Consider the following 115,343-nt stretch of genomic DNA (forward strand, 5'->3'; position numbering starts at 1 on the left):
CAATCACGATATCGATACCTTGCTGCATCGCCAAGTAGCTACCAAGCATATTTAGCCAATAAGCGGAATCGGCTTTTACTTGGGAAGAGCCAGTGTTGAAGTTGACGGTATCTTTTAGCTTAATCATCATGTGGTTACCCGGTAACAATTCGTACGCGACACCACTTCTTGATAAAAACTGCTGCAAGTCGTCGTATTCATTAGCTGCCACCGGCATTGAACGCGAAGCAGGTTGAATACCTGTTACCATTTTTTGTGGTGCGTAACCCCATTCTGGGTATCGAAGCTCAGCATCAGACTTAGGCGCTGTTTCCAGTAAGTCTTCTGTCATATTTGATACGTTCCGTGCCATATCTGCGCAGCCAGATAGCAATACGAGCAGAGGTAAAGCTAAGTATTTCATCTCTCCACCATGAGGTTAATTTCGATACTCTTTCTATATCGGCCAGAATTCAAAATCTTTAGTGATATTTTAGTCGCCGTCTTCAACTTCTCCCACTCTCTCTGATTGAAACAATTTGCTAAGCATTTGACGGTATTTCCTATTTCGTTCTGATGGTCGAAAGAGTAAAATTCGTCTAACTTTTTACGCGTAATTATTCACTTAATGACGCTAACAACGAGAACAAACTATGAAAAAGCTAATTTCTCTTTTCGCTATTTCGCTGGCTGCGTTATTAGTAGGCTGTTCAGACAGCAACGTGCCTCAAGAAGGACAACAGTTTCAGCAATTACCTGTCAACCTATCTACTTACCGCCTTCCTCAAGTCACTGAAGTTTTTTCTTTAAACTGTGGTCACTGCCGTAAGATGGAAGAAGTTATCCCACAGCTTGAACAATTGACGGACCAGTCAATCGGTAAAGTGCATGTGACTTTCAATGAAAGCGCACAAGTCGGTGCAATGATCTACTACACTGCCGAAATGCAGTTAGGTGGTAAACCTGATCACGACATGATGACTGAGCTATTTGCGGCTGTTCAGTTGGGTGACGGCTCAACGCTGACAGAAAAGAAAGAAGCGATCGATCAAGTGTTCCATTCACGTAACCTGATTAGCCCATACGAGCTAAATGAAGAACAACAAACGCAACTGTTTAAAGCGATGCACTTAGCGGATGAAATTACGCAAAAAGGCGAGATCAACGGTGTACCAACATTTATCGTAAACGGTAAATACATGGTTATCACTTCAGGTCACCAAGATGAGCAAGGCATTGCGAACACCATCAATTACCTAATCAACCAAAACAAATAACCGGACTCTACCAATGTCGAAGATTATTTTTCCCCTCGTTATCGTTATCCTTGCAGGCTTTATGATTTACCGTACTTGGACCAACCATAAAGCAAGTGAAGAGAATTTTGCTGTTGGTCAGGCATTCTTGTTAGAGAACGCGAAGAAAGAAGGCGTTGTGACAACAGAGAGCGGCTTGCAATACGAAGTGATCACCAAAGGCGAAGGTACTGAGCACCCAACGGCGACCAGCACTGTGAATGTTCATTATCACGGTACGTTAATCGACGGCACTGTTTTCGATAGCTCTGTCGATCGTGGTGAACCAATCAGCTTCAAACTGAACCAAGTAATCAAAGGTTGGCAAGAAGGTCTGACTTACATGTCTCCAGGCGACAAGTTCCGTTTGTTTATCCCTAGCACGCTTGCATACGGGAAAAACGGCACTGGCCCTATTCCGCCAGCAGCAACTTTGATTTTTGAAGTAGAATTACTCAAAATTAAATAAGCGAATCAAAAAAAGCCAATCACTCGTGATTGGCTTTTTACTATGTGAACGATCAACCTATTAAGCGTCGCTTACACAGTACTTGCCTAGCTTAGTGTTGATGAAATCAACGTCTGCAGTATGGAATTCATCCAGAGGTAGCTCGTCTGGTTTTAGCCATTTAAACGCTTGACGTCTTTCTGAATCAACGACTTTTGGTTTCACTTGCTCACACGCTCTAAAGACAGTGTAGTAAATACGACCACCAAAATCGTTAATCCCCGCAAACGTCGCTACGTGGTTTAGACCTTCCAAATGAGTTTCTTCATAGAGTTTACGAACCGAAGCGTCAGTGCCTGTTTCGTTCTCTAGCACTTCACCACCAGGGAATTCAACAACCATTCCCTTAACAGCTTTCTGCCTTTCTTGTACTAACACTTTCCCATTTCTGACAACAACGGCCATAGATAAGTGTTTCATTCCATACTCCTTTCATTTTGTGCGATCTCATATCAGACAGCCTCATTGAGATAGAGACTTCCATGATTCACGCTCGATTACGGGAGCATGATATATCAATGCTCACATAGATGCTTATGGGCTAACTCACATTTATGATTTTGAGGCACAAAAAAACCGGTACCCTTTCAGGTACCGGTTTAACAAACGAAGCGAATCTTATTTATGTTTGTCTTGAACGTACTTGCGAGCAACATCGACAACCGCGATATCTTTAAAGAAGCTACGTCCTAGCAATAATGGGAAAGTAAGATGAGTACGATCCGTTAGTGTGAATTCAGTCTTAGATTCCAAGTCACCGATTTGGATCCAAGCTTCAACGACAGCACGGCGCTGAGTACCTTCTGAGCTTGATTGACGGATGTCAACCCAACGCGCAACAGGCAACGCCAGTTCCTTGCTTTTAATTCCGTCATGTTCAATCTTGAACTTAACCCAGTCTTTGCCATCACGCTCAAAAGGAATAACATCTACCGCGCTAATAGAAGACGTTGTTGCACCGGTATCAATACGAGTATTGAAGTTGTCATCAAGACCTTTGACATAAACCCACTCTCGTTCACCAAGAATGAGCTTGCCATCACTGGTCTTCTGCGCTTTTAGCACAACTTCTGGTTGCTCGGTTTTCTCAGTAGGTTTTTCTACTGGCTTTTGTTCAGCCGCAGAACATGCCATCAAGCTGCCACCTAGAAATAATACGACTAAAGCTTTCCAAGATTGATTCATCTAACCACCTAGTATTTTGACGAGAGATACACAAAACAAATCAGGCCCGTATTAACGAGCCTGATTTCATAATTTAGCACACTTTTATAATCGCTTCAGCTACATACGGAATATCTTTTTCCGTTAAGCCTGCGATGTTAATGCGCCCGTCGCCAACACCATAAATCCCGAACTGCTCTCGCAGTTGCACCATTTGATCTTGGCTGAAACCGAGTACCGTAAACATACCCTTATGGCTCTCAATGAAATCAAATTGTGACGTATTGTGTGAGTTTCTCAATTCATCGCACAATGTTTTACGCAGGTTTAACAAACGCTGCTGCATTTCACTCAACTCTTGCTTCCAAACCGTGGTTAGCTCTTGATTTTGAAGAATTGTTTTGACTAATGCAGCACCGTGATCAGGCGGCATAGTGTAAGTTGCACGCGCAAGAGTTAGCAATTTGCCTTTCGCATTGGTCACGTCTTGAACTGACTTACCCACCACAATCGCTGCACCAGTGCGCTCACGGTACAGGCCAAAGTTCTTGGAACATGAGGTTGTAATTAGCATTTCTTCGACGTTATCTGCCATGTAACGCAGGCCTTTTGCGTCTTCTTCAAGGCCGTCACCAAAACCTTGGTAGGCGATATCAACAAATGGGATAAATCCATTCTTTTGTGATAACTCAGTAATCACTTTCCACGCGTCAAAGTCAATGTCAGCACCCGTCGGGTTATGACAACAACCGTGCAGCAACACCACGTCATCAGGACCAGCATGAGACAAATCAGCCAGCATACGCGCGCTATCCACTTGTTTAGTTTGTGGACTGAAGTAGTTGTAGTGCTTGACCTTAAGGCCCGCCGCTTCCATCACTGGGCGGTGGTTAACGTAGCTTGGGTTCGAAATCCAAACCGTCGTATTCGGATTCGCGACTTTCATTAAATCGCCCAGCATGCGGAGTGCACCACTCGCACCTGGAGTTTGGATCGCGGCAACACGGTCCATCGCTGACGTACCTGTAAGTAACAAGTCAACCATGCTCTGATTGAACTCTTCACATCCAGCCAAGCCAACATAAGATTTGGTTTTTTGCGTTTCTACAACGATATCTTGCGCTTTAGAAATAGCCTGCATGATTGGCGTTTCGCCGTGGCTATTTTTGTAAACGCCAATACCCAAATCCACTTTTTCAGGACGCGGGTCATTGCGGTACGCAACAGAGAGAGAAAGAATAGGATCCAGTGTAGGAGTCGGTAAATTAGAAAACATGAAAGTCACAACCCTTTGAAATTCAAGCGATGGCTACACGTTATCATCTAATTAACACAACTAGAAATAAAATTTTATCCAGTTCAATAAAAACAGAATATCAGCCTGAATTATTTAACAAGTTATTAACTTTTAGTCGTGCTGCAGAATATTTCTCTACCCTTCCCCTCGCTTTCAGCGCTAGAGTTTAAAGCAGTGAATAATTTGATTTGAGCTGCCTCGCCATTCAAGGTTGAGATCCTTTTTGTCTTGCTCGAATTTGCCGTCAATCAAAACATCAATATACTCTGTGACTTCACGCTGTTTTTCATCCAGCTCATCCAATCTATAGCCAGTCCAGACCCAAATATCCTTTCCCGGACATTCGCTGCGTACACGCTTAACTAACTTTAAAATATCGGCAACATTGGCGGGATGAAGCGGATCGCCTCCAGACAAAGAAAGGCCACGACGTTGAATTCGTTCATCGTTTAAATCAGCGATGATTCGATCTTCCGCTTCCTGCGTGAATAACACGCCAGAGTCCAAGCGCTGAGTAGATTGGTTGTAACAGCCGCGGCATTGGTGAACACAGCCCGAAACAAACAAAGTACAACGTGTTCCCGGGCCATTAACGACGTCAACTGGATAGTATTGATGAAAATTCATAGCGGCGCTTAGCAAGAAAAGCCCACATTAGGGCTTGAATAAATCTCGGTCGATGCTTAATGCTCATGAAGCATCGACCGCAGTAATAAAGGTGCTTTGCAGGCACTTACGTTTGGCCACAAAACACACTGTGACTAAAGGTGTTTAACTCGGCGTTTCACTTCTTCTTGTTTACCGAAGTTAAATGGACGAGCATCCGGACTACCTAAGTAACCACATACACGACGTGTCACGGATACTTTTGTTGAATCGTGATTGCCGCAGCTTGGGCAAGTAAAGCCTTTGCTAGTACATTCAAATTCACCCATGTAACCACACTCGTAACACTCATCGATTGGTGTGTTAGTACCGTAGTAAGGAACGCGTGAGTAGCTGTAATCCCAGACATTTTCTAGCGCTTCGATGTTGCGCTGCATATTCGGGAATTCACCGTAACAGATAAAGCCACCACTAGAGATGTGCGGGTATGGCATCTCAAAGTCGATCTTATCGTATGGGTTTACTTTCTTTTCTACATCCAAGTGGAAACTGTTGGTGTAGTAACCTTTTTCGGTCACGCCCTCTAACACACCAAACTCTTTAGTATCGATGCGGCAGAAACGACTGCATAAGTTCTCACTAGGCGTACCATACAAGCTGTATCCATAACCTGACTCTTCCGCCCATTTATTTACCGCATCTTTTAGGTACTTGATGATTGCAACCGCTTTTTCGCGCAGTTCACCATCATCGTAAACGTGCTTGTCTGCACCAAACAGTGCATTAATCGTTTCGTGTACACCGATGTAACCAAGTGAAATTGATGAACGGCCATTTTTAAAGATATTTGCAATTGGCTCGTCTGCTTTCAGACGAACACCGCATGCACCTTCCATGTATAGGATTGGTGCAACACGCGCTTTAACATTTTCCAGACGAGAAATACGCGTTTCGAGCGCACGACGAGCAAGCTCTAGTTTTTCATCTAATAGCGCGTAAAACTTCGCTTCATCGCCTTTAGCGCGAATCGCGATACGCGGCAAGTTAAGGCTCACAACGCCGAGGTTGTTACGGCCTTCGTGGATAAGCTCACCGTTTTCTTCGTAAGTACCTAAGAAGCTACGGCAGCCCATCGGTGTTTTGAATGAGCCAGTCACTTCAACTACTTTGTCGTAGTTAAGGATATCTGGGTACATACGTTTAGACGCACACTCAAGCGCAAGTTGCTTGATGTCGTAGTTTGGGTCACCCGCTTTGTGGTTCAAACCATCCTTAATACCGAACACCAATTTCGGGAATACAGCAGTTTTGCGGTTTTTACCTAAACCCGCAATGCGGTTCTTAAGAATCGATGTTTGGATAAGACGTGACGCCCAACTGGTGCCTAAGCCGAAGCCGAAGGTGACAAATGGCGTCTGTCCATTCGCAGTGTGAAGCGTGTTGACTTCGTACTCTAGAGATTGGAAAGCGTCGTAACACTCTTTCTCAGTACGTGCGCGCGCGAACGATTCTGGGTCATGAATATCCCACTCTTTGGCAATGTCCAGATGCTTCTCGTAACTGCTCATTACGTAAGGTTCCAGCACTTCGTCAATGCGGTTGATGGTTGTACCACCGTAAATATGACTCGCCACCTGAGCAATGATTTGAGCGGTAACCGCAGTCGCGGTCGAAATCGATTTTGGCGTATCGATTTCAGCGTTACCCATTTTAAAGCCGTGAGTCAGCATGCCTTTTAGATCAATCAGCATGCAGTTAAACATAGGGAAGAAAGGTGCGTAATCCAAGTCGTGGTAGTGAATATCCCCTTGCTCATGTGCTTGCACGATGTCGCGTGGAAGAATGTGCGTTTTTGCATAGTGCTTAGCCACAATACCCGCTAACAAATCACGTTGAGTCGGAATCACTTTACCGTCTTTGTTTGCGTTTTCGTTGATAAGATCTACGTTGCTTTCTTCAATCAGACCTTCGATTTCACGTGTTAGTACACTTTGCTTTTCACGTGCTATATCGCGGTCATGGCGATATTCGATGTACGAACGCGCAAGCGACTTGTACGGTCCTTGCATCAATTCGTTTTCAACTAAGGTTTGGATTTCCGTGATATGAACTTCATCGTGATCTTTCAATTGCAGTTCAACGGCCAGAGCAACATTAAGTGCATAAATTGCGATCTCTTTGTCGACATGCTCTGCTGCTGCTTCAACTGCCGCTTGAATGCGATCCCTGCTAAACGGGGCTCTTGAGCCATCACGTTTGATTACGATTGGTTTCACCTTCTCTCCTTACCCTTAGCATACTCACAGAGTTATCCACAAAGACACTACATAGGGTTGTTTATTGTATTTTTGACACTATATGTTGTGGCGTATTTAACGAGATGCACAGATGAAAAGTATTGATATTGATCAATAAAAGCAGCCCATCGATTAAGATCAAATCGAAGTTAGTGGCATCGATCTCGTTTGAAAAGAAATCCGTGAAATTTGTAATTTTGGACTTTTTCCTCTTGAAATTTTTGCAGGTCTTATAGGATAAAGGGTCTGTGTAGACAAAGGAGCATGTCGAAATGTCAGTGGCTAAAATTTGTTCGCTTGTGGTGAGTATTTTGATGCTGTGGATTATTTATCCGATCAGCGTAATGGCAACCACATTTACCTCATGGAATATTGAATGGTTGAGCTCGTCGCCTTCCGCTAAATTTTCTGAGTCGCATCGAAGTGCGGCCGATGTTCGAAAGCTCAACCAACACTTCATTAAAACGCAAAGTGATGTCCTTGCATTCCAAGAGGTGAATGATCCACAAATCATTGGCAATGTTGTCGGCTCAGATTACCAGCTGTTTTTCTCTGATCGCAGCAAGCGCTCAAACCGCCATCTTCAGTTTGATGACATCAACCAATACACTGGCTTTGCGGTCAAAAAAGATATTCCGACTTCTGATCCGGTTGACTTGCCACTTGATACTCAATCAGGGAGCAAGCTTAGATTCGCGACATATATCGTCCTTTACCCTGATTCAGAGCAACCGATCCATGCTCTCTCTGTTCATTTGAAAGCGCGTTGTGCTGGCACGTACAGGAACAATCGACACTGTAAGACGCTTCAATCTCAAGGCGGCGAGCTGAATGAATGGATAAAGGAACGAGAACGTCAAAACCAAGCGTATGTCATCTTAGGTGACTTTAACCACAACCTCGGTTACTCAGGCGATTGGTTATGGCAAACCATAACAAAGAGCACTAACGCGTCACTTGCAACTCAGCGTACACCTGCAGATTGCAAAGTTCGCTCGCGTAAGCAGCCTAACAAAACCCATCAATTTCGTTCGTTAATCGACCATATTATCGTTGGCGATAAGTTGACGGCTTCAAACGTTCGTCAAGTTACCTATGATTCAAATCAGGTGCTCTCATATCATTTAAGTGATCACTGCCCAATTCAAGCTAGCGTAAAATAAACAAAGCCCCGTTTAATTCGGGGCTTCATTTTATCAGCGGTTAACTTTATTGAGTGGACGATTGAAAGCGTGATTTCATCACCACGTAATAGAGCACTGGAATGACTAACAACGTTAAGACAGTCGAAACGAATATACCGAAGATCAAGCTGATCGCGAGCCCATTGAAGATTGGGTCATCGAGAATGAACACCGCACCAATCATCGCCGCAAGGGCTGTCAACATAATAGGCTTAGCACGGACAGTAGCCGATTGAATCACCGCTTCGGCAAACTCAACCCCTTCACCGACCTGTTGGTTGATAAAATCCACCAGCAAAATGGAGTTACGCACAATTATGCCCGCGAGCGCTATCATGCCTATCATAGATGTCGCAGTGAATTGCGCGCCAAGCAGTGCATGCCCTGGCATTACCCCAATAATCGTCAAAGGGATTGGAGCCATGATGATAAGTGGTACGAGATAAGACTTAAACTGCGCGACTACCAATAGGTAAATCAAGACCATACCAACAGCATAGGCGATGCCCATATCGCGAAATGTCTCGTATGTAATCGTCCATTCCCCATCCCAAAGAACAGAGACACCTTCCAGTCCGTCGGGTTGATTGATGTAGTTCTGCTCAAGGTTCATCTGCGAGTCTAGTGCACTACCGATACTAAACATCCCATACAGTGGGCTATCAAGCGAGCCAGAAATATCACCCACAACCATCACCATTGGCACCATATTCTTATGGACAATATAGTCATCCATACGCGTCTGACGCACCTCAACCAAATCCGATAATGGGTGGGCATTTCCAGCCTGACTCGCGACTTTCATATTCAAGACCTGCTCTAAACGTACTTTCGCCGTTTCACTCGCCTGAATTTGAATTGGGACCGGATACTTGTGGTGTTCTCCGTGTAAATAGGTAATTGGCTTACCACCGACAGCAGTCGCTAATGCATCAACAATCGACGCGTAAGGGACTTGGTAATGCGCCGCTTTACTTCTATCAATCACCACTTGCCATTTTTGATGTGCTTCCGGTAGATACATATCCACATCGACGATATCGTCAGTCGCACGAAATATCTCACGCACTTGTCTCGCAGCTTGTTGGCGAAGCTCTGGTGTCGGTGCATAGACTTCCGCCAGAATCGGCGACCATACTGGTGGACCCGGTGGCACCTCGACCACTTTAACTTTGCCGCCAAAACGCTCTGCGACTTGGTTTAAAGCTGGCCTGATTACGGATGCTATCTCGTGGCTATCTCGGTCGCGCTCTTTACGACCAACCAGATTAACCTGTATATCGCCTTGATTCGATTGACGACGCATAAAGTAATGACGAACCAATCCGTTAAAGTTGATCGGTGCAGCTGTACCAGCGTAAATCTGGTATCCCGTTACTTCGGGGACTTTATCGAGCTCTTCACCCATTTCAAACAGGACACGTTGCGTGCGCTCCAATGATGCGCCCTCCGGCATATCCAGTACGACTTGGAATTCAGATTTGTTGTCGAATGGTAGCATCTTAAGCACCACCGCCTGAAATACCGGCAACATCACTGAACCAGCAATTAACGCCAATATTGCCAGCAACAACATAAATCGATTTCGACCTTGTGCTTTAGCAGTCACAAACGGTGCCATAATTTTATGGAAGATGGAGCGTGTGGCCGAACCCTCTTTATGCACCGTAGGTTTGAGGAAATGACGCGCCAACCAAGGTGACACCACAAACGCGACCACCAGCGAAATCAACATCCCCATTGAAGCATTAATTGGAATCGGGCTCATGTATGGCCCCATCAAACCACTCACAAACGCCATAGGTAACAACGCGGCGATAACTGTTAACGTTGCAAGTATGGTTGGCCCACCGACTTCATCAACGGCCACAGGAATAAGCTCGTTAAGCGTTTGCTTACCCTTTGACATATGGCGATGAATGTTTTCAACCACAACGATGGCATCATCGACCAAAATACCAATAGAGAATATCAGCGCGAATAACGACACCCGGTTAAGGGTGAATCCCCACGCCCAAGAGGCAAATAGCGTGATCATTAGCGTCACTACAATCGCAAAACCCACCACCAATGCTTCGCGCCAGCCCATCGTGAGTAGCACTAGAAGCACAACGGCCGTTGTTGCAAAGGCAAGTTTACCGATCAAGGTATTGCTTTTATCGGCGGCAGTTTTACCGTAATCACGTGTGATTTCAACATCTATGCCCTGCGGTATTAACTGGTTTTCGAGTTCAGCGAGACGGCTTTCTATTGCGTTAGCAACGTTCACCGCATTCTCACCACTTTTCTTAGCTATTGCGATGGTAACCGCTGGATAGATGCCGGACTTGTCACTGGTCCATACATTTTGCGATGGCGTGTCGATTCCCAGCTGTATCTCAGCGATATCCTCAAGGTAGACAGCGGTGTTGTTGTGCAAGCCCACCACCAACTGTTTCACTTCCTCGACTCGGGTTAAGAACTGTCCAACCTGAACCGGAAACTCTTGGTTATCGTGTGTTATACGCGACATCGGTGAGCTAGTATTCGCCGCTGGAAGATGTTGGTTTAATTGGTCAAGCGTAATGCCGAAAGCGTTCATTTTTGCGGGGTCCAGACGCACATCCACAATCGTATTGTGTCCACCAACGGTATAGATATCACGAGTGCCTTTGATGCGTTTTAGCTCGGTTTCCAAGCCATGCGCCACCTGAGTAAGTTGTTGCTGGTCAACGTTACCCGAGCGATCGGACAACGTAATGCTGACAATCGGAACATCCTCGATGCCTTTCGGTTTAATAATCGGTTCACCGACCCCGACGCCTTGCGGCATCCAATCTTTGTTCGAGTAAAGTTTATTGTAAATACGCACCACGGCGTCGTTACGGCTCACACCGACTTCAAAGATCGCAACGATCATCGCTCCGTCTGGTTGGGAGAACGAATAGAGCTTATCGAGGCCTTGAATCTCTGAAATCACTTGTTCTGCAGGCGTGGTCACAAGGCTTTCGACTTCCGCTGGAGAAGCACCTGGATATGGGATGTAAACATCAGCAAAGGTTACGTCGATCTGCGGTTCTTCCTCTTTAGGAGTGATAATCACCGCAAACAGCCCCATTAGCAGTCCAACAAGTGCAAGTAATGGAGTCATGGCTGAATTCTGAAAGGCCGCCGCTATGCGACCCGAGATACCGAGTCGATTGTCCATAATTACTTCCCTTCTATCGCTAAAGCAACGCTGGAAATTACATCCCCTTCTTCTAACCCTGAGAGGACTTCAACGTAATCGCCATACTCCTGACCTAAACGCACTGGATTTAATACACGCTTACCGCCATTCACGCGATACACCGAAGTCAGTTCCGCGCGGCGTACCACTGATGATTTAGGGACCAACAAGGTATTTTTCTCACCGTAACGAAACTCAGTCTTAACCCACATTCCCGGCACGAGGGATTCAAGGTTGTCAGGGAGTTGTAAGCGCATTTTGAAAGTATGAGATTGTGGATCAGCGTAGCTGAATAGGCTGAAATCGGTCGGCGCGATTCGCTTCCCTTGCGCTGCAACGACATCGAACTGAGCGACGTTTTCGACATCACTTTGGTAACGCTGAGGGATTTCAGTTTCCACACGCAACTGATTGAGTGAAAAACCACTCAATAGCGGTGTACCGGGAGCAACAGTTTCACCCAATTCAACATGGCGCTCAGTGACGACACCATCATAGGGCGCAGTGACACTTGTATAACCCAGCGATTCTTTGGCCTGCGTCACATTGGCTTGTGCAGATTTAACCGCAGCGGCAGCACTTCGTGCACGAGCTTCGGCACTGTCCATTTGGTCGCGTGATATTGCACCTTTTGGGAAAAGTTGGCGATAACGCGCAACTTGTGCCTGAGCCTCGCGATTTTGTGCATTGGCACTGGCTAATTGAGCTTGCGCTGCGTCCAAAGAAGCGGATTGCTGAACGGCGCTAATTTCTAAAAGTACAGCACCTTGCTTGACGTAGTCGTTGACATCAACGTGCAACCCCACCACTCTGCCAGAAGTTTGAGCTGCGACCGTTCCTTGATTAACAGCCTGCACAACGCCATCAAGATGGACAATCTGTGGAAGTGGTTCAATTTTAACCGTATATTGCCCACTGTTTTGTTGCGCCATCACATGGCCAGATACAGCCAATGCGACAGCAATACTCCAAGTAATCAATTTCATTGCACCACTCCCTTGTGCAGACATATTCCACTTATAGCGACTGGCTACTATGCGGTTTGAGTCTGTGATTCACGATTGTTTTTCATGCCGATCAACAGGTTTGTCCCTCCTAGACCAACCATCATGCTGGCAAAGAAGATCCAAACGCCCGGATTACCGAGTGCCAAACTTGACAATGCTGGCCCAGGACACACGCCTGCAATACCCCAGCCCAGACCAAAAATAGCTGCACCGCTCACTAAACGAGAGTCGATGGTTTTGCTCTTTGCTAAACAAAACTCTTCTGCAACTAACGGCTTTTGCTTAGGTTTAATGAGTAGAAAGTAACTTGGCATAAACACCATCAACGCTCCGCCCATCACAAACGCTAAACTCGGGTCCCACGCACCGGCTACATCCAAGAATCCAATCACTTTCGCTGGATCAGCCATACCTGAAATGATCATGCCTAAGCCAAATAAAAAACCAGCCACCAAAGACGTAAAACGAAACACTAACTTATTCATTTTTATACCTACTAGGAGTTAAATCAGATGAAGACGAACAAAGACCGTTACCGCTGCAACAAACATGAATACGAAAGTTGCAACCATTGAGCGTTTGGACAGACGTCCGATGCCACATATTCCATGTCCGCTAGTACAACCGTTACCTAGTCTTGTACCAATCCCCACCAATAAACCCGCTAGTGCCAATATAAGCGTACTGCTTGAATACACCGTCGGTACTTCGCTGGCGAATACCAATACTCCGATAACACCGCCTGATACCATTCCCAAGGCAAACAACAAACGCCACGCAAAATCTTTTGATTTAGGCGTGAGCAGCCCCGTCATAATGCCGCTAATACCAGCGACTTTTCCATTTAGCAGCAACATAATCGTTGCTGAGATTCCTAATAAAATGCCTCCTGCAAGAGATTCCCAAGGAATACTGAAAGCCATATCTACCTCTTAATACTTCAAACTACGCGCCACAGAATGTGGACTGCAAACTATGGATCAGTTGAGTGACTCGCGGGTCATTCAACGAATAAAAAACTTGCTGAGACTCTTTACGTGCTTTAATTAGCCCGTGCTTGCGCATAACCGTTAAATGCTGGGAGAATGCTGATTGACTCAACGATGAGCCATTTTGCAACGCACCTACTCCAACTTCGCCTTCCGTCAACTGACAAAGCACCATCAACCGTTCAGGGTGGGCCATGACTTTCAATAGTTCAGCGGTTTCTACAGCTTTCTTTTGCATCTCTGCCATATTCACAGCGACATCAACCATGACTCACCTCAACTTGCACATTTATATTAGATGATACTAAACAATATCAATTAGTCAATTCTAATTTAGATATTTTAAATTTAGATAAATTAACATTAGACTTTTCTAATTTAAAATCCTATAGTGATTGATACCAAGGGAAACGGATTCGTAAGGAGAACGATTATGACTCTTGAAAATGCAGTACGAGTGGTTGCAGGAAGCATGGTGTTGCTTTCTGTTGTGTTAACCGTCACTGTAAACAGTGGCTTTATATGGTTAACCGTATTTATCGGGGCAAACTTAATCCAAAGTGCTTTTACCGGCATTTGTCCTGCGGCGTTTTTCCTTAAAAAATTAGGCTTTCATTAACGGAGTTCCAAATGACTAAGATTCTTATTGTTGGTGGTGTTGCAGGTGGTGCTTCTGCTGCTGCTCGTGCGCGTCGTTTAAGTGAAGATGCAGAGATCATCATGTTCGAGCGAGGCCCTTTTGTTTCGTTAGAAAAGTAAATAATAAACCACTCTTTTCACAGAGAGTGGTTTATTAAGTACTTTCGATTAAATTTGGAGTTAGGTAATGACAAAGATTCTTATTGTTGGGGGCGTTGCTGGTGGAGCATCAGCCGCAGCACGCGCTCGTCGCTTGAGTGAAGATGCAGAAATCATCATGTTCGAAAGAGGCAGTTTCGTCTCGTTCGCTAATTGCGGCTTGCCATACCACATAGGTGGCGATATTAAGGATAGAAGTAAGCTCCTCTTGCAAACTCCAGAAAGCTTCTTAGCTCGATTTAACGTTGATGTACGTGTTATGAACGAAGTCATATCTATTGACCGACACAACAAGCAGGTTGCTGTTAAGAACCTATTGGATGATAGCGAGTATACCGAAAGCTACGACTTCTTGCTCCTTAGTCCAGGCGCAGGCCCTATCGTACCTCCAATTCCTGGTATCGATAACCCGCTGACACACTCGCTACGTAACATCCCAGATATGGATCGCATCATTCAAACGATCCAAATGAACAAACCCGAGCACGCAACGGTTGTCGGTGGTGGTTTTATTGGCCTAGAAATGATGGAAGCCTTCCATCAGTTGGGAATTAAAACCACGCTGATTGAGATGGCGGATCAGATTATGACACCTGTCGACCGTGAAATGGCGGGCTTCGCTCACGCTGAAATTCGTCAAAAAGGCATTGATTTGAAGTTGGGCGTAGCGCTTCAAGCTGTCGAGTACATTCCCAATGATCATATTGCCAGCATTGGCTCTGGTGAAGATACCGAGCACCAGCATATTGAAGGTGAGCTCAACCTAACTCTCAACAATGGTGAGTCGTTAACCACTGATATCTTAATCATGGCTATCGGTGTGCGCCCTGAGACTAAGTTGGCAAAAGAAGCTGGACTTCAAATTGGTGAGCTAGGTGGTATTTACACCAATGAAATGATGCAGACTAGCGATTCTAGCATCTACGCTGTGGGTGATGCAGTCGAAGAAAAAGACTTTGTCACAGGTGCACAAACTCTGGTACCGCTTGCTGGCCCTGCTAACCGTCAAGGTCGTATGGCTGCCGACAACATGCTAGGACGCAGTGAAACCTATCAAGGTACACAAGGCACGGCTATCTGTAAGATTTTTGACCTCGCCGTTGCCTCAACAGGCAAAAACGAAAAACAGTTGAAGCGTGAAGGCGTGGACTATGAAAAAGTCTATGTACACACTGCCAGCCACGCTAGCTACTACCCAGGCGCTGAGATTGTATCGTTCAAGATGTTGTTCGATCCAAAAACAGGCAAGATCTTTGGGGCGCAAGCAGTGGGCAAAGATGGTGTCGATAAACGAATTGATGTAATGGCGGTTGCCCAGCGAGCAGGCATGACTGTCGAGCAGCTTCAACACTTAGAGCTCACTTACGCGCCGCCGTATGGCAGTGCTAAAGATGTGATCAACCAAGCAGCCTTTGTGGCCAACAACATCATTAAGGGTGACGCTACTCCGATTCACTTCGATGAAATGGATTCACTGACAGACGAGCAAGTCTTGCTCGATGTACGTAACCCTGGCGAACTTGAAAATGTTGGCTTTATCAAAGATGCGATCAACATTCCTGTAGACCAATTGCGTCACCGTATGGACGAACTACCAAAAGACAAGGAGATCGTTATCTATTGTCAAGTAGGGTTACGTGGTAACGTTGCATACCGTCAGCTAGTTAATAACGGCTTCAAAGCTCGTAACCTGATTGGCGGGGATCGAACTTATAAATTTGCGAAAGCATAACAGCTACACTGAGCTTTTGTTTTGGAGCACTCTAAGTGCTCTTTTTTTTATGAAGCAAAGAAATAGGTAATGCTACTTTTTTCGCTGAACAAGCTTTACAACATTCCTTTTTATCCAGCGTTGCTGAAGAGGAAACAGGTTTCTCTTTACTAAACTGCTTTACTGCCAAATTAACAGCTTTTGCAAACTATTCAGCTAACTCAGAAGTATAAACTTTCCTAGCTCTGCGCTGTTTTACCTTACCTGCCATACTCTCTCCACTTAACATACGACCTCGACTCGACGAAGTCGGCCAACATACTGGCATAATCAACCTTAAGCATAATGGTATTTCTGCTCCTACTCAATTAATTTGTTTCGAGTCGTTAATTATTAACTTAATTAATCCTAGACCAAAAAATCACCAGACTATACCTCTGAAAGGTAATAAGTTGACTAACTATATTTTTCTATCATACAGGAAGTAAGCCACTTTAATATATCCCATTGTAAGTACTTTATCTTTTAGCAACCTACCAATACATAATTTACTTCATATGACAAAAAAAGATTATTTTCCCAAAGACTCAAACCATACTCAATATTAAACTTCATGTCAGTTGAATAAATCGCATACAGTGGATTAAAATAAAACATAGGAACACTATGTTTATTTACGCCCATGAATAATGGGAATGCACTCCGTGAGTGTGAGCATAAGAATATTCACAGTGGTTCTACTAAATTAAAAAACACGGAAACAAGCCAGTACTAATTATTTCTCGTTCCTCGAATTAATTAGCAGCTTGTCCTGCGGAGCTTCCTCGCTAGCGCTGCGGTGCTCGAACCTTACGGTTCTGCGCTCGTCGCTCCGCTCCTAGTACCACTAATAAAAATAATAAAGGTAACCAGTATGAGTATTTTTGATCTAAGTATCAGAGAAAGACTAGAAAAAATGAGCAAAGCTGAACTTATTGAACAACGTCAGCTTGTGTTCGAAGCACGGGGCGTGTATCGCCATCTACGAGACTCTGAAGAAAAGCTTCAAGCCTTAGAGTTTATTGAACAATACCTCAATAAACCTAACCGTGGTAGGCCACGAAAACCAGCAGAATCCAAATGCAGTGAACAAGTCAAAATAAATATAACTCCGCAAGAAAAAACTGAACTCGAATTCCGCCAAACGAGGCTAGGATACAAACACCTGTCCACCTACATGCGCGATATCACTCTTAACCTTATGCCAGATCTGCAAGTTAGTTCGATTGAAAGGCCCGAATTTGATGAAGAATTTCTGGAATCAATATATGAAGACATCCAGTTCTCAAGCGTTCAACTGATGCATGCCTTGCAAGAAAATGTGTTAGATAAAGAAACAGTAAACCTCATCATCGAATACCTATCACTGATTCAACAAAAACTTGCTGAGCGAGAACAACAAGAGCTGGGTGAATACAACTCTGATTTCGCTTTGATGCTCGCTAATAGGCACTTGACCCAAGAGCAGCTTCAAAAACTCGCTGACTTTAAAGAGCTGCGTGAAGAAGCAACTTACATGTAAACCTGTGGGCGACTATGTCGCTCCCTTCCGACCTCGTCGGGTCGAACTTATCGATTCTACATCACCACATAACAATTATTAAAAGGTGTACTTATGGCTATTCACAAGATATTCAAAACTAAAACGCCAAGCAAAAAACAATCTATTGAAGACCAGTCTGCTGCAACTACCAACTACGCGGCGGGCACAACCAAAGATCTAGAGCAATGCGTGCGCGTCGAATACGCTTCTGGCAAGTTCAAACCCCACGAAGAAAACGACATCATCAGTGAAAAAACAGAATTTCTGATGGCTCACAATATCTCCTCACCATTTCCAACCTTAAAAACACCCCACCTTAAAACCCATGAGATGGATTGGTCTGAAATCGGACGCGAGATAGCGAGCTATAAAAGTAAAACTGGCATGCAGAAACCCACCAGCCACCGAATGATATCCCTTCAAATAGGCGAGCAGCTTAGCCGTAAACAATGGCGAAAACTCGTTAAAAAGTACATGCGCAGGATGGGGCTTCATAACACAAAATATATAGTGTTCATTCATCACGACACTGCACATAGCCACATCCACATCAACTGCGGCACCGTAGACGTAAAAACGAAAAAAGTCGTCAATGAATGGCAAAACCACCCTGAAGCCACGAAAGTTATGCGTGAAATTGAAAATGAATTTGGACTCGGCAGCGTCGCTAACCCAGGCGATAAGTTTAACGATAGTGTTGAGAACTCTAAACTAAAGCCCATTCACATCACACCAAACAAGAAAACTAAAGGAGGTGATAAAGCCCAGATACGACGCAAATTAGACTTTGTACTTGAGCAAAATAGGCTTCTTGATGTCACCCCCACCCTTCCAGTTTTTCTTGAGCAGCTAGAAGCTGTTGGTGTTCAAGTTAGGCTTAGCTACAAATCTCAAGCTGACAAGCTCCCCAACGGTATGTCTTATCGCCTGAGTAAGCCCAACAAAACACAAAACAAGACTAGCAGGCCAGCCCTGTACTTCCCTTCTTCAAAGATGGGACACTGCAATGCATATTCCCTAAAAAATCTGCTGAATAACGGTCGATTCACAATGAGCGAATGTAACAGTCAAAGCCTTAAACAGTTAAACATGCGAGAATCTAAACGTGCTTATGCCATTGTCAAAGACCCAATCCAGACGATTGATACTGAGCAAGGTCATCTTCTGAGTAACGATGATCGCTACTGCAATGTGGTGCTTAGCTTCAGAGATAAAGACTTCACAAAAATCAATAAAGCGGTCAAGTATTCTCGCCTCCAAACTTACCTTCAACTATACAATGAGGGAGGTTCAAGGGAGTACGATTCCAAGCTTCATGGTTTTGTCTTCAGAGTCAGAATTAACAAAATGTGGCACAAAGAAAGCTACAGCCAGTCTTGGTTCAACTCCCCCCAAATGACTCGAGATGAATACACCGCACTGGTCAATCAACGTCTGGCAGAGCTGTTAATTGAGTTCATAGAAACATTACTCCGCATGTTGGGGTTTGACTCCCCACATATTGATGTAGAAAGCCATCTTGGAGATTACAAAGAGCAACCAGGCTTCCAGTTAAAGAGCAACGACGGACTAAACACCGTCCACACCATCCCCCAGCTTCTCAGTGCCATACAAGATGCAAACGCAAGCCGACATATCAGGCGCTACTTAGAGATACGCGAGGAGCAAGAGCTAGATTTAACCTTAGAAAGAACATTCTAGCTTACTTTTTAGTCAACTTATGATCACAACTAACTGAGTTGGAAACTAAGGGTATCAAAAGGAACAGGCATCCTGGTACAGCCTATAACTAAGATGGAAACAGTACAATCAAATGGATTACCATAAACTGATTGTCACTACAGTTTATGGCAACAAGTTATCTATAATCTTATTAAATTTTTCTTGATCTCTACCATACTCGATTAAGTCATCAAAAATTATATTCAGCCAGGTTGCTTCCTCATCAGAAAGAGTGCGAAATTCGGTGTAACCATCACCTGAATCATAAGGCTTTTCTTGAAACAGTCCATGTAATAACCTCTCTATCCGTATTGCATTACCCGCACCGACGATCGCTACTCGCAAGCCTTTTACATTTGTATCGTGTGCTTGAGATACCTCTTTAACTCTTTTCTGACAACGCCTCTCTAATGTAACGCCAATTTTCCAATTGCCACTATCATCTTGCCATGTATAAACAGTATCGCTCGAGCGATTGGAGCACTTAGGACAGGGCGCGGAAAATCTTTTGACATCGCGAGGTAAGATGAGCCATTCATACAAACATTCATCATTGGTACAACGGTGAAGCACCTTTGTTTCCGTATTTTCATATTCACCAATTACTGTAAGATCTTGGCGTCTTGACTCGACATATGCGACATATTCATCATGAGACATTTTATTACTAGTCGCAGCGGCAATAGCTTTTTTAACACCACATTCAGGACAGCCCTTACCCGCTTTAAGACCTGTTGCTATAGCGTCCCACTTTCGACCACATTCTGCTATAAGGCACTTACATTCAACTTTTGCCTTAGCTGTCGTATATATCCCTAAAATTTCAATGTTAGGGTTAATTTCCTTTACTTGAGCTAAAAATTGCTCATGAGGGATACGACTCGCCTTGTTTCGTTGTCGCTTAGCCACTTTTTCACATTCAGGACAGCCCTTACCTGATTTTATATTCGAAGGACGAGCAAGCCATTTATGGCGACAGCTCTCCACCAAACACTGATGATCGATTTCGATGTGATTGGATACATAAGTACCAACGACCTTCACCTTCGGATTGATCTTGCAAACAATCTTTTCATAGTCTTCTTGGCTATGTAACCTTTTTGAACTGTACTTCACAATTCCGCATTTTGGGCAACCTGTTCCACTATCTTTAATCGAATTAGGAGTAGCATACCATTCATTCTTGCAATCAGCTTTGTTACATCGATGCAGTATCTTGGTGCTATTTGTTACGTAATCCTCTAAGTTAGTCAGCTCTGGTCGATTATCCCGCAGGTATTGTGCGTAGACCTCTGGCGACTGCCTTTGAGAACACCGTCTACACCCCTGTTGCTTGAATACTTTCTCTGGAGTAACCATCCACTCATCATTACCACAATGGCATACGTGAAGTGTTTTGGTCTTTGAGTTCACATACTCACCGATAAGCTTAACACCAGGGCGCTCTTGCTTAAGTCTATCCTTATATTTATTTTCATATGGATTGGCTTTTTTACTACTTAAATTCATTTTCTTAACCAAAATAACCCCATAAAATACATGCACTTAATAATATCGAAAAATAATAGTTCAGAAAAGTTACTTGTTAAATGGCCTTGCGAAGACAAAACGATCAACTCATATCGTAAATGCACCATGAATCGCTCAGCCTCCTGTAGACCAGCGTCTAGTTGTAAATTCCAAGCTTTTCATACACCAATGGAGGCATATTCTCAGCGTTGCTGTGCTTACATTTAGAGTTATAAAACATCTCGATGTAATCGAAGATATCTGAACATGCTCTTTCTCTTGTTTGGTAGATCTTTTGCTTAATCCGTTCACGTTTTAGAAGCTGGAAGAAGATTTCCGCTACAGCATTCTCATGACAGTTTCGCCTGCGAATCGCTCGGTATCAGGTTACGCTCTTTAAGAAACGCCTGCCATTCATAGCCCGTGAATTGACTTCCCTGATCAGAATGGATTAGCACTATACTTTTTGGCTTTCGACCCCATACCGCTACAAGAAGTGCTTGTGTTACCAGCTCTTCCATCCTTGAACTCATTGACCGACCGACCACGGCTCTCCTAATAAAGGTCGAGCACGACAGCTATATACAGCTAACCTTCGTGTGTCCTGATGTAGGTGATGTCTGTTACCCAAGATTGATTCTGCTCAGATGGCGAGAACTCACGGTCTAATATGTTTTCAGCGATAAGTGCTGGCTGACCACTATACATTCCACGGTGCTTCTTATATCCGACTTGAGCTTTCAGTCCCTCCTGTCGCATCAGGCGGGCGACTCGGTGCTTGCTGCATGTCTCGCCTAAATCCCGTAGATCACTTTGAACCTTGCGGTAACCATAGACACAACCACTTTCAAGCCAATAATGCTTAATCAAGCCCAGTAAGCGTTCATCCTCAATAGTTCTGGCAGATTTCGGCTGTTTTAGCCATGCATAAAAGCCACTGCGCTGGATACTAAGAATCTGGCACATTAGACGTACAGGGTACTTATCGAGTCTGGATTTTATGAACGCGTATTTTTCTTCAGCTCGCTGGCGAAAAACACGGCTTCCTTTAAGATATCGCGTTCCTGTATCACTCGCTCCAGCTCTTTTTTCAAGCTCTCTTTTCCGAGCTTCCTGCTCATTCATTTGCTGATAATGCTTACTGTCTGAACCGTACTTCTTCATCCAGTTATAGAGGCTATTAGTGAAGACCCAAAGGCGCTTTGACACACTTGCTACAATGTAGCCTTGTTCGGTGACTTGCTTAACGGCTTGGATTTTAAATTCATCGTAAACTACAGTAATAACGCTATAAGGTGAATATGTCGCTTTTTTGGTCAAGTCAGTTTCCAATTTAGTTATCGGTTTCCAACTCGGTTATCACAGTTTCCAACTTGGTTATCTGTGATCAACTTACCATGGATTTCAACCCGAATAATAAATTGACTAAATTTCTTTTTTCAATATAAGTTAATTGATTACTAGAAACACTAAAATAGATTAATCATTAACTTAGTAATCTAATGACAAAAATAAACATAAATCCATGCCAAACATATAAATTATGTCAAATAACTTTTTATTGCACATAGAAAAATAAGCATTTACTATTTTATTACCCTTACTAATAAATATAATAAAAAGGATAACTTATGCTCAGTGTAATTAAAGCTAATAAAATCATTTCCGACATGAGAGAAAAGAACGCCAACACGGAAAACACTAAGGTCTGGTATCAACTTCGTCTTCCAAATGATAATGGCAAGTCTATATCAGTAAGAGGAACTGTTATTGATAACGATTCAGTAGTCTCATCTGAGGTAATCTTCCAAATCCCACTAGATACAGCTACCAAGATACCACGCTCAAAGTACGACATAGAGCGCAGATACGCCACAGAGCACTTTCAACCAAGCATCATGTCTCTAAAGGACAGCTACTTCGAGAAAATTCAGGTGTATTTCAATCTTGCAGTTAAAGAAAACCTCGAACGCGTGGCAAACATTGAGCGAGGGACTGTTACTCTCGAAAATGGCGATAACGTGCATCAATTTGCATCCCCAATTCATCATTTGTGCGAAACAATTGGTCAGATCGAGCGTGTTGATGGCAGTCGCACTATTGGATCAAGAGGATTAGAGCTAAAAGCGGATGAAGCCGAGGACATTCAGCAAGCTTTGGCTCGTCTAGAATCAATATTGTCGAATATGGGGTACGGCTGCAAAAGCTTTAATGTGGAAAAGTACCAAAATGACGAGATCGCCAAGTTCATGGATAACAAATACGACATGGGGCGAATGATTGGAGGCCTAGATAAGCTTGAGAAGCAATCTAAGTTCGAACAATACTGCTTAGCCCGTTTCACTAACTGCGATGAAAATTTATTGACGCCGCTTTCAGAGAACGCTACATCCAACACCACATCTCGCGTTAGAGCAACCTTTGAGGCTTTAAGGGGAAGAAACGTAAAAGTAGTCAAAAGGCCCAAGTAGTACAATTCATGGGGCCTTTGGAGGCCCCTATTGAATATGGAGCTCAAGTCGTCTTATAAAGTCAATAACATCAACGCTCATAAGAAATGTGAAGATATTGTGCATGAGCATATCCATGCTAAACACTGATCGCGATCCAGATCACTTCATATCTCAAGTTGATTTCCGACAATTTGGTAAAAGTATTTTTTCTGTCAGATCAATAACCTTCTATTTGATTAGCTTACTAATAAATGTTGCAGGAAAAAAGTCTGTAATATTGCTGAAAAGCTGGATTGCCGAGTTAGTACAGTGCGGTGTTTAAAAATACCATGAGGTAATGTCAAGGATTCCATTCCCTGAGATGGTGATGTGTATTAGTCCAAGTTATTATCTTTACTTGGGTCTGGGTTTGATACTGGTGTTTTTACGCCGTTGATTTTTCTTATATGGTACTTGGAGTATTCACCACTCTCAATCTTCTTAACAAACTGACTTCTAGTCATATTTTCGCCAGAATAGTTATCACGAAACTTGGTATTTCTTCCACTGCTCGACTCTTGAGTGGTGGTTACACGTTTTCTTCCCATAATGTCACCTCTGGGTTTAGCTGATGATGTAAAGCCTGTCTATAATAACAGTACTCGACTGTTAACAAAACGCTTTCACTTAACTTTTTATGTTTCACTTTACTTTCTTACCCTCCCGTTTACTTACCCTTCATTGATTGACAAATTTAAAAAAACGCAAGATAATTGACGTGTATTTCACCAAACACCCATCAAGGGGCTACACAAATCTTCATAAGGAACAGTTTTACAATGAAGCAACCGTGGGAACTCAATCCAGCACTATCGCAAGACCGCATTAAACAGCTTGCTTCTCTAATGAGGGAAGTACGAGACTCGGTAATTGATTTACATGATGATGTTTTAGGGGACTCGGCAAGGTCAACAGGTCTTAGAGCATACGAGTGCTGTAGAAATCAGATTATCAGAGCATCTAAAGACCAGCACGATTGGGCTTGGTTGGGAGTAGTTAAGGATGATGGTCGATTCACCTTTTCTATTGAATCTGTTCCTGTGCGCTTGTACCGTGGTAAGCCAAGTTGTCCTGAAGAGCGGAGATTGATCCCTTGTATCGAAGCTCTAAGCCAAATGAGTTTGCTTGATGCAGAAGTAGGTAAGGCTGCATCGATTCTTTGGTTTTTTGCAATTGAAGTTGATGAACTCCGTTATGTAGAACGAGTAACCTTTACTGGTTTTTTAGATGGAGTTCAGGTGTCGTGTTGGGAAATTCCATTGGATGAAAAAGTTTCTGCTTTAAGCTCTGTTGATGTTGAGTTGCCCGAGCCTGTTGTAACCCAGAAAGCTTCTGTTTCCATTAAAGCAAAAGAGAATAAGGCTCCCAAAGATGGAGCCAGTAATGGTTAGTAATTATGTCTGTAACATTTTATGGAGAGCGGTTGCGATTAGCCCGCTTGCTTAAGGGTTGTACGTTACAAGAACTGGGGGATGCTGTGGCTGTTACGCGTCAAAGTATCCACCAATACGAGAGTGATGTTAGAGCTCCTGCTGATGACGTAGCAAACGCATTGGCTGAGTTTTTGAAAGTGTCACCTGAGTTTTTTAGCATGCCGCTTTCTGGTGATGTTAAGCCTGAACAGTGTCATTTTCGGAAGCGTCAAACAACTCCCGCAGGAGTTAAAAATCGCGTCCAAGCATACAGCACAATACTTGAACAATTGGTATCTGAACTGCATGAGCATTTGGATTTACCAGAGAACAAGTTCAACTTGGTTGATAACGATAAACTTCCAGAGTTAACACCGCCAGTGATAGAGAAGATTGCAGAAGGTGCACGTGTTAGATGGGGGTTAACTTCGGATGCGCCAATAGATAACATGATTAATGTTGTTGAAAATCAGGGGGCTATTGTTACTTGTTTTGATGGGGTATCTGACAAAGTTGACGCCCTCTCAGTTAACCGAAAGTTTCCGATCATTATTAGAAACACTGCAAAAGAAAGTGTTTGTCGTCTGAGATTCGACATTGCACACGAATGCGGGCATCTGGTCATGCATGACGGTGTCGAAACTGGCTGTAAGCAAACAGAGCGAGAAGCTGATGCTTTTGCCTCTGCTTTTCTTTTCCCTCGGAAGTCATTCGCTCGCGAGTTTCCAGCGTGCCTAGCGGCTAATGGCAGCATCAACTGGAAGGAAGTATATAACCTAAAACTCAGATGGAAAATGAGTGCTAGGGCAATTATTTACAGGGCTCACTTTCTTGGTTTTATTAACGCACAGCAGTATCGGACGGCGAACGTGTGGTTTAGCCAGACTAGGCAAACGCGAAAAGAGAAGTTCGATGATAAGATACCTCTAGAGACCCCTCATGTGTTAGAGGAAGGTCTGCAAGTTCTAAGCGAGCACCTTGGAATTTCCTTTAAAAGGCTGTCGGATAAATTAGGCGTTAGCCCTGAGTTATTGTCAGAAATTACAGGCGTATCATACTCTGAAAACGTGATTGATGACTCAAATGACGTCGTTATCCCTTTTAACTTTTAGGTTGTTTGAAGCCCATCTTCAATGATGGGCTTTCATTCTTTAGGTTCCAGCTGTATCAACCCAAGGTATGCTTAACCTCTTTCTTAGGGATCACTCGATAGTCTCCAAGCTTCCAATCGTCAACAAATACGTCGAATTCGTCTCTACCAAGCAGATCAACTGGACGAGCTGCCAAGTGCTCACTCTGACTAGCTTCTGCCGAAACTAGTGCATCATAAGCTTTTAGATCACCACTGCCCAAAGCTTTCTCTACCAAATAGTAAGGCGCAACCGCCTTGGTCATCAGCACGATTTTCTCAGCAAATAGCCAGTGAAGGACATCAACATCATCTCGGCCCATTCTCAAATCATCAAGGCGTTTCTTGAGTTGTCCCTGTAGTTCCATGTTTTCATCGAACTGAAACACGGGATAAAGGTGCCAACCGTTTATTTCTATACATAGCCCACTTCGACTCCTCTCTTTAACCACCTCATCAGTGTAAAACTCGAGCTTATTAAGCAAGTTCTTAACCACTATAAGTCGCCTTTGATCTAATTCCATCACAACGTTTGTCCTCACAAAACTCCGATTATCAGAAACATAGAAACAAACCTTCAAATCGCCAAATTAAATTTGCTGAGATAGTAGGCAAACAGTTCACACCTACTTGCCAAAATGGCTTTTTGACACCAAAATAATACTGTTTATTTATACAGTATTGTTTATGAAAGTTATCCCAATCAGCGCACATGCTGGCATCACTGGATTTGAGTCGCCAGCTACCGAGTACAGTCAACTATCTCTCGATCTCGATGAGCTTTTAGTCGAGCACCCCAGTGCAACTTTCATCGGGAGAGCATGTGGTGATTCCATGCAAGGGTTAGGTATATTTGACCAAGATTTGCTTATCGTAGATCGACACGTCGATGTAAAACAGAATGACGTCGTTGTTGCGAACCTTAATGGTGAATTCATATGTAAGCAGATTGATATTCATCGCAAGCTATTGCTTTCAGCAAACGATAAGTATCAACCAACCCTGATTACCGAATGTGATTCCTTCTCGTTAGAAGGTGTCGTCATCCGATCCATACGTTGCCATAGACCAAGTCACCTGCTGAGAACAAAATAATGTATGCCTTAGTCGATGCGAACTCATTTTATTGTAGTGCTGAGCAAGTCTTCCGTCCCGACTGGCGAGGTAAGCCCGTAGTTGTTCTTTCCAACAATGACGGGTGCGTGGTGGCTGCAAATCGACATGCCAAAGAAGCGGGCATTGAAAAGTTCAAACCATTCTTTCAGGTTAAAGCACTTTGTGAACAGAAAGGCGTAATCGCCTTATCATCCAATTATGAGTTATACGCCGACCTATCGTCCAAAATGATGCAAGTAATTGGTCGATTCGCTCCAGAGCAACACATCTACAGTATCGATGAATCTTTCCTATCATTCGAACGTTGTTACCCTGCCATTCCATGCTTAAAAACGCATGGAATGAAGCTGAGGCGAGCTGTATGGCGAGAATGTCGCTTACCCGTTTGTGTTGGCTTTGGCCCAACTCTTACACTTGCAAAAATCGCTAACCATGCCGCTAAAAAAATACAAGGGTATAACGGAGTCTGTGTTCTCGATAGCGAGCAAGAGCGCAGAACCATACTGTCGAAGCTCGGTGCAGGTGACATCTGGGGCATAGGTAAAAAAATACAAGCTCGTTTGAAGTTTATGGGCATCAATACAGCTTTAGAACTCGCTGACTATCCAACAGCATTAGCTCGTAAAGAGTTTAACGTCGAAATCGAACGCACTATCCGTGAACTCAATGGCCAACCATGTAAAGCTTGGGATCAATCAAGGGCAGACAAAAAACAAATCTATTCTACGAGAAGCGCAGGTCAGCGCATTACCGACTTGGAATCATTACGCCAGGCTTTGGCAAAGCATGCGAATATAGCCTCTTCAAAGGCGCGTCAGCAAAATAGTTTGTGTAAAGTGATGTTATGCTTCGCCAATAGCTCCCCCTTCGATGAGAAGGCTGTAACGCGTAGAGCAATACATAGGTTTGCCTACCCTACTTCAGATGCCACACATATCACCAAAGCTGCCACTTTACTCGCAGAAGAACTATTTTGTGAAGATGTTCGCTTTTACAAAATTGGCGTCGGGTTGTTGGATTTAACTGATGGGAAGAACGAGCAGTCAGATCTATTTAACCCCATGCCCAACGACCCAAAACTCATGTCTGTTTATGATTCGTTGAACCAACGTTATGGTTCTGACACCTTATTTCTGGGAGCACAAGGAATAGCGCAGAAATGGGGCATGCGGCGTGAGATGTTAACGCCCCACTACACAACTAAATGGCCAGACTTGCCAGTTATCAAGTGCGAGTAGCAAAGTCATGGTTAATGCTATGGGGTTATGAAGACTTTGCAGATGCTTATTAACTATCGTAGCTAGCACGGAGTGGTTAGCTCCGTGCTAGCAACTAGGAAGAAGTGCCACTAAAACAGGGAGAGTTACACCCCCTCTAAAGCCTCTCTAAGCTTGTCGAGCACAAAGTTAACATTGGCAGACTTTAAGCGACAAACACCTAGCCTAGTCAACTCACACAATAACTCTAAACTGCCAAACTCAGCCTTAAATTTCACGCTATCAACCAAATATCGCTTATCTGAAATGATAGTACTAAAATCATCTCTAATGTCTTTTATACCATTCACTGTAATTTTCGCAGAAGCACCCTGAGAAACACGGATGCCATATGAGGATAATTGAGTAACTTTCAAAGAATCAGCCGAGCGCTCCAAGTAACCAACCCAACGCTCGGGGGCCACATTAACTTCAGATAGCACTAACCCCAAACCAGTCATGTCGTGTAGTTTGTTTAAAAACTTCCTTAACGAGCGAGGAGGATTAGTGATGTACATATATTTAGAGCTCGAAGACCAGTTAAACTGACATGTGTAATAGCTTACTGATTCAACCTCAGTAACCTCGCCAAATGGATCTTCAACCACACTTCGTTGGACTTGCTTCTCAACGTATTTACCTGAAAGCTTTGACGGAGTAGATACAGAAAGCAAAAAGCCCAAACCAGTTTCTTCTGAATATTGTTGTTCCTTCATCAATCTTGACAACTCGATAAGAGTTAAAGGAAGTTCAGAGTATAGCCATTTTGCTTTAATCATTATCTACACCTTCTTGTCATACGCTTCAATGGTTTTAGCCAAAGCCTTCTCTGATGCATCTCTCAGACTGACGTTGTACTTCTCATTTTCATAAGGAGTCGCAGCTTTTCTGGTGACGTTGTACTCGACAGTTCTAGAGTTGTACGGATATAGTCCTCTAACGGTGTACATAAATTCCGTGCATAAATCAGGTCGACCAAAACGAGCTTCAAATTCCACCTTAGGCCCTTCATGAGCACTATCTATTGCTGTCCAGATAATTTTGTAAATATAAAAGCCTCGTTTATGAAGCTGCTTAAATTCTGTTGAATCTAGCACTCCTTCTCCTGCCAGCGCTGCTTTATTGATATAGGAAGCTAATCTTGCTTCAACAGTATCATCCTCATCAAGCTCGTCTTTCTCTTCCTGTTCCAAATGATAAACATCCACGCTAGAAACATTATCAAACTCAAAGCCAGGAACATTGCGAATTAAGCTATCAAAAAATTCACTTCTACATTCAGCATCAGTGATAGATTGTAACGAAATGGAAAACTCTTCTAGCTCATTACCCGTGGCTTTTATTACTTGTGCTTGAACAGCTTTTTTAAGTGTCTCAGAAACTTCTTTAGCTTTTTTTGTTGATGGAAGTTTCATCACAACTCCGTCTTTACCTTTCTCAAGCTTTATTTCGCAAGTCTTAAGTGTGCGCTGACGCATCTCTGTTTTTGTGAAGTCATGGTCAACATAACTAACTGTTAGCGTAGTTGTATCACCACTTTTAGTAACCTTTACAGAATCATCACCAATTGCGGTCAAATTCGCTTTTACTGCTGAACAAGCAGCTTGGATTTGTGAGTCCTCAATTTCTCCTTTAAGTTTGGAATGCGTTGTTTTGTCTTTCCTGTTTGGATTTTCTAGTAGCTTACCAATCCAGTTGAAATCAGAATAGCTAAGGGTCAAAGAGCTAATTTTTTCAATTAGCGCATCTTTAGAAGTGCTGCTGGAGACTAAAATACCTCTTCCTCTTAGGAATAAAACTAGCTCACTGTGAGTTACTTTCTTGTGCTGTAAAGCGTCAAATATGTTCTTATCAGTAGGGATATAGATAGACGGGCCAGTTTTGAGTTTAGACATCTTCTCGCATTCCTATTTCCATTGGATTAAAGCAAGTTGTGAACTTAGTGATAGTTTCAGCTTCAATAGCCGCCATCTGCTTCTCACGGGCATCGTCATTACCCCACATTTTTAGATACTCACGTTTTGCTTTGTCAAAATTGACTGAGGCATGCTTAGTTGCATCAGTAAACCGAACTCGTATCGTATAATCACTGCTGAGCATCTGATAATGCGACATAGCGTCGATAAGATAAATAAACTCATCAACCGTTTCCCCTGACTGGTGGTAATAGATGACAAAACCACTATCAAAGTCATCCCCCGCTCGATGCTTGATAATTAACCAAGGTGATGTTAGTGCTTCAACCGTAGCAGGCTTATCCCATTCGTCGCCACAACGACGAGCACGAATCAAATCAGGGTAAAAGAAAGTGAAATCTTTAGGACTAGGGAAACTATCATCAGCCTTCAGCTTTTGCATATCACTTACGACGTCACAAAGACGCTTAATTAAGTGTGGCCCCATTACAACAATTTCTTTGTCTTCCAAAAGTGGGATTTCCCGATAATCCACTCTTCCCATCAAATCAGAAAAGTCGTAGTCGTATTTGTCGTCATGGTTGTAGATGAACAATAATCCTGCAACACTCCCAAAGCCCACATCGTCGAGAAGAAATGTACTTTGCCAACTTTCACTGATGTTTGCGCATTCAACTGACATTGCAAGTGATTTAAGAGCTTTTGAGACAGAGCTGGTATTAATAGTCCCAGCCTTGTAACTCTTAAGGTCAGTGTTTAAATATTTAGTATTACCCGAGTATGGGTCATCATAATAAAACACAACATCTGACGGGTGAGTAGTTTTGCCATGATGATCTGTCACACATTCCCAGTTCTCATCCTTTGGCAAACAAGTTTCCCATTTGAACCACTTAAATATGTCCTTGGAAACTAATTTTGCTAGCTTCTCTATGTTCCCAGTTTCTGCCATTACTCATATTCCCACACAGGCACCGCGACACGATGCGTACTAAACAAGTTTTATAATGCGATATTAATTCATTCTTAAGTTTGCAACAATTGACTTTGCGCAAAATATCAACACTGAACTGCACTAGCAGCTCTGGACAGCAGGTTCAGTGATTTACAATACCTGTAGTTATTCATTTATTGCGAATGTTCAATTCTCCGAAACTGATTTTGTCCACTTACGAGCTACAGTTCCCGTGAGCACGATCACGTAGCTCTCACTGCTTACTGCCTTTGGTCACGAGCCTAAATTCCAATCCAGATTGCTTTGATTGACGAGTGGAGTAACGGTTAGAGAACTTGTCGAAAAAGTCAGACAATTTCTTGAGACCATAATTGCGCGGGTCAAAGTCAGGCTTTAAGCGTTTAAGGTACTGCCCTACTTCACCTAGTTTGGCCCAGCCAGATTCATCACGATAGTTTTGCCATGCGCGATGCATTAGTTGCCAAATTTCTTTCTCTACCCCATTGATTTGAGTGGATTGTTGAGGAGGTTGCGGGGACTCTTCCTGTGGCTTATCTCCGTTGAGGTTTTCAATGGCGACAAAATCATCACAGGCATTTTTAAACGAAGCTGGAGTCATTGCCTTACCGACACCTATCACAAACATTTCAGACTCCCTCAGCCTTGTTGCAAGGCTAGTGAAATCACTATCACTTGAGATAAGCGCAAAAGCATCGACCCGTTGGCTGTAAAGGAGATCCATAGCATCAATAATCATTAGCGCGTCAGTGGAGTTTTTGCCTGTTGTGTATGCAAACTGCTGCTTCGCTTGAATAGCAAGCTCATTGAGGGGGTGTTTCCAGTTTTTGAGTTGCTCAGTCGAAAAGTCACCGTATGCACGCTTGACGATGATTTGTCCGTAGCTTGAGAGCTCTTCGATGATAGAGCTCAATTTAGAATGTGGCGTGTTCTCTGAATCAATCAGAACGGCAATTTTACGACTTCCCATGTACCATTTCCTTCTTCAATACAAAGACATAGTATCCAAGCCATCAGTCAAATGCCACTGTATGCTTATGAGATTAAATAAAAATTGAAAGTACTAAAATCCCATGGGCTTACGCCCATGAATTAGTCGACTTGTTCAAAGCGCAGCTTTGGCTAAGGAAAAAGCCACTTTTACTCTTTTATATATAAATAGAGAAAGTGGCCTATAGAAGTTCAGCGGCTAGAGTCGTTCTTAAAATCGTCGGCTGGGAAACTGTAAGATGTTGTCGACCTCATGGCGCTCCCAACCATCTCCGCTCGAAGTCATATATTCAATGAGCTCTTTATCACTGATCGGACTAACGCTGGCAAGTAATAGTCCTTCTTCCAAAATTCCATCAACCATCGAGACGAAGTGCTTCATTCCTAGGCTAACTGCATCTTCAAATCCAGATTCAGTCATTCCTTTTGCCATACCGCCTAAGTCGGTTAGTACTTTTGCTTCAAAGATCTTTAGAGTCTGGTTAGTTTTTGTATTCTTTAGAGTTATCATCGAGAGCAATCCGTTACTTTCCCATTTTCCACATCAGAGTCTTTTTCGCTAATTTATGTGGAGCCTTCTGCATCCATCGGCTCATTTGGGCTTCACCATTTGAATGGCTTCCTAGTTGTTTTTTAACAGTATTCATCAACTCTCGCGAAAAACCTGCTGGCATTGTTATAGAGCGCAATCCCCTTACTACATTAGTAGAAGAGTCAACAATATGGATATCAATCCAATATCTCGATTCTGGAGTATTCAGTTCCCCCATAACAATGTCAGGAATCAACCTCGCGTCAAACGGGCTATCAAATGTCGTTACCTTTGTCTTGCCATCTAGGAATTGCCAAAGCAACAAAATAGCACCATCCTTTTCAAGGAGACCGCAATGCAACTCACCACGACGTAAGATGTCCTCTTCATATTGAGAGATGTCAGGCATAGCAATTATCAGCCTATGACCAAATGGTCGCATCAGCTCTGCTGTAGCACCTTCTCTATGAGCTTGGATTTGCATTGGATAACGTTGACCTACCTTCAACATTACTGCTTCATTCATTGTAGATTACCTTTATTTTCAATTGTTGGTGGTATAAAGAAGCCAGCCGCACTACATAGGAGCAGCAAGCTTCCAATAATTTAGATGGGTATTTGATTGCGGTGACGTCTTGAATTATTTGGAATTCACAACCATCGTCGGGATCCATTTGTAGATAAATTTACGTTCAATACTATTTCTCGGCCCTGACCAATAACCATGCCAATGAGCTCGTCGAATATGGGCTTTGGGACTCGCATGAGTTCCGCTCTGACTCTCAGAGGGAGTTTGTGCAACAAGATTTGCAATCTTTTTCCCAACGTTCCAAATCTTAGGTTTGTTGGGAGCAAAAAATTTGTGTCTTTTTTTAACTTTTTTGGGGGTTGGATTTGTTGGCAAGTTACCTTCAACACGTTCTATATCTGGTTTTTCAGAACAGAGGTAAAGTAAGAGGCTTAAACACTTTTGAGCAATCCCTCTCTGCCACTCAACGGAGTCGGCCATAAACGCCTCCAATAAAGAAAGTCGGCTGTACGCAACCTCGACAGCTCTGTCGATGGCCTCAGCCACTCCCCAGTCTCCGAGGTGAAGTATGATGGGTATTAACATATCTTCAGAATCAATCAGTAATCGGAGCTCTGAACGTTTTGTTGTCATATCAAACTCTAAATGTGCAAAAAAGCCATAGCATCCATCAACATCTCGTAATTCAATATAAACGCCCCATTCAGGGAGTCTATAAAGCACATCCACAGGAATATCTTTATCCACTGTTGTTTTAACGATTTCTGCGTATACATCCGAGTCGAAACAATAGATTCCCTGTGTATATCTCCACGCAGTAAGCGCTGATATCGTAGATATATCAGATGCAGCACTTAAAGAAATGCCACCACCATTACTTGCTATAGCGTAGCTCGCCGCCATTGGAAGGAAACACCACTCTGGCCAATCACCCAAATCTTTTCCTTTGCTCTTCCTGAAGAGATCTACGTTCTTCCAGATACCTGGGTAACGTTTAGATATGGTATTTAGGTGATTAGTTGGCCTTAAATTCATTTAGTTTCCTTTTATTTTTGGGGTGAACGAATCCCTACCGCTCACAAAAATGAACAGTTATTAATCTATGGAAATTCGATTATTAGCGAATCAGTTTGGCTTCAACCAGCTCAGATAGATTGTGAAACCAATATCTAGTAACTCCGATCAATTAATAGTTAAGCGAATACTGGACTCAGAAAAAACGCTATGGAACGGTTCAATTTGCCCTGTATGCAATTTCATAATCGTTACAAAGTAATCTGGAATCGTGTTTTTGCCCGTCCAAAATTTCTCTAATGCAGAGCGTTTAACAGGAAACACCTTCATTGCCTGATCATAATCAAGTGTGACCATATTTTTTCCCGCATAACGCTTTGATTTCGTTAGGCCGTATACATTGCAAAAAGCAACAAAGTCAGATAAACGCTCTTCTAATTGTTCGTCTTTTTTCATAAAAGCTACTCTTTCGTAATCCAATTGAGTAAACCCAAAGTACTCAAGGTATGAATATATAATGCCGCATTTTTTACGGGATATCAACAGATGCCGTAAAAAATACGGGACTAATTTATGGTCTCGTCGTGTAGGGCTTTTAGTGAGTAAGCTTGTTGGTAAAAGGAAATGACTTGTTCGAAACGGAGGGAGGGGATAAAACTCATCGAAAATAATGAATTTAATCATAAGCTTGCAGTCATTTCCAAAGCACCACAAGCCACTAATACATAGAGAGTGTCAACCTTCTCGACTTGCCTGCTGTTCTATCTCTTGCAGCATTTTTTCCACCTCTTGAATACGGTTCATGCAGTGCTGATACGCTTGTGTTCCTTGTTTTACCAGTGGAATGATGCGATCAACATCTGGAACGTTTTGTTGAGACAGTTCCTCTGCTGCTGATTTTAGCTTTGAGTAATTATCCATATAACTGCTAGTTTGTTGGTTCATGTTGCGGATCCTTCTGAAACGAATGGTTGGTTACCGTCGTACTGCCATCATGCAATTGGACTGTATACTGTTGATTATTTTGAAGTTGTTTAGTGCTTTTAATTACGTGGCCTGCATCATCACACACCAGCGCGTAGCCACGCTCTAAAACCCTTTGAGGGTCATAGGCCTCAATTAATCGCTTGCCATTTCGGATAAAATCTTGGTGAGTAGCCAAACTCCTCTTCGCGTTCACAAAGAGGATATTTTTGTCTTGTTGGATCTGACTCTGTTGGCTTTGCACATGCATACGCGCATACATCACCAATGTATTTGAGGCAGAAACCGCCTGATTACTGGCAATTTGTATCGCGGTTTTAGAAGACTGGCTCAAGCTGTGCCAAAGTTGACGCGTGTCTCGTTTATGATTATGTATCTGATGTTTAGATAACTGTTTTAAGTCTCTGTAATCCTTTAAAACATTTTGCTTCGTCAACGTCACTATCGCAGCACTCGATTGTTTCATAATCTGCTGCTCCGCAAAGGCGGCAGACTTGGCACTAATCAGTGCCTTGTTTGCCTGATGAAACACTTGCTCATGAAGGCGATTAAGCGCAATACGTGATGAATTAAATTTCTGGTTTGCGTTGGAACTAAGGTATTGGAACTGTCGATTAACCAAGTCTCCATTTTCTCTCACTCGGTTTTGGGCTCGCTCGAACAAACGATGACCGAACTGTTCAACGTGATTACGCCAACAGGCTAAAGCGTTACTTTTTCCTTTCTCTATACGTTCACTTTGCTGCGCAATAAACTGTTGCTGATGATTACATAGCGATTGCGCTGAGTTATGCAGCTTAGAGTAATTCGCGCTAACAGACTGAGCGTTTTGGATTATCGTATGTTTGATGTGATCAATGACTTTAGTCGGCGTCGCAAAAGATTGATTAGCGAATTCATCAAGGATGACAGAGTCCGTGCTGTGCCCGATACCCGTGAAAACAGGATATGGACAGCGGCAAACCAATCGAGCCAGTTTCGGTTCACTGAGTTCGTTAAGGCCAGCCTTATCACCACCGCCTCTAATCACGCACACTGCATCATACACATGTTCATTTTGAACCAGTTCTGTAAACGCCATCTCGATAGCGCGTATCCTCGCTTCACCTTGGAATGATGCGTAGAAATAGTCGAACTGACATAGGTAGTGCTGTTCAAGCAAGTGCGCCACACTGCGAAAGTCACTCAACCCAGCCGCATTCTGCGGTGCAATCACGGCAACCCTTGTAAACTCCATCGGTGTTCTCAAGCATTGATTTAACTCTGCCTCGTTCTTATCAGCCAGCCAATTGCGTATCTTCTGTAGTTTTAACTCAAATGCCCCAATCGTGTAGCTGGGATTAATATCTACGATGGTTAAGTTGAGTCCATACTTAGTATGAAACTGAACTTCTACTAAACAAAGAATGCTCAAACCTTCTGCAAATGTCATTTGAGTACTCTTTTCAAACGCATCGATGATAGAGGTTCTATTTGACCAAACAACCGCACGCGCTTGCGATTCCGACCCACCATCACCGTTATCTGATAACTGCAAATACACATTACCAGAGCGATTTCGATTCACGCTGGTTACGTCAGCGGTCACCCAATGCCGACCAGGAACACCTCGACGAATGACGTCAGCGACATGATCAAGTAACTCACTGAGGCTTCGCAAACCTATTTGTTGATCCTGGCTTATCAACATGATTATATCCTCAAAAAAGAAGAGCTAAAATAAGACCGTCAATCACCCAATAACACCGCGGTCTTGGCGATATTGAAACATAGAAATAAATTTCAATTTGAGTAGTGATTTGTACAGATTTTTTCTATCTACTAAAAATTCTGTGATCATAATCACCATATCGTATCGTGTTTCTTACTGGTATTAAGAATTCTTAAACTCGCTAAGAATTACTAAGAAGTACCCCATGAACTGCGTTCATGAACCAATCGACTCTCTTCAAAGCGCAGCTTTGGTTTAGCCACTTTTGGATATTTATATATAAATGGCGAAAGTGGCCTATTCAGTAAGACTGACTTCAAACTTCCAAATACAACCAATATAAAACCAGTGACATAATCGTCACTCTTACCTCAAAAATCACATCTCAGTCGTATATACCGTTAACATTCAAAGCAATCTATTTTGTTTAAATGCAGGACGCGCTATGAAACTAACCCAAGTTTTAAATCATACAAATCAATTTGAACGCTCAAAGTTCATCAACTGCATAGACAAGCTATGCCAAGACAACAAGGGTGACACCGAGTTGGTCAAGCAATTGGATAAAATAGATGGTCAACTTAAAGCGGCCTCTGGCAATGAGATCAAAGAGCTATTCAATCTAGTCAGAAAGCACTTCAAAAAGCACGTAGTAGAACAAGTAGCGACGGGTGGCCCACAGGCATCACTACTGATAAATATCTTAGCTAGGGATGGGAACTGTATCTCTACCATACCGTGGATTGAGAGTCTTTATGCCAAAGAATATGCAGAGATAGATACATTGAGCCAGGAGCTTCTAGCAGAGCTTACCACCAGTGAGTTCGGTGATTTTGATAGACTAAACCGACTCGATATCTATAAGCACTGTATGAAAACGGCATTCGAGAACGATCTTAAATCAAATAGAGCAGCCAAAATTTCTGAAGATGAAAGAAGCATACTTAATGTGCTTGCACAACGGCTAGGCCTGTCTAGAGAAGAGGTCAATGCCATTGAGCACTCTATTGATCCAATCCCACAACTTGGCATAGATGATTCCCTAGAATATTTAAGGGAAAATGGCATTATCATGATCAATCGCCGACGCTCAGAGGTTATGGTTGCTGACGAGGTCGTAGATATTCTCCATGAGGTGCTCGGTAAAGAAATTCACGACAAATATATACTTAGAATTCTTCGCTCTTTATCTGATGCGGAACTCTCTAGCATCTTAAAAAATCATGGCTGCAAAACTAGAGGTGTTGACCGAAAAGAAAAAATCACCACCATCGCTCACTCAGGACTTTCAATCAGAAATATTCTGCTCAATGACATTCATTCAGACAACGCAACACAAAATCAGAGAAAAGAACGAATCAAGCAACTGATTGATGAAATGGATCTCGACATACCCAGAATTGGCACTCGACTTCATGACCGCATAGATGTTTTGATCGAACATCTTAAAAATTCTGAAGAAGATGAGTTTAATGCCCTAAGTGTCAGTGGCTTTAAAGAACTTCTGGAATCACTATCAAGCTCAGATCTTAATGTTGAAGAACGTATTCGAACAGACTTTGAAATAGAAAACAAAGAAACTCTCGATCCAGAAAGGCTAAAAGCACTAAGTATTACCCCACTCGATATTTTGTATCTCTATACAAACGATGAAATTAAGACCATCAGAAATGATATGGGGCTGTCTAGGAGAGGGAACCCTCGTAGTCAAATCATTGAATCCTTCGCTAGTGCCAATGACCGCTTAATTGAAAACTACAACTTGCTGGCAACACGCGATTTGAAAGGTTTACATGACGCTGGCATAGATATCAAAGAGTCGGATATTGGTGTGAAATTCGAAGAAATTACTCGTTCAATTCTAGAGCAGCTTGGAATGAATGTTGACGAGGACTTACGAAAAGACATAAACACAGCCAAGGACAAAGCGGACATTATAGTCTCCTTGGATAATGATGATGTCATTATAGGTGAGGCAAAATCGTTTAAGAATGGCCAATATGCCAAATACTCTACAACATCTAGACAAGTCAAAGCCTACGCGAAGCGCTGCGAGCAAAATGGCCATCGAGTTGCTCAAGTACTGATTGTTGCACCAGAGTTCTCCAAAGACTTTATCGATGCAGCAGATATGGATACTGACGTAAACATATCTCTTCTAGAAGCCAGTGGCCTGCAAAAAATCCTGACGGCATACAAACAACGTAGAACCCCAAACTTCTCACCAAAATTACTTACCAAGGGTGGATTACTGAAAGCTGAGCTCATATCCAAGTCAATCTAATATACAAAAGCAGGCTAGCACCCTAGCCTGCCATTTCCTGACACGCTATTCACCTAGTAATTATGTCTAGAACCCCCATGAGCTGCGCTCATGAATCAGTCGACTTGCTTCAAAGCGGAGCTTTGGTTAGGCCACTTTTTCATTTCTTATATAAATTAGAGAAAGTGGCTTTTCGGTATCGAATGACAAAATATTGATTGTTCACTCGTCAAGCAGTCATCCAAGATTTAGAGACCCAGCATACAAATAAAGCTAAATTTTCTATTTCTTCCTTGTCGTTTCTTTTTTTCTTACTAAGTTAATTCCCACCAAAGCTGACGCTTTGGTGTTCAGATATACCTTTCTATTGATTCGTGTATCCGACTGTTAATAAAAATACTAATAACCTTATGCTCGATTCGTCGAGTAAGTGCGAACTGTATTTTTATTGGCAAATTGGAGACATGATGAACAACTCAAAAGTCACACTCAGACAACATTTTCTGCACTGCTTAAGAGCGGTGGTTTTGTTGTGTCTGAAAGAAGTTCAAATCTAGAAATCAGCCTATGACCGCCACTAGAGGAGTATGATAAGTATGATCAAATTTGACATCGGTGAAGTAACAAAAATTGCTCATTTAACCATTAACTCAAAATCTAACGTTTACATCACCGATAGGTTACCTGCCTATGGACAAACCTATATCAAAGCTCCTAAAGTCGTCTGTTACATACTGTTAATTAAGTTGTTGAATGCACTAGCAATCACTGACTTTGATGTCAAAAACAATAAATATATTTTTCTCCCCGAAGACGCTGATAGAGTTCACGAGCTGCTCGAGCTTTACTCGTCTCAATTTAGCTGTTATTCCCAATATCTTGTTATTCTTGATGAAGATTGCTTTGGCGAGCCTAGGGATCGATTTGAGTTCGATTTAAGTCTAAAGAAGCAATTATTGGATGATTATAGTAGGCAGGGTAAGAACCTAGACCTACTCCAGGTAGCCAGCGGAATCGCCGTTGACGCTTTAAGTATTAGGAAGTTTGGTGGACATGTCGAAGTAATCAATCGGCTTGGTGCTAACTACTCAATTTGATAAGTACTTTGTATTCACCTGTGACATATTCACGAACAAGAGTCAGTCGGTTTTAGGCTGACTCAATTTAGGGTAATACCACCAACACCGAGCACCAAAAACGGTGAGCAAGAATCGTAAGTTGCTTTGGAGTTAGAAGACGATATGAAAGAGTAATAACGAAGTACTTTCGTGCAAGCTAGCATTCCAACCTTTTAGTTGAAAAACCTTGCTCGTCGGCAAACTGTTTGAGCAACTCCTCTCCGATATCGATGTAATGAGAATAACGGCAACACAGCGTAATGAGCCCCTTCTCTGTATCAACGACTGCACGAACGTTATTCATACCATTGTCTATCACAAATTGGGCATGATTCCACTCACATTGAACAGCGCAACCCGATTTGAACTTTGTTCGGGCAAATTGATCTAGTACTTCTCTAGTATTAGTTTGCTGAGTAATGACTATAGCAGTTTTGCAATATGGCACCGCTGTTACCTTAAATAAGATACCTGAGTTTTCAGAATATCAATTCATCTCAGTAGTATCATAGTTTAAGCCTTTAAGCCGTGTATCAAAAGAATGGTCGTTCACAGCAAAGGTCTACACAAAAATGAACTCACTTTTGGACAATTCCGTTTTACCGTAATGCTAATTTAGCAAAACATTGATTACTTGATGTATAACAAAACTCGCTTAAGTCGGTGTCCAGTCTTACAAGAGCAGATCAAACTGAGTTCGCTATGTAACTCAAGTAATCTCTAACACTCGCCTATCCAGTTATCGGATAGGCTGTCCCAAGCTCACTAGAAGGTGATGAACTTAACTGATGTTGAGGCACGCCAAGAGCTATCAATTTCTCTTGGGTATATAATATGCCATCACCATAATTCCAGTTCTCCCAAACAGCATCAGGGTAGGCTTCCAAAATGCATCTAAAGTATGGAACATCAATATCATTGACCGAATGGCCTATGACAATGATTTTTGAAACATCGCCGTAGCCTTCTAGTTGAGCACGATTACTTTCTAGAATCTCAGCTACTGGCTTGTGAAACTTGTCTGTAACTGAAGCAACTGTTCTTTGGGACTCATCAAACCAAGGCTCATCTTCATTCCAAGGCATTGATGTAGATTGGTTGCCATTCCCGATTCCATGACCAAAAATGACGTTCGATCTGGCTTTACCATGAATATGCAGTACATCTTCGTCAGGAACTGAATATATGTCTTGGAGAGTAGGTGTATAGTTGAAGCTAATGAACTTAGATCCATTAGGAAATTCAAATAATTGCGTGGCTATGGTTACGTCTATTGCACTTATCCAAGTTTTGAACGTATCTGTTACTGCATCCACCAATTCATCTACTTTTATAGTCATCTCATCTTCATAGCCATACAGCAAGCTACTTGATGAGTCAGCCAGCTCATCTAAGCTTGGCTGCAATACGGCTTGTTCGATGAAATCATCCTCATTGAAAACACCTAGGTTTTCTTCAAAGTTAGACCACTCTTGATCATCATAAAACTCAGGGAAAAAGACAAAATGCTCGTTTAGATCATCATGATGGTTTTGATGGAAATGCCAATAACTTGTAGGTAATCCATTCTGAATATCAAAACCATTACCGATTATCACTAAAGTTGTCACGCCAATACTCCCCCGTAGATAATATCTCAAAGTACAGGTTGCATAGTATAGCAAGTAATAATCGGATAATATCATGATTATTCTACAAAATTCCAGAGTGAGGAATGCGTTCATTCACCCCAATATTGCCTTTCAATTTAGGAGGCAGTTTATCCCTGAATTTACACGAATCTTCATTTTCCTCCCCTTTGTAACCAGAACAAGCTACATACACACCATACCTACCTAGTCTCGTAATTTTGGGTGATTTACAACGAGGGCAGAGCAGGAACTTAGCCTTACAGCGTAGACACTCTCCATGCTTCGACTTCTTAACTGCTAGACCATCAGAACAGCATTCGCAGTCAACCGCTTCAGTAAGGCAGCCTAGCCCTGTGGAGCATACGTAAGTACCACGCTCACCTTTCTTTGGTTTGAGGTATCCTGTCTTACAGTTAGGGCATTTCCTTGCAGCTAATTTCTCAGGAGTGAAGTGTTCCGACACTATATTGATGTCATATTCGGGACTAAGTAACTCAAGGACAAATTCTGATGGTTCTTTCGGGTCAGCAACCAAATAGCAACGCTTCTTAGAACGAGTGATTGCTACATAAAACAAGCGTCGTTCTTCGGCATGCGGATACATATCAACGGTTGGCATCAACGCACTTACAATCTCGTTCTCTTTCCTTTCGGTCGGGAACCCGAAGTATCCTTGGTTTAAATCCAGGACGAAACAGTAATCCGCCTCCAAGCCTTTCGAACCATGCAACGTCCAAAACTTCATATTCTTGAAACCACGCTTCTTGGTAAAACGTTGGGCTGCTGCTGTTTTGCTCTTACGGTAGCGAGTCAATATACCTATTGAAGTATCAGGATCATCTACATAGATCTCCTTAATCGCTTTCTCAACAGCATTCAATGTAGCTTCAATAGGATCTTTTTCATTGGCATCATAGTTATCAATCAGAAATACTTCTGAAGATTCAACTTGAGTATGCGTGACGATCTGCTTCTGGTATTGCTCTGGATTCTTCATTACAAATCCACCAGCGGTATCAGCAATACTATTGTTATATCGAAATGTCTTTTGCAGTTTGGTCAGGGCATGATTACCAACGTTATTTTGAAACCTTGTCGTGTATTCGAGCTTGCCTCCAACAAATGCATATATAGCCTGCCAATCATCCCCTACTACAGTGAGACTTGAGCCTGACGCTTTCAATAACTCCATCAAGAAGTTCCACCTAGAAACAGAGATATCCTGAAACTCATCAACGAGAATGTATTTCCACTCAGGCTTAAACATGCCCTTTTTCAAATACTGTGTTGCCAAAAGGATCATGTCGTCGAAATCAAGATGATTTCGGCTACGCAACTCACCTACATAGGCTTGTCTCAACCCTTCAATTAATTCCATGTGACTACGGGCATTTTGGATTTCTGCTACTTCCAAACGACGCTGGATTTCATAACCCTCTATCGCCTCTGAACGAACGGCAGATAATGTATCGTGAAGCTCATTAACAGCATTTTTGATGAAGTCTTGCTTTCTTACTGCTTCTAGAATTTCTTCTTTCGATATTGGCTTAGGGACTACATTTAATGCCCTCAACTTCGCTTCTAGTACAATTTCAAGATTGCCCTCACACCAGTCATAGTGATAGGTATCAACCAGCTCAGTGTCCATCCGTTCGTGGAGATCTTTCTTGTCTTTGATTCCCTGGTTGTATTTAGCTTTATTGATGTCAGTCCTCGTATTGCCATCTCTATCAATACCGAAGTGCTCAATGTAAATCTGAGCACTGATTGCTCCCTCAACAGGTTTCACATAGAAATCAGGGCGGTATGGAAAACCAATATTGATACCAAGGCGATTGCTGTAATCAGGCTCATACACGTATTCAATGCCATTTTTGAATAGCCAGTTGCCAATCAGTACCTCTTGATAACCTTTTACCTCAACGCCATTCAGCGTGATGTACTTCTTGCCTTTCAATGCTTCTTGGTGGGCTTCTTCAGACTCAGATAGGAATGGGTTGTATGCGTAATATACAGTCTCAATGAAAATGTTAAGGTTTTCCTCACTCTCTTCGATGAAAGTAACAAGCCAATTATTAATGAATTCAAGCGATGCAGGCTTTTCTACTAACCAGCTCATGTTCAACTTACGGAACTCTTCCACCGATTGTTTCTGTGCTGCTGCGATAATCTGGAAGCCACGGCTATGAAACGTAGAAATTTGCTTATCGAGGTCATAGTGGTGAATATTCGCTGCTTTCAGTCGTTCTTTTGAACGAATACGAAGTTCTTTTGCAGCGGCATTACCATAAGCCAAAACCATTACTTCTTCAGGTTTAGCCAGTTTTCTTTCAAGAATATCTGTTGTCTTTGCGACCATAACAGATGTCTTGCCTGTTCCTGCGGCGGCAAGAACCATATTGAAGTCATCGTGCTGTACTACTGATAATCGTTGCTCTTCAGTAAGTGGATTGCTCTCAATGCTATCGTAGAAGGTTTTGCGGGCATTTAGTACTCTACCAACGTGCAACTCTCTCAGATAGCTTGCAGAACTTGAAATTGGGCTTAACTCAGATAACTTTTTAATCTTTTGTAGTGGTTCGCCTGATAAATGTGATTCCCAAAGATTCGGAGCCTTGTTGAATAACCGAACCATTGGTTCAATGATAGCTTGAACATCAGAGATAGCCGACTCACGCAGATATTGGCCAACCGCGGCTTTTGAGAATCGAGTGTAGGTATCCGCTATTTTAGATTCAATTGCTACTTGAATTTCTCTGTTAATAGCGTGGAATTGCGGGATTGTCTTTCTATGGCTCAAGCCACAAACAGCGACCACACCACTATCAGTTGTCACTTGAAGCTCATAACCAAGAAGCGAACGTTTTATTGTGCAAAAACCAAGGATATCGGAATACTTGATTGTTCTTATGCATGATTTCTCTACTACCTTTAGAGAAAGCTTACCAAACACGATCCCTTTTTGTTTTCCAAGTAAATTGACTCTTGATTTTATGATCTTCTGAAGCATTCAACATTCCTGTACCTCTATACAGCGGTGCATAATGCCACAGTTGACATAAGCAATGAACAATTACTACACCCTCACATCTTGTAAGCCAGATTGATTGCCATTTTGTCAAAATGACCAATAAGTGTGCTCTAAATCACATATCATTAATAAAATCACGTTTCTAATTTGTCTAAAACAAAAAATACTACTATCAAACTGTACAACTCAGATATCCAAATCTGTAAAGGTTCGTATATCCAAAAAGTCTAATAAAAATAGAAATAAGCTTTGCTCGCATTAGCGAGTGAGCTGAATGGTATTTTTGTTAACAATTTGGAGACCGCGATGAACAAACTGAACCTTTACTTATACAGCCCCGCCTTAAACCTCCTCAACACACGACCACCTAGCGGTGGGTTTCCTCTTGTTCAGAATTTCGACACTTGTATCTAACAAAAGGATAAATGTATGACTGAATCATACTGGGAAAATTCTTTCCAACTTGTCATATCTTGTTTAAATTGAAACATGGTATTTAATCTTGGCAAAATTGTCTTGAGCCAAGTGACGAGTTCTACCAAACATTCCGTATGAAAAATGTCATGAAGTAGCCCTTCTGATAGATTCAAAACAAATCGGAAGCCTACCTAACGGATGATAAACGATTAGAGTAGCTATCTATTAGCCCTAGCCGCATTCGTAATAACAGTGTTTTCTAACAAAGATTATAAAGCCAATAGCCCCTCACTAGAGGCTATTTGGCTGAAAACCTGACTAATGACTTACATCAAAGTTGGTCAAGCAAGTTATCGATATCTAGCTGAATTCCATCAATTGAAGACTTGGTGAGACTAAAACCCTTAATTGAGGAGAGGTGTCGAATCGTATCTTTAAAGCCACAGTCAATCAAATATTCTATTTTTCTAGCACTGAAGTCGAGCATCGCCGCTACCTTCTTCTCTGAAGAACCAATAAGATCATTTGAAGGACGAATATCGATAATAGTGCCTTCAAAATCACGGCGGTCGAAATTACTACCGTTGTCCAAGTGCGTGACGATAATGGTGTCGCAGTTTTTAACTAAAGGCGTAATAGGGGTATTACCCTGAGACTTCTTTGCTCCGCCAATCCCACCATCAAAGTAATAACCAGCTTCTTCATCCAGCTCTAAGTGCTTTGCAGGGTACAAGATAGGCAAAGCAGCTGAAGCTAGGATCGCTTGAGCCACCTCTGGCGGCGTTAACGATTTCAGTTCGACAAACTCTGATTTATCAGTATCTAAACGCAAAAGTTCACCTTTAGCAAACTCGAAGATTGAATCGATAGCATTTCCTTTAAACACACTTACCCAAATGTCTTTCCATTCGGGTAATTTCTCAAAATCCACATATTGCTCAAAAAGCTTTTTAATTGGTGAGTCATCTAAGACTGCGAGGTCGATATTTGTTTTTTTGGCATACTGAGATAAACCCAACACGGTAGCATTCGACACTTTTCTTGCCAATGGATGAGGAGAAAGTTGTAACAAACTTGCCAAAGCATAACTCACCATGAATGCAATATTTTTCTGGTTTACTTCTAACGGACTACTTTGTCCTAACAACGTCCAAATCGACTCTAATGTGGCAGCAGCGTCCGACGTTGAGGCTGAGCTAGCTACAATCACGCTATTGAGTGCACCAATACTTGCACCGCTGATCTTATCAACTTCAATATCCATCTCGGCAAGAGCTTTAAGCACACCTACTTGATACGCACCCTTTGCGCCTCCGCCTGACAGGACTAGACCAATACTCATGCTAATATCTCCTCTGACAGGCTGCCTTCATAAAGATCACGCATTAATATTTCAGCACTAACAATCCGCGTCAGTGACGCCGATTTTAGCAGTTCATCTATTTGTTTCTGCTCGTAGCCAAGGGACAATTGCGAATTGATTTGAGGAATCATCATAGCCAAAGCATCTCTATCTATACCTTCTAAATTATCGAACTGCTTGACTAAATGAGCCTGACGAACCAAATCACATTTATTGATTGAAAACTTTTCCATAATGGCGTTCATGCAACGATTAAAACCGTACTTCTTAACTTGTTCATCAACTAGTGCAACACAGCTAAAATCACTCCAGTAAAGCATTTGAACCAGACGAATAGTCTCGAAAAGTATTGAGTTGTCTGGCGAGCAGTGTACCTTCCACTCTTCGACGATATCATCTGCTGTTTGGCGTGCCTCAACCTTTTCTAAACGATACTCAATTTCAGACACCTTATCTTGCAATGCAGAAACATCTGACTCTAGTAATGAAAGAGACTGTTTATTTTTGATGAGAACGCCTGCCATTTTTTTAATAGAAGAAGCGTTTTTAAAGATCTTATTATTTGAGCTTAACACTTCATTTTTTAATGACTCGATTGCTCCCGAAACCTCAACGTTAAAATCGTTTTGGTGTTCCTCCTGACTTCCAGTTAGCAAGTTGACAATACGCTTGGAAAAAACGTTATCTCGTTTTAATACTTGGGCTTTCTCAGAAGCAACTGCGATCTGGTTTACTAGCTCAATTGCCGCAACATCGTTTAGAAATTCATATTTATCAGTCATTGCTAAGCCCCTGTTTAGAAGTAATCAGGTAATTTCTAAATCCACCAAACCATTGTTCAACGGCTTTAAGTTCTGAAATCTCTTCTTTCATTTCAGCTTGACTTTTCTCTTTTGTCATAAGAGTTTGATTGACAATATTAGACAACCCCTCGCCATAGTCAGTAAGTTTTTCCTGGTAACTATACGCCACAAGTCTGCCTTGTTCGAAAGCATGCTCAACGGTGTTATCAATATGTTCTTTCATCAACTTATTCAAAGAAGATAAATTTATTTGGTATGACGTTTCAATTACTTTTTCTTTTCGCTTACCAAGTAAGTAATTCAATGGCTTAAATGTAAAACCAAATAACCTACGATCATGTTCTATAAATGTCTCTTCCTTCTCCTCATCTATTGATAGCGCTCCAAAGTCTATAGACTTTGAGTATTCCTCAAGACTAGGCATGATAAACTCCCAGTCTGAAACCTTACGATTAATACGTTTTGTTGTCGTAATAGCCTCTGATAACTGCTCTTGTACTGTACTGTTAATATCGCCGATTTTTCTGGAGACTTGTTCCTCGGATAGTGAACGTAATTCTGCACCTAACGCTATTACTTTAGTTTCTATTACTTCTTTTAGTCCCGCTAAATCATTTTGCGCACTAGACTTTGTTGAATGTTTCTTCTTGTTTGAGTCATTAATCAGTTGTTCAAGCTCCTGGTATAGTGAACTTGCTTTTTTAGTGCTGCGATGTCCCGTATTTTTGACAACGGAATCTAGTATGCCATTTGACGCCTCTGTATTTTGAAACTGGCTGGAAATAAGATCCTCTGTTCCTTTCTGAACAGATTCAATCTTTTTTATGGTGACCTTCAACTCCTGTCGTATGTTAATGAGAACTTCATGATCAAGTTCAATAGACTTCAGGCGGCCATTAATTGTATGCAAAACAGGCTCATCAATTTTCGCACTGAGTTTATCCACAGCACTGGTAACAACCGACAATGACGCATTTTTATAGATATCTATCAATGAATCACTAATAAACTCATTAAATCCAGAGTTTTTATTCACTCTAGTTGAATGCTTAATAAGAACCTTGGCTAAGTCTTTACCATCGCCCAGTTCATCATCCAGATCTTCAAGGTAACTTTCTAAACCACCTCTGAGGCTGGCAAACTCTACAAACCATTTAGGTGGCTTTTTACGGTAACACGCATAATTATCTGAAAAATCTTGTGCCCTTTCTTTCATCAACGCACAGTAGAGTGCGGCTTTTGATGATAGTGTATGAACCTTATCCACTAGGTCAAAATCCTGAAAGGTATGATTTGAACTTATCACCTCTTTCACATCTAGGCTTCCATCAATCTGGTCTTTCTGGTTCACGATAAGTTGGAGCCTGTCAGCTAAGATATCTCTGTACGTATGTACTTGTTTTCTCAACGCTTCATCAGACAAGTCATCAATTTTCTTGCCATTTATAATGCAATAAACGCCTGATGCATTTTGTAGTACTTGCTTGAGGACAAAAGTAAGCGTTTCATTTTGACCTGCTTCATCTGGCCCAGGAGAGTCAATTAACGCCACTGAGGCATTGGAGAGAATACTTTTACCCAGAGCTTTAAACTGAGTGTAAATAGTGGGAATATCACTCTCCGACTTGATATGTTCCAAAAGATCAATAGGACAGTCATCATTTGCTCGTAACCAAGCGTTCAGCCGAGCAAGATCATTAACAAGAAATAACTCCTTTTGTGCTTCTTCTAAACTAGTAACCCTCTTTCGTAACTTCAATTCTTTTTTTTCTAGAGCTGTAATCAGTTCATTCGCCACTTTAGATCGAATTGCAGTAGTTGTAACTTTGCTTAAGTTACCACCCAACTGCAACCAGTCTGCAAACATTTGGAAAGCTGCGTATTTACCAAAACTGTACTCGACATCATCCACAGCGACTGCGTGTTGAATTTTCGTAGGAATGAAGGTCATACCCAACGTTCTTGAAGGCAGGACTTCTCGTCCAATGATACCATTGATGAAAGTCGACTTACCTGCCTTCATTACCCCGACAACGCCGATAGTAAAAAGGTTTTCGTTTAACTTGCACTTTTCATTCTGAAGAAAGGTTGCAACACTACTTTCAATATCTTTCTTAAGTTTAACTTTATGTACTTTGGACAAAGCAGCATTAGTGTAATCTATTAGATCTAGCCGAATATCATTTATAATTTCTGAATTCATAATTTACTGACGCAATATTAGTTAACTGTGTATGTACAGATTTAACTTCCCCGAATACACTGCCTTTTTCAAGGTGGCTGTCATTACTTGCTTGCTTATTGAGCAGCATTTTCTTCATTATTTAGATGTACGTCACCAACAGGCTTACAGTTACTGGTATCACAAGACCATCATTCAGGGATTTGAAGCGAGTAATTTCTCAGTACTGCCCTTTAAGATCTCTTTATCTTTTCCATTTTGATTCTGTGAAGGCATAACATAATTTAGCTTATTGTGCTTAAGCTCTGTGTTGTATCACTGCACGAAGGCTTCAAACTGCGACTGCTGTCGAGAGCTTCAAAACCTCTTGTAGGCTAGTTTGGCTTGTATTTAACTGCGCGGAACGCACGTATTTAGAAGTGTAACAAACTTCGTGGCAAGGGCGTGTTTGTCGAGATCAACGTCAACACGTCCTTGGAAAATTCCGAGTTACAGCTTTTGCTAAGTTAGTAATTATCGGATTAGCTGAGGTTTAGCAAAACCTTCTCTATGCTGCACAGAATATTACGAACCTATCTTGAAGAGTGTGTCTACAAATTTTAGACCTTACCCGTTGATTCGAACTATAACGACTCATAGCTGTTAGCAGTATTTGTGAAACGCAATGCATTTCTTAGTAGTATTATGCAATCAACCACTTACTAGAGAAAGGGAAATGACCAAGTATTACAATGATACTCCTATTGAAAGTGCTGATGCTGATTTATACGGTATCACACCGTTTGCTGAATCCATCGCAAATAGCATCCAAGGCATTAAGAGTCCGATTGGTACAGCTATCGCACTAAATGGCCCTTGGGGTTCAGGAAAAAGTAGTGTCGTTAACATCATTAGGGCCTCATTGGATGAACGTCAGGACAAAAACTTGGTAGTGACAGATTTTAAATGCTGGTGGTATCGCGGTGAAGAGGCGCTGGCTCTAGCATTTTTGCAAAACCTTCATGTAACTTTAAAGGATGGTTTGGGTGACAAAATAAAAGACCTTATCCCAAGCTTGTCGAAAAATTTACTTCAAGCTGGTTCCGTTGTTGGTCAAACGGTAGCGGTTGCCAGTGGTCAAGGGTGGTTAAAAGGAGCGATTTCTGGCTCATCAAATTACATAGAAAAAGCATTCTTTTCTGAAAAGCAGACGGTTGAAAAATCGTTCAAGAAACTTGCTAAAGTGCTGGAAGAACAAGAAAAAAGATTTCTTGTTGTGATAGACGATATCGACCGATTAACCCCAGAAGAGGCACTGGCTACATTTAGGTTAATTAAATCTGTTGGCCGCTTACCCAACGTTATGTATCTATTAGTGTTTGATAGAGAACTGGCTGAAAAGGCTGTCAATGATAAATACCCTTCCGAGGGGCCTCATTTTCTAGAGAAAATCATTCAGGCTGGATTTGAAGTGCCTTTGCCAATGCAAACTGATTTGAATGAAGCAATACAGTCTTTCATTGTAGATATTTGTGGGCAGCCTCAAGATAAGGAGCTTCGAAGGTTTATGAACATTTTCTACGATGTAGTTGTTCCTTATATGACCACGCCCCGTCATGTAGTCAGGTTTAGGAGCGCTATTAGTGTAACTTGGCCTGCAATTGCTGATGAGATCAGTTTATCCGACTTCGTTGCGCTGGAAACGATACGGCTTTATGAGCCAGTTTTGTTTAATAGAATTAGAAAGAACAGAGACTATGTATGTGGCAATCGTGACAGGGATCGTGATGAAAATGCGATCAATGAATACTTGATTGATATTCCAGATAAACGTCACGAAACTGTAAAAGTCGCGTTGCAGCGTATCTTTCCTAAGTTTGAGTCGATGGGATACGGTGGTGAATGGTTAAGCATATGGAAGTCAGAAAAAAGAGTCTGTGTCAGTACGCATTTTGATACTTACTTTAGACTTTCGTTGAGTAGTGACGCTCTTTCAGCCAAGCAAATAGAGAGTTTGGTTGAACAGTCTGGTAATCGTGATTTCATACAGATTACGATGCTAAACGCTAAAGACCAAAAGCGTAAAAACGGTAAGTCAATGGTGCCAGTTTACTTAGATGAGCTTAATACTCATGCAGCTAAAATCCCGAAAGACAACGTATCAATTCTTATATCGTCTTTGTTTGAGATATTTGACCAAATTGACTTAAAGACTGACGGTGATAGAGGATACATGGCTCTTGCTAATACTGGGCTTAGGTATCATTGGTTAATAAGGCGTTTGACCGAGGGCCGATTTACTATTGGAGAAAAAAATGAGCTTTATGTTGAAGCTATAAAGACAGCTTCCATGAGTTGGGCTACAGACTTCGCAAGCTCGGCAGCAAATTTGCTCAATGAAGAAAAAGGGCGAAGTGAGAATGAGTATTTAATTGATGTAGCTACTCTTCCTATAGTAAATGAGTTGGCCTTAGCAAAGATAAATGAAGCTGCTGAAAGTCAGGCGTTGTTACGTAGCAAAGATTTAGTATCAATTTTGTATAGCTGGGGAAGGCTACGTGACGCTGATTTCACTGAAGTTCGTGAGTGGACAGATAAGAAACTTCTCGATGATGAGAGCCTACTAATAATTTCTAACGCGCTAATAGGCGAGTCTTGGTCTATGGGAATGGGAGGCTTTGGATCTCTGGGTGATAGAGTATCTATTGCGTCCAAAACAGTTAGACTGGAAAACGACAGCGAAATTATTAATACAGAACTACTACGGGCAAGACTTAAGGAGATTCGAACTAGGTCGGATACATCAGTAGAAGTTCGAGATTTCATAGATGGATTTTTCCAAGCTTGGAAAAATACAGACGATTACTAACCTGTGCTAAATACTAGTGCGCCCCCTCTCAGCGTTGCCCCCCAAACTATAGCCGAACCTTTAATGGACTCGGCTTTTTCCTATACGCGATCCCATAAAGAAAAACTGTTAGTGTTTGAAGTTCCAAGGTAGCAACGTATCGATATAAGGCTCCGCTGTCGGCGGTTACTTCATATACAGGGTTCAGTAATCACAGAGGATAAGAGCACTCGCTTTTGCAAGCTAGATGACGCTAAAGAACATCGCGTCGCATTAGCAAAAATAGGGCAGTTTTACTTGTATAACTAAGCTTCAAGGGATCTCGTGACTCATTTTGGAGCTAAGCCTTGTTAGTTCCTAAAACCCGAACCGCACTTTACGAACCACTCCTCAGACACGACTCACCCAAGTTGAGAGTAATTAAAGCGACTAAGGACGAGATCCATGAGCTTCGCTCATGAACCAATCGATGTGCTTCAAAACAACACTTTGGGAGGCCACTTTGTCATTTTGTTAATAGAACAGAAAAAGTGGCCTTTTTTTGTTGAAAAATTCCAGCACATAAATGATTGATTACACGCCGAATCCAAAAAAAATTGCTAATCCATTGATTTTATAAGTAGTAGTGAATTGACGTTCACATTTTCAGGCGGGTATGATTCGCTCAAATCAACGATACAAAGTCATGCAAAACTTCGACAGGAACTCAACAAAACAAGCACTTTCAACAGTCTTATCAAGCGAAACCAACCGTTCAACCAAAGTGGTCTACTCCATTTTTAGGTGCACTTCACTCACGCCAAACAATTGGTTGAGCTTTGGTTGCATACACCTCCTACAGAACCATATCGAACATTTCAAAACGAAGTTTTGGCTCGATTTGCATAAGGGTATTTCGCCGCTGTTGTATGCAATTACTTCATGCTGGCTCGCCAGTTCGAAGATCAATCATCTGATTAGCTAGCTTAACAACTTCAATCTAAAAAACTAACTCTCTTGAACGGTTCGAAAAGGTTATAGCTGTAATCATCGTGTGCCGAGCAAGTTTTAACCCAAAAACATAACTATAAGAAAAAATAACTATGAAAATCTACAATCAATCAACAGGTAACGAATACATCGGCATTAGTGGACTGCAACACAATATGGCCTCTATTCTCATATCAAATGGCATTAAATATGACAAACCAGGCAGACGAATTGTTGCTCCAATGTATGGTAAGACAAACATTTTGGGAATTGCCAAGTCGCACCGTGAGGCTAACATTCGTGATATTGAAATCGTAATCGACTCGAAAAATCACCCTGAGTTATCCGCAAAAGTGCTAGTAGAAAACATGGAAAAGGATCGCCTAGCGATTGTTGATGTTGAGACTGGAATCAACTATGCGAAATGTGATTCATTCACTTCCTTATGGGAAGGTTACAAGATGTACCCGAGCAACGAGATTGCGAACTTGAATGCAAAGTTTCTAATCCAAAAAATCCCTCTACAGTTCAATGACGTTGACTCTTGTCTGGCACACTATCTCGATGCTGGTAAACCTGGCTACCAGGATTTACTTGAAGCTTTGAACAAGGCAGAAAAACAGTATGAGTCTTTGTTGACTGAAGCAACAAACGTTACTGAGTTCGACAATTTAATCGACGTGAAAACATTCGACAACGTTAGCTACCATCTAGATGGCAATCAATTTGATACTACCGTATTGCTAGGCCAGACTGGCACGGGGAAAACAAAATTTGGCTTCCAACCATTGGTAAGGTCAGCGCATAAAAACAAAAGGGTAGTCTACCTCTCTTACCTTATTCCTCTAGTTAAGCAGTTTTGTGAGTCAGTCGGTGCCGTAGCGTACAACAATGCCACCCTTTTTGAGATCGAAAACTCGGTTGCGCTTGGTTCCGTCGTTAACAGCATCCATAAAGACCACCTTGCTTCAGTCATCCTTAACTGCGACATACTCATCATTGATGAATTTGAAAAAGTTATGGCGAATGTTTGTCGAAACAACGACACAATGCCTGAACAAGTGTATGACATTCTGCTGCAAGCAATAAAGAAGGCTCCCAAGGTCGTTGTTGCTGATGCTGATATTACAGATACCACCCTACGCTGGTTGCGTAAGCACCGAAAATGCATCCAAATCATCCGCGCGAAGCAAAACCCATACGCCAACATCAACGTCACTATTGCGAATAAGTTTGCCGCTTTTAGCAACACATCTAGCAAGCTCAAAGGGGAAAATGTCATTCTCTTCGACTCTCTAAGGTCAATGCGCATGACAATGATAGACATGGGATTGACTGATAAGAGTGGGCAAGCTTGTGAAAAAATTGCGTTGAAGAGCAAGGTGTTAGTGCTCACTGGCAGCAATAAAAACATGGTAGCTCAATCGAGTTTTCTTACATCTCCATCAAAAGAATGCACCAAGTACGACATGATCATGGCATCGCCGTGCTTGGCTTCTGGCTACTCATGTGAAGCTGAATATACAGACAATGTTAACGTAGTGAGTGACCTCGTACTGGGGATTGATGAATTGGTCAATTTCTCGAGGCGTTTCCGTACTAGTAAAAATATTACGTTCTACCTAACTCAAAATGACCATTTCAATTATGTCCCTACTCTTCCTTGTGACACTGACTCTGACCGCGACATCCTTCGTAATGAGTTTGAAGACAAGAAAAAACTATTCAATGCGAATCAACCTCTTAGCATGATGTGGAACCTAAAGCGGCTTGGTTTCAATGTCCAAGTACAGCAATCAAGCAAAGAGCAGCTTGAAGAAGGTAATTTTCGATTCAATCTCCTAAAGGCTCAGGATCTCGAAGCTCGAATCCAGGCTATTTTGGCGGCACGCCTGATTACACGAGCCGAGTCAGACAGGCTGCTCATGAGTAACCAAGTCGGTTTTGAAGAATTGGCAATACTCAAGAGGTACGAGATCATGCGCGACTATCAACTAGAGGAAATCACCAAGCAGGACATTCTCTTTGATGAGGCTTTCTATAACAAAGCACTGTACAAACAAATTTGGAACCCCAACGGGGTCAACCAAAACAAGTACCTTGTTGAGCCAGCTAAATTCATTAAGTCCCAGATTTTCCAAAATCCAGACTACCAAGGTGATGATGGCACACTTGTACTTTCTCGCCCCCAAGTTCATGGCATCGCCACAGAAATTTTCGACAATTGGGAGACATTTAAACACTTGCTACCAGATAGCGAGCAACAAAAAGATTGCACGCAGACTACTGCAACCAAACTCTTCAAGGCCTTGATTACGTCATTAGGGTATATCTGGCCAAAGGGGGGCTATCAAAGCGAGCCTAAAAAAGTGAAACTTTCATTGGACGCGAGGGCTCTAACCTACAAGAACAGCCTTCTGTAACAGGAACCAGCGGGTGGAAATCGGGCAACATATGCGCCCGATTTTCATCAAGCTAGTCGGTGTAGCAGAGACTACTCAATATTTCATCGGCGATAAGATCGACACTCTTGGAAGCATTGATAATGAGCCAGTCCCCTACGGGTTTACCACCACACATACCAACATAAAGACCTCGTAGTTCATCATTTGCCTGCTCAGTCAGTGTTTGCCTGTCTTCGAGCGTACAGTGGTTTCTATTATTAATTCTTGCAATGCGTTCATCCACAGGCAAATCAAGGTAGACTGTGAGATCTGGTGCGAGGAGTTCACTTTCGACCTCATCAAGTGTGTAGCATTGTCCATTGCTCATCCAGTGATGATACACTTGCGTCGACAACCAATAGCGGTCTACCACAACGTTTTGGCCTGAATCTATCAAACGTTGAGCTTCACTTGCTACGTTGAGCACGGTAGCCATATAGAACAACTGCCTCGCTTTGGTATTATGTTCGAACACCGTATCAAGTTGTTTTCGTACTTCTTTAAAACCCGCTCCTGGTGTCGTTAATAACTTCGCATTTAACTTTTCTGCTAAGTGCTTTGACACTGTAGATTTGCCACTTCCATCAAGACCTTCGATTACGATAAACATGCTGACTCCTCTAGGTTTGTTAGTTTCATGGCTAAATCTCTCATTGCCTTCCACTCATCTTTTGTGAAACTGTCGCTTTCGATAACATGTGGAATCCCCGAGTCGTCGATATGACCTTCTTTGATACCGAATACCTCTTTATCAGCGGCCAATTGCGTGCCTTCTAACAACATCAACGGAAATGCCTTTACATCTGAGACTCCCCTACGCTTAAGAAAATCAACGCTCTCGAAAAAACTTTCTAGCGTTTGCGTCGGTAACCCATAAATTAGACTGACCTCAAAAGACATATTCTTGTCCTGAAGCATGGAGATCGCCGAAGATACTTTCTCAATATTGTTGCGTCGATTGATTACTATTGATTCAGACTTGATTGCAGTCTGTAAACCAAATTCAAGATGAGTATTTAGTTTTGAAAATAACGCTAACAAGCGTTCATTTATGTCCTCAAAACGCACTTGAAAAACGAGTTCTGCTTCTAACCCAATTTCAATTGCATACTCCAAAATCTCATATGATCTTCGACCTTTTCGGAAGATTGGGTCTAGAACATTAATTCGCTGAACTTTTTTCTCTTTAAATAAGTCAAGTTCCTTTTTAATTGTTTCCATGGAGAAGTCATATACTTTGTTGCCTGCCACATCGCGATGGGCACAAAACGAACAAGCATAAAAGCAACCACGTTGAGTTTCCCAGTGCGCCATTGGTTGGTGTTCAGTAAGCTCTATCGAACCATTTAAGTATGGTGAATGGCGTGAAGCAAACTCAAACTTGTTGTTTAAAGTGAGTTTGCGGATCAATTTTTCCTGCATAAACGCTTCTGGCAAAGAGGCTTCTGCATAGCTGGGCAAATAGATATCACCACTAGGATAGAGTGCTTCACAGCTCGACTCATGAACCTGGTATCCTCCAAGAATAATGTTTCCCTTAAAGCCTTTATCTTTTAGTTGCGTGATCAAGGGCTCAATTAGCTCGGTGTTCCATACGTAACAACCTAAAGCTAACCCATCAATCTCTTCCAGCTTATGTTGAACATTAATTCTGTTTGCTATCTCTCCTGCTGACAGGCTAAGTGCCTTATTTTTATTCATATCAATTGACAGGTGCTCCGCAGTAAACTTCTTACCGTAATCCTTGTGCTGCCTGCACTCGGATAGAAGCACCCCTGCTGCAAAACTAGTCGCACTTTTACCTTTTTGGGTATAATCAAACGTAACTAGCAGGCATCTTTTATTCTTACTCATAACTAAATCCATAGTCCTATCTATGCAACAACCGCAAAGCTATGAAACTTACTTTTTCAAGCTTCGTACTCTCATAACCAATTAATAACACTATTAAAAATGCTTAAAGCGTTGCTCATAGCCTTGTCGTCGACAAAGCTTGAAAGTAAGTCGTTTGTTCCCTTTAGATAGGATTAAGCGAAAGCTGCGCCCAATTCTGAATCGAATCAGGGATGGATTAGATTTAATGTTTTTGCCGCCAAGCACAGTAAATGGCGTACCGTGAGCGATTGAGCTCACTACACTCAGTGTTTTTTTACGAGTCGAGTTTGGCAGATCGCGCCAGATTTTTTTGTCAACAAGACAGATACAGTCAGAGTTTGAGCTGGTCAGCTCAGGACTGCGTGGTTGGTATTTCAATACGATATTTTGCATTTAGACGTACCTTTTTTGTGTTGGTACGTCTATACGCATAGAAAAATGATTTTTTTCGCTTTTTATTTCAAGAAAGGCAACAAAACAATGTAACCCACTGATTTTGATTGATTTAAACTTGCAGTTAGATCATCATTTATCACATTACCATGTATAAATGTGAGCATTACAGCTCCTTCATCAGGTGAAAACTCCCACTTATCATCAGAAGTTATCCAGCCTTCTAAGTCCTCGTATCTATAGTGTATTTGAACCTGTGATTCAGCGTTGAACGACACTGTTTGCTCACCTTGAACCTCAATTAGCTGCTGATTTCCCCACTCGACGGTGATCAAAAGTTGTTCCTGTACCATTTCCGTATCATTTAATGATAAAGCTAAATCACCTAATAGATCATCATCACGCATCAGGGATACTATTGGAGAATTTATAGACTGTTTAACAAAGCACTTTGCTTGCTGATAATAGCGCACAAAATGTGGCCATTTGGCAGCAAAATAGCAAAACTGATCAAGATGCTCTCTACGCCTAACAGCTTCACTCCAGACTCGTTCACGCTCTGGATCTTTAACCAGTTCCTTCCAGTCATCAGTATTGCTGTTTCGACCTTGAACCATCTCATCCAATGAAAGTTTATCTAACGGCATTTTCTGCCTCCTTCTTCGTTGGAGATTTGAGCGCGGTGAGCTTATCTTTTAGCTCATCAATATTTGGATAATCTTTGCTCTTAATTTTATACTGATCCAATAGAGTCGTATTTCCTACAGATTTGAACAGTGCTAGGCATAAAGAGCTTGGTTCATCACTGTGTACCCTACAAAAGTAGTCAATGATTTTTGTCACAACCGATCTAACTTCACTAGTTGTATGATGAGACTCCCTCTCGTTTTTCTTCGCAGTGTACTGCGGCTTGTTTTCCCCTTTTGTTAAGTATTTACTCTTGTACAAGTGAAAACCTGGGATTTTCGACTCGATATCAAGGTACACACATAGATACCTAAATGAGGAGTCCACTTTGTATCTGGTAGTGCTTTTGTCAATACATCCCACAAATTCGGATTCAACGGGAGGCTCTACTTGGCCTAGTTCATCCAACAACTTCTTATTGGCCTGAAACCAAAAATAGACCATATTTGCTGCTACCATCCCACTATAGATTGCAAGGCAATATGAGATTTTATGCAAATCGATTTCAAAGGTACCTACTTCAGCCTGACTATCAGCTATATCAACCTCTTTATCTATCAATTGCTGAAGCCCAGAAAATGTTTTTCCTGACTTGAGTTTGCACCAGTAGTCTATTTGACTGAACAACTTGATATCACGTGGTATACCGTTAGGTAGCTTTTCGTTTTCAAAACCATCAGATAAAAACATATCAATTATCCGAGCTACTGCATTAGCCTGACTACCAAACATCAAGGATACCTTTCGCTCATCAAATACCTCCAATGCCTCATACAAGACCAACTCAATACATGGTCTATGCTGTTCAAGATACTGCTTGCGACCTTCAACGCTCCAGTCAGTTATTGGGAATAAATCATCAAACACGTCAAACATAATTTATAAATCCAGATTTTAATTTTTGTTTGGCTAAGCTGCTCTTTAGCTGATTTACTTCATCAACCGTGAGATCTACTTTATCTAAATAAACAGCTTGATTTATCTGTTCTGCAATGCCACAAAACCTTAAACCAGCCCAAGAAGAAGGGTGAAGGAATAACCTCTCGGCTCGTTTTAACTCATCTTCATTCCGCGACTCTTTTGTCTTCATTGGCCCTAATAAACCATCAAGAGATTCATTACATCCCAACGTATTGAGGTATGGCGACAACCCTAACTCTCTCATTTTGTTAAGTTCGGCTTTTGCTCCCTGTGAAACCCACCAGCGTTGAGCTGCAAGTAGAGCTTTTGATGGTGAAGTACCATTATTCACAAGTTGGTCATAGTAAGATTTGATATGTGCTGTAACAATATCTGGCAATGCCCACAATGACCCTATTGAACTCACTGCCCCCCACTCTATCATCCGCATGTCAAAACCAAATGCTTCGTTAACAGGGATAGAGAAGACACTCAGGGGGATATTACTACCGCTTTGACAAGCCCAAAACTCAACGCGCTCCATTCCAGCAATTTGGTTAAACAGCTCTAAGTCAATCATGTCGAAGTGTTTCGTTTTCAGATAAGGCCTATTAGGAAGTTCATGTGCACAATGGCCATAATAGGATATGACTTCACTGGTACGAACCACTTCAACAAAATCATCTTTTTGAACATCAGCCATGAGGCCTGAAGCGTGTTTGTTCGCTACATTGTGAAAACGTGTTTCACCGCCATTGATACATTTAGAACCATTACGCTTACTAAAGTGCGTCACATGGTTACAAAGATATAGAACTGTTGGAAGCCAATTGATCTCATCAACCAATGTATAAAGTTCTTCACCCTCAATTCCAGTAGCAGCCCACGGTATCTGCGATGCAAAAAAAGAGGTTAACAATCCTATGCGTTTACAGTCATCAGGTAATATTTCACGCCAGTTTATGAAATCTAGAACCCAAGTTCTAAGCCCCTCAGCGTTTCCTTTTACATATTCACCAATATCGTTAACTAAGTTTGTTGGTAAGCTAACACTATGACCTGTTACAACTAGTTTTCCAGCATTCATCATCGCGACCAAAATGAGTACGTCGTCGTAATTTGACTCAATGTCAACTCTGACCAAAGTCAAATTTGGGTTCTTGCATAAGGCTTCTTCAAAGTGCTCGAATTGAACTGAATAATCACTGTTTCTCCGCTTCAAAAATGCAGGGTCTAGCTCGTCAATTAAACTTTCAATCTTAAGAAAGTCAGTTAAACATTCATTTGATTTTTGTCGTAAAAATGCAATTGAATCTTTGTCATCTATCGCCCCCTTAAGCACCGCAGGATATAATGCAGGCTCGTAGAAGTAAGTAGATTCCCCCACTTCTTCTATGATTGAATCTTTCTGTGATCTTTCAAAAACCTCAGTTAGTGCTGCCTCAGCATCCTCTTCACTTAAATGCTCTAACATCAGCGCAAGTTCGTTCAGATTAAAATAAGTAGACCCCATCTGAAGTAAATCACTACGTAAAGGCAAACAAACTTTTTTTTCTGGGACTTGCCAATGTTTGTTTGCGCTTTCACAAAAACGTAGAGCACTACAATTTTCAAGTAACTTGAATGCAGCAGTTAAATCTTTCTGTTCCATTAGTATACGAGCAAGTCCTGAACATGTTCTTTGAACTAGATATGCTAATACATCGGCTTCTGCATCACTCTTGCAAGTTCGCCGAATTTCCATCAATTCATATTGCTTTTTGAATAGCTGCTTTAAGTTTTCAGGTGACGGTTTGGCTTTTGCTGTTCGCAAAAAGTAATCAATTTGTTGCTCAGGCCTTGCTATATCGACCTCAGGGTTAATTGTCATAATTTTAATAGGGTCAACTCCGAACCGAGGTGCTATATCTAAAATGGTCTCACATAGTTCTTTGTGTTTTGGGGAGTCTGAGAAATGCATCAACCTCGCAAAACTTAGTCCTAGACCTTGTTCTGGAGCCATAACATTCATAAAAGGTGGCAAATTGTAGTTCAGGTAGCCTAAGTACAATTCAACTGATTTCGCTTGTGACTCACATGCTTTCTGGTTAAGTCCTTGATCGAAAAGAACGCTCGCTAGATTAAAGTGGATAATTGAAAGCTGGCCATCTCTAATCACCTTAGGAATCTCACTATTAATTAATAAATCAATAGCTTGAATGTGAAGTGCCTTGGCCTTTTCTATGCAATCTAAATCTTTATCAGGCCAAAGATAATCATGTGCAGCCCTACGATAGACTACGGCTAACTGCGAGAGACTGGAAGCGTGCTTCTCAGGGATAAGCTGCCTTTGAGGAGTGTCTATTGCTCGATTAAAATACTGAATAGCCTTATTTAGGTTATGGTAAGTACCACCTGGTAGTTCAGTGTGATATGAAAAGTGCAAGACCCCTAAATCATGGCAAGTTGAAGCTCTTGCTAATGGCTCCTTAAGAGCGATCTTCAATGCTTTGGACAATAACCTCTCTGCTTTCGCGATAGATTTTGCATCTTTTGACTTTATGAGTTGCTTTGCGGTTTCAGTGAGATCGAACCATTTACGTGTTACACGACTACGAAGCTGTAGGTCTTGCATAGCACTGTACTCTATAGCTTGCTCAGTTTGTAAAGAGAAGAAACTCATTCACTTTCCTCATTAATATTATTTCCATTTTTGACAACCGTCTCTCTTACATTTCTGAAAGCTATATCTGTTGTATATCTAGGCTAACAGTTTGAATCAATTAAAAGTTTACTCTAACTCATAACACCATAATAACCAACTTGCATAAGATACCAACAAGGGTAACATTAAGACAGTCAAATAACTTCTGGGAAAGCATATGTATCAGGCACTTAAAGAGCGCCAACGTATAGAAAGAGACTCCTACCCTCAAGCGCTATCTCTTCGCGTCCATCGCGCACTTAGTTGGCTAAAAAAGGCTGAGATGTGTGATGATGACCACGACTCGAAATACATCTTTCTTTGGATTGCCTTCAACGCAGCATATGCTCAAGATTTCGAATACAAGGCTGATTTCGGTGAGCGAGGCCTATACCAAGAGTTTCTAGCCAAGGTCGTATCTTTAGATGGCGAAAATAAGCTGTCAGAAATAGTTTGGTCTCAATATTCATCTTCCATAAGGCTGATTCTAGATAATGAATTTATTCTCCAGTCATTTTGGAAGTATCACTCTGGTCTTATCACAGAGGAGCAATGGAAGAAAGAACGGTCGCAGGCTAAATCTATAGCCAATAAGGCGCTATCTGGAGGTGACACCGTCACTGTATTGAGTGTAATTTTCTCAAGGCTCTATACCCTTCGCAATCAATTGATGCATGGTGGTGCAACCTATAACAGCTCTGCAAATAGAGATCAAATCCGCGACTGTACTGCGTTACTCGAAAATGTTGTTCCAACAATTATTGAGATTATGATGGATGGGGCTGATGAGCTTTGGGGAGATGCGGTTTATCCTTTGGTATCAATCTAATAGGGTTAACCAACTCTCAATTCAATACACATAGACCATTTACCCTGATACTGAAGTTCAGCGGTGCGCTATTCACCAAACCTTCTACTCGCTAAAAAATTATATGACTCCAATCCCAAAACGAGTTTGTGGTTGATCTGAAGCCAGCCTACCGTGCAGTAAGCAAAGAGGCTGCTGAGATGGAGTTGGATCGATTAAAGTCGACATGGGCAATAAGCAAAGGCGTGTTTTCGTACGAAAATAGCTAGCTCAAACTGCTTTATGCTGGGATATTGAATGCTTCTAAAAAATGGACAATGCCAATCCAGAACTGGAACAAGGCATTTCCTCATCTTGCGATTCACTTCAATGGTCGCTTGGATGATGTCGTAGATCTTTAGCCAAAATTAACTGTCACAGAATTCTGACCGCACTTCGTTTTTTTTAACCAGGCTAGGCAGTTTTGGAAAACTCAAAAACCGTGGGCAATTTTTTTAGTGACCCAAACAATTACATCGAAATTCCTTGATAGCCCAATTGTCTTGTCCGCCTTGCTTTGGCTCCTCTTAATGGAGTTCTAGAGTTAACCGAGGCATCAATATGGAAGTTGTTCCACGACCCAATTACCATTTCCATAAGGTCTTCGCCCCGTTCGGCATCATGCTTCAACGCGACCTTGACATCATGCTCCTTTAAGATTTGATTTAGTTTCGCTTTGTCTTCAAGATTCTCAAGGTTGAGATCTAAACTACCAAAATCACCTGTCCGCTCTCTTTTGGCATCAGCAAGTTCTACCTCTAAGGTTTTGATTTTATTTTCTGCTTCTTCATATTTTTCCATCCAGCCTTTATTGTCTGGATACTTCAGCATGAAGTTCATAGCATTTTCTCGATCTGAATAAGACTCGGCTAGACGGTATTCGATTGCACCCAAATCGATTTCACGCTCTTCATCATGGCCTATATGCTTTAGAAGACCATAAACACAGGCTTCGACAGGGAAATATTTAACATTCTTCGCATTACACCTATCTGTAGAACGCTTGTTGTTACACTTCAAATAGGCGCGAACTTTTCCTCGTACTGACACACTTTGCTTATAGCTCATTTTGCGCCCACATTCAGCACAATATACGATGCCACTCAGAATATTCCTTACTACTGATACCCTACCCTTCGACTGTTTCTTGAATTTATGCTGACATGAGTAAAACAGTGATTCATCGATAATCGGAGGATAGTACATTTCACCATCTCGAAGCCCGATCACTGACTCACTCCGAAGATACCTGTTAATAGAACTTTCGGACAGAGGGCGATTTTCTGAAGAAATTATTAGCTCGCCTTTTTCGTCATATTTTTCTCGAACTAAGACAAGACTACCAATCTCATTGATTATCCTTTTGGCTCCTAACCCTTTGTGTTTGAGAGCAAATATTTTTTTAATAACTTCAACATTAACAGGGACTTTTTCATACCCACAACGATCACGAGTACGTCGTAACCAAATCGGTGTTTTTGCAGTAGTTTTCACACCTTTGCCAGCGAGAAGTTTGTTAGTTGCAATTATTCGCTCACTCTTCGTTGCACTCTCTTGGTGTGCTAAGAACAACCCTAACTCTAAGAGCACTCTCGCACTTACACCAGCAACGCCCTTCATTCCTTCTTCAAAAACTATGTTCCATTTAGTTATGGCAACCTTGATTTTCCTGCGTAGGATCTTATCAAAGTAATCTCGAACTACATCAGGTTCTGCTCGGCTAAATCTATCAATAAGCTCTATAACAATTATGTCACCTTCTCTTATAAAGCCCCTATCAATGTCCCTGAGGAGTCGCCCAAGTTCACCTTTTTCAATGTTTGCTTGGGTATAACCAGACCGTCCTTTATCTTCATAAACTTTACCCAAAGAGTATGCTTCATCACCATTTTCCAAAAGTGATTTATTGTGATTATCGATCCACTGCTGTGTAACTTCGTTCTGACGTTCAATCCCCTGTCCATCTATGGACTGCACTTTTTTAGAAACTCTATGATAGAGAAAATACCGACTCATTAGCCACTCCTACCTATTGTTAATTATGACTTTATCACAATCTATTAATAGAGTTCTATTATACAGTTGTCATTCGCAAACTGTGGTCTTCCATACCACATCGGTGGTGATATCCAAGAACGCAGCAAATTACTTCTGCAAACGCCTGAAAGTTTCTTAGCGCGTTTTAACGTCGATGTTCGTGTAATGAATGAAGTGATCTGTATCGACCGCCACAATAAATCGGTAACGGTGAAAAACTTAGTCGATGGTAGTGAGTACAGTGAAAGTTACGACTTTCTGCTACTTAGCCCAGGCGCAGGCCCTGTTGTTCCACCGATTCCGGGAATCGATAACCCACTGACTCATTCATTACGCAACATTCCGGATATGGATCGCATCATCCAAACGATCCAAATGAACAAACCTGAACACGCAACGGTTGTAGGTGGCGGTTTTATCGGACTTGAGATGATGGAAGCTTTCCATCAGCTGGGGATCAAAACCACATTGATTGAAATGGCAGACCAAGTCATGACGCCCGTTGACCGCGAAATGGCAGGTTTTGCTCACGCCGAAATTCGTCAAAAAGGTATCGATTTAAAGCTGGGCGTTGCACTTCAATCAGTCGAATACATCCCTAATGACCATATCGCTAGCGTTGGTTCAGGTGAAAGCGAAGAACACCAACACATTGAAGGTGAACTTAACTTAACGCTAAACAATGGCGAGTCGCTCACCACCGATATTCTGATTATGGCGATAGGCGTTCGACCAGAAACCAAACTCGCAGCAGAAGCTGGATTACAAATCGGCGAACTTGGTGGCATCTACACCAATGAGATGATGCAAACTAGCGACCCTGCTATTTACGCGGTTGGTGATGCAGTTGAAGAGAAAGATTTTGTCACCGGTGCACAAACGTTGGTTCCGTTGGCTGGCCCGGCTAACCGCCAAGGTCGTATGGCCGCAGACAATATGCTGGGACGTAACGAAACCTACCAAGGTACACAAGGCACCGCTATTTGTAAGATATTTGACCTAGCCGTCGCTTCTACTGGTAAAAACGAGAAGCAACTTAAGCGTGATGGCGTTGAGTACGAAAAGGTTTATGTGCATACCGCGAGTCACGCGAGTTACTACCCTGGCGCAGAAATTGTGTCGTTCAAAATGTTGTTTGATCCGAAAACTGGCAAGATTTTCGGCGCGCAAGCGGTTGGTAAAGACGGCGTAGATAAACGTATTGATGTTATGGCAGTTGCCCAACGAGCGGGCATGACGGTTGAACAGTTGCAACACCTCGAGTTGACTTACGCACCACCATACGGCAGCGCAAAAGACGTCATCAACCAAGCGGCATTTGTCGCGAACAACCTAATTAAAGGCGACGCGAAAGCCATTCATTACGATGAAATCTGTGACTTAACCGAAGATCAGATTTTACTAGATGTCCGCAACCCAGGCGAATTAGAAGCGGTCGGTTGTTTAGAGGGAGCTATCAACATCCCCGTTGACCAACTACGCCAACGTATGGACGAGTTACCAAAAGACAAAGAGATCATTATCTACTGTCAGGTCGGCTTACGCGGTAATGTCACTTATCGTCAGTTAGTCAACAACGGTTACAAGGCTCGTAACCTAATTGGTGGCTACCGTACTTACAAGTTTGCTCAAGCTTAAGCAACCAACTGTAAAATAATAAAAAACAATGGGGACGAATCATTTCGTCCCCGTTTACTTTTTTCTACATTTTCTGGTTTAGCACATCAATTTGAAGTGACTCGAAAGAGTCAGTCGAGTCGATGGAGACTCAACATCAAATGCTGGAAAGAATGTGCCACTCTGACAAATCCAAAATCTATTCTCACACTTCAATCAATCTCATCCTGCTAGCTTTGTATCGCTACACCTTCTGATGTAGCCAATTAGCCACAATAAGGATGAATAATGAAATCGAATATAACACTTCCATTGTTGAGTTTAAGCGCTCTAGCGGCACTTAGCTCATTCAATGCCAATGCTCATGGCTGGGTAGAGTTTCCGAATGCACGTCAAAACATCTGTTATCTAGATGGCGGCTTCTGGACAAACGAAATCCCCAACCCAGCATGCCAAGCCGCTTATGACGAGTCAGGCGCACACCCATTTGTTCAGCGCTCTGAAATTTCAGCTAACGTTGCAAACTATCGCGATATTAGCCATGTGCAAGCGGTAGTGCGCGACGGCGAACTGTGTTCTGCTGGCGACGCGTCGAAAAGTGGTTTAAATATCCCATCACCGTACTGGCAACGCACCAATGTCACGTTAGATGCCAACAATCAAATTGAACTGGCATTTTACGGCAAAGCCCCACATAACCCGTCTTACTGGGAGTTCTATTTAACCAAGCCAACTTATGATGCAACGCAGCCTTTAACTTGGAACGACCTAGAACTGATCGATACCGCAGGTGACGTAATCATCGGTGAAGACAAACGCTACCGAATGAAAGTTACCTTCCCTTCCGAGCGTAGCGGTGACGCTATTCTTTACACTCGTTGGCAACGCGTGGACGCCGGAGGTGAAGGATTCTACAACTGCAGTGACATTACGCTTGATGGTACAGGAACGACGCCGACCGATCCTGTCGATCCTGTTGAACCCGGCAACAACTTAACGTCTTTAGGTTACTTTGTTCCTCAAGGCTTTGGCCCTGTTGAATCAGGCGATACAGTCCGCTTTAGAACCTTTAACGCGACAGGTACAGAGGTTGTCGATATTTCGTTGGCGATCACCGCCAATAACACCGAGACTTGGGCAGGTGAAATTGCTGACCAATTTAACTCTCAACAAACTGGTGATTGGTACGTTGGTATTTGGCATCAAGAAATGAGCCATTACATGTTTGACTCAAGCAACGTACACGCAAACCAAGTACTAGCGCCAAACGATACATACAGCTATGCACTTTCGCTTATCAAAGCAGATGTTCCGCCGCCAGTTGAACCGGATAATCTATGGCAACCGGACTCAATCTATAATCAGGGCGATGTTGTGACCCACAACGGACAACAATGGACGGCTCAATGGTGGACTAGAGGCGACGAACCTGGCACGACTGGTCAATGGGGAGTATGGCGTTAACTCTCTAAAAATAATAAAAAAGCCTCTCTCTGTTTTAAAGAGAGGCTTTTAAAATTGCCAAATATCTTTTGTCAGAAAGCACTTAATTTTAATTCAACACTCATTACAAACTCTAAATTATTTCAGTAATTATCTATTTGAAAAATAACATTTCCTATCTATGAATAAGTAAACATTCTGCTCTGTAACTTAAGGATTTCAAATACCACAAATAAACTGTGAGTTTCACTTATTTCTCAAATGATATAAAATTCATCCTATTATTGCTTAGTTTTTACATTTAATTTTTAAACAAACATTTTAATTCAAAGACTTAATTGTAAGTACGATAAAAACTACTTAGTAGCTAGCAACCTAAAAATGCAGCGTTGTGCATAGTGGTCGCTATGAAAATGACTCGTTCATCTCAATCGATGGCACTTAGCCTCATTTCATAGTGTAATGTAGAATAAAATTAAGAAAACCAAACATGAAAGCGTTAACTGTACTGTTATTTGTAACGACGCTAGGTCTGTCGTTACCTTGCTTTTCGCAAACCTCAAAAGAGAAAAACCAAAATAGTTATATTACTCAAACTATTGAAAACACATATAAACAAGCACAACTTGAAGGGATTATTGATTTTCAATTATTCAGCGACGCTTACCTTGCTTATAAAGAGACGCCTGACCGAAGAAAGTCCTTATTAACCATCATCGATTACAGCAAACCTTCAACCGAGAAACGTTTTTACGTTGTTGATCTAGAAAAGAAACAACTAATATTTAACACCTATGTGGCGCACGGCGTTAATAGCGGAGAAAAAGTCGCAAAACGCTTTTCTAATATTATCAACTCGAGAAAAACATCTTTAGGTACGTTTCTCACCGACACAACCTATTACGGCTCGAATGGGTATTCACTTCGCCTTGATGGGCTAACCAGTGGAGTCAACGACAAAGCTCGCGAACGCTACATTGTTATTCACGGCGCGGATTACGCCAATGAGTCATTCATCAAGCAGCACGGTTATTTGGGCCGCAGTTGGGGATGCCCTGCACTGCCGACTAAGTTGTCGCATGAAATCATCGACACCATTAAAGGCGGCAGCGTGATCTACGCCAGCGCGTAAGCATTTTTCTAATCAAATCGAAAACGGCTGATAGGTAACTATCAGCCGTTTTGTTTTACTCTACTTCAGAAAGTGGAATCGCATCTGACGTTGATTTCTCTAGTTTGATCGCAATGAACTTGGATGTCGGAGTAAAGGTTCTTTCACCATAACTATCGAGCGGAACCAATGGGTTGGTCTCTGGATAGTACGCCGCAGCCTGCCCTTTCGGAATATCATAAGCCACAAGTGTGAAGCCTTTCACTTTGCGTTCGACACCATCTTCCCACAAAGAAACCATGTCCACTTTATCACCCGGTTGAAACCCTAGCTTGAGGATATCGGCTTCGTTGATAAAAAGAACTTCGCGCATTCCAAACACACCTCGGTAGCGGTCATTCAAGCCATACAACGTAGTATTGTATTGATCGTGTGAACGCATAGTCTGCAAAATCAAATCAGGCTTGTTACCGCTTTCCAATAGCGCTTCGCTGATTAGCTGCTTTGGCAGTTCACTTGAACTGAACTGAGCCTTGCCACTCACTGTGTTCCATTTTCTCTCTGCCGCCGGATTCACCAAGTGGAAACCTCCGGGTTGTTCGAGTTTCTCATTAAAGCCTTTAAAACCGGGAATCGTTTCGGAAATCAGATTGCGAATACGACGGTAGTCTTCAATCACCCAGTTCCAGTCGATTGGATGATGACCAAGTGTTGCGTTGGCAATGCCCGCAATAATCGCCGGTTCTGAACGTAACTGCTCTGAGCGCGGCTTTAACTGACCATAAGAGATGTGGACCATGCTAAACGTATCTTCCACCGTTACGCCTTGTGGACCGCTAGCTTGCTTATCGATCTCTGTTCGACCAAGACACGGAAGAATCAACGCATCTTTACCTGTCACCAAGTGCGAGCGATTCAGTTTGGTTGAGATATGCACGGTTAAATCGCAATTCTTCATCGCTTGATGCGTACGTTCAGTATCTGGTGTTGCTTGAGCAAAGTTGCCGCCTAAACCGATAAAGACTTTGGATTGTTTCTGCTCCATCGCCATGATCGCTTGAACCGTGTTGTGACCGACTTCGCGTGGTACTTTGAAGTTAAACTGACGCTCGATACTATCAAGTAGCTGAGCAGATGGCTTTTCATCGATACCCATCGTACGGTCACCCTGCACATTGCTGTGACCACGTACCGGAGATAACCCTGCCCCTGGCTTACCAACGTTACCTCGTAACATTTGCACATTCGCCACCTCTTTAATAGTCTGCACGGAATGGCGATGTTGAGTTAATCCCATTGCCCAGCACATAATGACGCGTTCCGAGCGTCGGTACATGCTAGCCACCATTTCGATTTCACTCAGTTCAAGTCCAGATTGCTTGGCGATGTGCTCCCAAGACGTGGCATCAATTTCTGCTAGATAATCATCGATACCTGTGGTGTGTTGGCTAATAAACTCACGGTCAAATACCGCTTTGCCGTTTGATGCCAACGCCTCTCGTTCCCATTGCAACAAGAACTTGGCAATGCCACGAAATACTGCCATATCACCACCCAACGCAGGTCTTAAGTAGGCGGTATTGGTCGGTTTTGAACCATTGCGAAGCATCTCTATTGGCACTTGCGGGTTCTGAAAGCGCTCTAATCCACGTTCTTTAAGCGGGTTCAAGCAGATCACTTGCGCACCACGTTTTACTGCTTCTCGCAATGGTTCCAGCATACGCGGATGGTTAGTTCCTGGATTCTGACCAATCACAAAAATGGCGTCTGCCTTTTCGAAATCATCAAAGATCACCGTACCTTTGCCAACACCGATTGTGTCTTTCATGCCTATGGCACTGGCTTCATGGCACATGTTTGAACAATCAGGGAAATTGTTGGTACCAAACGCACGAACAAATAGCTGGTACAAAAACGCCGCTTCATTACTTGCGCGGCCAGAGGTATAAAACTCGGCTTGATGAGGCGACTCCAGCTGCTTTAAGTGTTTCGCAACGAGTTCAAACGCTTCATTCCATTCGATAGGAACATAGTGGTCACTGGAAGCGTCATACTTCATTGGATGAGTAATGCGGCCTTGGTATTCAAGCCAATAATCGGACTGAGTCAGCAGAGAGCTAACGCTATGGTTGGCGAAAAATTCTGGATCAACAAAGCGGTTCGTTGCTTCCCAGTTCACCGCTTTAGCGCCATTCTCACAGAAATTTACTTTCCCGCTTTCTGGCGACTCCCCCCATGCACATCCAGGGCAATCAAAGCCACCATTTTGGTTAGTCTTAAGCATGGTACGGATGTTCTTGACCGCATTTTCACTGCCCCACCAACTCTTAGTGACGGCTTTTAACGCTCCCCAACCACCAGCTGGGCCTTTGTATTGCTTGATTTGTTCTTTATGGCTCACGACTTTACTCCTCACGAACATGAACAACAGCAAACAGGTGACCGGTGGTAACAGGCGCGTTATTAAATAATGCGGAAGTAGCGGAACGGTTATTTATAATTGAGAATTTTGCCTGTCTACTGTTTTGAATACTTGAGATAGATTGGCGCGAGTTGCGCCTTGATCTAAATCAAGGTTATGTGCATAAACAGTATGCGTCCAATTGATATTGCCGAATGAGTGATAAACAAAATCTATGATGAAAATTCATCACTCGCATTTTAGCGGTCTTCAAATTCTAGTGATAAATAAACACTATTGCCGCATAGCATTCATCGCCTATATCTCGCTCTATTCTGAGATAAAGCTCAGTAAATTCGAGATTAAAAGCAATAGACACCATCTATCACACTATAGATAGTTTATATTTGACCACTCTAACCACTCGGCTTAACCTTGATTTAGATCAATTTTAGTTAACACTTTGCTCTTGACGGAGAAAGTGAAAAATCGTTGTTCTGCATGAATTGGACACGATGAAGCATAGAGTCATCAATTTTATCTATTTAAGTTCAACGTCGGTTTATAGGTGATTGTCAGCGGTCATGGATATCAAACAACTCAAATACCTTATTGCACTCGACCAAACCAAACATTTCGGTCAAGCGGCTGCATTGTGTCATATCACCCAACCGACTCTGTCTATGCGAATTAGACGCTTGGAAGAAGAGTTGGATTTGGAGCTGATTACGCGCAGCCAACGCTTTGAAGGATTTACCGAGGCCGGAGAGCGAATTCTCGCGTGGGCGAAAACCGTACTTGCCGCGCACGACGGTTTACAAGCGGAAGCAGCAAACTGCCGCGGGCAACTCGTTGGTTCGCTGCGTATTGGTATGGTCCCACTGGCAAGTCAAAATCCCATGCAGTTGATTCAGCCGTTGGCAAAGATGTTCCCTGAGCTGCGCTTTCAAGTCTTATCCATGACGTCAGAACAGATCATTGACCAACTGAATCGTAATCAGTTGGATTTAGGCATGTGTTACGTCGACCAAGTTAACACGGCTTACTTTGACGTTATAGAAATGAATTCAACCGATTTAGGTGTGCTCTATGACCGTCGTTTTTTTGATTTTGCCGAGCAAGAAGTGTTGTGGGAATCACTTAATAACATTCCTCTTGGACTTTTATCCAAAGGGATGCACTATCGCCATTCAATTGACTTGAGTTTCGGCAGTAAAGGGCTAGTGCCGCAAACCGTGATTGAAAGCAACTCAACATTCCATTTGATTCAAGCCGTCACTAGCGGTCTGTGCTGCGCCATTATGCCGCTAAATTCAGGGCTTGAAGAACTAAACGAACAACTGAGTATTGTGCCAATTGAAAAGGCGGTTGTGCACTCGCCGCTTGGTCTATTAAAGCGTAAGCAAGAGCCTTACTCAGCAATGACTGATCAATGCTTCGCCGAAGCAAGAAGCATATTTAATCAATAGTTTAACGTCACCATCACCAATCAAGTGCGGTAGACAAATGAGGTAAATTCATGAGATGCACTGTTCAGTTACATGATGATCTAGCGGATTTTAACCAAGCGCCTCCTTTGCCAAACGCGCTACGCTACAAAGAGTTGACTGGCGATTGCCACGTTCAAGACATGCCGTTGGCGAGTGAATCTGCGATTGCCATCAGTTACAACGGAATCAGTCAGGCGGTGATGATGGTGACACCAGGACACATGGAAGACTTTGTGCGTGGATTCAGCCTAAGTACTGGCATCGTCAAAAGCTTTGGGGAAATACGCGATGTTCAAATCGGCGGTGATGGAGAATCACATTACGCTGAAGTTGAAATCAGTAACCGTGCTTTTTGGCAGATGAAGACACAAAGACGCAACCTAGCGGGCACAACTGGGTGTGGAATCTGCGGAGTTGAAGCGCTAGAACAGGCGCTGCCGGAACTAACGCCACTTTCCCCCTATCCAGCGCCTAATCCGCTGGTGTTCGAAGGGCTACGCGACAAGATCGCCATTCATCAACAAGCGGCTAGAACATCCGGAGCATTGCACGCGGCTTTGTTCGCCAATGCGAAAGGTGAAATCATCTTGTGTCGTGAAGATATCGGTCGCCATAACGCTCTGGATAAACTTATCGGCGCGTTGTCAGCCAACGATATTGACACGAAAAGCGGCTTCGTAATCATGACCAGTCGCTGTAGTTTAGAGCTGATCCACAAAGCTGTACGAGCGAAAATCGCTACTTTGGTCTGTTTATCCGCACCAACAGCGTTAACCGTTGAGTGGGCAAGAAGAAATAACCTGAATCTGATTCATTTACCTAACAACGATTCACCTAGGTTGTACAGTCCTGCACCGTAATTTCATTTCCTAACATAGCAAAAGAGAGACTTCATTAAGTCTCTCTTTTAGTTTACTTAGACCACATCATGCTACAGCTTTATTGGAACGATAGGTGTTAACACCAAACATCACAATGATTGCGATAACAAACGGTAAGACATATAAGTTCATTGCTTCCCAACCCACTGTCGATTCTAACCAACCAGAGAGTAGCGCTGTCACCGTGACACAACTGAAGACGAAAAATTCGTTGAAAGCTTGTGCCTTGGCTTTATTGTGCGCAGCATACGATTGGCTAAACAAACCTGTCGCAGCAATAAACATGAAGTTCCAACCAACGCCTAATAATACCAACGCTAAAGAAAAGTGCCAAATTGACTGACCGTGGATGTTGATGCCAATGCAAACCACAAACGATAAGCCACCCAATAGGATTATTTTTCTCGGACCAAAACGTTGGATAAGTTTACCGGTAAAAAACGCCGGAACGAACATACCCAAAACATGCCATTCAATCACGCCAGCGGCTTTCTCGAAATCGAAACCGCAACCTATCATCGCAAGCGGCGTCGCCGTCATCAGAATATTCATCACCGCGTAAGAGACCATTGCCGCGCATACTGACAACATAAAGTTAGGCGCGGAGATAATCTCAGACAACTTGTCTGCTTTTGGCGCGTCTTGATGTTTCACTGGCTTTGGGAAGTTTATGGTTTGAAGCAAAATCAGTGCAATGATGTTTAGCACGATCAACGCCATAAACCCGCCAACGTACAAACCATCTGGTGACCATTGTTGTGAATAAATCGCCAAGTTCGGCCCTAGCATTGCCGCCAATACGCCACCAGCCATGGAGATGGAAATCGCTTGATGGCGCGCATGCTCTTCACACACTTCTATCGCGGCAAAACGGTAGAGCGTACCAAAGCCAATACCGACACCGAGTAACAAGGTTCCAATACAAAACAGACCGAACATTTCGTTCGACAGACTATATGTGGCAACACTTGCCCCGGTAATACCGACAAGGTTGCCGATACTAAAACCTTTGCGCCTGCCTAAACGCCCCATAATTAGGGACGCGGGAATTGTTGCTGCCATTAGACCCAAGAACTGCATCGCGACAGGCAAGGTAATCATGCTTTGGTCAGGCGCTAGCTTTTTCCCGACCAAACCGATCACGGAAATTAATAAAATATTCCCAGTCATCAACAATGCTTGGCATAACGACAGCAACCATACGTTTCGATTCATCGCAGCGCCTCATGCACTGCCGCTTCAACGTGTAGTTTCGTTGTATCAAAGAGCGGGACATTGGTGTCTTCTTGTTTAACCAATAAACCGATTTCCGTGCAACCTAGAATCACGCCTTGCGCGCCATTCTCAGACAACTCTTCGATGATCGATTGATAATCGCACCTAGAACGGCTGCTGATGTGTCCTTTGCACAACTCTTCGTAGATAATGTTGTGCACTAACTTACGCTGCACACCATTGGGCACAATCACTTCGATACCAAACTTGTCGGTTAAGCGCTGCTTATAAAATGCCTGTTCCATGGTAAATGCGGTGCCCAACAAGCCCACTTTGGTAATACCTTGCTTGGCGAGCTGCGCACCCGTTGCGTCTGCAATATGGATGAGTGGTACGCTGACTGCTTCTTCAACCTGATTTGCCACGATGTGCATGGTGTTGGTTGCAATCAAAATAAAATCGGCTCCAGCTCTCTCTAGTGACTGCGCAGCTTCACACAGAATAATCGCCGTTTTATCCCACTCACCGCGGCGTTGCAGTTCTTCAATTTCTGCAAAATCCACACTGTTTAGAATCAGCTTGGCAGAATGGAACCCACCCTTCGCTTGGTTAACAGCCTTGTTTAAGAATTGATAGTAACTCACTGTTGATTCCCAGCTCATCCCACCAATCACGCCGATTGTTTTCATAACGGTCCCTCACCATAAATTGAGTTACCAATTAATCAGATATATGCATAACATTCAAACGATATTACTTAAACTCTTATTCCACACTGGGTAAACGATAGAATTTGCGCGTGGAGTTTTTTATACTGATTCGACAAGCACATGAGCAATAAAGGAAGTACCTCTTTGAGCCTTTCGGAAAATACCCCGCAAAGAAACGTAAAGCGCGGCCGCGGACGTCCAGTCGGCGATCGTGAATCTAGAAAGGCAGACCTACTGTCGGCGGCGATAGCCGTAACCGCAGAAGAAGGATACTCTGGGGTTTCACTGCGCAAAGTAGCCAAGCGTATGGGAGCAACCACAGGTACAGTGACGTACTATTACGCCAACAAAGAAGAGATGATTGCCGCAGTTGCTGAAGAGTTGTTTCGACGTTTCCATGTTTCATTAAATTTAAACGACGAAAACACTGACATCAAGTCGATGTTAGATAAGCTATTAAATTGGCCAGAGTCTGAATACTCAGTATTGTGGCTCGCTTTTGTTCAGTTGCTCGCCCACGCACGCCAAGAGCCCGCATTTGCATCAGTGATTCAGCGTAACTACCTTGTAGTGAAAGATGTACTGACTGCACTGGTTGAAAGAGGGCAAGCAAACCAAACCATCAGAGATGACATTAGCGCAGAGCTTATTGCAGACCAATTGAGCGCACTTGCAGATGGGTGGATGGTGATGATGCCGCTAGATCCAGAGCGATTTAGTCCAGAGAGAACTCAGCTTCTTTCAGAATCGGTGCTTACGCTCATCAAACCGATAAAATAATACCTCTCCCTGAACAGCGTAAAAACTAAAAAGCTGGGCAACAACTGCCCAGCTTTTTAGTATCAGCTAAGACTCTTCTTTTACGTTAAATACCAACGCGTAGAAAACGGGCAACACCACCATAATTAGCAATGTGCCAAACAGTAGCCCACCGATGATCGTCACTGCCATTGATGAGAAGAACACGTCAAAAATTAATGGAATCATGCCTAACGCCGTTGTCAGTGCCGCCATTGCCACTGGGCGAAGACGGCTTGCAGACGCGTCTATGATTGCCGTAATCAAACTTTTGCCTAGCGGTAATTCTAGATTTATTTGCTCCACCAACACTATGGCGTTTTTAATTAGCATTCCAGCCAAGCTCAAAAAACCTAACAGCGCCATAAAACCGAACGACTCACCAGAGGCCAATAAGCCAACCGTTACGCCGATAAGAGCGAGAGGAACGCACAACCAAATTACCAGAGGTTGACGCAGTGAGTTGAACATCATGATAGTAATCAACACCATCGCTACAACAAACATCGGTATTGAGGCAGCCAAACCAGCATTGGCCTTGGCTGAGTCTTCATATTCACCGCCCCACTCTAGTGTATAGCCCTGTGGTAACTCTAACGCTTCGATTTTAGGGCGAATCTTTTCAAACAATACGCTGGCATTACCAACGATAGGATCGGCGAACACTGTAATTGTGCGTTTTCGGTTTCTGCGATGAATGATTTCATCTTCGAACACTGTCTCATAAGATTGAACGACTTGCCCTAAAGGAATCATCCTTTGGGCAGCGTTACTCCAAATCTGTAAGTCGGATAAATTACCAATATCACTGCGACGTTTTTCGTCATCACGAACGACGATAGGCAATATCAGATCGGACTCTCTGTATAGCCCCGCAGTTATACCCTGAAAGCCTTCTTTAATGGCTTGCGCAACCATTTGACGAGTAATGCCGTTGATGTTTGCTTGTTCTTCGGACACGACCGCACGAATCACTTTTACAGGCTGGCGCCAGTCGGTACGCACCGATTTAGTATTCGATTCAGCGCGATAGATCTGCTCAATTTCTGCTGCAATCCGTCTTAGCTCATCAATATCTGGGCCACTGATCCTAGCTTGAATTTTCCCGCTTGAACCCGGCCCCATTAGAAATGGGGAAGCATAGGCCAACGCATCTGGGAACGTTGCAGACAGCTCGGCTTCAATTTTTGGCATCAACTCATCGATCACCAGTTGATCGTGCACTTTTACGATGAACTGCACATAGGAACTATTGGCTTGCTCCGGTTGATACGTTAAAAGAAAACGCAGTGTTCCTTCCCCAATACTACTAGTGACACTCTCCACTTCTTCGTGTTTCAGAAGCAAGTCTTCGATTGCTTTTGCGTCGCGGCGTGTCTCATCAATATGTGTGCCTTGAGGTAACCAATAATCAACCATAAACTGCGGGCGCATCGCACTTGGCAAAAAGTTATGCTCGACGAATGTAAAGCTCCACATCGCTAACGCAAACAACCCCATCACCGATGCAGAACTCAAATACCGATGGCGAATACAGCCAAGTAAGAAGCCCTTGTAACGATTGTAGAAAGGAGTGTTATACGGATCCGATTCTTGATTTGATGCGTTATTGTTCTTAAAGAACAAGGTACACATCAAAGGAGTCACGGTAACGGCGGTTACCCAACTTAACAGTAGTGACACCAACACAACTTGGAATAATGATCGGCAGAACTCACCCGTGTCGTCGTTTGACGTACCAATCGCTGCAAAGGCAAGAATGGCAATCAGTGTTGCACCCAGTAACGGCCATGCGGATTCTTTCACGACATCAATCGAGGCCTCTTTTGCTGAACTGCCTCGTTGCATCCGAATCAATACGCCATCGACTACCACTATTGCGTTGTCGACCAACATGCCAAGTGCAATGATTAGCGCACCTAACGACACTCGCTCAAGCGCTACGCCAATGGGTTGCAAGAACAGAAAAGAGCCGACAATGGTTAAAACCAGTATAAAACCAATCAACAATCCACTGCGCACTCCCATAAACAACAGCAAAACGGCGATAACAATCGCGGTTGCTTCAGCCAAGCTGGCGACAAAGCCAATAATTGCTGTTTGGACTGAATCTGACTGGAGCGAAACGATGTTTACTTCCATCCCAACAGGGCGTTTGCTCTCTAGTTCACTCAAGCGGGCAAACAGCGCCTCGCCCATCGTCACCACGTTCCCACCAGTCACGGTTGACACACCTAAGCCAATCCCCGTTAATCCGTTAAAACGAATTTCGTTGGCTACAGGATCAACGTAGTCGCGCTTAACTTCGGCGACATCGCGCAAGTAGATTTGTCGTTCTTCGCCTGGCAGACTGATTACATGCGACTTAATATCATCCACAGACTCAAATCCGCCTGTCGGTGCAATCGAGACAAAACTACTCCCCAACCGCGCACGTCCAGCGTCGACAGCCACTCCCTTTTTCTGCAGTTGCTGGACAATCAACGCGGGTTGAACCCCGAGCTGAGACATACGGTCGCGGTTGAATTCTATGTACACGGCCTCTTGACGTTCAGCAAACGTTGTCACTTTGCCAACATCGTCAACTAGCAGCAGTTCACGCTTCAATAAGTCCACATAACGTTTTACTTCTGCATAGCTATAACCGTCTCCGGTAACCACGAGAAAAGCACTGTACACATCACCGTAGTCATCCAGTACATACGATTGGCCTGCACCTGGTGGTAAGTTGTTTTGAGCATCCGAGATTTTTCTACGCAGTTCGTCCCACACTTGTGGCAAGGTCGACTTGTCGTAGCTATCTTTCACTTTTACTGTAATGGTCGATAGGCCGCGCTCAGATTTGGAGTTGACTCGCTCGACTTGACCAAGTTGTTGTATTGCTTGCTCGAGTTCATCGCTGACTTCTTGCTCCACTTCAAGCGCTGAAGCACCAGGATAAGCAGTGATAACCAACGCTTCCTTAATCGTAAACTCAGGGTCTTCTAAGCGACTCATATCTAAATAGGCACTGAGTCCTGCAAGTAACATCAAGGCAGTGAACACTAAGGTTACGATTCGGTTTTTGATGGCAATAGCCGCTAAGTTCATTAGTAGTACTCCTTCATAGGATAAACTAAATCACCATCCCTTAGAGCGCGCACACCAGATACAGCGATAACCTCACCAGTTTGTAAGCCATCAAGAATATAGATTCTGTCTTCCCTTGCTTCACCTAGTGTCACCGCTCTCTGACTCACAGCGTGCGTTTCTTGATCAACCACCCACACAATGGGTGTTTTGGAGGCTGTCGATTGCACCGCGTTTGCTGGAATAGAAAGATCGATACTAGACGTAGACTTAGGTGCCTCTCTGTATATTGCACGTCCAGTCATTCCTGGACTGATACTGACGCCTTTTGGCATCGCAAAGCTGAGCGTCACTTCGAATGTGCGCGTAATCGGATCCGCCATGCTCGTGAACGAAGTAATGATCGCGGGCATTTCCATCCCCGGAATTGCGCTCACCTCAACACTGATGTCGCCTTTTAGCTTAATGTCTTCGATAGATTTAGCGGGCTCTTCTTTTGCCCATACGGCTTCCGGCACATAAACCTTCATCTCCAACGCCTCTTCACTTTGCAGGATCAAGATCGTTTGCTTTGCTTGAACATTGGCAAAATCTTCCACCAGTTTTTTTGCCACTCTGCCATCAAACGGTGCCACGAGTTCGGTGTCGTCTAATGCTTTTTGGGCTTGCTTTAACGCAGCCTCTGCGACTCGTAAGTTTCGACGTGCGATATCCAATTGTTGTGTCGTGACAGCGTGGCGTTGATACGCGGACTGATAGCGTTGAAAGTCAATTGCAGCGGCGCTCACCTCTGCTCTCGCTCTATCACGTTGGGCTTGGTAATTGTCAGGTTCCAAGCGAGCCAAAGTGGTGCCTGCATAGACAAACTCCCCTTCGGTCGCAGTAAATTCAACAATACGGCCTGAGACTTCAAAAGCCATGTCTGATTGTTTGACAGCTGCGACTCTACCGGGGTATTTAAACACGCGGTCTACAGGGTCTTCGCCCACTGTCAATAATTTCACTGGCCTGGCTACTGTTGTTTTTTCCTCTACCTCTTGTTGCTTGCATCCACTAACGGCTAAGCCGCATACCAATAGAAGGATCAATACCCCTTGCCGTTCATTTCGCTTAATCATTTATGTACCTGTTGTAAAGTTTCGTTACAGCGACGGCGATCGCTATCATTAAAGTAAACAGTCTTCCAGTTACGCCCCTGTCCCTATGACACCACTTGTTGCTTTGCCTATTTTCGGTTTCGAAAATCGTTAGGTCATAATTAAAATAACAATTGTTATGTTTTAATTCGAAACAATGTGAACAAACATTATGTTTATTTGGTTTAAAATCCGCTGTTATTAAAACCGGCTGGAAGTTCGGTTATTCTTATGGGTTGGTCAGTAGCGGTCTCTATTAGCGAGACAAAGCCACTTGATAAAATACGATCATTTTGGGGCCCTGCCCCCTAGCTACTTCTGGACGTCAGTACAATCGAGCTCAAGCCGATTCCAGATAGTAAGAGTGTTCTCTCGTTAACAAACTGAATTTCCCGGCTTTGTTGAGTCTCCATACGATAGAACTGTTTAATCACTTCAGTTTGCCTCCGAGTCGACGCGTCGTTTGTCGGCTCTCCTGACTGAAAATCAATCGGTGACATCAATAGATACCCACCTTTCACTTTCCATATCCCCGAGTCAGTGATCAATAGGTCGCTCTGTTCTGAAGATAAATGCGATTGAAGCTGCATCCGGGTTAAGCGCTGGTAAGTTCCATCAGCAGAGAAACTAAGCTCGGCATTAATACTAATTTGGTTTACGTCACCAAATGCTCTCTCTTGGTACTTAGGAGGGATAATGGTGACGACTTTCATTTCCCAATCTCGCTCAATCATGATGTTTTCTACACGATGGTTCTTGCTTTCCCAAAAAAAGCCACTCAGCACAAGAGAGCAGACGGCGATAGAAAATACGAATTTATATTTCACCGTCACGTTCCTTGTCTTGGCAAACGGAATCGTCCACGTCATCAACCGAATACAGTGCTAATGTTTGATTTTTCGCAGAGTGAGGTGGTCGATGAATGAGGTTAAGAACAACTTCTTTATCATAGCCACTTGATAGGATGACCTTGTCTAAACTATTCAAATCGGCGTACTTACCAATGAATCCTTCAAAGCAGTGATCCATGTTATTTAACCACCTCGCTAACTTCGGTTCGTCATTTTGCAGCTCGACAGTTAGACCTTGAATGACCTGAATACGAGCTGTGTCATACGCGCTAGTGTCCGAGAATGAATAAGAAAGGATTGGCAAACATAAACTGATCGTCGCAACTAACCAGTGCCTCCAATAGACAAATAGAGAAGAAACATTTTGACGCTTAGCGTGCAGCTCAACTGTTGAAAGTTTTTCTTTCATATCGTGCGCGTCTAACATTGGATCATGTTCGATTTTTTCCAATACTTGCGCTTCGTTTATGTTGTTATCCTCATTGTTAGAGGGTAATACGTCGACGTCGCACACCAAGCGGTAACCTATCTTTGGTACGGTCTTTACGAAGTTTGGCGAGCGAGTGGAGTCACTAAGTACCTTCCTCAACGTATACACCGCTTGAGTAAGACTTGACCCGTCGACCTCTAAGCCTTTGTCACGCCAAGCAAACTCTATTAGTTCATCTCGTGAAGCGGCCCTGTGGCTGTAAATACATAGCGCCAATAAGATCCTTGATTCATTGCTCCGCATGTGAGTAACCGCTTGATCGTTAAGAATGTCAGTCAACGTACCCAGCTTCGCATCGAACTCATAGCGATGCGCCAGTAGAAACTTGAATTCATTCCTTTTATTCAATAGAGATAATGCCATTCTCACCTCACGATTACGCCAATACTGGAACTTTGATTTTGCGAGTATATCAATTTTTTTATTTAACACAACACTTGTTACATTAATTGAAATATACAGATTTATCAGTAAGAAATGACAATATAAACAAAAAGCCCCAAACTAGGTTTGGGGCTCTAAGGTTTCGCTTTGCCGTAAGATCAAGGGTCAATCTTCAACAACAGGTAGTACTTGTTTGACATATTCACCTGGCGCAGCAGCGATAACAGGGAAGTCATCATTACCGATATTGTATGGCTCAACCTGTTCTTGCGGGTTAAAACCAAGCAACCATTGGTTCCAATGTGTCCACCATGAGCCTTCATTGTGTTTCGCATTAGACAACCATTCGTCTGCACTATCATCAAGTGAATCATTCACCCAATAACCGTATTTCCCTTTGGCTGGATGATTAACAATACCTGCGATGTGACCAGATTCACCCAGCACAAAAGTTTTGTTTCCACCGACTTGTAATGCGCCTCGGTATGTACCTTGCCATAACGCAATATGGTCTTCTTTAGTAGAAACAAAATAGCTTGGGACCTTGATCTTATTTAGATCAATCCACACGCCGCCGATCTTCACGCCTTTGTCTTCAACCAGTTTGTTTTCAAGGTATAGCTCGCGCAACATAAAGTTATGACATGCCGCTGATACGTTAGTGCTATCGCTATTCCAGTAGAGTAAATCAAAATCTACCGGACTATTACCCTTGAGGTAGTTGTCGACATAGTAATTCCAGTAAAGACTGTTTTCTCTCAACAGGCTAAATGTGACGCTCAATGAACGCCCGTCCATGTAACCTTTGAGATTATTTTGCAGCTCAATCGCATTAATGATGGTGTCATTGATGTAGGCGCCCACCTCTCCCGGCTGAGAGAAATCAAGCAGAGTAGTAAAGAAGGTAGCGCTCTTGATGCGCTTTTTCATTCGCTTTGCGGCGTAGTAAGCGATGGTGCTCGCTAAGACCGTACCACCAATACAATAACCCGCAGCATTGATCTGTTCTTGACCAGTGATCGACTCAATCGCTGAAACGGCTTTCGCGACGCCCTCAGTGACGTAGTCACCAAACTCAACGTCACGTTGCTTCGCACCAGGGTTGCGCCAAGACATCATAAATACCGGATGACCTTGTTCAAGCAACCAACGAACCATTGAGTTCTTTTCACGCAGATCAAGAATGTAGTACTTGTTGATAAACGGCGGAACAATCAACAGAGGCACCGCGTTAACAGCCTCAGTGAGCGGACGATATTGAATCAGTTCGAATAACTCGTTCTGATACACCACATCACCCGCAGTATTCGCGATATCTTCACCAACACGGAATGCATTGTTGTTCGTCATACGAATCTTAAGAATGTCAGCACTTGACTCCAGATCCGCCTTTAACTGCTCCAATCCAGCTAATAAGTTCTCACCGTTTTGCTCCAACGTTAACTTCAACAACTCCGGGTTCGTTGCGATGAAATTACTTGGAGACAACGCGTTGATCGCCTGACGAGAGAAAAAGCTCAAGCGCTCTTTACTCTTTTCATCCAAGCCTTCAATACTGTCGATGGTCTGCATGTAGGTTTTACTAAACAACAAATAAGATTGTTTAATAAAGTTGTAGAAGACGTCTTGCTGCCATTCTTGATTGGAGAATCGTTTGTCACCAATTTCTGGCTCAACGACAGGTGCAGTATTCCCAACCAGTGCCACGTTTTGCCAGATTTGCATCTGCTGTTGCCACCACTCGGATTGAATTTGCAATAGTGTCGCAGGTTGATTTGCGGCACTTTCGAATAGCTTAGCAGTATCTTCAAAATTGACTTCTTGCATCGCTTTATTCAGCGGTGAATTGACGGCTGCCCTGCTCTTCTCGAGTTCTGCCCACCACTGCTGATTGGTTTCTTGGAGCTTTACAAGGTAGTCCGAAAAGAAGTTTTGATACATAGCATTACTCCTAAAATCGGAAAAAAGCCGCCTTGCGGCGGCGGTAAACACAGTGTTATGCGGGAGTCACTGTCTTAAGGTTTTCCGTAGTGAGTTGCTCTACATCGTCTTTGAATTCTTTCGCAATCGATTGAAGCTTGTTGCTGTCATCCAACATTTGCTGAGACAACTTAGTCAAAACACCCAATTGCTGGCTGTTGAATGCAGTAAGCGTTGTCACATCTTTGATTTCACTCGCTGCTTTCATTTGAGTTAAACCCATTTCGCTGTAAGTACGAATTGCGTTTAGCTGAAGCTCAGTCAAGACTTCAACGTTTTTCGTTACTAGCTTGTTGAACTTTAGGTACGGTTCTAGGTTCTTTTCAGTTTGGTCAGTGAATGTTTTGAAAAAATCGGTATACATGAGTATTACTCCTAAGTTAATTCCATTTAAATTACAATACGTTAGCAACTGCGCTAAGCGATTGATTTAATGACAACAGCTGTGCCCATTCCACCACCCACACAAAGCGATGCTACGCCATACTGGCCATTGCTTCGGTTAAGTTCGTGAATAAGTGAAACTAAGATTCGGTTACCGGATGCACCTAGAGGATGCCCTAACGCAATAGCGCCGCCATTGACGTTGGCTTTATCCAAGATTGAAGAAACCGGTACGTTGTGTTCGTCTGCTAAACAGTGAATAACCCCAAGCGCTTGCGCCGCGAATGCTTCGTTTAGCTCATAAACGTCAATATCACTGGCTGTTAGCTCTGCTTTGTCCAAAGCGCGTGTTACCGCCTCAACAGGCCCTAATCCCATGAGTTTTGGATCCAAACCTGATTGCGCGTAGCTGACAATTTCAGCAATTGGCGTTAAACCGTACTGTTCTACCGCAGACTCGCTCGCCACGACAATTGCACTCGCACCATCATTGATTCCCGAGGCATTGCCCGCTGTAACAGAACCTTCACGGTCAAAAGCCGGACGCAGTTTCTGCAGAGCACTTAAGGTAGCGTTCGCTTTTGGATATTCGTCGGTATCAAAAACAATCGTTTCTTTGCGCTTTTTCACTTCGACAGGAACAATTTCCTGTTCGAATTTACCTGCTTCGATTGCTGCTACCGCTTTCATCTGGCTTGCCAGTGCGTAGTCATCTTGCTGCTCACGAGAAATACCGACTTCACGAGCGACATTTTCCGCCGTCACACCCATGTGATACTGGTTAAACACATCGGTTAGGCCGTCGTTGATCAACAGGTCCGTTAAGTTCATGTTGCCCATTTTGTGACCATCACGAACTGCACTAGAAACAGTAAATGGAATCTGCGACATCACTTCGACACCCGCAGCAACAACCACTGACGCATCACCAGATCGGATGTGACTAACAGCATCCATCACAGTTTTCATACCGCTGCCACACACCATATTTAGCGTGTACGCTGGGACACTTTCTGGTACGCCAGCAAAGATGGCGGCTTGACGACCAATCCCCATTCCTTGAGCTGCTCCCACAACATTACCAACGATCACTTCGTCAATAAGTTCTGGCTTTACCGCACTTTGCTCTAGTGCCGCTTTGATAGCGACTGCACCGAGTTCGCCGGCTGAGATATCTTTTAATGTGCCGCCGAATGCGCCGATTGGAGTGCGTTTAGCTGCAACAATGTATACTTTTTCCATGGTTCAAATCCTTAATGCATGTATAAGCCGCCGTTCACGGACAGCGTTTCACCAGTGATATATGCGCCTGCTTCACTCACCAAAAACGAAACTGACTTAGCAATTTCTTCTGGTGTCGCAAGACGTTTCATTGGGATTTGAGCTTTAATGGATTCGAGAACTTCAGGTTTCATCTGCTCAACCATTGGCGTGCCTGTGTACCCCGGTGCAACAACGTTAACCGTTACACCGCTACGAGCACCTTCCGCTGCTAGAGCTTTTGAAAAGCCAATCATGCCCGCTTTGGCGGCGGAGTAGTTTGTCTGACCAAACTGACCTTTCAATCCGTTAACTGAAGAAATGTTGACGATTCGCCCGCTACCTTTTTCACACATTGCAGCGAAAAGCGGTTGAGTCACATTAAAAAGGCTATTGAGGTTTGTTTCGATGACGTCTTTCCAAGCTTGGGCTGTCATCTTTTTGAATACGCCGTCGCGAGTAATTCCAGCGTTGTTAACCACGACATCAATCGTACCTTCATCCTTCAGCAACTGTTCCAAACGCTGAGCACATTGTTCCGTATCAGTTACATCAAGCTCGAATAGTCTAACTTGTTCTTCCGTAAAGCCTTTTTCGTTAAACCAATCTAAAGCGCATTGAAGGTTGCCAGTATAATAAGTAGCGATAACACGATAGCCATCGGCGACTAATTGAGAAGAGATTGCAGAACCAATTCCGCCTTTTGATCCCGTGATCAAAGCGAGTTTTTTCATTAATAGACTCCATTCTAACAGCAATTATTAATTCAAGTTAAAACATCCGCATCAATATAAAATGCAGACAAATTCATTAATATTTTTTTGCTTGGGGCATCAACCCTTTCCTTACTAAATAAAGCTAAACTCTATTTGTTACAGTTCAAATACTATTTCAACTTAAATACATAATGTTGAGCAAAGTCTCACATGCGATGAAATGTTACCTACTTGTTAAACATGCATAAGCTATTGTATTACCTACAAAACCACAGATAGGCAACTTTACCACCAAACATTAAGATATTGATTTTATTGAATTTCAATCCATTTTCATTGATTTCATGATATTTAACCGGTTTTCATGCGGCAAGTTTTAATAATTATTTAACATTTTATTGCGATGATAAAATGGTATTGTTCTATTAATACTTTTGTATATTTCACCTAAAGAAAGACATTTTCGTCATTTCTTATTTAAAGACAACTCACTTAAGTTTAAACAACTTATTTACCTACATAGATATAGACAAAAGTATAATATCAATAATTTTTAGTTAAATATTTAAACCTAGAATTCCATCTATATACAAAATATTGATTGGTAACTATCACAACAACTATTGAACATTGTGCGGTAACGGCATATTTTGTAGTGTTTACTACTTTTCTTACCCACAACCTAAGATTTATCTGATTTTGTCACTCTTGATCCGTCACTTAACCATCGGGAAATTTATCCCATCAATACTTAATCGCTCGAAAGTCACTGGCCAAAGCGCTAAAATGAGTAATCAGGGTAGAGAAGAGAATCACAAGTGCTCCCTGCTAAATATGTCATACGCTGCGGACATACTTGAATCGATCGACTTCCATAGAAAAGCAGCAACTAATCTGAAACACGTTAATTCCCTACTTTTTGTACTTCTACATCACAAAACTGGTTAAATCATCTGTGACATCAATGTTTATTTACCGAATGTGCAGTAAAAATTTTGGTATGCTAACTCTATTGCCAACGATAAAGATGAAACTTTCGTTTATATCTGGTAGAAATACCGCGGTCGCGAGTAATTGATAGAAAAAATGATAGAAAAGAAACAAGGTCGTCGCAGTGCGAAAAGCGCTGAGCAGACAAAATGCGAGATAATGCGTGTTGCAACCGAGCTCTTTTGTGAGCTTGGCTATGAGCGTGTTTCTCTTCGTAACATCAGTGATAAGGTCGGTGTATCGCATAGCCTACTCAGACACCATTTCGGTAGCAAAGAGAAAATCTGGCACGCCATCAGTGATGGTTTACATAAGTACATGGCAGGATACCTCCTTACTGTTATAGAGCGCATCCCTGCTGATTCTCCTGCAAACGTTAAGTTGTACATATTTGCTGTTCGCCTTCTCGCACACATGCTCACTTATAAACAGCCAATTCAACTTATCGCTGACGCAGTTCGTCAAGAAGATGCCTTATTTGATTATTTCATTGATAATACAGGTGAAATTGAACAGATCATCAATGGCATTGCGGATGAGTACAACACTGCGAACCCGCAAACACCTGTGAATGTGTGGGAAATAAAATGGCAAATGATGATGTTTGCACATGGCGCTGCCAGCCTAACACCATTTATGATTGAAACGTGGAGTGATATCACCACCGACCATGAAGAATGCCTATTGAAGCACTGGAGTATTTTCAACCGTATTATGGTTTTCAGGTTCAACATCCCGCAAGAAGAAATTTTGCAACCAAGCAAAGTCTCTGATCTGGTTTACGCCTATGAGTATGAGCCAGAAATTGATACCGAGCGCAGTGGTAGCGATCACATTTGACCAGATGAAGCCCTAGTTTATACGTGAATAAAAAGCAGTGCTGGGTTACAGCGCTGCTTTTTTAATATGCTCAAAAGTAGGCTTACTCACTAATCGCTCTGGAGTGATGCTATCAAGCACTTGTCTAAATGGTGATTCAACGAGAAACGTCGCTGTGTTTTCTCTAGCGTGCAGCTGAAACGCCTCACTATGCCTAAACACGATATAGTCGAGTGCAGCATGCAGATACAAAGTCGCAAGGGTTGGTTTTGTCGCTATAGACTTGAGCTCATGCTTAAGTTGCTTCTCCAATCGTTGCAAGCATTCACCCACACAATGACGCCCACGTTCAATCAATTCATTATCACCATCTGTAAATCGACCTAACGCAACGGTTCTAAAACCGACGTCCATCAGTGTTTTTGCGATACCTAAGACTTGGACTTCGCGAGTGTGCGCATAGTCTATATCGTTCAGCCCAAGCGGCTTGAAACGGTTGATGAGATGCTGACATATACATAGGCTCTCAAGCAACGGTGTACCGTCTGTCAACTGCAACACCGGGATTATTGAGAAAGGGTTTGCACGTGTTAGGTTTGGTGGGGATTGCCACGGGTCAACCCAAACCAACTCAATAGACAGATCTTCAACTAGGCTGGCGGCAGCAAGTACAACTCGAGAAAATGGTGAAGTATCGTTGAGGTATAGTTTCATTATCAATCCTTTGTTTGTAATGCATCGCCTTCGGGAAACGGTTCTCTAATCGGTGTCGGCGAAATTGCGATAAGGCAAGCTGAGATCATAAGAACACCCGCACTGGTTGAGAACAGCACATTATACGAACTCAACATGGGTGCAAGATAAGCCATTAAATAGCCAGCAATCCCTTGAGACAACGCGAACGCCATGGTCATCATCCCCCACGCTTTGGTGTGTAGCTCATAACCCACTGATTCTAATACATAGATAGAAACTAACGAGACGGTTCCAGGCGTAAAAATTCCAACCAGCAAAGCTGAAATAAACAAAGCGGTTGGATACTGGCTAATCACAGGCAAAGCAACGCCGGCAGATTTACACATAAACGAAACGACCAAAGAGCGTCTTATGCCAAACTTGTCTCCTATTACGCCAGCTAACAACGGACCAATCATTGCACCAAAACCAAAGCTCGCCCATAGGAGACCACCTGTGAAGAGAGGCATTTCTAGTTCTCTGACGACGTAGTCGACCCAAAACATGGTGTGTGGCAGATAGCCAATCGCATCTAGACTGTAGGCAATCAAAATAAGGATGACGGTAATGCGCTGGACGTTAGATAAATTGGCGAAAGAAGCATTAACGACACCCGCCGCTTGTTGCTCAGACTGAGTAGACCACGCATTCCAGGTTAAGAAGGTCGTCACCAGTGCCACGATGCCCATACCCAACCATGCAGAAACGATGCTGTGATAAATCAATAGAGGAACGAGAGTGCCAGACAACAGTGCGCCAAGCCCGATGCCGGAAAAGATAATTCCACTGATACGCGCACGAATCGCGGGGGTATGCATACGAACCACAATAGGCGGCGCCAGAATAATCAGCATCGCACCAGAGATACCCGCTAGCGTTCGCAACATGTAATACCAAGCAATAGGCGCATGCTCTATCGCACAACCCAAATAGGTAAAGCTGCTGACTAGCATCGCCGCTTTGATAAGCACACCATTGGAAAAACGCTTAGTCAGCAGACCAATCACTGGCGCTCCAAATATGTAACCAATCAATGTCGCTGCGCCGAGGTAGGACGCTTGGCTCTCATCAAACCAACCCGCTTGGATTAACGCTGGCATTAACGCAATGTAGGCGAAACGACCAATTCCATTACCGATTAAAGTGGCACCTAATCCGGCCAAACTGTATCGATTTAAAACGTGTTGATTCTGCATTCGAGTCGTCTCAGTCGTGGCTAAGCCAAAGAACTCAAAGACTACCACCGTAAGCAACTGATGGCATTTGAACTTTAGTCTTGAGAATATAAGCAACTAGGTGAGCAAAAGAAGTATGACACCAGTATTGCTCTTGATTACCAACCGTCACTCTTTTCGCATCCACATACCAAAGCGAATCTATACGAACAACGCTACAATCGTCTTCGCAAGATTAACTTGCTCAATTTCCTGTATTTACCTTTCACATCCGTTGGATAACACAAATTCGTTATTTAAGTCGTTCTCAATGAACCCGAATTAACTCAATGTATTACTGCATAGTCCGCTCACATGGTAGCAATTCAATTAATTGCTTATGATCTCTCACCATGTTGTACAACGCCGATTTCGCAAAGTTAATACAAGTTAAAAAAAACCGATAATAGGTCATTTGTACCACTATTGAACACAACGTATTGATTAGTGTCTGGTTTGGTTAGATATCCCCTTCGTACCCGACGTAATAACACTACTTATTATTGACACCTTTGTTACTTGTCTCACTTCTTAGACTCTTTTTTTGCTTTGGCTTGTCTACTTTAAAGAGGTATCCAAGGGAAATGTACAACGAAAGTATGTTGTACAGAGAGCCGACAAACAGGTCTCAGCACAAGGATGAGCAAACGTATGACGTTTTAACACAGTGGTTCATGCGTAGGTCCTCTGCACGCCTAAAAATCGACTTTCACCCCGGAGAAATTCTAGTGAGTTGACACACTGAACGTGTGGGGGTTCTATCATGATGCTACCAGTTATCTTAGCAGGCGGTTCTGGCACTCGACTTTGGCCACTTTCTCGTTCGCATTATCCAAAACAGTTTCTGCGTCTTACCGAAGACCAAACGATGCTGCAAGCGACTGCTGCTCGTTTGAAAGGGATGGAAATTCAAAATCCAATCACTATATGCAATGAAGCCAATCGATTTTTCGTTGCGGAACAGCTGCTTAAAAATGGCCAACTTGGTCCAATTATCCTCGAACCTGTAGCTCGCAATACCGCTCCCGCCATCGCCCTAGCCGCTTTTTCAGCGATGGAAGATGACCAAGATCCATTACTATTGGTTTTAGCCGCAGACCATATCATTCAAGACGTTGCTCAATTCCAGCAAACCTTAATCAGTGCCATTCCAAGTGCTGAAAGTGGGAAAATGGTCACTTTCGGTATTGTGCCTACCTGCCCTCATACAGGTTATGGTTACATCCAACAAGGTGACGAGCTCAATGGTGGCCATGGCTTTGCGGTCAATCAATACGTTGAAAAGCCCGACCTCGAAACCGCTCAAGATTACTTAAAGACCGGTGGTTATCTTTGGAACAGCGGTATGTTCTTGTTCAAGGCCAGTCGCTATCTGCAGGAGCTCGAGCAGCTTCGTCCTGACATTTTTGAAGCGACAAAAGCCGCTTATGACGAGCACACCACAGATCTGGGTTTTACACGGGTCAATGAAGAATTGTTTGCACTTTGCCCGGATGAATCGGTCGATTATGCCGTGATGGAGCATACCAAAGAAGCGGTAGTATTCCCTCTGGATGCTGGTTGGAGCGACATCGGTAGCTGGTCTGCACTATGGGAAGTTCAAAACAAAGACATGCACGGTAACGCCTTTATTGGCGATGCACTGATCCATGACAGCCATAATTGTCTGGTACACAGCCAACACCGCCTTATCGCAACCATTGGGCTAGAAGACATCGTTGTGGTTGATACCAAAGATGCCGTGCTCGTTGCCCATAAAGACAAGGTACAAGACGTCAAAGATATCGTGAGCGAGTTGAAGACCTGCGGTCGCTCCGAATTCGAAGATCACCGTCAAATCTACCGACCGTGGGGGAATTATGACTCAATCGACCAAGGTAACCGCTATCAGGTGAAGCACATTACGGTTAAACCCGGAGAGAAACTCTCAGTTCAAATGCATCACCACCGCGCTGAACACTGGGTCATCGTTTCTGGGACAGCGAAAGTCACTATTGGCGACCAAGAAATGCTGCTTTACGAAAATCAATCGTCTTACATTCCTTTAGGTGTCGTCCATGCACTTGAGAATCCAGGAAAGATCCCACTAGAGCTGATTGAAATTCAGTCAGGGCCTTACCTTGGCGAAGATGACATTGTCCGTTTTGAAGATAGATATGGCCGGAGTTAATTATGTCTGAAAAACTAACCTGCTTTAAGGCTTACGATATCAGGGGCAAACTAGGTACGGAGCTAAACGCCGATATTGCTTATCGAATTGGTCGAGCATACGGTGAGTTTCTCAAACCAAAGAGCGTGGTGGTGGGTGGTGATGTTCGCCTGACTTCTGAAGAGCTTAAACTCGCAGTTGCAGACGGGCTGATGGACGCAGGCGTTGACGTGATCGACATCGGCATGACGGGTACGGAGGAAATTTATTTTGCGACCTCTTACCTTGATGTCGACGGTGGTATTGAAGTCACTGCCAGTCATAATCCGATTGATTACAATGGTATGAAACTCGTCAAAGCTGGTAGCCAACCAATTTCAGGTGATACCGGGTTGAAGATGATTCAACAATTGGCAGAAGCCAACGATTTTCCTCATTCAACACATCGCGGCAAGCTCAAGTGTCAGAACACCTTAGCCGCGTATGTCTGCCATATTTTGAGCGACTACATCAACATTCAAAACCTTAAACCGTTAAAGCTGGTCGTCAATGCGGGAAATGGTGCGGCTGGACATGTCATCGATGCGATAGAAGAACGTTTCAAAGCCAAACATATACCGATCGACTTCGTCAAAATAAACCATGAAGCCGATGGGACGTTTCCTAACGGGATCCCCAACCCACTACTGCCAGAACGACGAGCTGAAACCTCCAACGCGGTACTCGATAGCCACGCCGATATGGGCATTGCTTGGGATGGAGACTTTGACCGCTGCTTCTTATTCGACGAAAAAGGCAGCTTTATTGAAGGCTATTACATCGTCGGACTACTTGGTGAGGCCTTCCTACAAAACAATCCGGGCGGAAAAATCATCCACGACCCACGTTTAACTTGGAACACCATCGATGTCGTCAAAGCAAACGGAGGGCAGCCAATACAAACCAAAACTGGCCACGCCTTTATTAAAGAACGGATGCGCAGTGAAGATGCGGTATATGGCGGCGAAATGAGCGCACACCACTACTTTCGTGACTTCGCTTACTGCGACAGCGGCATGATTCCGTGGCTTCTTGTCGCAGAGTTGCTGTCACTGAGAGGCAAGCCTTTATCCACGCTAGTGGCGGATAGAATCACAGCTTATCCATCTTCAGGTGAGATAAACAGCAAACTGGAAGACCCACAAGCAGCAATACAACGCGTCTTGGACAGATACAAAGAGGAAGCAATAGAAGACGATTACACCGATGGGATTAGTCTGACGTTTGACGGCTGGAGATTTAACCTACGTACATCGAACACTGAACCAGTGGTTCGTTTGAACGTGGAATCCAGAGGTGATCCACTATTAATGCAGGAAAAAACAGCGGAAGTGATGGCACTTTTACTTAATGAGTAATGGGTTCATAAAGACACATCAGCTCATGAAAAACCAGTTACGTATGAGCTGAGCGCAGTGTTTATCAGGCCAACAAAAGCGGAAGACTCAATAGACGGTCAAAGAGTCAAACTGCAGCCTCAGATAACGTGTCGATAGTAATAAGAGTGAACTCGTTTGTTAGTTCGTTCAGGAAAGAACGGCTTAATTCAATTGAGAGATACTTACAATGGGTAGTTCAATTCTACGTAACGCTGCAAAAACGTTATGTTTCCATAAAACAAGGAGCTTACTCAATCTCCTTGTAGGGCTTAGTTTACTTATTTTTGCTTCTTCGTCATGGGCGTGCAGTGATAGCGATATACGGTTTTCTTCTTCGAGTCACCGGATCTATATCGAGAACGGTGCGACGTGTAGCCTCTCGCAAATTGATAGCATCGTGGCCAATAAATACAGTTCAGTCGCACCCGGAGAGCTGTTGGAGCAAACCTCGTCTGGCGTTTGGCTATTAAAGACAGAAATCCGAATTGAAGATGGTTCTCAACTCAACCTCCACGGCACTGCAATTGGTGGCGACGTGAACACCTTCTATATGCTGAGTCGTAACGGGTTTGACGAATACCATGTAAAGATACAAGCAAAGCATGGTACGGTCGACATGAGGTCGGTCAACGTTAGTAGTTGGGACCCTAACTCTAATGGTCCTGACACCAATCTCGACAATGGGCGTGCATTTATCCATGTCAATTCGGTTGAAGTCGGCGGCGTCGCTAAAGAATCGACGATGAACATCATCGATAGCGAGGTGTCTTATCTGGGTTTTTACGATGCTGAGTCTTATGGTTTGGTTTGGAAAGTACGTGGTGGTGACAGTGACCCAACCATCTTTGACCGCGTCGACGTGCATGGCGACATCATTAACAGCTACATCCACCACAATTACATGGGGATGTACTCCTTCGGTGCGTTTGGCATGACCATCCACAATAGCGAGGTTGCCTACAATGAATCCTACGGCCTAGACCCTCACGATGATTCCGATGAAATTGTTATCACCGACAACAATGTTCACGACAATGGCAACCACGGTATTATCTGTTCGCGCCGTTGTAATGACTTAATCATCACTGGCAACCATTCTTATCGCAATCGTCACGGTATCATGCTACACAGAGAGACCAATGACACACTGGTTGAAAACAATACCGTCTACGACAACGCAGACAACGGCATTGCTATTTTTGAGAGTCATCGAAATACTATTCGAAACAACACCATTACAGGCAACAAACACGGCATCAGGTTGTCATTGGGTAGCCACGACAACCTGATTGAATCCAACACCATCGACAACAATATAGAGAATGGTTTGTACCAATATCGCGGCTCAGACACACCAGAAACCACCAATGGTCGTCCAGCGAATAACACTTTCCAAAACAACTTAGTGAGAAACAACGGGCGTTTAATTAAGTTTAGAGACTCTGACGACATCCTAGTGCTCAACAACACCTTTGAAGGACCAACGGACGTCGAGATCTATGACTCAACCAACATTCAAATTCTCTCTAACTCGCACAACTTTTCAACGATGGAAGTTAAAGTAGACAGCGCCGGTTCAATCAGCAGTGATGCAACTGTCGAAGTGGATGAGCCAGTGGACGTTAAACTCACTGATCTCGCAACGCTTGAACTCATCAATAATGATGGCCGTATCTTTAACGCCGAAGAGAACAGCGATGTAACCCGAGTACGCGAAATGCTGCTTGAAGGCGCTTCTGTCTCTTCGTCATCCATGGTTTTAGATTCTGGGATTATCGGCACCACCACCAGCGTAGAAGCGCTACCATTTTGGGTTAACATAGCATCAGGAGAGGTCGAGATTAAAGTCACCAATGCAAGCAAAGCCAGCTACCAATGGACAACCCAATCAATCTCTGGGGAACCTAACGTCGAGTACCGCATTGGGAACCTAACCGAAGATGTTGATTACATACTATTCAAAGATGGTGTGCTGGTCGAGACGTACACTGCGACTAACGGTGAAGTGACGTTCGATGACCTATCGAGTTCAACGGTTGCTGCATTTGAACTTATCAAGTTATCTGTAGGTCAGGCCCTCCCTGTGATTGCAGATACGCATGTCAAAGATGGGTTCCCAAACAGCAATTACGGCACCGGGAACACGCTAGAAGTGAAACTCTCGGGTGATGGCTACAACCGCCAGACCTTGCTTAAGTTCGATATCTCGGCTTACACAGAGCCTGTATCAAGTGCAACACTGACTGTTGAAGCGGCACTGTCTCGCGTGGACAACGCCACAACCAACGTATTTGGCACCGATACAAATTGGGTCGAGTACGCGGTGACTTGGGCAGACAAACCTGTTGAAGGCGATTACTTGGGTAGCTTTACGCTAACGAATAAAATATTCTCTACACAAGAGATCGATATCACCAGTTACCTCAATGCACTGATTACGGCCAACGCATCAGAAGCGGCGTTTATTCTGGTTAACCAAAACAGCAGCACTGCGGTAACGCGTATTAGAGCGCGCGAGCACAGCTCAGATACTGCGGCGACAATACAACTTCAGTTCTAACCTGCGAATTATCAACTCGCAAATAAAAAATAGGTTATGCATTCGATGCATAACCTATTTCTTTGTGGTCGTCCCTATGACTAAAATAGCCTAATTGCTATGACGAACATTTAACTCATGGAAAGCGACTTCAAACATACCACCACCTGCTTTATCAGCTTGTGCATAGTTGCCTGCTTTGAAGTAGTAAACGTGCTTATCCCAATCGGCGCTCATGTTACCCTTACCAAAAGTCAGCGAATGGGTAATGTCGTTAACCGTGATGGTAAGATCATTATTTATAAGGCTAATGGTGTAGGTGAACTTTCCTTGCCCTACGACACCAAAATCCAAGCTAAACGGATTCCCCTTAGACGGGTCTTCGTTGATGATCGCACGGACTTTTTTCGTCGGACCATCCCACTGTAATTTCACCAGGGCTTTGCTCGAATCTTTAGCATGTATTTGCCCAACGACCGTTTGCGGGTCGTCAGGCCAATAGGAAACCACTTCCAGTGTTGCACTTAACACATGCGTACCTTCGTTGTCCCAATTAGCATCACCGCTACTTTTACTTGGGTACCAATTGTACAGCTCCCGCAGCTCAGTCCGAACATAGGACGAATTGACAGTACTGGTACCTCCATAAAGCGGGGTTTTAAACAACATGGTGCCATCCGTTGCGGTATAGAAGAAGTTAGGATCTTCATAGCCCTCATCCAATGGCGGCAGTGTTTTTAAATCGCTAGACGGTGGTTTCAAAGGCAAAATCTCGGCGGCCTTACTACCACCGGAGCCCAAGTATTCATCTTTCGATACTGGCAAAGTCAGCTTCCAAACCGTTAAGTCAAAGTTGCCTGACGGCGGCATGTTTGGATCTAATCCTGTGGTTGGTTCGGTAACGGATCCACCACCTCCGGTTTCACCTGAACCGTCTGAGCCATCTGACCCATCTGACCCATCAGAACCACCAGTTTCACCCGAGCCGTCTGAGCCATCACCGTCTCCGGAACCATCGGTTCCACCGTTATCACCTGGGTCAACAATGTCATCCACCTCACCTTTATCACCAGAGTTAGAGTTACTATTGTTACCCGGTGGATTTGGATCGGTATCGTCGGAGTCATTGATACCCCAGAAGCCATCACAAGCGGTTAACGAAGTAATTAACAGTAAGGGGATCAGCCGTGGCAATGTCGATGAAGTTTTTTTCATATCGAACTCCCGTTAATAAAAAATATACAATAGCCACACAGCCTGACCACCTTACGGCACGCGCAGCAAGGTGGTAGTTTCAGAGAAACTATTTGCATTCAAATAAATAGTAATTCCAGACTTGCTGGATCATACAAAGTATAGTGTATATAACATCGCTGATTAGTGAGTTTCGATTGTCATGTATATTTAAGGGAATTGTAATTTATTGTCTTAAGTTATAAAACCAAATGCAGAGCTTAAACTATAGTTTAATTAACGAGAACTAATATATAACTTGTAAGTTTTAAATTCGTAAAATTCAGTTAAGTTGTTTACATATATACCAATTCTAAATTTCCACCTAAACGACTGGACGACAATGGTCTTGCTTTATCAATGAGTTTTATCATACTTATGTCCTCATTGACCAAAGTACGATAGATGGCTAACCACGCCATTCGCCCAGAAGAAAAAAGATCGTAATCGATTTGCGTATGACCTGTTTTTTCCTTAAAGAGGTTGGACTCTTGAGTGCTTTGAATCACCACCGAGTAAAGCCTTTCCAGTGCACCATCATTGGTTGTTAATGGTTCATCACCATTTGCGCGCATAAACGCTGCCACACCCACTAACGGTGTTAGCGCGTAGTTGTGATACATAGCAGCTCGGGTTTGACGGCGCAGCTCATTGGCCAAAAAGCCCTGTTGATCCACTTGCCCCATCGCAGTGATATAGACAGATTTAGCCCAGAGATAAAAATCGTCTCTATTCAATAAACCCGCTGTCGCCATCACGCTCCACGCAGCCCAATAATCGTGATTATTAACCTTATTTAATGGCCGCCCTGAATAATCAACAATGACTTTTTTAGCCATACTTTCAAGCCAAAGTTTTACTTCTAAATATTTATTATGATGATATTCATTTAAAAAAGTGTTTATTTTCAATAAACTTGATGACATTGCAGACAATGTCCATTTTCGCACTGCGATGCCTGTTTTATTTTCAGTGTCATCTAGTAAGCTGCTGTTATTCTTCCAATCCATTAACGCATTTATAATGCAATCAGTTCCAACTAGAATATTACCTCTAATTAAAATATCATCAGTTTTCTTTGCGATAAATAATTGTAAATCTCGAGTCGCTTTAGTACTTTCTTTATACGCTTTCTCTGCTTGTTTATTTACCGTATCACGCGCTTTATCACTGCCTTGATAACGGCTAGCAAACGCCAATTCTTCGGTATAAGGTTTGGGATACTCGCAAGGCTCTTGTCTTGTTTGGGTATAACTCAAGGAGTCTTGAACCTGTTGGTACCCTTTAGGTATCGCAACATTAGCATGACCAGATAGACACACGCCCAGCAGCAGCACGGCTAAAACAACGCGATACACGCTAACGACCTCTCGAACAAACTTTGATCGACATCTGAGCCTGACGATGCGCGCGCTTAAAACGAGCCGCAGATTGACCATTCACTTGTGTGAGCTCCAATGCAATCAAATGCCCCGAGGGAGAGAGTAAATTTCCAGAAAGTTCGAAGATGAACTGACTGCTACCGTTGAGGCTTTGACTGTGTTGTAGTGATGATCTGCGCACTTGCCCGTCTGAATACCATGCCTTAAACCTGATCTCATCAACCTCGGGGTCAGCAATGCTAAGCTCTAGAATCAAACTTCGCAATGACTTGGATTCCACACTATTACCAAGATATGCCGAGATGCTCCCTGTGTTGTAGTCGTACTGGTTAAATGTAGTGCGCGCAACGGTTCGTTTATTACTGCAACCGCCATCCAGCATGGGCGTTAGCTGAGCAAACGTTTTATCGTCATCGAGTGGATAATAAGGCGGCACTTCCCACACGATCACTTTGGGCGTTGAATCAGTCATTGCTTCGCTTTTTAAATACGCAGACCACCCCCCCAATAATCCGCCACTCACTTGAGTGAAATCTTCGACAGGGGCGTTGAGTTCATTCTTTAGAAAGCCGATAAAGTTCAAATCCGGTAAAGCGGTAAATCCACCGCCAACTAACACCACTTGAGCCGATTTGTCGCCCGTATCATTAGATAGCGCTTCATAGCCATAGCCTTGCACGTATTCCGGTGCGTACTGCTGCTTACAAAGTTGTTTAATCGCCCCCGCAATACTGTTGGTTCCCGAATAACGACCATGCTTGGTAATCACCACTTCAGAATGAAGACTTGGATCTAAGCTAAAAGAGTTTCTAATTGCCTTTGCCACCTCAAATGCGACCGCTCTTGAGCCATCTGGCGTCCAGTGAATGTCGCGTTTGAAATAAAGCGGACGCTCAGCGTTCGACGCGTCCAACAAGTCTTCGAAATGGGGAGTAATCACCCCTACTTCTCGTAGTTTTTTCAACTTCGCCAGATAGGAATATTTGGCGGCTTCAGCGTTGAAATCGCTATCCTTAGCATCGCTCGAATTGATAAGACCTCTAGTTGGATAGTACATCACAACTAGTGTAATACCACGGCGGCTTAACGCATCGTTAAAACGCGCCAAGCCTCGATAGCGTCTGGTATGTCTGAAATCTTCAAGAAAATCCGTCTTGGAGCGATACACCCAACCATGACTGCCCGCGACTAAATATTTGAACGAACTAAGTTCCGAAGTTCGATAATTCGCTGGATCTTTGGCGGCTTTACACAACGTCGCGACAGGTTCAATTTGGTACGGTTGCTCCTCTAAAGCTGACGCGCCAGCAGACATGATAGACAAAGCGAGCGACACTAACATTCCACGCATATCATTGTGCTCCTTGTCTAGCCGTACTGACTTTGCTCAACGACACAGCCAGCTTCTCCACTAACATTGCTTTAACGATTTGATTGTGAAAGTCTTCAATGTCACCACCAAAGCCGAGTCGCAGAGCACTGGCGCCGTTGCCTTCTAATTTTAAGTCAAACAGAGAGATGAACTCGCTACTTTTCGAGTACACGGAGCCAGTGTGGTTGTTAGCAATCACCCCCCCATGCACGTATCCAGAGGACTTGCTTTGGCTTGTAACGTCTAATGAGTCACCATCGCTTGGTAAGCTTGCTAACGGCTCTGTATCAAAAAAAACACCATATTTGTTGTTCGACAGGATGTAATTATCGACCAAAGAGATTTGCTCGCTATTGCGCACTCTAATGCCGTGCGAGTCGTTGCCATACACTTTATTGTTGGCGATCTCATTAGAGTTAGACTCATACACCGTAATGCCGTCACCACCATTTTTGTACACCATATTATTGTAGAGATAATTGTTTTCAGACTGGTTATCTAACGCAATTCCGGAGCGGCTGTTTTCATGGCTGGCGTTATTAAACACAAAGCTTTTGCTGTGTTTATTGGATATAACAATACCGTGCTTTTCTTTGGTTCCCATCACGTCATTATTGGCAACGATCAGACGCTCTGCCACGTTTTGCGGGGCGAGACCATTAACAATATTGTCTTTATAGTGGTTATTTTGTAGCACAACTTGGCTCGCTTTATCACAATAAAAACCGTAGTAGTCATCTTCAAATGTAGAGTCAACAATCCAGCTGCTGCCCAGTTTATTGAAGTCAAAGTCTTTGCGCTGAAATAACTTGTCGTTAGGCTCCACTTTATAGCTGGTTAAAGTGACACCGAAACTTTTGGATTCAGAATAACCTAGGTTGGAGAGTTTGGACTCAGCTATGTATAGCTTGCTTCCCCCCCAACTGATAACAAATGGGCGGTATGCCTTGGCAGATTGGTATGTCGCGGCAGTACCCTGTTGTTCTCTCCATCCTAAGACGTTTGACTGAGTAATGTAGAGCGCACCACCATTTGAAATAAACGCACCTTTTTCTTCTGATAATTTCAGCGTTTTTCCATCAATAATTAACGCTGCACCAATGCTTACCACGATTGGCAACTTAGATAGATATATTGAATCTGTCTGTTTCACCACATGACGCGGAAACGCTGTGTGCAAATCTTCCAACTCCGCAGTGCCGTCCGCGATGGTAATACTTTTAGGGATGCTGTTTTGCATTTGCGCAAACTGCCAAAAATTCTCGCCAGCGTAGAGCCAGCGTACTTCCACTTGACCTAACAAGTTGGCACGAGTGATTTTGGCTTTGGGTTTTGTCCGCGCTAAGACAACTTGTTGATGGATACCTGCCGCGCTGTAAACGGACATATCAGGTAGGCTTAGATCACTACGTTGCTGAGGGGCTTCACGAGTGACCATTTCCAACGTCATGTCACTAGACAACACATAACTTGGAGCAAGTAAGAAGATGAATAACAGCATGCGCAGAGCACTCATGACTCTATGACATACATATCGTCTTGAGTGGACTTGGCTGATTGTGGTTTCTTTATTCATCGCTCACCTCGTCAGCGCTTACATCAGCGCCAAACTCCATCGGACTTCGCGTCTTTCGATTTCTAACAGTCGCTCAGAAATGGCTTTTGCTCGTTGTAGGTCTGATTCGTTTATCCAGCTTTCTATAGTCTCTCGTTGTTGTTGATCCTTAAACTCCGCAAATTCCAATGCCATATTGGAGAAAATCCAAACGTAGCTGTAGTTGGGCGTGATGCCCGCGGTGTCATAAAACGCTTTTGCCAACTCAATGTAACTTTGGCCATCACCACCACGAGCCGACTCTAACAGCAGGTCTATGCCATCTTGCATTTTCTCTTCGCCGAGCTTGGCTGACAGGTAAAGCAGGCCCAAATTGTGCTGTGCGCGCGGGTCTTCGAGCACTAGCTTAAGGTAGCTTTCTGCGCGTTCTGGGTCCTCTGGTACTCGATCGCCCCTCATATACAACAGCCCTAGCATCAAAGTCGCTTCTTGGTTTCCTTCAGCCGCACGCGCGGTTAAACCGGAAATCAGTTCTTGCTCTGACATCAATACTTCTTCTTTCATTTCATAGCGCGCCGCAAACAAAAACAGTTTGTCTGAGCTGACACCAACACCCGCTAGCCGCATCCCTTTCGCCAAATAGCTGCCACCATAGCTATAATCCATCAGTGTACGACTGCACCGGGCAACCCCGTCTTCGGTGATAAAGCCACGTTGGTAATCTGCAGTAATTTGTTCAATACGCTCATCTATCGCATTAATGTTCTGGGCTTGCTTGGCTAACTTGAGATAAAGCTGATGGCAGGTTGCTCGGTCGCTGGTGTCTTCTTGCGAGCCTCGCTTAGCACAGAGCAAATCGATATCTGCTGTGTAAACACTTGGATCAGCGACTAGATTCAGATACATCAGCGCATCTTGCCGCTCTTCTTTCTTCCAACTGGTTTTCCAATCGTCATAAAAGCGTTCTAGCGAACTCATATCGTATTGCTGTGGATGCCATCCATAGAATTTGACCAACTCGTCCGCTACATCCAGATGCAACGTTTGTCGACTCCATAAGGCGCTATAAGCGGACTGGATGTAACTCGGATGCTTACGACTCACGTCGGCAATCCATTTAACGTACTGACGCGCGTAGTCTGCGTTAGACGTGTCTTGGTCAAGTTGTTGATAATACTGGCGTGCAAGCTGCTGTTTTTTTAGGTCTTCACTGTTGGTGTAGAGGCGCGCTAAAAAAGCGGTTGCTTTCAAATACCCAGCATCACTCATCGCTACCAAACTCTGCTCGGCTTGTTCACTACGCTGCTGCTGTTCAAACAGGCGCGCAAACTCAACATCTTGAGTGGATTGGCACCCAACAGCGAGTAACACAAAGAATATGACTCCCAGTCGCTTCATAGCTGGCACCTACTCGATGGTTGTTCCAAACTCTTTAGCGATAGCGCTGAAATCTACATCGCTGTAACTAAAAAACTCACCGATTGAGACATTAACCGGGCGCGCAATGCTACCAATACCGAGTGGCTGCTGCGGCACAATCGTTGCGATGATGGAATCCGGTCGTTTGTCGTTATCAGAGACCACCACGTTGGTTATCAAACCGGTATAGCGACTTTTATCGCCGGGAATAGTAATGTGCACGATCGAGTTTTGAGTGATGTGTTCAGCATCTTTAAAACTGAAATAGGCCGTCACATACGGCTGAGCATCTAGCGCCGCCACTTGAAAAAGTAAATCGCCCTGTTTTGCGAATTCACGGTCACTCTTAAGTGAAGTCACAATACGGCAGTTACACGGGCTTTTGACTAAGCTGTTTAACTCAGGTGGCAAGATATCTTTCAGTTGCTCGCTGGTAAAATCAGCTTTATTGATAGTGCTCATAACCTCATAAACGGATGAGGTAATCACCGCCAAAGGAATCCCCCTTTCGACTGGTTGTGCTACGTCTACTAACAGTTCGTAATATCCATTGGTGGGAGAAAGTACTGGTTCTTTATCGATATCAATCATCGCTGAAACAGATTTGACCACAAAATAGTGTTGGTAAAGGTTCAAAGCGACGTAACTAAATGCCAGCAAACCAATGCAAGCCACACAGGCCGTCAATACCAATGCTTTTAGTTTTTTTAACCCAGACAAAGCACCTGAACCATTCTGCTTGCGCTCTTTGACGAAATTATCGCGACTTAACGTCGCCAATACGTCAGCACTGGTGGTCAAGTCGCCCGCCAAAAACTTACTGATTAACATACGCAGTAGCGACGCTTTCTCTTGGTCTAATGAGCTAAATTCACAACCTGCCTTTTTGCTCTCGTTATTGAAGTATTTAACAATAAACTCAAGCGGCAATCTCAGCTCAATCGAATTGATCTTCACCAACAGCTCGCCTTTGTATACGCGGTCTGTAGCGAGCTGACCGCTGGATGCTTCAATCGAAAACCCGCTCGCTGACACATCGAGCACGCTAAGTAGGAGCTGCGCGCCATCTTGGTTCTTCACCACCAATTTCGCCGGCAGTTTAACCCGCGCATGTCGGCGCTGCGCTTCGGTTTCATGGACTAAATTCACTTTTGCCGTTGACATAACCAACCCCTACTTTTTCACCCTTTCCTAGACGATATGCAATAACACTGCAGTAAATATTGAAACCGCTGAAAAAGTCATAATGTAAGTGGATACCTTGTTGAACTTGACTTGGAACGAGCCGTCATGGGCTTCGAGTTTGGTTTTTTGCCTCGTCCAAGACTGCCTATCCAAGCGGTAAACCACGTATATCTTCAATATAGACCCGACTATCTGATTGAAATACAGCATCAAAGGAAAAGCTGGGCTGATTCTATGCCCTGAGACAAGCAACATAACGGTGACTACCGTTCGCGTTATCGAAATCCACAGAAAATAGATAACCAGATAAATTGGCGAGTACTTCGCAGCCGCAACAATGGATGCAGACAAACCGAGAATACTGGTCCACATCGAGATGCGCTGATCCCACAATACGTAATACGTCATCGGTCCTAAGCGTTTCAAACCCAGCTTGGTTGCCCGAGAGTTTTGTCGCAGTGAGTTACCATACCATCTAAACATTAACTGCCTTGTGGCGCGAAAGAAGCGCTTGTCTGGCGGGTGCTCTACGGTGTTGATCAATGCGTCTGGAACGTAATAGGTATCCCACCCTTGTCTCATCAAAGAAAACCAACTGGATTTATCATCACCAGTTAAAAAGCGAAATTTGCCCAAACGCCAATGGTCTAGATTGTCACTTTCCACATCTTCAATAAACTCTGGTTGGGTGACCACTTCAGCACGAAACATCGACATACGGCCAGTGAGCGTCAACACTCTTTTTGATAACGCCATAGAACACATATTGAGGTGACGTTGAGCAAAACGTACTTTGTGCCACTGGCTCATCCAATAGTTTCCCAGCACTTCGCAAAACTCGTTGGTTGTCAGCGCTCCGATATTTCTATACAGCGAAAAATAGGGAACGCAGTTCTTTACTACGTCCTTTTCAAGTACAGTGTCGCCATCAATGACCGCCACTAACGCCGTGCTGTCAGGCGTGTCTCTCGCGATGGTACGAAAGCCATGCGCCAAGCCATCACGCTTGCCAGTACCTGCAATCCTAACGATACGCAGTTTGATACTTTCATCCGGTTGAAGCTCTTGCCATAGCGCTCTAAAGATCAACTCGTCGCTTTCTTCCACAATCGAGGCAACCACCGTCGTTGGATACCCACAACACATCGCTTCTTCAATAATCGATTTGTAGACTTTAGCGGTGGTAAGCGCATCGATACGAAAGCTGGTCACCATCAGATAAATGTGTGAAGGCGCCTGATACTCAAGCGCCCTAAGAGCTCGCTTCCTGTGGATTGGAAATACCACGTATAGAAACAGCACACCGCGGACAAAGTGAAGGATCACCACCCCGTAACGCCAGATACTCAATCCACCGATCAATAAGATGTAATCCGGATGGTCTAGCTGGAACACGGTTGGCGGCACAAGAAGAGCCAAACCACCAATCGCGGTCAACAAAAAAATCCAACCAGTTACTTCTTTTAGAAACGAGGCAAGCCACCACATAGCGCTACTACCAACAGATACCCTGCTTGTTACCCAGAGATTTTTCTTTCATAAAGCCGGTGATATCTATCAAGACTTGCTCGTCCGAGATCTGGTCTAGCAAAGTGTCAAAGGATTTACAGCCGTTCGCTAGTATGATCAGCTCAGAATCCACCAGCACATCTTCTTTATTCTCCTGTAGTAAGGAAGAAAGATGCGGGATCTTGTGTTCGATGTAATCTTTGTTCGCACCGTGGACTCTTGCATAACTGACGTTCTCATCGTAGATACGCAGTTGATAGCCCTTACCGAGCAACATTTCCGCCAATTTCACTTGAGGTGACTCACGCAAATCGTCGGTATCCGGTTTGAACGACAATCCATACAACGCGACTTTGCGTTTGCCAGTTTGCTCAATGATATTGAACGCATTGTTTACATGGCATTCGTTACTTTCCATGATTGACGTTAGCAACGGGTGTTTCACGTCCAACTGCGATGCTCTGAATGACAACGCGCGCACATCTTTTGGCAAACAAGAACCACCAAAAGCAAAACCTGGCTTCATGTAATAAGGTGAGATGTTGAGTTTCTTGTCCGCGCAGAAGATTTCCATCACTTTACGACCATCCACACCTGATGCTTTAGCAATGCTGCCAATTTCGTTGGCAAACGCTACTTTGACAGCGTGCCACACGTTACAGGTGTATTTGATCATCTCAGCGGTTTCGATAGTTTCGACAAACAGCGGCGCGTCAATATCGCTATATAGCTCGGTAAGTTGCTCCGCAGACGTTTTATCCAGACAACCCATCACCGTCATTGGCGGATGGTCATAATCATAAAGAGCGGTACCTTCGCGCAGAAACTCTGGGTTAACCGCAAGGCCAAACCCAACACCCGCTTCGAGTCCACTGGCTTCTTCCAATATCGCACGAATCTCACCCATCACTGAACCCGGTAATACCGTACTGCGAATGACCACGGTATGATGCGTACCTTTGAGTTTGATCGCCTCAGCGATTTGTTTACAAACAATATTCACGTATTCGAGGTTGAGGTCGCCATTCGGTTTTGAAGGCGTTGGTACTGATATGAACGAGATTTCGGTTTCCATCACCGCTTCAATTGCGCTAGTAGTTGCTGATATTTTGCTATTATTTAATCCCTTAACGAGTAGCTCTTCCAAACCGGGCTCAACAAGTGGAGATTGCCCTTGATTGATCATGTCTACTTTTTCTTGAACGACATCCACACCAATAACTTGGTGCCCACGATTAGCTAAACAGGCCGTACATACAGTACCCACATAGCCCATTCCAAAAATACTAACGCGCATACTCACTCCTTTGATATAATATGAACTTAATTTATTATTTAAATTTTTCTTTTAATAAAACGTCTCGCTCATACCAAGAAATTAGCAAACAAAAATCTTTATGCAAATTAAGGAAAACTTTATAAAAAGTAATTAATTTGCATTTTTTAAAATAGCTGTTATGGCCAATAGAATCATGCCGAACACACATTAATAGTTAAGAGAAAAATACTTATAATTCATAACATTAAAACCAAAACAAGAAATAACAAGAAGTAAAAAAATCGACAAAAATGGATAAGAGGCGTAAAAAAATGATAGGTAAACATGCTGTTTTATAAAGATAAAATTATTATTAATACCAGTCTACAAATTGAGACAAAATATATCCACTATATTAGAATGGTTTTTATAAAAGCTAATACTTAAGTTTAACTCGACAGTTATTATAAAAAATTAAGGAGAGTTTCATAAGTTATTGTTTATTATCAACACAACAAATTCAATTGATAATATATTTATATTAAAGTATTTCCTTATGTGTTATTTTTCCATATTGAGAATCATTTCTTAACAATATGTACACACGAAAAGTATGAACAAAGTCGTAAGCCAAGGAGAAAAAAAAACTTCCCCCATCAGACCGGAGTTATTGCGCTAAGAAGTGACTTAAGGCAGTCGTTATCAAGTAACGGATGTGTTTCTGGTCCTGAAACCAAGACAATATCTACCGAGGGTAACGGAGGCATATTCGCCAGTATTCTCAAATCACTAGTGACACTGAGCTTACCCATCGCCCCAATCGCCATACCACTGCGTACGATTGCTCTTTGCGCCGAAGCAGTATCGCAACACGCGAGCAATTGGTAACTTTGACCATTTTTAATCAGTCCATCCAAAGCGGCAGCATGATACTTACAATCGGTCTGAAACAGTGCCAGTGGTATCGGTTTAGAGAGTTCAACATCAAAGTCTTGATTGGCGATCCATACGCCTTGGTCGCTGGCTAGCCAATGCCCTTCTTCACTGTTGGGCGCTCTAGTGAGAATGGCTGCATCAATTTTTCCCTCATCTAGCCAGTTGCGAAGCATGACGCTAGGTTGGCTGTAGACATGTATTGAACAGGTAGGCTCAGCCTCAGTAAGAACTTGGATGACTTTAGGTAGAATACTCTCGTTATAGTCTTCAGGACACCCAAGTCTAAGCGGGCGCTTGTTTTCATAACGCTTGACCTGCTTTAAGGCTTTGTTGTGTAGATTGATCAACTCTTCTGCATGAGTACGCAATGCGAGTCCTGCTTCGCTCAATACTAAATTGCGCCCTTGCTTCTCAAACAAACTCACACTTAGTTCATCCTCAAGCTTGCGCATCTGTGCACTGAAAGCCGATTGAGTACGACTAATCTGTTTTGCTGCACGCGTAAAACTGCCCGTTTCAACAAAAGCGAGGAAACTCCTTAGCGCATCTATATCCATATTGACTATGCCTATCCATCAATTTTTTCAATGTATTCCATTGAAACTATCCGTTAGTTCGAAAGAAAACAATCCCTTAGTCTAGAATCAATTAAACAACAGACAAGGAAGTAACATGCAACTTTATATCGCAAACCAAAACTACTCCAGTTGGTCATTACGCGCATGGCTGATACTTGCGCAGTACGAACTTGACGCAGAAGTCATCAAACTGACGTTATTCACCAACGAGTTTTACCGCACTCTAGAAAAGATCACGCCGACGGCCAAGGTGCCCGTTTTGGTTGACGGTGACGTTATTGTATGGGAATCATTAGCCATACTCGAATACGTCAACGAAGCGTGTTTAGACGGTAAAGCTTGGCCAACTTCTGCTAGTGAAAGAGCCAAAGCACGCGCTATCGCCTCCGAGATGCACGCCGGATTTTGCCACCTACGCAACGAAATGCCAATGAACTGCCGCGCCAAGCGCAAAGTACATTTAAGCGCAGGCGCTCTCAAAGATGTCGCTCGAATCGATCAGCTTTGGTCACAACAAATGGCTGAATATCCAGAGGGCTTCTTGTTTGGTGATTGGTCGATTGCTGATGCCATGTATGCGCCCGTCGCTTTGCGTTTTGAAACCTATGGCATCAAATTGTCAGATAAGGCGAGAACGTATCAGCAGCGATTACTTCAGAGCCCAGCTATGCAACTTTGGTTAACGCAAGCAAGCACTGAAACCGACATCGTCGAAGAAGACGAAGCGGGAGAAGCTGTCTAACGTCCTATCTCTCGATCAGCAGATAAACCCGTTCCTCATACTGAACTCTGCTGATCGATTGCAATAATCCTCAATAATCAGCTTGGCCAATTGTTCTTCAATCGTGCCAACAAAGTTCTTTCCTTATAAATCTGTATAACCTCACAAAAATTAAGGTTAACGAGTTCTATACTTGGGACGGCTTACTGGCAAAGGAGAATGTCATGAATCGTTATATCGTTTCTGTACTATTAGGTTGCCTGTCCGTTTCCCTTTCTGTCTATGCGGCTGGCAAGGGTAACAACCAAATGGGTATGGGCAAGGGGATGTCTCAAGCACCAGTGTTTGAAGATATTGATACCAACCAAGATAGCTTAATCTCGAAAGAGGAGTTTGAAACTTTTCAAACGCAGAGACAGGAACAACGTAAAGAAGAAGGCCGATTGATGAAAAACTCGGCTTACAGTGAAGGAATGTTTGAACGCATTGACGCAGACCAAGATGGATTTGTCGACGTTGATGAGTTTACCATGCACCGCGGTTCAATGAGAGGCGCTAAACCTCAATAGACGACCGCATGACCTCACATAAAGTAACCAGCAGAGAGGTAATCCAACTTACCTCTCTTTTTGTTTCTGTACTGATCCAGTTCACCAGCCTACCCAATTGCAAACTACTAAATGGTACAAATCATGGTAGCCGCTGGCTTTAGTGAAAACGACATGGTCAAGTGGCACCAAAAATTTGAGGAGCTCGAACCGCAAGAACATCAAAAGTTCCTTGAATCACTAGGTATCACAAGCGACGAGATTCGTCAGATCCGCGCTCTATAACGCAAAATAGCCTCAAGGATGAGGCTATCTCTTTAGCTATAAACACAACGAGTGGCTTACTTAACGTTTTTCTGCCAGTTATATTCCATTTGATGAGCCACTTTCTCGGCAGAAACCTTAGTGGTTAATTGCGAGACCAGATGTAAACTCATGTCGATTCCTGCTGAAATACCACCAGAAGTAATGTACTTACCCGATTGCACCCAGCGCTTGTTGTCTACCACCGTTAAATCTGCAAATCGCGCTTTTAAATCTGCGGTATCTTCCCAATGAGTAGTGACTGATAGTCCTTTTAGGAGGCCAGCGTTAGCCAATAGAAACGCACCAGTACAAACGGAGGCCACAACTTGTGCTCGCTGGTCTACCGACTTTATCCAATCCAACACATCCGGCTTGCTCATTTCGCTAGTATGTACACCACCGACAACAACCAGTATATCGATTTCAGGATGACTCTGAATCGAATAATCAGGCAACAACCTGAATCCGCCACGCGCAATGACTGGTTCTCCGCTTTGTGAAACGAAAAACACATGCCAACTTTCGTCACCTAAACGTTTTGCGGTACTAAAAACTTCGAATGGACCAGAGAAATCGAGCACTTCTGCCTGATCATAAACGTAGATTCCAATGTTCATCTTGCCTCCTTGCAGCCTATTGGATAGCTACACTAACCATATTCTAATTTAGCGTTGCACACCATTCACTACTGCGACAATCAACAAACTAAATAGGATGCTAAATAACCCGACATAGCTAACGTGATGACGCTTAGACTCTACGTAGGCTTTCGATGGTAAACGTCCGAATGAGCCAATTTTAAGCACGGCAAAGCCCAAGTAGTAACATACAGATTCTAGCAAAGTAAGTTGCAGAATCGTTTGAAGCGCAACTCTGAGTGTCTTTAACGATGACGAGAATACCTCTTCCATTTTGGTCTCCTCATATACTCAAATGCCCAATTAAGCCGCTATTAAATCAATGAGTTAGATTTAGTCGTCAAGTGCGACTATCGTTTCTATCTCAATCAACAAGTCAGGATGAATTAACTTAGAGACTTCTACCAATGAGCAAGCAGGTAAAAAGCCTTCATAGTACTCAAACAGTTGCTCACGAATAGTGGTAAGCAAAGTGATGTCTCTTACGAAGATGGTGAGCTTGATGATGTCCTGCTTTCTGCGTTGTTCAAACTCTAGAATCGATGATATTTGCGACAGAATTTGCGCGCATTGCTCTGGTAGTCCTTCCGATTGAGCGGGAGTACCAAACGCAGTTAAACCCGAAACATACAAGATTCTGTCATGCTTAGTTGCGTGAACATAAGGCCCAGCAATTTTCGGTAGAGCATTGTAGTTGATCCTTTCAACCATGGTTTACTTCCTTGCGAATACAATCTGTTGGAAAGAAAGACGCAATAGTTAAGAGCAACCATTGCGCCTATAATAAGGGACGATATTGAGGTTAAGCTTTTTTGACAAATTGAGCCGTAACCATCATTTCACCTGCGCCGTCGACTTTGCAGTCCAGCTGATGGTCTTTGCCTTCAACGATACGTCGAATGACTGCTTTAGTGCCTATCTTGAGCACCAAAGAACTGCCTTTTACTTTTAGGTCTTTAGCTAACGTTACCTTGTCACCTTCAGATAACAGTGTGCCGTTCGCATCTTTCACATTGAATAACTCATTTGCGGCGACTTCTTCTGGATTCCATTCATGAGCGCACTCTGGGCACACTAAGTTGTTTTGATCCTGATAAACAAATTCTGACTGACAATTTGGACATGGAGGAAAAGACATAACTCACTACTTTTTAGACTAAATGTGTTCCGTATGATACTGCGAGTTGCGAGCCGATTCGACCTTAGTCTCTTCATTATTGCTTTCTCATTATCCATTGCCCAACGGGTACTATTACTTGTCTGTTGGAGACTAAAACTTAGCCTTAATTTTTTGTACAAACGCATCCACTTGTGCCTTGCTGGCATTTTCACTTTTGTACATCGATAGCATGTCGAAGTGACAACGTTTCACACATGCACCTAAAATTGCAATTTTCAACACTCGTTTTACTGGTTGCCTAAGCACAAACTTATCAACCCACCAAGGTGAGCCAAGCGTGGTGACAACTTTCACTTCTTTGAGCTTGTCTAAACGGGGCGTAATGGGACCGAGATCCGATGCGTGGTTGTAGGTATGTCCGGGCGCCCAAACTCGGTCAAACCACCCTTTCAAAATCGCAGGAAAGCCAAACCACCATGTTGGGAAAATCAGCACCAACGACTCAGTTTGCTTTAACTGCTCGATCTCTTGAGCGAGTTGAGTAGTATCGAACGTCGATTGGTAGTAACTCTGTCGTTCTTGCTCAGTTAAAGCGGGAGTAAAACCATTCTCGTACAGATCCACTAGCGTGATCTGATAGCCTTTTGACTCAAGGTGTTCGACCGTTTGAGATGCCAGATAATGGCACAAACTGTCCTTTAGTGGATGGGAAACTACAACTAAACACTTCACGCCGTTCTCCTTACGTAGTGACGTTAAACTTCAAGCTTGCTTATATGCTGGGATACAAAATGGTTTAACTCAGAAAGTGAACGAATCACATACACCGTTTTATCGGGCGTCATTGCTTCCAGCTTATTAGTGAAATCTTGATTCCAAAACTTTGGGCATAACCTCAGGGTTTTGTAGCTTTGCCACGTTCCTTTCAAAGCGGAGCTACCATCAGGCCACCCTTGCGGTTTAACTTTTGCCGCTTGCAGTAACCGTTTCGTTACTAGCCAGTAGCTGGTGATATAGGGCAAATCGATGTAGACCAGCGTATCAGCAACCTCTAAGCGCTGATAAAAAGAGCCTATCGGTCCAAAGCCATCAATTATCCAACTCTGTTCCGACAATATGTCGTTATGAGCAGCCTCAAACTCGTCTCGCTCGACCGCCTCGCCATTTGGATGATAGGCAATCGAATCTAACTGGTACAAAGGGATTCCCGACTCAACGGCCAAAGCTTTACTCAAGGTGGATTTGCCACTACCGGGTTTACCGAAAACCGCAACTCTTTTCATTTAAACCTCCATAAACCATCAAAGATCCCAGAGGCAGAAAAAAGAAAACCCACCTCAATTGGGTGGGTTAGAAAATTCAGCGCATCAGCAATCCCACCATTCTTATAGAATGATGATAATTCGAGATTGATGATGTGGATTATTCGCTTTCATGCAATCATCCTCATATATGAATTGAGGCTTGTCAACGGATTTATTGTCTAAGAAATGAGCACGTTTAAATTCAGTTATTTCTCGCTCATCTACTGCTTACTCGGCACACAGATCACTGGTAAACACTGACTTCGATTAAGTTGCTGTCTGGGTCGAGAAAGTAAACAGATTGAATTGCCCCCATCGCACCAGATTTTTGTACTGGCCCTTCAATGATTTGGACATTTTCTGCTTTGAGGTGTTGGACAACATCTGTAAGCGGCCATTGGGTAATTAGACATAAATCGCCTGCCCCAACACACGCTCTGTTACGAGGTTCTTGGTCCAATAGCTGAAGGTTGATCTTCTGATTGCCGAACTTGATTGCCTTTCGGCCATTGGCAAAAGTGACCTCTTGCATGAGAAGTACACGTTTATAAAATCCCACAGACTGCTCAATGTCTGAGACGGTAAGAACAATATGGTCGATATGACTGATCATGACGGTATCCTTTCGGTCATGTTAAGAAAGCGGCTTGATTAAGCCAATTTACCTGAAAACTTACTCGCCAAACGCGTATCGCCTTTCAACTTTCACGACTTCAACCACGTAAGATTGATACCACTTGTCACGCCCTAGCTGCTGTGCTACCGCGTGTTGAGAGTTTTTGTGCCACTGGCGGATATCCTCTTCACTTTCCCAATAGGAAATGGCGATCTCTTGCTCTCCTTCCGTAACCGCGATGAAGTCCTGGCAGTTGTAACGCTCAAACGCTAAGTCTCGCATCACCTTAACCATCTCTGAATACCGAGCATCTTGCTTGCCCGTTTTCGCTTTAAAAATCACTGCGTACATATTTCTTCCTTGTGTCATTCAGTCTTATGCTGGCTAATACTCTCTATGTGCGTTGCGATTCTATGCTACTACGTTGAGCTTAAAGATTGCTAGTTAGTCGGTTTATTCGAGACAGCTCCGTCGTTTGATGGT

Annotated in this window: 96 protein-coding genes and 4 pseudogenes (1 of these 100 only partly in view); 32 read left to right on the forward strand and 68 right to left on the reverse strand. The window is 43.2% G+C overall.

The window, feature by feature from the left end; all coding sequences use genetic code 11:
* Positions 1 to 403, reverse strand: the 5' portion of a protein-coding gene (locus HCZ42_RS03215; protein ID WP_167419319.1) for an OmpA family protein. The gene continues 221 nt to the left of window position 1, outside the view; only the first 403 of its 624 coding nucleotides appear in the window; the start codon lies at positions 401 to 403; the stop codon falls past the left edge of the window.
* Positions 404 to 632: 229 nt separating this feature from the next.
* Here HCZ42_RS03215 and HCZ42_RS03220 point away from each other — a divergent pair, with 229 nt between their 5' ends.
* Positions 633 to 1,256 carry a thiol:disulfide interchange protein DsbA/DsbL gene (locus HCZ42_RS03220; protein ID WP_167419320.1) on the forward strand — a complete coding sequence of 208 codons (624 nt, stop codon included), beginning with the start codon at positions 633 to 635 and terminating at the stop codon, positions 1,254 to 1,256.
* A 13-nt stretch (positions 1,257 to 1,269) separates the two neighbouring features.
* Positions 1,270 to 1,743 (forward strand): FKBP-type peptidyl-prolyl cis-trans isomerase, encoded by a 474-nt coding sequence (locus tag HCZ42_RS03225; RefSeq protein WP_167419321.1) that lies wholly within the window; start codon positions 1,270 to 1,272, stop codon positions 1,741 to 1,743.
* A 60-nt stretch (positions 1,744 to 1,803) separates the two neighbouring features.
* On the opposite strand, the gene HCZ42_RS03230 is transcribed toward HCZ42_RS03225, so the two are convergent.
* The 5 genes from HCZ42_RS03230 to nrdD all read right to left on the reverse strand — a co-directional run bounded on the left by HCZ42_RS03230 (position 1,804) and on the right by nrdD (position 7,125).
* A complete protein-coding gene (locus HCZ42_RS03230; RefSeq protein ID WP_167419322.1) occupies positions 1,804 to 2,202 on the reverse strand; it encodes an NUDIX hydrolase in 399 nt (132 codons plus the stop codon).
* 198 nt (positions 2,203 to 2,400) lie between these two features.
* Complete coding sequence (locus HCZ42_RS03235) at positions 2,401 to 2,967, reverse strand: ATP-dependent zinc protease family protein (RefSeq protein WP_167419323.1); 567 nt, start codon at positions 2,965 to 2,967, stop codon at positions 2,401 to 2,403.
* A 73-nt stretch (positions 2,968 to 3,040) separates the two neighbouring features.
* A complete protein-coding gene (locus HCZ42_RS03240) occupies positions 3,041 to 4,222 on the reverse strand; it encodes an amino acid aminotransferase (protein ID WP_167419324.1) in 1,182 nt (393 codons plus the stop codon).
* A gap of 180 nt (positions 4,223 to 4,402) precedes the next feature.
* Positions 4,403 to 4,870 (reverse strand): anaerobic ribonucleoside-triphosphate reductase-activating protein, encoded by a 468-nt coding sequence (gene nrdG, locus HCZ42_RS03245; protein WP_167419325.1) that lies wholly within the window; start codon positions 4,868 to 4,870, stop codon positions 4,403 to 4,405.
* Between the two features lie 134 nt (positions 4,871 to 5,004).
* Positions 5,005 to 7,125 carry an anaerobic ribonucleoside-triphosphate reductase gene (nrdD, locus tag HCZ42_RS03250; protein WP_167419326.1) on the reverse strand — a complete coding sequence of 707 codons (2,121 nt, stop codon included), beginning with the start codon at positions 7,123 to 7,125 and terminating at the stop codon, positions 5,005 to 5,007.
* Between the two features lie 293 nt (positions 7,126 to 7,418).
* Between nrdD and HCZ42_RS03255 the strand changes: the two genes are divergently transcribed.
* A complete protein-coding gene (locus HCZ42_RS03255; protein ID WP_167419327.1) occupies positions 7,419 to 8,309 on the forward strand; it encodes an endonuclease/exonuclease/phosphatase family protein in 891 nt (296 codons plus the stop codon).
* Between the two features lie 46 nt (positions 8,310 to 8,355).
* Here HCZ42_RS03255 and HCZ42_RS03260 read toward each other — a convergent pair whose 3' ends face one another.
* From HCZ42_RS03260 to HCZ42_RS03280, 5 genes are read right to left on the reverse strand one after another with little or no spacing between them, the layout of a single operon-like run.
* A complete protein-coding gene (locus HCZ42_RS03260) occupies positions 8,356 to 11,517 on the reverse strand; it encodes an efflux RND transporter permease subunit (RefSeq protein ID WP_167419328.1) in 3,162 nt (1,053 codons plus the stop codon).
* Positions 11,518 to 11,519: 2 nt separating this feature from the next.
* Positions 11,520 to 12,524 carry an efflux RND transporter periplasmic adaptor subunit gene (locus tag HCZ42_RS03265; protein WP_167419329.1) on the reverse strand — a complete coding sequence of 335 codons (1,005 nt, stop codon included), beginning with the start codon at positions 12,522 to 12,524 and terminating at the stop codon, positions 11,520 to 11,522.
* A 47-nt stretch (positions 12,525 to 12,571) separates the two neighbouring features.
* Entirely contained in the window at positions 12,572 to 13,030 is a 459-nt protein-coding gene (locus HCZ42_RS03270) for a YeeE/YedE family protein (RefSeq protein ID WP_167419330.1), read from the reverse strand.
* An 18-nt stretch (positions 13,031 to 13,048) separates the two neighbouring features.
* Positions 13,049 to 13,468, reverse strand: coding sequence for a YeeE/YedE family protein (locus HCZ42_RS03275; protein ID WP_167419331.1), 420 nt, complete (start codon positions 13,466 to 13,468; stop codon positions 13,049 to 13,051).
* 22 nt (positions 13,469 to 13,490) lie between these two features.
* Positions 13,491 to 13,802: an ArsR/SmtB family transcription factor gene (locus HCZ42_RS03280; RefSeq protein ID WP_167419332.1), complete on the reverse strand. Its 312-nt coding sequence runs from the start codon at positions 13,800 to 13,802 to the stop codon at positions 13,491 to 13,493.
* Between the two features lie 165 nt (positions 13,803 to 13,967).
* Between HCZ42_RS03280 and HCZ42_RS03285 the strand changes: the two genes are divergently transcribed.
* The 5 genes from HCZ42_RS03285 to HCZ42_RS03305 all read left to right on the forward strand — a co-directional run bounded on the left by HCZ42_RS03285 (position 13,968) and on the right by HCZ42_RS03305 (position 19,326).
* Positions 13,968 to 14,153: a YgaP family membrane protein gene (locus HCZ42_RS03285; protein ID WP_167419333.1), complete on the forward strand. Its 186-nt coding sequence runs from the start codon at positions 13,968 to 13,970 to the stop codon at positions 14,151 to 14,153.
* Positions 14,154 to 14,164: 11 nt separating this feature from the next.
* Positions 14,165 to 14,293: a hypothetical protein gene (locus HCZ42_RS03290; RefSeq protein ID WP_025587119.1), complete on the forward strand. Its 129-nt coding sequence runs from the start codon at positions 14,165 to 14,167 to the stop codon at positions 14,291 to 14,293.
* Between the two features lie 67 nt (positions 14,294 to 14,360).
* Entirely contained in the window at positions 14,361 to 16,064 is a 1,704-nt protein-coding gene (locus HCZ42_RS03295) for an FAD-dependent oxidoreductase (RefSeq protein ID WP_167419334.1), read from the forward strand.
* An 892-nt stretch (positions 16,065 to 16,956) separates the two neighbouring features.
* Positions 16,957 to 17,604, forward strand: a complete 648-nt coding sequence (locus HCZ42_RS03300; protein ID WP_167419335.1) for a hypothetical protein — start codon at positions 16,957 to 16,959, stop codon at positions 17,602 to 17,604.
* 93 nt (positions 17,605 to 17,697) lie between these two features.
* On the forward strand, positions 17,698 to 19,326 hold the full coding sequence (locus tag HCZ42_RS03305; protein WP_167419336.1) for a relaxase/mobilization nuclease domain-containing protein: 1,629 nt from the start codon (positions 17,698 to 17,700) through the stop codon (positions 19,324 to 19,326).
* A gap of 144 nt (positions 19,327 to 19,470) precedes the next feature.
* On the opposite strand, the gene HCZ42_RS03310 is transcribed toward HCZ42_RS03305, so the two are convergent.
* Together HCZ42_RS03310 and HCZ42_RS03315 are read right to left on the reverse strand one after the other, a co-directional pair.
* The gene (locus HCZ42_RS03310; RefSeq protein ID WP_167419337.1) at positions 19,471 to 20,868 is read right to left on the reverse strand and encodes a GIY-YIG nuclease family protein; all 1,398 of its coding nucleotides are present in this window, start codon (positions 20,866 to 20,868) and stop codon (positions 19,471 to 19,473) included.
* Between the two features lie 145 nt (positions 20,869 to 21,013).
* Positions 21,014 to 22,140 (reverse strand): annotated as a pseudogene (locus HCZ42_RS03315) (IS3 family transposase).
* 347 nt (positions 22,141 to 22,487) lie between these two features.
* Between HCZ42_RS03315 and HCZ42_RS03320 the strand changes: the two are divergent.
* Positions 22,488 to 23,327: a hypothetical protein gene (locus HCZ42_RS03320; protein WP_167419338.1), complete on the forward strand. Its 840-nt coding sequence runs from the start codon at positions 22,488 to 22,490 to the stop codon at positions 23,325 to 23,327.
* 356 nt (positions 23,328 to 23,683) lie between these two features.
* Here HCZ42_RS03320 and HCZ42_RS03325 read toward each other — a convergent pair whose 3' ends face one another.
* Positions 23,684 to 23,896, reverse strand: a complete 213-nt coding sequence (locus HCZ42_RS03325) for a hypothetical protein (protein WP_167419339.1) — start codon at positions 23,894 to 23,896, stop codon at positions 23,684 to 23,686.
* A 231-nt stretch (positions 23,897 to 24,127) separates the two neighbouring features.
* Between HCZ42_RS03325 and HCZ42_RS21735 the strand changes: the two genes are divergently transcribed.
* Both HCZ42_RS21735 and HCZ42_RS03335 read left to right on the forward strand, forming a co-directional pair.
* A complete protein-coding gene (locus HCZ42_RS21735) occupies positions 24,128 to 24,739 on the forward strand; it encodes a peroxidase (RefSeq protein ID WP_217702279.1) in 612 nt (203 codons plus the stop codon).
* 5 nt (positions 24,740 to 24,744) lie between these two features.
* The gene (locus tag HCZ42_RS03335) at positions 24,745 to 25,872 is read left to right on the forward strand and encodes a helix-turn-helix domain-containing protein (RefSeq protein ID WP_167419340.1); all 1,128 of its coding nucleotides are present in this window, start codon (positions 24,745 to 24,747) and stop codon (positions 25,870 to 25,872) included.
* Between the two features lie 55 nt (positions 25,873 to 25,927).
* Here the strand turns inward: HCZ42_RS03335 and HCZ42_RS21795 are convergent, their stop codons facing one another.
* Positions 25,928 to 26,386 (reverse strand): hypothetical protein, encoded by a 459-nt coding sequence (locus tag HCZ42_RS21795; RefSeq protein WP_254868882.1) that lies wholly within the window; start codon positions 26,384 to 26,386, stop codon positions 25,928 to 25,930.
* Positions 26,387 to 26,576: 190 nt separating this feature from the next.
* On the opposite strand from HCZ42_RS21795, the gene HCZ42_RS03345 reads away from it, so the two are divergent.
* Positions 26,577 to 26,984 (forward strand): LexA family protein, encoded by a 408-nt coding sequence (locus HCZ42_RS03345; protein WP_029788667.1) that lies wholly within the window; start codon positions 26,577 to 26,579, stop codon positions 26,982 to 26,984.
* Entirely contained in the window at positions 26,984 to 28,243 is a 1,260-nt protein-coding gene (locus HCZ42_RS03350) for a Y-family DNA polymerase (RefSeq protein ID WP_167419341.1), read from the forward strand. The genes HCZ42_RS03345 and HCZ42_RS03350 overlap by 1 nt, the downstream gene beginning before the upstream one ends.
* 125 nt (positions 28,244 to 28,368) lie before the next feature.
* Here the strand turns inward: HCZ42_RS03350 and HCZ42_RS03355 are convergent, their stop codons facing one another.
* From HCZ42_RS03355 to xseA, 10 genes are all read right to left on the reverse strand, one after another.
* Positions 28,369 to 29,040: a hypothetical protein gene (locus tag HCZ42_RS03355; RefSeq protein WP_143693470.1), complete on the reverse strand. Its 672-nt coding sequence runs from the start codon at positions 29,038 to 29,040 to the stop codon at positions 28,369 to 28,371.
* 3 nt (positions 29,041 to 29,043) lie between these two features.
* Positions 29,044 to 30,156 (reverse strand): hypothetical protein, encoded by a 1,113-nt coding sequence (locus HCZ42_RS03360; RefSeq protein WP_048662307.1) that lies wholly within the window; start codon positions 30,154 to 30,156, stop codon positions 29,044 to 29,046.
* Positions 30,149 to 31,129 carry a hypothetical protein gene (locus HCZ42_RS03365; RefSeq protein ID WP_167419342.1) on the reverse strand — a complete coding sequence of 327 codons (981 nt, stop codon included), beginning with the start codon at positions 31,127 to 31,129 and terminating at the stop codon, positions 30,149 to 30,151. Before HCZ42_RS03365 ends, HCZ42_RS03360 begins: the two co-directional genes overlap by 8 nt.
* A gap of 256 nt (positions 31,130 to 31,385) precedes the next feature.
* Entirely contained in the window at positions 31,386 to 32,120 is a 735-nt protein-coding gene (locus HCZ42_RS03370; protein WP_167419343.1) for an NYN domain-containing protein, read from the reverse strand.
* 231 nt (positions 32,121 to 32,351) lie between these two features.
* Positions 32,352 to 32,651 carry a hypothetical protein gene (locus HCZ42_RS03375; protein WP_167419344.1) on the reverse strand — a complete coding sequence of 100 codons (300 nt, stop codon included), beginning with the start codon at positions 32,649 to 32,651 and terminating at the stop codon, positions 32,352 to 32,354.
* A 13-nt stretch (positions 32,652 to 32,664) separates the two neighbouring features.
* Positions 32,665 to 33,198 (reverse strand): hypothetical protein, encoded by a 534-nt coding sequence (locus tag HCZ42_RS03380; protein ID WP_167419345.1) that lies wholly within the window; start codon positions 33,196 to 33,198, stop codon positions 32,665 to 32,667.
* A 114-nt stretch (positions 33,199 to 33,312) separates the two neighbouring features.
* Complete coding sequence (locus tag HCZ42_RS03385; RefSeq protein WP_167419346.1) at positions 33,313 to 34,236, reverse strand: AcrVA2 family anti-CRISPR protein; 924 nt, start codon at positions 34,234 to 34,236, stop codon at positions 33,313 to 33,315.
* Between the two features lie 147 nt (positions 34,237 to 34,383).
* The gene (locus HCZ42_RS03390; protein WP_029788678.1) at positions 34,384 to 34,671 is read right to left on the reverse strand and encodes a hypothetical protein; all 288 of its coding nucleotides are present in this window, start codon (positions 34,669 to 34,671) and stop codon (positions 34,384 to 34,386) included.
* Between the two features lie 279 nt (positions 34,672 to 34,950).
* The gene (xseB, locus tag HCZ42_RS03395) at positions 34,951 to 35,160 is read right to left on the reverse strand and encodes an exodeoxyribonuclease VII small subunit (RefSeq protein WP_017069323.1); all 210 of its coding nucleotides are present in this window, start codon (positions 35,158 to 35,160) and stop codon (positions 34,951 to 34,953) included.
* Positions 35,144 to 36,889: an exodeoxyribonuclease VII large subunit gene (gene xseA / locus HCZ42_RS03400; RefSeq protein ID WP_167419347.1), complete on the reverse strand. Its 1,746-nt coding sequence runs from the start codon at positions 36,887 to 36,889 to the stop codon at positions 35,144 to 35,146. The genes xseB and xseA overlap by 17 nt, the downstream gene beginning before the upstream one ends.
* Positions 36,890 to 37,355: 466 nt before the next feature.
* Between xseA and HCZ42_RS03405 the strand changes: the two genes are divergently transcribed.
* Together HCZ42_RS03405 and HCZ42_RS03410 are read left to right on the forward strand one after the other, a co-directional pair.
* Positions 37,356 to 39,194, forward strand: a complete 1,839-nt coding sequence (locus HCZ42_RS03405; protein WP_167419348.1) for a hypothetical protein — start codon at positions 37,356 to 37,358, stop codon at positions 39,192 to 39,194.
* Positions 39,195 to 39,769: 575 nt separating this feature from the next.
* Entirely contained in the window at positions 39,770 to 40,270 is a 501-nt protein-coding gene (locus HCZ42_RS03410) for a hypothetical protein (RefSeq protein ID WP_167419349.1), read from the forward strand.
* 178 nt (positions 40,271 to 40,448) lie between these two features.
* Here HCZ42_RS03410 and HCZ42_RS03415 read toward each other — a convergent pair whose 3' ends face one another.
* The 6 genes from HCZ42_RS03415 to HCZ42_RS03440 form a co-directional block, all read right to left on the reverse strand.
* Positions 40,449 to 40,595, reverse strand: coding sequence for a hypothetical protein (locus HCZ42_RS03415; RefSeq protein WP_167419350.1), 147 nt, complete (start codon positions 40,593 to 40,595; stop codon positions 40,449 to 40,451).
* Positions 40,596 to 41,022: 427 nt separating this feature from the next.
* Entirely contained in the window at positions 41,023 to 41,901 is an 879-nt protein-coding gene (locus tag HCZ42_RS03420) for a bacteriophage abortive infection AbiH family protein (RefSeq protein ID WP_167419351.1), read from the reverse strand.
* Positions 41,902 to 41,983: 82 nt separating this feature from the next.
* Positions 41,984 to 44,932, reverse strand: coding sequence for a UvrD-helicase domain-containing protein (locus HCZ42_RS03425; protein WP_167419352.1), 2,949 nt, complete (start codon positions 44,930 to 44,932; stop codon positions 41,984 to 41,986).
* 769 nt (positions 44,933 to 45,701) lie between these two features.
* Positions 45,702 to 46,712: a patatin-like phospholipase family protein gene (locus tag HCZ42_RS03430; RefSeq protein WP_167419353.1), complete on the reverse strand. Its 1,011-nt coding sequence runs from the start codon at positions 46,710 to 46,712 to the stop codon at positions 45,702 to 45,704.
* Positions 46,709 to 47,515, reverse strand: coding sequence for a hypothetical protein (locus tag HCZ42_RS03435; RefSeq protein ID WP_167419354.1), 807 nt, complete (start codon positions 47,513 to 47,515; stop codon positions 46,709 to 46,711). The genes HCZ42_RS03430 and HCZ42_RS03435 overlap by 4 nt, the downstream gene beginning before the upstream one ends.
* On the reverse strand, positions 47,508 to 49,739 hold the full coding sequence (locus HCZ42_RS03440) for a dynamin family protein (protein WP_167419355.1): 2,232 nt from the start codon (positions 49,737 to 49,739) through the stop codon (positions 47,508 to 47,510). Before HCZ42_RS03440 ends, HCZ42_RS03435 begins: the two co-directional genes overlap by 8 nt.
* Positions 49,740 to 50,433: 694 nt before the next feature.
* On the opposite strand from HCZ42_RS03440, the gene HCZ42_RS03445 reads away from it, so the two are divergent.
* Positions 50,434 to 52,566: a KAP family P-loop NTPase fold protein gene (locus HCZ42_RS03445; protein WP_167419356.1), complete on the forward strand. Its 2,133-nt coding sequence runs from the start codon at positions 50,434 to 50,436 to the stop codon at positions 52,564 to 52,566.
* Positions 52,567 to 53,627: 1,061 nt separating this feature from the next.
* Positions 53,628 to 55,937, forward strand: a complete 2,310-nt coding sequence (locus HCZ42_RS03450) for a DEAD/DEAH box helicase family protein (RefSeq protein ID WP_167419357.1) — start codon at positions 53,628 to 53,630, stop codon at positions 55,935 to 55,937.
* A 52-nt stretch (positions 55,938 to 55,989) separates the two neighbouring features.
* Here HCZ42_RS03450 and HCZ42_RS03455 read toward each other — a convergent pair whose 3' ends face one another.
* The 6 genes from HCZ42_RS03455 to HCZ42_RS03480 form a co-directional block, all read right to left on the reverse strand.
* On the reverse strand, positions 55,990 to 56,568 hold the full coding sequence (locus HCZ42_RS03455) for a dTMP kinase (RefSeq protein WP_167419358.1): 579 nt from the start codon (positions 56,566 to 56,568) through the stop codon (positions 55,990 to 55,992).
* Positions 56,556 to 57,812: a B12-binding domain-containing radical SAM protein gene (locus tag HCZ42_RS03460; protein ID WP_167419359.1), complete on the reverse strand. Its 1,257-nt coding sequence runs from the start codon at positions 57,810 to 57,812 to the stop codon at positions 56,556 to 56,558. The genes HCZ42_RS03455 and HCZ42_RS03460 overlap by 13 nt, the downstream gene beginning before the upstream one ends.
* A gap of 93 nt (positions 57,813 to 57,905) precedes the next feature.
* Entirely contained in the window at positions 57,906 to 58,226 is a 321-nt protein-coding gene (locus HCZ42_RS03465) for a ParE family toxin-like protein (protein WP_109173710.1), read from the reverse strand.
* A gap of 62 nt (positions 58,227 to 58,288) precedes the next feature.
* Entirely contained in the window at positions 58,289 to 58,873 is a 585-nt protein-coding gene (locus HCZ42_RS03470) for a hypothetical protein (RefSeq protein ID WP_167419360.1), read from the reverse strand.
* Positions 58,860 to 59,789 (reverse strand): hypothetical protein, encoded by a 930-nt coding sequence (locus tag HCZ42_RS03475; RefSeq protein WP_167419361.1) that lies wholly within the window; start codon positions 59,787 to 59,789, stop codon positions 58,860 to 58,862. The genes HCZ42_RS03470 and HCZ42_RS03475 overlap by 14 nt, the downstream gene beginning before the upstream one ends.
* Positions 59,782 to 62,475, reverse strand: coding sequence for a CHAT domain-containing protein (locus tag HCZ42_RS03480; protein WP_167419362.1), 2,694 nt, complete (start codon positions 62,473 to 62,475; stop codon positions 59,782 to 59,784). Before HCZ42_RS03480 ends, HCZ42_RS03475 begins: the two co-directional genes overlap by 8 nt.
* 199 nt (positions 62,476 to 62,674) lie before the next feature.
* On the opposite strand from HCZ42_RS03480, the gene HCZ42_RS03485 reads away from it, so the two are divergent.
* Together HCZ42_RS03485 and HCZ42_RS22175 are read left to right on the forward strand one after the other, a co-directional pair.
* Positions 62,675 to 63,325, forward strand: a complete 651-nt coding sequence (locus HCZ42_RS03485) for a HEPN domain-containing protein (protein WP_167419363.1) — start codon at positions 62,675 to 62,677, stop codon at positions 63,323 to 63,325.
* Between the two features lie 218 nt (positions 63,326 to 63,543).
* Positions 63,544 to 63,705: pseudogene (locus HCZ42_RS22175) on the forward strand (IS256 family transposase); the annotation flags it as partial.
* Between the two features lie 109 nt (positions 63,706 to 63,814).
* On the opposite strand, the gene HCZ42_RS03490 reads toward HCZ42_RS22175, so the two are convergent.
* The gene (locus HCZ42_RS03490; RefSeq protein WP_167419364.1) at positions 63,815 to 65,359 is read right to left on the reverse strand and encodes a recombinase family protein; all 1,545 of its coding nucleotides are present in this window, start codon (positions 65,357 to 65,359) and stop codon (positions 63,815 to 63,817) included.
* Positions 65,360 to 65,425: 66 nt separating this feature from the next.
* On the opposite strand from HCZ42_RS03490, the pseudogene HCZ42_RS03495 reads away from it, so the two are divergent.
* The 3 genes and pseudogenes from HCZ42_RS03495 to HCZ42_RS03505 form a co-directional block, all read left to right on the forward strand.
* Positions 65,426 to 67,018, forward strand: a pseudogene (locus HCZ42_RS03495) (FAD-dependent oxidoreductase); the annotation flags it as partial.
* Positions 67,019 to 67,285: 267 nt separating this feature from the next.
* Positions 67,286 to 68,461, forward strand: a complete 1,176-nt coding sequence (locus HCZ42_RS03500; RefSeq protein ID WP_167419366.1) for a lytic polysaccharide monooxygenase — start codon at positions 67,286 to 67,288, stop codon at positions 68,459 to 68,461.
* Between the two features lie 469 nt (positions 68,462 to 68,930).
* A complete protein-coding gene (locus tag HCZ42_RS03505) occupies positions 68,931 to 69,572 on the forward strand; it encodes a murein L,D-transpeptidase catalytic domain family protein (protein ID WP_167419367.1) in 642 nt (213 codons plus the stop codon).
* A 55-nt stretch (positions 69,573 to 69,627) separates the two neighbouring features.
* Here the strand turns inward: HCZ42_RS03505 and HCZ42_RS03510 are convergent, their stop codons facing one another.
* Complete coding sequence (locus HCZ42_RS03510) at positions 69,628 to 71,952, reverse strand: FdhF/YdeP family oxidoreductase (protein ID WP_167419368.1); 2,325 nt, start codon at positions 71,950 to 71,952, stop codon at positions 69,628 to 69,630.
* Positions 71,953 to 72,536: 584 nt separating this feature from the next.
* Between HCZ42_RS03510 and HCZ42_RS03515 the strand changes: the two genes are divergently transcribed.
* Positions 72,537 to 73,421, forward strand: a complete 885-nt coding sequence (locus HCZ42_RS03515) for a LysR family transcriptional regulator (protein ID WP_167419369.1) — start codon at positions 72,537 to 72,539, stop codon at positions 73,419 to 73,421.
* 50 nt (positions 73,422 to 73,471) lie between these two features.
* Complete coding sequence (gene fdhD, locus HCZ42_RS03520; RefSeq protein WP_167419370.1) at positions 73,472 to 74,302, forward strand: formate dehydrogenase accessory sulfurtransferase FdhD; 831 nt, start codon at positions 73,472 to 73,474, stop codon at positions 74,300 to 74,302.
* Positions 74,303 to 74,368: 66 nt separating this feature from the next.
* Here the strand turns inward: fdhD and HCZ42_RS03525 are convergent, their stop codons facing one another.
* Entirely contained in the window at positions 74,369 to 75,538 is a 1,170-nt protein-coding gene (locus tag HCZ42_RS03525) for an MFS transporter (protein WP_167419371.1), read from the reverse strand.
* Positions 75,535 to 76,227, reverse strand: coding sequence for an aspartate/glutamate racemase family protein (locus tag HCZ42_RS03530; protein ID WP_167419372.1), 693 nt, complete (start codon positions 76,225 to 76,227; stop codon positions 75,535 to 75,537). The genes HCZ42_RS03525 and HCZ42_RS03530 overlap by 4 nt, the downstream gene beginning before the upstream one ends.
* 165 nt (positions 76,228 to 76,392) lie before the next feature.
* On the opposite strand from HCZ42_RS03530, the gene HCZ42_RS03535 reads away from it, so the two are divergent.
* The gene (locus tag HCZ42_RS03535; RefSeq protein WP_217702280.1) at positions 76,393 to 77,028 is read left to right on the forward strand and encodes a TetR/AcrR family transcriptional regulator; all 636 of its coding nucleotides are present in this window, start codon (positions 76,393 to 76,395) and stop codon (positions 77,026 to 77,028) included.
* Between the two features lie 66 nt (positions 77,029 to 77,094).
* On the opposite strand, the gene HCZ42_RS03540 is transcribed toward HCZ42_RS03535, so the two are convergent.
* From HCZ42_RS03540 to HCZ42_RS03575, 8 genes are all read right to left on the reverse strand, one after another.
* Positions 77,095 to 80,136: an efflux RND transporter permease subunit gene (locus HCZ42_RS03540; RefSeq protein WP_167419374.1), complete on the reverse strand. Its 3,042-nt coding sequence runs from the start codon at positions 80,134 to 80,136 to the stop codon at positions 77,095 to 77,097.
* The gene (locus HCZ42_RS03545) at positions 80,136 to 81,233 is read right to left on the reverse strand and encodes an efflux RND transporter periplasmic adaptor subunit (protein WP_167419375.1); all 1,098 of its coding nucleotides are present in this window, start codon (positions 81,231 to 81,233) and stop codon (positions 80,136 to 80,138) included. Before HCZ42_RS03545 ends, HCZ42_RS03540 begins: the two co-directional genes overlap by 1 nt.
* A gap of 326 nt (positions 81,234 to 81,559) precedes the next feature.
* Positions 81,560 to 82,078: a regulatory protein ToxS gene (locus HCZ42_RS03550; protein ID WP_167419376.1), complete on the reverse strand. Its 519-nt coding sequence runs from the start codon at positions 82,076 to 82,078 to the stop codon at positions 81,560 to 81,562.
* Positions 82,068 to 82,955 carry a winged helix-turn-helix domain-containing protein gene (locus HCZ42_RS03555; protein WP_167419377.1) on the reverse strand — a complete coding sequence of 296 codons (888 nt, stop codon included), beginning with the start codon at positions 82,953 to 82,955 and terminating at the stop codon, positions 82,068 to 82,070. The genes HCZ42_RS03550 and HCZ42_RS03555 overlap by 11 nt, the downstream gene beginning before the upstream one ends.
* A gap of 186 nt (positions 82,956 to 83,141) precedes the next feature.
* Positions 83,142 to 84,917 (reverse strand): class I poly(R)-hydroxyalkanoic acid synthase, encoded by a 1,776-nt coding sequence (gene phaC, locus HCZ42_RS03560; RefSeq protein ID WP_167419378.1) that lies wholly within the window; start codon positions 84,915 to 84,917, stop codon positions 83,142 to 83,144.
* A 55-nt stretch (positions 84,918 to 84,972) separates the two neighbouring features.
* The gene (locus tag HCZ42_RS03565) at positions 84,973 to 85,320 is read right to left on the reverse strand and encodes a phasin family protein (protein ID WP_053407750.1); all 348 of its coding nucleotides are present in this window, start codon (positions 85,318 to 85,320) and stop codon (positions 84,973 to 84,975) included.
* Between the two features lie 53 nt (positions 85,321 to 85,373).
* Entirely contained in the window at positions 85,374 to 86,582 is a 1,209-nt protein-coding gene (locus tag HCZ42_RS03570; RefSeq protein WP_167419379.1) for an acetyl-CoA C-acetyltransferase, read from the reverse strand.
* Between the two features lie 11 nt (positions 86,583 to 86,593).
* Positions 86,594 to 87,334 (reverse strand): SDR family oxidoreductase, encoded by a 741-nt coding sequence (locus HCZ42_RS03575; protein ID WP_167419380.1) that lies wholly within the window; start codon positions 87,332 to 87,334, stop codon positions 86,594 to 86,596.
* A 1,068-nt stretch (positions 87,335 to 88,402) separates the two neighbouring features.
* Here HCZ42_RS03575 and HCZ42_RS03580 point away from each other — a divergent pair.
* Positions 88,403 to 89,146, forward strand: a complete 744-nt coding sequence (locus tag HCZ42_RS03580) for a TetR/AcrR family transcriptional regulator (RefSeq protein WP_167419381.1) — start codon at positions 88,403 to 88,405, stop codon at positions 89,144 to 89,146.
* A gap of 45 nt (positions 89,147 to 89,191) precedes the next feature.
* Here the strand turns inward: HCZ42_RS03580 and HCZ42_RS03585 are convergent, their stop codons facing one another.
* Together HCZ42_RS03585 and HCZ42_RS03590 are read right to left on the reverse strand one after the other, a co-directional pair.
* Complete coding sequence (locus HCZ42_RS03585) at positions 89,192 to 89,839, reverse strand: glutathione S-transferase family protein (protein WP_167419382.1); 648 nt, start codon at positions 89,837 to 89,839, stop codon at positions 89,192 to 89,194.
* A gap of 2 nt (positions 89,840 to 89,841) precedes the next feature.
* Positions 89,842 to 91,056 carry a YbfB/YjiJ family MFS transporter gene (locus HCZ42_RS03590; protein WP_167419383.1) on the reverse strand — a complete coding sequence of 405 codons (1,215 nt, stop codon included), beginning with the start codon at positions 91,054 to 91,056 and terminating at the stop codon, positions 89,842 to 89,844.
* A 781-nt stretch (positions 91,057 to 91,837) separates the two neighbouring features.
* Here HCZ42_RS03590 and HCZ42_RS03595 point away from each other — a divergent pair.
* The 3 genes from HCZ42_RS03595 (at position 91,838) to HCZ42_RS03605 (ending at position 97,201) form a co-directional block, all read left to right on the forward strand.
* Positions 91,838 to 93,244, forward strand: coding sequence for a mannose-1-phosphate guanylyltransferase/mannose-6-phosphate isomerase (locus tag HCZ42_RS03595; RefSeq protein WP_167419384.1), 1,407 nt, complete (start codon positions 91,838 to 91,840; stop codon positions 93,242 to 93,244).
* Positions 93,245 to 93,246: 2 nt separating this feature from the next.
* The gene (locus HCZ42_RS03600) at positions 93,247 to 94,620 is read left to right on the forward strand and encodes a phosphomannomutase CpsG (protein WP_167419385.1); all 1,374 of its coding nucleotides are present in this window, start codon (positions 93,247 to 93,249) and stop codon (positions 94,618 to 94,620) included.
* 418 nt (positions 94,621 to 95,038) lie between these two features.
* Complete coding sequence (locus tag HCZ42_RS03605) at positions 95,039 to 97,201, forward strand: CBM96 family carbohydrate-binding protein (RefSeq protein WP_167419386.1); 2,163 nt, start codon at positions 95,039 to 95,041, stop codon at positions 97,199 to 97,201.
* Between the two features lie 90 nt (positions 97,202 to 97,291).
* Here the strand turns inward: HCZ42_RS03605 and HCZ42_RS03610 are convergent, their stop codons facing one another.
* The 9 genes from HCZ42_RS03610 to HCZ42_RS03650 form a co-directional block, all read right to left on the reverse strand.
* Positions 97,292 to 98,395: a polysaccharide lyase family 7 protein gene (locus HCZ42_RS03610; RefSeq protein ID WP_167419387.1), complete on the reverse strand. Its 1,104-nt coding sequence runs from the start codon at positions 98,393 to 98,395 to the stop codon at positions 97,292 to 97,294.
* 314 nt (positions 98,396 to 98,709) lie between these two features.
* Positions 98,710 to 99,771 (reverse strand): alginate lyase family protein, encoded by a 1,062-nt coding sequence (locus tag HCZ42_RS03615; RefSeq protein ID WP_167419388.1) that lies wholly within the window; start codon positions 99,769 to 99,771, stop codon positions 98,710 to 98,712.
* 1 nt (position 99,772) lies between these two features.
* Positions 99,773 to 101,146 (reverse strand): alginate O-acetyltransferase AlgX-related protein, encoded by a 1,374-nt coding sequence (locus HCZ42_RS03620; protein WP_167419389.1) that lies wholly within the window; start codon positions 101,144 to 101,146, stop codon positions 99,773 to 99,775.
* 1 nt (position 101,147) lies between these two features.
* Positions 101,148 to 102,743: a NosD domain-containing protein gene (locus tag HCZ42_RS03625; protein WP_167419390.1), complete on the reverse strand. Its 1,596-nt coding sequence runs from the start codon at positions 102,741 to 102,743 to the stop codon at positions 101,148 to 101,150.
* An 18-nt stretch (positions 102,744 to 102,761) separates the two neighbouring features.
* Complete coding sequence (locus tag HCZ42_RS03630) at positions 102,762 to 104,120, reverse strand: tetratricopeptide repeat protein (protein WP_167419391.1); 1,359 nt, start codon at positions 104,118 to 104,120, stop codon at positions 102,762 to 102,764.
* Between the two features lie 9 nt (positions 104,121 to 104,129).
* Positions 104,130 to 105,305, reverse strand: coding sequence for a PilZ domain-containing protein (locus tag HCZ42_RS03635; protein ID WP_167419392.1), 1,176 nt, complete (start codon positions 105,303 to 105,305; stop codon positions 104,130 to 104,132).
* A 27-nt stretch (positions 105,306 to 105,332) separates the two neighbouring features.
* Positions 105,333 to 106,814, reverse strand: a complete 1,482-nt coding sequence (locus HCZ42_RS03640; RefSeq protein WP_167419393.1) for a glycosyltransferase family 2 protein — start codon at positions 106,812 to 106,814, stop codon at positions 105,333 to 105,335.
* 7 nt (positions 106,815 to 106,821) lie between these two features.
* Positions 106,822 to 108,132: a nucleotide sugar dehydrogenase gene (locus tag HCZ42_RS03645; protein ID WP_167419394.1), complete on the reverse strand. Its 1,311-nt coding sequence runs from the start codon at positions 108,130 to 108,132 to the stop codon at positions 106,822 to 106,824.
* A 617-nt stretch (positions 108,133 to 108,749) separates the two neighbouring features.
* Positions 108,750 to 109,586, reverse strand: a complete 837-nt coding sequence (locus HCZ42_RS03650; RefSeq protein WP_167419395.1) for a LysR family transcriptional regulator — start codon at positions 109,584 to 109,586, stop codon at positions 108,750 to 108,752.
* A gap of 115 nt (positions 109,587 to 109,701) precedes the next feature.
* Between HCZ42_RS03650 and HCZ42_RS03655 the strand changes: the two genes are divergently transcribed.
* From HCZ42_RS03655 to HCZ42_RS03665, 3 genes and pseudogenes are all read left to right on the forward strand, one after another.
* On the forward strand, positions 109,702 to 110,349 hold the full coding sequence (locus HCZ42_RS03655) for a glutathione S-transferase family protein (RefSeq protein WP_167419396.1): 648 nt from the start codon (positions 109,702 to 109,704) through the stop codon (positions 110,347 to 110,349).
* 203 nt (positions 110,350 to 110,552) lie between these two features.
* Positions 110,553 to 110,897 carry an EF-hand domain-containing protein gene (locus HCZ42_RS03660; RefSeq protein ID WP_167419431.1) on the forward strand — a complete coding sequence of 115 codons (345 nt, stop codon included), beginning with the start codon at positions 110,553 to 110,555 and terminating at the stop codon, positions 110,895 to 110,897.
* 114 nt (positions 110,898 to 111,011) lie between these two features.
* Positions 111,012 to 111,161 (forward strand): annotated as a pseudogene (locus tag HCZ42_RS03665) (MerR family transcriptional regulator); the annotation flags it as partial.
* Positions 111,162 to 111,217: 56 nt separating this feature from the next.
* On the opposite strand, the gene HCZ42_RS03670 reads toward HCZ42_RS03665, so the two are convergent.
* The 8 genes from HCZ42_RS03670 to HCZ42_RS03705 all read right to left on the reverse strand — a co-directional run bounded on the left by HCZ42_RS03670 (position 111,218) and on the right by HCZ42_RS03705 (position 115,211).
* Positions 111,218 to 111,799 carry a DJ-1/PfpI family protein gene (locus HCZ42_RS03670; protein WP_167419397.1) on the reverse strand — a complete coding sequence of 194 codons (582 nt, stop codon included), beginning with the start codon at positions 111,797 to 111,799 and terminating at the stop codon, positions 111,218 to 111,220.
* A gap of 48 nt (positions 111,800 to 111,847) precedes the next feature.
* Positions 111,848 to 112,093: a hypothetical protein gene (locus HCZ42_RS03675; protein WP_167419398.1), complete on the reverse strand. Its 246-nt coding sequence runs from the start codon at positions 112,091 to 112,093 to the stop codon at positions 111,848 to 111,850.
* A 60-nt stretch (positions 112,094 to 112,153) separates the two neighbouring features.
* Positions 112,154 to 112,531, reverse strand: coding sequence for a RidA family protein (locus HCZ42_RS03680; RefSeq protein WP_167419399.1), 378 nt, complete (start codon positions 112,529 to 112,531; stop codon positions 112,154 to 112,156).
* A 91-nt stretch (positions 112,532 to 112,622) separates the two neighbouring features.
* Positions 112,623 to 112,958 (reverse strand): zinc ribbon domain-containing protein YjdM, encoded by a 336-nt coding sequence (locus tag HCZ42_RS03685; RefSeq protein ID WP_167419400.1) that lies wholly within the window; start codon positions 112,956 to 112,958, stop codon positions 112,623 to 112,625.
* Between the two features lie 132 nt (positions 112,959 to 113,090).
* Positions 113,091 to 113,672, reverse strand: a complete 582-nt coding sequence (locus HCZ42_RS03690; RefSeq protein ID WP_167419401.1) for an NAD(P)H-dependent oxidoreductase — start codon at positions 113,670 to 113,672, stop codon at positions 113,091 to 113,093.
* A 23-nt stretch (positions 113,673 to 113,695) separates the two neighbouring features.
* Positions 113,696 to 114,223 (reverse strand): adenylate kinase, encoded by a 528-nt coding sequence (locus HCZ42_RS03695; protein WP_167419402.1) that lies wholly within the window; start codon positions 114,221 to 114,223, stop codon positions 113,696 to 113,698.
* 265 nt (positions 114,224 to 114,488) lie between these two features.
* Positions 114,489 to 114,857 (reverse strand): VOC family protein, encoded by a 369-nt coding sequence (locus HCZ42_RS03700; RefSeq protein WP_167419403.1) that lies wholly within the window; start codon positions 114,855 to 114,857, stop codon positions 114,489 to 114,491.
* Between the two features lie 60 nt (positions 114,858 to 114,917).
* Positions 114,918 to 115,211, reverse strand: a complete 294-nt coding sequence (locus tag HCZ42_RS03705) for an antibiotic biosynthesis monooxygenase family protein (protein ID WP_167419404.1) — start codon at positions 115,209 to 115,211, stop codon at positions 114,918 to 114,920.
* Positions 115,212 to 115,343 lie beyond the last annotated feature (132 nt).

The organism is Vibrio hepatarius, assembly GCF_011806575.1.
In the GTDB taxonomy this organism is placed as follows: domain Bacteria; phylum Pseudomonadota; class Gammaproteobacteria; order Enterobacterales; family Vibrionaceae; genus Vibrio; species Vibrio hepatarius_A.

Coding starts and splice junctions, on each gene's coding strand:
- HCZ42_RS03220 (WP_167419320.1), top strand. CDS start 633: ATGAAAAAGCTAATTTCTCTTTTCGCTATTTCGCTGGCTGCGTTATTA.
- HCZ42_RS03225 (WP_167419321.1), top strand. CDS start 1,270: ATGTCGAAGATTATTTTTCCCCTCGTTATCGTTATCCTTGCAGGCTTT.
- HCZ42_RS03230 (WP_167419322.1), bottom strand. CDS start 2,202: ATGAAACACTTATCTATGGCCGTTGTTGTCAGAAATGGGAAAGTGTTA.
- HCZ42_RS03235 (WP_167419323.1), bottom strand. CDS start 2,967: ATGAATCAATCTTGGAAAGCTTTAGTCGTATTATTTCTAGGTGGCAGC.
- HCZ42_RS03240 (WP_167419324.1), bottom strand. CDS start 4,222: ATGTTTTCTAATTTACCGACTCCTACACTGGATCCTATTCTTTCTCTC.
- nrdG (WP_167419325.1), bottom strand. CDS start 4,870: ATGAATTTTCATCAATACTATCCAGTTGACGTCGTTAATGGCCCGGGA.
- HCZ42_RS03255 (WP_167419327.1), top strand. CDS start 7,419: ATGTCAGTGGCTAAAATTTGTTCGCTTGTGGTGAGTATTTTGATGCTG.
- HCZ42_RS03260 (WP_167419328.1), bottom strand. CDS start 11,517: ATGGACAATCGACTCGGTATCTCGGGTCGCATAGCGGCGGCCTTTCAG.
- HCZ42_RS03265 (WP_167419329.1), bottom strand. CDS start 12,524: ATGAAATTGATTACTTGGAGTATTGCTGTCGCATTGGCTGTATCTGGC.
- HCZ42_RS03270 (WP_167419330.1), bottom strand. CDS start 13,030: ATGAATAAGTTAGTGTTTCGTTTTACGTCTTTGGTGGCTGGTTTTTTA.
- HCZ42_RS03275 (WP_167419331.1), bottom strand. CDS start 13,468: ATGGCTTTCAGTATTCCTTGGGAATCTCTTGCAGGAGGCATTTTATTA.
- HCZ42_RS03280 (WP_167419332.1), bottom strand. CDS start 13,802: ATGGTTGATGTCGCTGTGAATATGGCAGAGATGCAAAAGAAAGCTGTA.
- HCZ42_RS03285 (WP_167419333.1), top strand. CDS start 13,968: ATGACTCTTGAAAATGCAGTACGAGTGGTTGCAGGAAGCATGGTGTTG.
- HCZ42_RS03290 (WP_025587119.1), top strand. CDS start 14,165: ATGACTAAGATTCTTATTGTTGGTGGTGTTGCAGGTGGTGCTTCTGCT.
- HCZ42_RS03295 (WP_167419334.1), top strand. CDS start 14,361: ATGACAAAGATTCTTATTGTTGGGGGCGTTGCTGGTGGAGCATCAGCC.
- HCZ42_RS03300 (WP_167419335.1), top strand. CDS start 16,957: ATGAGTATTTTTGATCTAAGTATCAGAGAAAGACTAGAAAAAATGAGC.
- HCZ42_RS03305 (WP_167419336.1), top strand. CDS start 17,698: ATGGCTATTCACAAGATATTCAAAACTAAAACGCCAAGCAAAAAACAA.
- HCZ42_RS03320 (WP_167419338.1), top strand. CDS start 22,488: ATGCTCAGTGTAATTAAAGCTAATAAAATCATTTCCGACATGAGAGAA.
- HCZ42_RS03325 (WP_167419339.1), bottom strand. CDS start 23,896: ATGGGAAGAAAACGTGTAACCACCACTCAAGAGTCGAGCAGTGGAAGA.
- HCZ42_RS21735 (WP_217702279.1), top strand. CDS start 24,128: ATGAAGCAACCGTGGGAACTCAATCCAGCACTATCGCAAGACCGCATT.
- HCZ42_RS03335 (WP_167419340.1), top strand. CDS start 24,745: ATGTCTGTAACATTTTATGGAGAGCGGTTGCGATTAGCCCGCTTGCTT.
- HCZ42_RS03345 (WP_029788667.1), top strand. CDS start 26,577: ATGAAAGTTATCCCAATCAGCGCACATGCTGGCATCACTGGATTTGAG.
- HCZ42_RS03350 (WP_167419341.1), top strand. CDS start 26,984: ATGTATGCCTTAGTCGATGCGAACTCATTTTATTGTAGTGCTGAGCAA.
- HCZ42_RS03355 (WP_143693470.1), bottom strand. CDS start 29,040: ATGATTAAAGCAAAATGGCTATACTCTGAACTTCCTTTAACTCTTATC.
- HCZ42_RS03360 (WP_048662307.1), bottom strand. CDS start 30,156: ATGTCTAAACTCAAAACTGGCCCGTCTATCTATATCCCTACTGATAAG.
- HCZ42_RS03365 (WP_167419342.1), bottom strand. CDS start 31,129: ATGGCAGAAACTGGGAACATAGAGAAGCTAGCAAAATTAGTTTCCAAG.
- HCZ42_RS03370 (WP_167419343.1), bottom strand. CDS start 32,120: ATGGGAAGTCGTAAAATTGCCGTTCTGATTGATTCAGAGAACACGCCA.
- HCZ42_RS03375 (WP_167419344.1), bottom strand. CDS start 32,651: ATGATAACTCTAAAGAATACAAAAACTAACCAGACTCTAAAGATCTTT.
- HCZ42_RS03380 (WP_167419345.1), bottom strand. CDS start 33,198: ATGAATGAAGCAGTAATGTTGAAGGTAGGTCAACGTTATCCAATGCAA.
- HCZ42_RS03385 (WP_167419346.1), bottom strand. CDS start 34,236: ATGAATTTAAGGCCAACTAATCACCTAAATACCATATCTAAACGTTAC.
- HCZ42_RS03390 (WP_029788678.1), bottom strand. CDS start 34,671: ATGAAAAAAGACGAACAATTAGAAGAGCGTTTATCTGACTTTGTTGCT.
- xseB (WP_017069323.1), bottom strand. CDS start 35,160: ATGAACCAACAAACTAGCAGTTATATGGATAATTACTCAAAGCTAAAA.
- xseA (WP_167419347.1), bottom strand. CDS start 36,889: ATGTTGATAAGCCAGGATCAACAAATAGGTTTGCGAAGCCTCAGTGAG.
- HCZ42_RS03405 (WP_167419348.1), top strand. CDS start 37,356: ATGAAACTAACCCAAGTTTTAAATCATACAAATCAATTTGAACGCTCA.
- HCZ42_RS03410 (WP_167419349.1), top strand. CDS start 39,770: ATGATCAAATTTGACATCGGTGAAGTAACAAAAATTGCTCATTTAACC.
- HCZ42_RS03415 (WP_167419350.1), bottom strand. CDS start 40,595: ATGAATAACGTTCGTGCAGTCGTTGATACAGAGAAGGGGCTCATTACG.
- HCZ42_RS03425 (WP_167419352.1), bottom strand. CDS start 44,932: ATGCTTCAGAAGATCATAAAATCAAGAGTCAATTTACTTGGAAAACAA.
- HCZ42_RS03430 (WP_167419353.1), bottom strand. CDS start 46,712: ATGAGTATTGGTCTAGTCCTGTCAGGCGGAGGCGCAAAGGGTGCGTAT.
- HCZ42_RS03435 (WP_167419354.1), bottom strand. CDS start 47,515: ATGACTGATAAATATGAATTTCTAAACGATGTTGCGGCAATTGAGCTA.
- HCZ42_RS03440 (WP_167419355.1), bottom strand. CDS start 49,739: ATGAATTCAGAAATTATAAATGATATTCGGCTAGATCTAATAGATTAC.
- HCZ42_RS03445 (WP_167419356.1), top strand. CDS start 50,434: ATGACCAAGTATTACAATGATACTCCTATTGAAAGTGCTGATGCTGAT.
- HCZ42_RS03450 (WP_167419357.1), top strand. CDS start 53,628: ATGAAAATCTACAATCAATCAACAGGTAACGAATACATCGGCATTAGT.
- HCZ42_RS03455 (WP_167419358.1), bottom strand. CDS start 56,568: ATGTTTATCGTAATCGAAGGTCTTGATGGAAGTGGCAAATCTACAGTG.
- HCZ42_RS03460 (WP_167419359.1), bottom strand. CDS start 57,812: ATGAGTAAGAATAAAAGATGCCTGCTAGTTACGTTTGATTATACCCAA.
- HCZ42_RS03465 (WP_109173710.1), bottom strand. CDS start 58,226: ATGCAAAATATCGTATTGAAATACCAACCACGCAGTCCTGAGCTGACC.
- HCZ42_RS03470 (WP_167419360.1), bottom strand. CDS start 58,873: ATGCCGTTAGATAAACTTTCATTGGATGAGATGGTTCAAGGTCGAAAC.
- HCZ42_RS03475 (WP_167419361.1), bottom strand. CDS start 59,789: ATGTTTGACGTGTTTGATGATTTATTCCCAATAACTGACTGGAGCGTT.
- HCZ42_RS03480 (WP_167419362.1), bottom strand. CDS start 62,475: ATGAGTTTCTTCTCTTTACAAACTGAGCAAGCTATAGAGTACAGTGCT.
- HCZ42_RS03485 (WP_167419363.1), top strand. CDS start 62,675: ATGTATCAGGCACTTAAAGAGCGCCAACGTATAGAAAGAGACTCCTAC.
- HCZ42_RS03490 (WP_167419364.1), bottom strand. CDS start 65,359: ATGAGTCGGTATTTTCTCTATCATAGAGTTTCTAAAAAAGTGCAGTCC.
- HCZ42_RS03500 (WP_167419366.1), top strand. CDS start 67,286: ATGAAATCGAATATAACACTTCCATTGTTGAGTTTAAGCGCTCTAGCG.
- HCZ42_RS03505 (WP_167419367.1), top strand. CDS start 68,931: ATGAAAGCGTTAACTGTACTGTTATTTGTAACGACGCTAGGTCTGTCG.
- HCZ42_RS03515 (WP_167419369.1), top strand. CDS start 72,537: ATGGATATCAAACAACTCAAATACCTTATTGCACTCGACCAAACCAAA.
- fdhD (WP_167419370.1), top strand. CDS start 73,472: ATGAGATGCACTGTTCAGTTACATGATGATCTAGCGGATTTTAACCAA.
- HCZ42_RS03525 (WP_167419371.1), bottom strand. CDS start 75,538: ATGAATCGAAACGTATGGTTGCTGTCGTTATGCCAAGCATTGTTGATG.
- HCZ42_RS03530 (WP_167419372.1), bottom strand. CDS start 76,227: ATGAAAACAATCGGCGTGATTGGTGGGATGAGCTGGGAATCAACAGTG.
- HCZ42_RS03540 (WP_167419374.1), bottom strand. CDS start 80,136: ATGAACTTAGCGGCTATTGCCATCAAAAACCGAATCGTAACCTTAGTG.
- HCZ42_RS03545 (WP_167419375.1), bottom strand. CDS start 81,233: ATGATTAAGCGAAATGAACGGCAAGGGGTATTGATCCTTCTATTGGTA.
- HCZ42_RS03555 (WP_167419377.1), bottom strand. CDS start 82,955: ATGGCATTATCTCTATTGAATAAAAGGAATGAATTCAAGTTTCTACTG.
- phaC (WP_167419378.1), bottom strand. CDS start 84,917: ATGTATCAAAACTTCTTTTCGGACTACCTTGTAAAGCTCCAAGAAACC.
- HCZ42_RS03565 (WP_053407750.1), bottom strand. CDS start 85,320: ATGTATACCGATTTTTTCAAAACATTCACTGACCAAACTGAAAAGAAC.
- HCZ42_RS03570 (WP_167419379.1), bottom strand. CDS start 86,582: ATGGAAAAAGTATACATTGTTGCAGCTAAACGCACTCCAATCGGCGCA.
- HCZ42_RS03575 (WP_167419380.1), bottom strand. CDS start 87,334: ATGAAAAAACTCGCTTTGATCACGGGATCAAAAGGCGGAATTGGTTCT.
- HCZ42_RS03580 (WP_167419381.1), top strand. CDS start 88,403: ATGATAGAAAAGAAACAAGGTCGTCGCAGTGCGAAAAGCGCTGAGCAG.
- HCZ42_RS03585 (WP_167419382.1), bottom strand. CDS start 89,839: ATGAAACTATACCTCAACGATACTTCACCATTTTCTCGAGTTGTACTT.
- HCZ42_RS03590 (WP_167419383.1), bottom strand. CDS start 91,056: ATGCAGAATCAACACGTTTTAAATCGATACAGTTTGGCCGGATTAGGT.
- HCZ42_RS03595 (WP_167419384.1), top strand. CDS start 91,838: ATGATGCTACCAGTTATCTTAGCAGGCGGTTCTGGCACTCGACTTTGG.
- HCZ42_RS03600 (WP_167419385.1), top strand. CDS start 93,247: ATGTCTGAAAAACTAACCTGCTTTAAGGCTTACGATATCAGGGGCAAA.
- HCZ42_RS03610 (WP_167419387.1), bottom strand. CDS start 98,395: ATGAAAAAAACTTCATCGACATTGCCACGGCTGATCCCCTTACTGTTA.
- HCZ42_RS03620 (WP_167419389.1), bottom strand. CDS start 101,146: ATGCGTGGAATGTTAGTGTCGCTCGCTTTGTCTATCATGTCTGCTGGC.
- HCZ42_RS03625 (WP_167419390.1), bottom strand. CDS start 102,743: ATGAATAAAGAAACCACAATCAGCCAAGTCCACTCAAGACGATATGTA.
- HCZ42_RS03630 (WP_167419391.1), bottom strand. CDS start 104,120: ATGAAGCGACTGGGAGTCATATTCTTTGTGTTACTCGCTGTTGGGTGC.
- HCZ42_RS03635 (WP_167419392.1), bottom strand. CDS start 105,305: ATGTCAACGGCAAAAGTGAATTTAGTCCATGAAACCGAAGCGCAGCGC.
- HCZ42_RS03640 (WP_167419393.1), bottom strand. CDS start 106,814: ATGTGGTGGCTTGCCTCGTTTCTAAAAGAAGTAACTGGTTGGATTTTT.
- HCZ42_RS03645 (WP_167419394.1), bottom strand. CDS start 108,132: ATGCGCGTTAGTATTTTTGGAATGGGCTATGTGGGTACTGTATGTACG.
- HCZ42_RS03650 (WP_167419395.1), bottom strand. CDS start 109,586: ATGGATATAGATGCGCTAAGGAGTTTCCTCGCTTTTGTTGAAACGGGC.
- HCZ42_RS03655 (WP_167419396.1), top strand. CDS start 109,702: ATGCAACTTTATATCGCAAACCAAAACTACTCCAGTTGGTCATTACGC.
- HCZ42_RS03660 (WP_167419431.1), top strand. CDS start 110,553: ATGAATCGTTATATCGTTTCTGTACTATTAGGTTGCCTGTCCGTTTCC.
- HCZ42_RS03670 (WP_167419397.1), bottom strand. CDS start 111,799: ATGAACATTGGAATCTACGTTTATGATCAGGCAGAAGTGCTCGATTTC.
- HCZ42_RS03675 (WP_167419398.1), bottom strand. CDS start 112,093: ATGGAAGAGGTATTCTCGTCATCGTTAAAGACACTCAGAGTTGCGCTT.
- HCZ42_RS03680 (WP_167419399.1), bottom strand. CDS start 112,531: ATGGTTGAAAGGATCAACTACAATGCTCTACCGAAAATTGCTGGGCCT.
- HCZ42_RS03685 (WP_167419400.1), bottom strand. CDS start 112,958: ATGTCTTTTCCTCCATGTCCAAATTGTCAGTCAGAATTTGTTTATCAG.
- HCZ42_RS03695 (WP_167419402.1), bottom strand. CDS start 114,223: ATGAAAAGAGTTGCGGTTTTCGGTAAACCCGGTAGTGGCAAATCCACC.
- HCZ42_RS03700 (WP_167419403.1), bottom strand. CDS start 114,857: ATGATCAGTCATATCGACCATATTGTTCTTACCGTCTCAGACATTGAG.
- HCZ42_RS03705 (WP_167419404.1), bottom strand. CDS start 115,211: ATGTACGCAGTGATTTTTAAAGCGAAAACGGGCAAGCAAGATGCTCGG.